At 72.0% G+C, this 112844-nt stretch carries 111 protein-coding genes and 3 pseudogenes (1 of these 114 running past the window's edge); 65 read left to right on the top strand and 49 right to left on the bottom strand.

Features of this window, described 5'->3' with window-relative positions; translation table 11 throughout:
* Positions 1–261 carry the 3' portion of an NUDIX domain-containing protein gene (locus ACIQMJ_RS23615; protein ID WP_499763174.1) on the top strand. Its footprint begins 168 nt before the window's first position, so only the last 261 of its 429 coding nucleotides appear in the window; the start codon falls outside the window, past its left edge; its stop codon occupies positions 259–261.
* Here the strand turns inward: ACIQMJ_RS23615 and ACIQMJ_RS23610 are convergent.
* Complete coding sequence (locus ACIQMJ_RS23610) at positions 258–1337, bottom strand: Rv2629 family ribosome hibernation factor (RefSeq protein WP_499763173.1); 1080 nt, start codon at positions 1335–1337, stop codon at positions 258–260. The two genes, ACIQMJ_RS23615 and ACIQMJ_RS23610, sit on opposite strands and share 4 nt — an antisense overlap.
* Before the next feature lie 48 nt (positions 1338–1385).
* On the opposite strand from ACIQMJ_RS23610, the gene ACIQMJ_RS23605 reads away from it, so the two are divergent.
* From ACIQMJ_RS23605 to ACIQMJ_RS23585, 5 genes are all read left to right on the top strand, one after another.
* Entirely contained in the window at positions 1386–2084 is a 699-nt protein-coding gene (locus ACIQMJ_RS23605; RefSeq protein WP_499763172.1) for an EcsC family protein, read from the top strand.
* 68 nt (positions 2085–2152) lie between these two features.
* Positions 2153–3340, top strand: coding sequence for an MFS transporter (locus ACIQMJ_RS23600; RefSeq protein ID WP_499763171.1), 1188 nt, complete (start codon positions 2153–2155; stop codon positions 3338–3340).
* A 183-nt stretch (positions 3341–3523) separates the two neighbouring features.
* Positions 3524–3676, top strand: coding sequence for a hypothetical protein (locus ACIQMJ_RS23595; protein ID WP_499763170.1), 153 nt, complete (start codon positions 3524–3526; stop codon positions 3674–3676).
* A gap of 31 nt (positions 3677–3707) precedes the next feature.
* Positions 3708–3899, top strand: coding sequence for a hypothetical protein (locus ACIQMJ_RS23590; RefSeq protein WP_499763169.1), 192 nt, complete (start codon positions 3708–3710; stop codon positions 3897–3899).
* 789 nt (positions 3900–4688) lie between these two features.
* Entirely contained in the window at positions 4689–5114 is a 426-nt protein-coding gene (locus ACIQMJ_RS23585) for a CBS domain-containing protein (protein WP_499763168.1), read from the top strand.
* 49 nt (positions 5115–5163) lie between these two features.
* On the opposite strand, the gene ACIQMJ_RS23580 is transcribed toward ACIQMJ_RS23585, so the two are convergent.
* Positions 5164–5688, bottom strand: a complete 525-nt coding sequence (locus ACIQMJ_RS23580) for a CGNR zinc finger domain-containing protein (protein WP_499763167.1) — start codon at positions 5686–5688, stop codon at positions 5164–5166.
* Positions 5689–5750: 62 nt separating this feature from the next.
* Between ACIQMJ_RS23580 and ACIQMJ_RS23575 the strand changes: the two genes are divergently transcribed.
* The 4 genes from ACIQMJ_RS23575 to ACIQMJ_RS23560 all read left to right on the top strand — a co-directional run bounded on the left by ACIQMJ_RS23575 (position 5751) and on the right by ACIQMJ_RS23560 (position 8862).
* Positions 5751–6401, top strand: coding sequence for a maleylpyruvate isomerase family mycothiol-dependent enzyme (locus ACIQMJ_RS23575; protein WP_499763166.1), 651 nt, complete (start codon positions 5751–5753; stop codon positions 6399–6401).
* A gap of 123 nt (positions 6402–6524) precedes the next feature.
* A complete protein-coding gene (locus ACIQMJ_RS23570) occupies positions 6525–7301 on the top strand; it encodes a Tat pathway signal sequence domain protein (RefSeq protein WP_499763165.1) in 777 nt (258 codons plus the stop codon).
* Positions 7301–8233 (top strand): DUF3500 domain-containing protein, encoded by a 933-nt coding sequence (locus ACIQMJ_RS23565; protein WP_499763164.1) that lies wholly within the window; start codon positions 7301–7303, stop codon positions 8231–8233. The genes ACIQMJ_RS23570 and ACIQMJ_RS23565 overlap by 1 nt, the downstream gene beginning before the upstream one ends.
* Complete coding sequence (locus ACIQMJ_RS23560; RefSeq protein WP_499763163.1) at positions 8230–8862, top strand: endonuclease V; 633 nt, start codon at positions 8230–8232, stop codon at positions 8860–8862. Before ACIQMJ_RS23565 ends, ACIQMJ_RS23560 begins: the two co-directional genes overlap by 4 nt.
* Here ACIQMJ_RS23560 and ACIQMJ_RS23555 read toward each other — a convergent pair.
* Entirely contained in the window at positions 8850–10070 is a 1221-nt protein-coding gene (locus ACIQMJ_RS23555) for a family 4 glycosyl hydrolase (RefSeq protein ID WP_499763162.1), read from the bottom strand. The two genes, ACIQMJ_RS23560 and ACIQMJ_RS23555, sit on opposite strands and share 13 nt — an antisense overlap.
* Positions 10067–10933 (bottom strand): LysR family transcriptional regulator, encoded by an 867-nt coding sequence (locus ACIQMJ_RS23550; RefSeq protein WP_499763161.1) that lies wholly within the window; start codon positions 10931–10933, stop codon positions 10067–10069. The genes ACIQMJ_RS23555 and ACIQMJ_RS23550 overlap by 4 nt, the downstream gene beginning before the upstream one ends.
* Before the next feature lie 71 nt (positions 10934–11004).
* Here ACIQMJ_RS23550 and ACIQMJ_RS23545 point away from each other — a divergent pair, with 71 nt between their 5' ends.
* Positions 11005–11907 (top strand): alpha/beta hydrolase, encoded by a 903-nt coding sequence (locus ACIQMJ_RS23545; RefSeq protein WP_499763160.1) that lies wholly within the window; start codon positions 11005–11007, stop codon positions 11905–11907.
* Entirely contained in the window at positions 11907–13070 is a 1164-nt protein-coding gene (locus ACIQMJ_RS23540; RefSeq protein ID WP_499763159.1) for an MFS transporter, read from the top strand. The genes ACIQMJ_RS23545 and ACIQMJ_RS23540 overlap by 1 nt, the downstream gene beginning before the upstream one ends.
* Here the strand turns inward: ACIQMJ_RS23540 and add are convergent.
* Positions 13027–14028, bottom strand: coding sequence for an adenosine deaminase (gene add / locus ACIQMJ_RS23535; protein ID WP_499763158.1), 1002 nt, complete (start codon positions 14026–14028; stop codon positions 13027–13029). The two genes, ACIQMJ_RS23540 and add, sit on opposite strands and share 44 nt — an antisense overlap.
* 159 nt (positions 14029–14187) lie before the next feature.
* Here add and ACIQMJ_RS23530 point away from each other — a divergent pair, with 159 nt between their 5' ends.
* The 4 genes from ACIQMJ_RS23530 to ACIQMJ_RS23515 all read left to right on the top strand — a co-directional run bounded on the left by ACIQMJ_RS23530 (position 14188) and on the right by ACIQMJ_RS23515 (position 18666).
* On the top strand, positions 14188–16029 hold the full coding sequence (locus tag ACIQMJ_RS23530) for a Xaa-Pro dipeptidyl-peptidase (RefSeq protein ID WP_499763157.1): 1842 nt from the start codon (positions 14188–14190) through the stop codon (positions 16027–16029).
* Between the two features lie 92 nt (positions 16030–16121).
* Positions 16122–16634, top strand: a complete 513-nt coding sequence (locus tag ACIQMJ_RS23525; RefSeq protein ID WP_499763156.1) for a M23 family metallopeptidase — start codon at positions 16122–16124, stop codon at positions 16632–16634.
* Between the two features lie 123 nt (positions 16635–16757).
* Positions 16758–17522, top strand: coding sequence for a M23 family metallopeptidase (locus tag ACIQMJ_RS23520; protein ID WP_499763155.1), 765 nt, complete (start codon positions 16758–16760; stop codon positions 17520–17522).
* 115 nt (positions 17523–17637) lie between these two features.
* Entirely contained in the window at positions 17638–18666 is a 1029-nt protein-coding gene (locus ACIQMJ_RS23515; protein ID WP_499763154.1) for a DUF4192 domain-containing protein, read from the top strand.
* 744 nt (positions 18667–19410) lie between these two features.
* Here ACIQMJ_RS23515 and ACIQMJ_RS23510 read toward each other — a convergent pair.
* From ACIQMJ_RS23510 to ACIQMJ_RS23495, 4 genes are read right to left on the bottom strand one after another with little or no spacing between them, the layout of a single operon-like run.
* Complete coding sequence (locus tag ACIQMJ_RS23510) at positions 19411–21462, bottom strand: prolyl oligopeptidase family serine peptidase (protein ID WP_499763153.1); 2052 nt, start codon at positions 21460–21462, stop codon at positions 19411–19413.
* On the bottom strand, positions 21462–22424 hold the full coding sequence (gene galE, locus ACIQMJ_RS23505) for a UDP-glucose 4-epimerase GalE (RefSeq protein ID WP_499763152.1): 963 nt from the start codon (positions 22422–22424) through the stop codon (positions 21462–21464). The genes ACIQMJ_RS23510 and galE overlap by 1 nt, the downstream gene beginning before the upstream one ends.
* A gap of 27 nt (positions 22425–22451) precedes the next feature.
* Complete coding sequence (gene galK, locus ACIQMJ_RS23500) at positions 22452–23612, bottom strand: galactokinase (RefSeq protein WP_499763151.1); 1161 nt, start codon at positions 23610–23612, stop codon at positions 22452–22454.
* Entirely contained in the window at positions 23609–24301 is a 693-nt protein-coding gene (locus ACIQMJ_RS23495) for an iron-dependent transcriptional repressor DtxR (protein ID WP_106614816.1), read from the bottom strand. The genes galK and ACIQMJ_RS23495 overlap by 4 nt, the downstream gene beginning before the upstream one ends.
* A 61-nt stretch (positions 24302–24362) precedes the next feature.
* Between ACIQMJ_RS23495 and ACIQMJ_RS23490 the strand changes: the two genes are divergently transcribed.
* Positions 24363–25211, top strand: coding sequence for a sulfurtransferase (locus ACIQMJ_RS23490; RefSeq protein WP_499763150.1), 849 nt, complete (start codon positions 24363–24365; stop codon positions 25209–25211).
* Between the two features lie 56 nt (positions 25212–25267).
* Here ACIQMJ_RS23490 and ACIQMJ_RS23485 read toward each other — a convergent pair whose 3' ends face one another.
* Complete coding sequence (locus tag ACIQMJ_RS23485; protein ID WP_499763149.1) at positions 25268–25885, bottom strand: DUF3558 family protein; 618 nt, start codon at positions 25883–25885, stop codon at positions 25268–25270.
* Positions 25886–26047: 162 nt separating this feature from the next.
* On the opposite strand from ACIQMJ_RS23485, the gene ACIQMJ_RS23480 reads away from it, so the two are divergent.
* The 5 genes from ACIQMJ_RS23480 to ACIQMJ_RS23460 all read left to right on the top strand — a co-directional run bounded on the left by ACIQMJ_RS23480 (position 26048) and on the right by ACIQMJ_RS23460 (position 32252).
* Positions 26048–27223 carry an acetoin utilization protein AcuC gene (locus ACIQMJ_RS23480; RefSeq protein WP_499763148.1) on the top strand — a complete coding sequence of 392 codons (1176 nt, stop codon included), beginning with the start codon at positions 26048–26050 and terminating at the stop codon, positions 27221–27223.
* Positions 27224–27225: 2 nt separating this feature from the next.
* Positions 27226–29889 (top strand): bifunctional acetate--CoA ligase family protein/GNAT family N-acetyltransferase, encoded by a 2664-nt coding sequence (locus ACIQMJ_RS23475; RefSeq protein WP_499763147.1) that lies wholly within the window; start codon positions 27226–27228, stop codon positions 29887–29889.
* A 134-nt stretch (positions 29890–30023) separates the two neighbouring features.
* Positions 30024–30857: a glutamate ABC transporter substrate-binding protein gene (locus ACIQMJ_RS23470; protein ID WP_499763146.1), complete on the top strand. Its 834-nt coding sequence runs from the start codon at positions 30024–30026 to the stop codon at positions 30855–30857.
* A gap of 58 nt (positions 30858–30915) precedes the next feature.
* Entirely contained in the window at positions 30916–31689 is a 774-nt protein-coding gene (locus tag ACIQMJ_RS23465) for a GntR family transcriptional regulator (RefSeq protein ID WP_499763145.1), read from the top strand.
* 236 nt (positions 31690–31925) lie between these two features.
* Entirely contained in the window at positions 31926–32252 is a 327-nt protein-coding gene (locus ACIQMJ_RS23460) for a hypothetical protein (protein WP_366202933.1), read from the top strand.
* Positions 32253–32324: 72 nt separating this feature from the next.
* On the opposite strand, the gene ACIQMJ_RS23455 is transcribed toward ACIQMJ_RS23460, so the two are convergent.
* The 4 genes from ACIQMJ_RS23455 to ACIQMJ_RS23440 all read right to left on the bottom strand — a co-directional run bounded on the left by ACIQMJ_RS23455 (position 32325) and on the right by ACIQMJ_RS23440 (position 35399).
* Positions 32325–32987 (bottom strand): hypothetical protein, encoded by a 663-nt coding sequence (locus ACIQMJ_RS23455; RefSeq protein ID WP_499763144.1) that lies wholly within the window; start codon positions 32985–32987, stop codon positions 32325–32327.
* Positions 32984–33535, bottom strand: a complete 552-nt coding sequence (locus ACIQMJ_RS23450; RefSeq protein WP_499763143.1) for a hypothetical protein — start codon at positions 33533–33535, stop codon at positions 32984–32986. Before ACIQMJ_RS23450 ends, ACIQMJ_RS23455 begins: the two co-directional genes overlap by 4 nt.
* 98 nt (positions 33536–33633) lie before the next feature.
* A complete protein-coding gene (locus ACIQMJ_RS23445; protein ID WP_499763142.1) occupies positions 33634–34437 on the bottom strand; it encodes an ABC transporter permease in 804 nt (267 codons plus the stop codon).
* On the bottom strand, positions 34434–35399 hold the full coding sequence (locus ACIQMJ_RS23440; protein ID WP_499763141.1) for an ATP-binding cassette domain-containing protein: 966 nt from the start codon (positions 35397–35399) through the stop codon (positions 34434–34436). The genes ACIQMJ_RS23445 and ACIQMJ_RS23440 overlap by 4 nt, the downstream gene beginning before the upstream one ends.
* A gap of 572 nt (positions 35400–35971) precedes the next feature.
* Here ACIQMJ_RS23440 and ACIQMJ_RS23435 point away from each other — a divergent pair.
* From ACIQMJ_RS23435 to ACIQMJ_RS23425, 3 genes are all read left to right on the top strand, one after another.
* Positions 35972–36826 carry a helix-turn-helix domain-containing protein gene (locus tag ACIQMJ_RS23435; RefSeq protein WP_499763140.1) on the top strand — a complete coding sequence of 285 codons (855 nt, stop codon included), beginning with the start codon at positions 35972–35974 and terminating at the stop codon, positions 36824–36826.
* The gene (locus ACIQMJ_RS23430; RefSeq protein WP_141978058.1) at positions 36823–36999 is read left to right on the top strand and encodes a DUF397 domain-containing protein; all 177 of its coding nucleotides are present in this window, start codon (positions 36823–36825) and stop codon (positions 36997–36999) included. Before ACIQMJ_RS23435 ends, ACIQMJ_RS23430 begins: the two co-directional genes overlap by 4 nt.
* 342 nt (positions 37000–37341) lie before the next feature.
* Positions 37342–40089 carry a tetratricopeptide repeat protein gene (locus ACIQMJ_RS23425; RefSeq protein ID WP_499763139.1) on the top strand — a complete coding sequence of 916 codons (2748 nt, stop codon included), beginning with the start codon at positions 37342–37344 and terminating at the stop codon, positions 40087–40089.
* A 24-nt stretch (positions 40090–40113) separates the two neighbouring features.
* Here ACIQMJ_RS23425 and ACIQMJ_RS23420 read toward each other — a convergent pair whose 3' ends face one another.
* From ACIQMJ_RS23420 to ACIQMJ_RS23395, 6 genes and pseudogenes are all read right to left on the bottom strand, one after another.
* Positions 40114–40329, bottom strand: coding sequence for a formate dehydrogenase subunit delta (locus tag ACIQMJ_RS23420; protein WP_499763138.1), 216 nt, complete (start codon positions 40327–40329; stop codon positions 40114–40116).
* Position 40330: 1 nt separating this feature from the next.
* Positions 40331–42622 (bottom strand): formate dehydrogenase subunit alpha, encoded by a 2292-nt coding sequence (gene fdhF, locus ACIQMJ_RS23415; RefSeq protein ID WP_499763137.1) that lies wholly within the window; start codon positions 42620–42622, stop codon positions 40331–40333.
* Positions 42623–42779: 157 nt separating this feature from the next.
* Positions 42780–43031, bottom strand: a pseudogene (locus ACIQMJ_RS23410) (2Fe-2S iron-sulfur cluster-binding protein); the annotation flags it as partial.
* A gap of 107 nt (positions 43032–43138) precedes the next feature.
* Entirely contained in the window at positions 43139–44674 is a 1536-nt protein-coding gene (locus ACIQMJ_RS23405; RefSeq protein WP_499763136.1) for a formate dehydrogenase beta subunit, read from the bottom strand.
* Positions 44671–45129 carry an NAD(P)H-dependent oxidoreductase subunit E gene (locus ACIQMJ_RS23400; protein ID WP_499763135.1) on the bottom strand — a complete coding sequence of 153 codons (459 nt, stop codon included), beginning with the start codon at positions 45127–45129 and terminating at the stop codon, positions 44671–44673. The genes ACIQMJ_RS23405 and ACIQMJ_RS23400 overlap by 4 nt, the downstream gene beginning before the upstream one ends.
* A gap of 37 nt (positions 45130–45166) precedes the next feature.
* On the bottom strand, positions 45167–45805 hold the full coding sequence (locus ACIQMJ_RS23395) for a MoeA family protein (protein ID WP_499763608.1): 639 nt from the start codon (positions 45803–45805) through the stop codon (positions 45167–45169).
* Positions 45806–45979: 174 nt separating this feature from the next.
* Between ACIQMJ_RS23395 and ACIQMJ_RS23390 the strand changes: the two genes are divergently transcribed.
* Entirely contained in the window at positions 45980–47320 is a 1341-nt protein-coding gene (locus tag ACIQMJ_RS23390; RefSeq protein WP_499763134.1) for an OFA family MFS transporter, read from the top strand.
* Here the strand turns inward: ACIQMJ_RS23390 and ACIQMJ_RS23385 are convergent.
* Positions 47265–47555 carry a hypothetical protein gene (locus tag ACIQMJ_RS23385; protein ID WP_499763133.1) on the bottom strand — a complete coding sequence of 97 codons (291 nt, stop codon included), beginning with the start codon at positions 47553–47555 and terminating at the stop codon, positions 47265–47267. The two genes, ACIQMJ_RS23390 and ACIQMJ_RS23385, sit on opposite strands and share 56 nt — an antisense overlap.
* Positions 47556–47746: 191 nt before the next feature.
* Between ACIQMJ_RS23385 and fdhD the strand changes: the two genes are divergently transcribed.
* Positions 47747–48568 carry a formate dehydrogenase accessory sulfurtransferase FdhD gene (gene fdhD / locus ACIQMJ_RS23380; RefSeq protein WP_499763132.1) on the top strand — a complete coding sequence of 274 codons (822 nt, stop codon included), beginning with the start codon at positions 47747–47749 and terminating at the stop codon, positions 48566–48568.
* Between the two features lie 3 nt (positions 48569–48571).
* Here fdhD and ACIQMJ_RS23375 read toward each other — a convergent pair whose 3' ends face one another.
* Complete coding sequence (locus ACIQMJ_RS23375) at positions 48572–49294, bottom strand: hypothetical protein (RefSeq protein WP_499763131.1); 723 nt, start codon at positions 49292–49294, stop codon at positions 48572–48574.
* A gap of 157 nt (positions 49295–49451) precedes the next feature.
* On the opposite strand from ACIQMJ_RS23375, the gene ACIQMJ_RS23370 reads away from it, so the two are divergent.
* Together ACIQMJ_RS23370 and ACIQMJ_RS23365 are read left to right on the top strand one after the other, a co-directional pair.
* Positions 49452–50633, top strand: coding sequence for an NAD(P)/FAD-dependent oxidoreductase (locus tag ACIQMJ_RS23370; RefSeq protein ID WP_499763130.1), 1182 nt, complete (start codon positions 49452–49454; stop codon positions 50631–50633).
* A gap of 9 nt (positions 50634–50642) precedes the next feature.
* Positions 50643–51578: a sigma-70 family RNA polymerase sigma factor gene (locus ACIQMJ_RS23365; RefSeq protein ID WP_499763129.1), complete on the top strand. Its 936-nt coding sequence runs from the start codon at positions 50643–50645 to the stop codon at positions 51576–51578.
* A 110-nt stretch (positions 51579–51688) separates the two neighbouring features.
* On the opposite strand, the pseudogene ACIQMJ_RS23360 reads toward ACIQMJ_RS23365, so the two are convergent.
* Positions 51689–51901, bottom strand: a pseudogene (locus ACIQMJ_RS23360) (succinate--CoA ligase subunit alpha); the annotation flags it as partial.
* Between the two features lie 3 nt (positions 51902–51904).
* On the opposite strand from ACIQMJ_RS23360, the pseudogene ACIQMJ_RS23355 reads away from it, so the two are divergent.
* Positions 51905–53729, top strand: a pseudogene (locus tag ACIQMJ_RS23355) (acetate--CoA ligase family protein); the annotation flags it as partial.
* Between the two features lie 47 nt (positions 53730–53776).
* The gene (locus ACIQMJ_RS23350) at positions 53777–54862 is read left to right on the top strand and encodes an Nramp family divalent metal transporter (protein ID WP_499763128.1); all 1086 of its coding nucleotides are present in this window, start codon (positions 53777–53779) and stop codon (positions 54860–54862) included.
* Here the strand turns inward: ACIQMJ_RS23350 and ACIQMJ_RS23345 are convergent.
* A complete protein-coding gene (locus tag ACIQMJ_RS23345) occupies positions 54826–55563 on the bottom strand; it encodes a GntR family transcriptional regulator (RefSeq protein WP_499763127.1) in 738 nt (245 codons plus the stop codon). The genes ACIQMJ_RS23350 and ACIQMJ_RS23345 overlap by 37 nt on opposite strands.
* Before the next feature lie 135 nt (positions 55564–55698).
* Between ACIQMJ_RS23345 and ACIQMJ_RS23340 the strand changes: the two genes are divergently transcribed.
* Together ACIQMJ_RS23340 and ACIQMJ_RS23335 are read left to right on the top strand one after the other, a co-directional pair.
* Positions 55699–56415, top strand: a complete 717-nt coding sequence (locus tag ACIQMJ_RS23340) for a 2-dehydropantoate 2-reductase (protein WP_499763126.1) — start codon at positions 55699–55701, stop codon at positions 56413–56415.
* The gene (locus ACIQMJ_RS23335; protein ID WP_499763125.1) at positions 56316–56681 is read left to right on the top strand and encodes a ketopantoate reductase C-terminal domain-containing protein; all 366 of its coding nucleotides are present in this window, start codon (positions 56316–56318) and stop codon (positions 56679–56681) included. The genes ACIQMJ_RS23340 and ACIQMJ_RS23335 overlap by 100 nt, the downstream gene beginning before the upstream one ends.
* Positions 56682–57223: 542 nt before the next feature.
* On the opposite strand, the gene ACIQMJ_RS23330 is transcribed toward ACIQMJ_RS23335, so the two are convergent.
* The 3 genes from ACIQMJ_RS23330 to ACIQMJ_RS23320 are packed head-to-tail and all read right to left on the bottom strand — an operon-like array spanning position 57224 to position 60346.
* Positions 57224–58720, bottom strand: coding sequence for an aldehyde dehydrogenase (NADP(+)) (locus tag ACIQMJ_RS23330; protein WP_499763124.1), 1497 nt, complete (start codon positions 58718–58720; stop codon positions 57224–57226).
* The gene (locus ACIQMJ_RS23325; RefSeq protein ID WP_499763123.1) at positions 58717–59538 is read right to left on the bottom strand and encodes an NAD-dependent epimerase/dehydratase family protein; all 822 of its coding nucleotides are present in this window, start codon (positions 59536–59538) and stop codon (positions 58717–58719) included. Before ACIQMJ_RS23325 ends, ACIQMJ_RS23330 begins: the two co-directional genes overlap by 4 nt.
* A 25-nt stretch (positions 59539–59563) precedes the next feature.
* The gene (locus ACIQMJ_RS23320; RefSeq protein WP_073895339.1) at positions 59564–60346 is read right to left on the bottom strand and encodes an IclR family transcriptional regulator; all 783 of its coding nucleotides are present in this window, start codon (positions 60344–60346) and stop codon (positions 59564–59566) included.
* Between the two features lie 444 nt (positions 60347–60790).
* Here ACIQMJ_RS23320 and ACIQMJ_RS23315 point away from each other — a divergent pair, with 444 nt between their 5' ends.
* The 9 genes from ACIQMJ_RS23315 (at position 60791) to ACIQMJ_RS23275 (ending at position 68187) form a co-directional block, all read left to right on the top strand.
* Positions 60791–61063 (top strand): hypothetical protein, encoded by a 273-nt coding sequence (locus ACIQMJ_RS23315; RefSeq protein ID WP_499763122.1) that lies wholly within the window; start codon positions 60791–60793, stop codon positions 61061–61063.
* 10 nt (positions 61064–61073) lie between these two features.
* Positions 61074–61976, top strand: coding sequence for a 5-dehydro-4-deoxyglucarate dehydratase (locus tag ACIQMJ_RS23310; RefSeq protein ID WP_499763121.1), 903 nt, complete (start codon positions 61074–61076; stop codon positions 61974–61976).
* The gene (locus ACIQMJ_RS23305) at positions 61973–63229 is read left to right on the top strand and encodes a glucarate dehydratase family protein (protein WP_499763120.1); all 1257 of its coding nucleotides are present in this window, start codon (positions 61973–61975) and stop codon (positions 63227–63229) included. Before ACIQMJ_RS23310 ends, ACIQMJ_RS23305 begins: the two co-directional genes overlap by 4 nt.
* On the top strand, positions 63223–64365 hold the full coding sequence (locus tag ACIQMJ_RS23300; RefSeq protein ID WP_499763119.1) for a hypothetical protein: 1143 nt from the start codon (positions 63223–63225) through the stop codon (positions 64363–64365). The genes ACIQMJ_RS23305 and ACIQMJ_RS23300 overlap by 7 nt, the downstream gene beginning before the upstream one ends.
* Positions 64366–64587: 222 nt before the next feature.
* Positions 64588–65067 carry a hypothetical protein gene (locus tag ACIQMJ_RS23295; RefSeq protein ID WP_499763118.1) on the top strand — a complete coding sequence of 160 codons (480 nt, stop codon included), beginning with the start codon at positions 64588–64590 and terminating at the stop codon, positions 65065–65067.
* Between the two features lie 85 nt (positions 65068–65152).
* On the top strand, positions 65153–65665 hold the full coding sequence (locus tag ACIQMJ_RS23290; RefSeq protein ID WP_499763117.1) for a hypothetical protein: 513 nt from the start codon (positions 65153–65155) through the stop codon (positions 65663–65665).
* 35 nt (positions 65666–65700) lie between these two features.
* On the top strand, positions 65701–66414 hold the full coding sequence (locus tag ACIQMJ_RS23285) for an SDR family NAD(P)-dependent oxidoreductase (RefSeq protein WP_499763116.1): 714 nt from the start codon (positions 65701–65703) through the stop codon (positions 66412–66414).
* Positions 66415–66435: 21 nt separating this feature from the next.
* On the top strand, positions 66436–66804 hold the full coding sequence (locus ACIQMJ_RS23280) for a MerR family transcriptional regulator (protein ID WP_499763115.1): 369 nt from the start codon (positions 66436–66438) through the stop codon (positions 66802–66804).
* A gap of 57 nt (positions 66805–66861) precedes the next feature.
* On the top strand, positions 66862–68187 hold the full coding sequence (locus ACIQMJ_RS23275) for a jacalin-like lectin (protein ID WP_499763114.1): 1326 nt from the start codon (positions 66862–66864) through the stop codon (positions 68185–68187).
* On the opposite strand, the gene ACIQMJ_RS23270 is transcribed toward ACIQMJ_RS23275, so the two are convergent.
* Together ACIQMJ_RS23270 and ACIQMJ_RS23265 are read right to left on the bottom strand one after the other, a co-directional pair.
* The gene (locus ACIQMJ_RS23270; protein WP_499763113.1) at positions 68172–68933 is read right to left on the bottom strand and encodes a class I SAM-dependent methyltransferase; all 762 of its coding nucleotides are present in this window, start codon (positions 68931–68933) and stop codon (positions 68172–68174) included. The two genes, ACIQMJ_RS23275 and ACIQMJ_RS23270, sit on opposite strands and share 16 nt — an antisense overlap.
* Positions 68934–68989: 56 nt before the next feature.
* Positions 68990–69247: a hypothetical protein gene (locus ACIQMJ_RS23265; RefSeq protein ID WP_499763112.1), complete on the bottom strand. Its 258-nt coding sequence runs from the start codon at positions 69245–69247 to the stop codon at positions 68990–68992.
* Positions 69248–69354: 107 nt separating this feature from the next.
* Between ACIQMJ_RS23265 and ACIQMJ_RS23260 the strand changes: the two genes are divergently transcribed.
* Both ACIQMJ_RS23260 and ACIQMJ_RS23255 read left to right on the top strand, forming a co-directional pair.
* Complete coding sequence (locus tag ACIQMJ_RS23260) at positions 69355–70200, top strand: helix-turn-helix domain-containing protein (protein ID WP_499763111.1); 846 nt, start codon at positions 69355–69357, stop codon at positions 70198–70200.
* On the top strand, positions 70200–70388 hold the full coding sequence (locus ACIQMJ_RS23255; protein WP_499763110.1) for a DUF397 domain-containing protein: 189 nt from the start codon (positions 70200–70202) through the stop codon (positions 70386–70388). The genes ACIQMJ_RS23260 and ACIQMJ_RS23255 overlap by 1 nt, the downstream gene beginning before the upstream one ends.
* A 3-nt stretch (positions 70389–70391) precedes the next feature.
* Here ACIQMJ_RS23255 and ACIQMJ_RS23250 read toward each other — a convergent pair whose 3' ends face one another.
* Positions 70392–72050: a fumarate hydratase gene (locus ACIQMJ_RS23250; RefSeq protein ID WP_499763607.1), complete on the bottom strand. Its 1659-nt coding sequence runs from the start codon at positions 72048–72050 to the stop codon at positions 70392–70394.
* A 103-nt stretch (positions 72051–72153) separates the two neighbouring features.
* Between ACIQMJ_RS23250 and ACIQMJ_RS23245 the strand changes: the two genes are divergently transcribed.
* Positions 72154–73089: a phosphotransferase family protein gene (locus ACIQMJ_RS23245; RefSeq protein ID WP_499763109.1), complete on the top strand. Its 936-nt coding sequence runs from the start codon at positions 72154–72156 to the stop codon at positions 73087–73089.
* A 184-nt stretch (positions 73090–73273) separates the two neighbouring features.
* Here the strand turns inward: ACIQMJ_RS23245 and ACIQMJ_RS23240 are convergent, their stop codons facing one another.
* The 4 genes from ACIQMJ_RS23240 to ACIQMJ_RS23225 form a co-directional block, all read right to left on the bottom strand.
* Complete coding sequence (locus ACIQMJ_RS23240; protein WP_499763108.1) at positions 73274–74266, bottom strand: sigma-70 family RNA polymerase sigma factor; 993 nt, start codon at positions 74264–74266, stop codon at positions 73274–73276.
* 201 nt (positions 74267–74467) lie between these two features.
* Positions 74468–74893, bottom strand: a complete 426-nt coding sequence (gene dtd, locus ACIQMJ_RS23235; RefSeq protein ID WP_499763107.1) for a D-aminoacyl-tRNA deacylase — start codon at positions 74891–74893, stop codon at positions 74468–74470.
* On the bottom strand, positions 74890–76377 hold the full coding sequence (locus tag ACIQMJ_RS23230; protein WP_499763106.1) for a DUF7782 domain-containing protein: 1488 nt from the start codon (positions 76375–76377) through the stop codon (positions 74890–74892). Before ACIQMJ_RS23230 ends, dtd begins: the two co-directional genes overlap by 4 nt.
* Before the next feature lie 257 nt (positions 76378–76634).
* A complete protein-coding gene (locus ACIQMJ_RS23225; protein WP_499763105.1) occupies positions 76635–76880 on the bottom strand; it encodes a hypothetical protein in 246 nt (81 codons plus the stop codon).
* Between the two features lie 49 nt (positions 76881–76929).
* Between ACIQMJ_RS23225 and ACIQMJ_RS23220 the strand changes: the two genes are divergently transcribed.
* The gene (locus ACIQMJ_RS23220; protein WP_499763104.1) at positions 76930–77619 is read left to right on the top strand and encodes a TetR/AcrR family transcriptional regulator C-terminal domain-containing protein; all 690 of its coding nucleotides are present in this window, start codon (positions 76930–76932) and stop codon (positions 77617–77619) included.
* Here the strand turns inward: ACIQMJ_RS23220 and ACIQMJ_RS23215 are convergent.
* Positions 77609–79102, bottom strand: a complete 1494-nt coding sequence (locus tag ACIQMJ_RS23215) for a PucR family transcriptional regulator (RefSeq protein ID WP_499763103.1) — start codon at positions 79100–79102, stop codon at positions 77609–77611. The genes ACIQMJ_RS23220 and ACIQMJ_RS23215 overlap by 11 nt on opposite strands.
* A 118-nt stretch (positions 79103–79220) precedes the next feature.
* Here ACIQMJ_RS23215 and ACIQMJ_RS23210 point away from each other — a divergent pair, with 118 nt between their 5' ends.
* Positions 79221–79535, top strand: a complete 315-nt coding sequence (locus ACIQMJ_RS23210; protein WP_073895278.1) for a DUF3099 domain-containing protein — start codon at positions 79221–79223, stop codon at positions 79533–79535.
* On the opposite strand, the gene ACIQMJ_RS23205 is transcribed toward ACIQMJ_RS23210, so the two are convergent.
* Both ACIQMJ_RS23205 and ACIQMJ_RS23200 read right to left on the bottom strand, forming a co-directional pair.
* Entirely contained in the window at positions 79517–80401 is an 885-nt protein-coding gene (locus ACIQMJ_RS23205) for a carbohydrate kinase family protein (RefSeq protein ID WP_499763102.1), read from the bottom strand. The two genes, ACIQMJ_RS23210 and ACIQMJ_RS23205, sit on opposite strands and share 19 nt — an antisense overlap.
* The gene (locus tag ACIQMJ_RS23200) at positions 80398–81306 is read right to left on the bottom strand and encodes a pseudouridine-5'-phosphate glycosidase (RefSeq protein ID WP_499763101.1); all 909 of its coding nucleotides are present in this window, start codon (positions 81304–81306) and stop codon (positions 80398–80400) included. The genes ACIQMJ_RS23205 and ACIQMJ_RS23200 overlap by 4 nt, the downstream gene beginning before the upstream one ends.
* A gap of 31 nt (positions 81307–81337) precedes the next feature.
* Here ACIQMJ_RS23200 and ACIQMJ_RS23195 point away from each other — a divergent pair, with 31 nt between their 5' ends.
* Positions 81338–81586 carry a DUF3039 domain-containing protein gene (locus ACIQMJ_RS23195; protein WP_141978007.1) on the top strand — a complete coding sequence of 83 codons (249 nt, stop codon included), beginning with the start codon at positions 81338–81340 and terminating at the stop codon, positions 81584–81586.
* A 6-nt stretch (positions 81587–81592) separates the two neighbouring features.
* Here the strand turns inward: ACIQMJ_RS23195 and ACIQMJ_RS23190 are convergent, their stop codons facing one another.
* The gene (locus ACIQMJ_RS23190) at positions 81593–82723 is read right to left on the bottom strand and encodes a YihY/virulence factor BrkB family protein (RefSeq protein WP_499763100.1); all 1131 of its coding nucleotides are present in this window, start codon (positions 82721–82723) and stop codon (positions 81593–81595) included.
* A gap of 174 nt (positions 82724–82897) precedes the next feature.
* Here ACIQMJ_RS23190 and ACIQMJ_RS23185 point away from each other — a divergent pair, with 174 nt between their 5' ends.
* The 5 genes from ACIQMJ_RS23185 (at position 82898) to ACIQMJ_RS23165 (ending at position 89466) form a co-directional block, all read left to right on the top strand.
* Positions 82898–84613, top strand: a complete 1716-nt coding sequence (locus ACIQMJ_RS23185; RefSeq protein ID WP_499763099.1) for a DEAD/DEAH box helicase — start codon at positions 82898–82900, stop codon at positions 84611–84613.
* Positions 84614–84792: 179 nt separating this feature from the next.
* Positions 84793–85929, top strand: coding sequence for a sugar ABC transporter substrate-binding protein (locus ACIQMJ_RS23180; protein WP_499763098.1), 1137 nt, complete (start codon positions 84793–84795; stop codon positions 85927–85929).
* A 124-nt stretch (positions 85930–86053) separates the two neighbouring features.
* Positions 86054–86827 (top strand): ATP-binding cassette domain-containing protein, encoded by a 774-nt coding sequence (locus tag ACIQMJ_RS23175; protein ID WP_499763097.1) that lies wholly within the window; start codon positions 86054–86056, stop codon positions 86825–86827.
* A 37-nt stretch (positions 86828–86864) separates the two neighbouring features.
* Complete coding sequence (locus tag ACIQMJ_RS23170) at positions 86865–88292, top strand: sugar ABC transporter permease (RefSeq protein WP_499763096.1); 1428 nt, start codon at positions 86865–86867, stop codon at positions 88290–88292.
* 1 nt (position 88293) lies between these two features.
* A complete protein-coding gene (locus ACIQMJ_RS23165) occupies positions 88294–89466 on the top strand; it encodes an ROK family protein (protein ID WP_499763095.1) in 1173 nt (390 codons plus the stop codon).
* Here the strand turns inward: ACIQMJ_RS23165 and ACIQMJ_RS23160 are convergent.
* The 6 genes from ACIQMJ_RS23160 to ppgK form a co-directional block, all read right to left on the bottom strand.
* Complete coding sequence (locus ACIQMJ_RS23160; protein WP_499763094.1) at positions 89350–91467, bottom strand: tetratricopeptide repeat protein; 2118 nt, start codon at positions 91465–91467, stop codon at positions 89350–89352. The two genes, ACIQMJ_RS23165 and ACIQMJ_RS23160, sit on opposite strands and share 117 nt — an antisense overlap.
* A gap of 7 nt (positions 91468–91474) precedes the next feature.
* The gene (locus ACIQMJ_RS23155; protein WP_499763093.1) at positions 91475–91816 is read right to left on the bottom strand and encodes an RIP homotypic interaction motif-containing protein; all 342 of its coding nucleotides are present in this window, start codon (positions 91814–91816) and stop codon (positions 91475–91477) included.
* A gap of 140 nt (positions 91817–91956) precedes the next feature.
* Positions 91957–92136 carry a DUF7455 domain-containing protein gene (locus ACIQMJ_RS23150; protein WP_015800348.1) on the bottom strand — a complete coding sequence of 60 codons (180 nt, stop codon included), beginning with the start codon at positions 92134–92136 and terminating at the stop codon, positions 91957–91959.
* Between the two features lie 415 nt (positions 92137–92551).
* The gene (locus ACIQMJ_RS23145) at positions 92552–94045 is read right to left on the bottom strand and encodes a vanadium-dependent haloperoxidase (protein ID WP_499763092.1); all 1494 of its coding nucleotides are present in this window, start codon (positions 94043–94045) and stop codon (positions 92552–92554) included.
* A 166-nt stretch (positions 94046–94211) separates the two neighbouring features.
* Entirely contained in the window at positions 94212–95540 is a 1329-nt protein-coding gene (locus ACIQMJ_RS23140; protein ID WP_198932892.1) for an RNA polymerase sigma factor, read from the bottom strand.
* Between the two features lie 170 nt (positions 95541–95710).
* Positions 95711–96472 (bottom strand): polyphosphate--glucose phosphotransferase, encoded by a 762-nt coding sequence (gene ppgK / locus ACIQMJ_RS23135; protein WP_499763091.1) that lies wholly within the window; start codon positions 96470–96472, stop codon positions 95711–95713.
* A gap of 95 nt (positions 96473–96567) precedes the next feature.
* Here ppgK and ACIQMJ_RS23130 point away from each other — a divergent pair, with 95 nt between their 5' ends.
* Complete coding sequence (locus tag ACIQMJ_RS23130) at positions 96568–97368, top strand: inositol monophosphatase family protein (RefSeq protein WP_499763090.1); 801 nt, start codon at positions 96568–96570, stop codon at positions 97366–97368.
* 213 nt (positions 97369–97581) lie between these two features.
* On the opposite strand, the gene cei is transcribed toward ACIQMJ_RS23130, so the two are convergent.
* Positions 97582–98301 carry an envelope integrity protein Cei gene (gene cei / locus ACIQMJ_RS23125; protein WP_499763089.1) on the bottom strand — a complete coding sequence of 240 codons (720 nt, stop codon included), beginning with the start codon at positions 98299–98301 and terminating at the stop codon, positions 97582–97584.
* A gap of 430 nt (positions 98302–98731) precedes the next feature.
* Here cei and ACIQMJ_RS23120 point away from each other — a divergent pair, with 430 nt between their 5' ends.
* Positions 98732–99031 carry a DUF4193 domain-containing protein gene (locus ACIQMJ_RS23120; RefSeq protein WP_053717171.1) on the top strand — a complete coding sequence of 100 codons (300 nt, stop codon included), beginning with the start codon at positions 98732–98734 and terminating at the stop codon, positions 99029–99031.
* 148 nt (positions 99032–99179) lie between these two features.
* Here ACIQMJ_RS23120 and ACIQMJ_RS23115 read toward each other — a convergent pair whose 3' ends face one another.
* The gene (locus ACIQMJ_RS23115; RefSeq protein WP_499763088.1) at positions 99180–99644 is read right to left on the bottom strand and encodes a DUF3093 domain-containing protein; all 465 of its coding nucleotides are present in this window, start codon (positions 99642–99644) and stop codon (positions 99180–99182) included.
* Between the two features lie 24 nt (positions 99645–99668).
* On the opposite strand from ACIQMJ_RS23115, the gene dut reads away from it, so the two are divergent.
* The gene (gene dut, locus ACIQMJ_RS23110; RefSeq protein ID WP_106614762.1) at positions 99669–100136 is read left to right on the top strand and encodes a dUTP diphosphatase; all 468 of its coding nucleotides are present in this window, start codon (positions 99669–99671) and stop codon (positions 100134–100136) included.
* A gap of 5 nt (positions 100137–100141) precedes the next feature.
* Positions 100142–100783, top strand: a complete 642-nt coding sequence (locus ACIQMJ_RS23105) for a DUF3710 domain-containing protein (protein WP_499763087.1) — start codon at positions 100142–100144, stop codon at positions 100781–100783.
* Here ACIQMJ_RS23105 and ACIQMJ_RS23100 read toward each other — a convergent pair.
* Positions 100780–101451, bottom strand: coding sequence for an alpha/beta fold hydrolase (locus tag ACIQMJ_RS23100; protein WP_499763086.1), 672 nt, complete (start codon positions 101449–101451; stop codon positions 100780–100782). The two genes, ACIQMJ_RS23105 and ACIQMJ_RS23100, sit on opposite strands and share 4 nt — an antisense overlap.
* 105 nt (positions 101452–101556) lie before the next feature.
* Here ACIQMJ_RS23100 and ACIQMJ_RS23095 point away from each other — a divergent pair, with 105 nt between their 5' ends.
* Both ACIQMJ_RS23095 and ACIQMJ_RS23090 read left to right on the top strand, forming a co-directional pair.
* Positions 101557–101934, top strand: a complete 378-nt coding sequence (locus ACIQMJ_RS23095; protein ID WP_499763085.1) for an OB-fold nucleic acid binding domain-containing protein — start codon at positions 101557–101559, stop codon at positions 101932–101934.
* Positions 101931–102713, top strand: coding sequence for a DUF3159 domain-containing protein (locus tag ACIQMJ_RS23090; RefSeq protein ID WP_499763084.1), 783 nt, complete (start codon positions 101931–101933; stop codon positions 102711–102713). Before ACIQMJ_RS23095 ends, ACIQMJ_RS23090 begins: the two co-directional genes overlap by 4 nt.
* A 394-nt stretch (positions 102714–103107) precedes the next feature.
* Here the strand turns inward: ACIQMJ_RS23090 and ACIQMJ_RS23085 are convergent, their stop codons facing one another.
* Positions 103108–103764 carry a potassium channel family protein gene (locus ACIQMJ_RS23085; RefSeq protein ID WP_106614758.1) on the bottom strand — a complete coding sequence of 219 codons (657 nt, stop codon included), beginning with the start codon at positions 103762–103764 and terminating at the stop codon, positions 103108–103110.
* Positions 103765–103766: 2 nt separating this feature from the next.
* Positions 103767–104603 (bottom strand): potassium channel family protein, encoded by an 837-nt coding sequence (locus ACIQMJ_RS23080; RefSeq protein WP_499763083.1) that lies wholly within the window; start codon positions 104601–104603, stop codon positions 103767–103769.
* Between ACIQMJ_RS23080 and ACIQMJ_RS23075 the strand changes: the two genes are divergently transcribed.
* From ACIQMJ_RS23075 to ACIQMJ_RS23050, 6 genes are all read left to right on the top strand, one after another.
* A complete protein-coding gene (locus ACIQMJ_RS23075) occupies positions 104512–106524 on the top strand; it encodes an APC family permease (RefSeq protein ID WP_499763082.1) in 2013 nt (670 codons plus the stop codon). The genes ACIQMJ_RS23080 and ACIQMJ_RS23075 overlap by 92 nt on opposite strands.
* A complete protein-coding gene (locus tag ACIQMJ_RS23070; RefSeq protein ID WP_499763081.1) occupies positions 106521–107750 on the top strand; it encodes a class I SAM-dependent RNA methyltransferase in 1230 nt (409 codons plus the stop codon). Before ACIQMJ_RS23075 ends, ACIQMJ_RS23070 begins: the two co-directional genes overlap by 4 nt.
* Positions 107751–107824: 74 nt before the next feature.
* Positions 107825–109723 carry a 1-deoxy-D-xylulose-5-phosphate synthase gene (gene dxs / locus ACIQMJ_RS23065; protein ID WP_499763080.1) on the top strand — a complete coding sequence of 633 codons (1899 nt, stop codon included), beginning with the start codon at positions 107825–107827 and terminating at the stop codon, positions 109721–109723.
* Between the two features lie 232 nt (positions 109724–109955).
* Entirely contained in the window at positions 109956–110585 is a 630-nt protein-coding gene (locus ACIQMJ_RS23060; protein ID WP_499763079.1) for a slipin family protein, read from the top strand.
* Positions 110586–110699: 114 nt separating this feature from the next.
* Positions 110700–111386: a response regulator transcription factor gene (locus ACIQMJ_RS23055; protein ID WP_073895327.1), complete on the top strand. Its 687-nt coding sequence runs from the start codon at positions 110700–110702 to the stop codon at positions 111384–111386.
* Positions 111383–112537 carry a sensor histidine kinase gene (locus ACIQMJ_RS23050; protein WP_499763606.1) on the top strand — a complete coding sequence of 385 codons (1155 nt, stop codon included), beginning with the start codon at positions 111383–111385 and terminating at the stop codon, positions 112535–112537. Before ACIQMJ_RS23055 ends, ACIQMJ_RS23050 begins: the two co-directional genes overlap by 4 nt.
* Positions 112538–112844 lie beyond the last annotated feature (307 nt).

Genomic DNA, 112844 nt, shown 5'->3' with positions numbered 1-112844 from the left:
GTGGAGCCGGGCCCGCTGCTCGTGGTGGACTGGGCGCCGTCCGGCCGTCAGGAACGGATCCTGTTCATCTTCGACGGCGGCTCGTTGGGTGACGCGGAGATCCGGCTACCGGCCGACGAGCTGCGCTCCCACCGGTACGTCGAACCCGCCGAGCTGCCGGACGTGCTGATCCCGCGGCTGGCCAGGCGGGTCGCCGCCGCGCTCGACGCGCGCGAGCGCGGCGTGACCCTCTACCTGGAACACGGGCTCCGCGCCGGCTAGTGGCGCAGCAGCGCGCCGACGCCCTCGAACAACGAGGCGTGGTGGGCGACGAGCACCTGCGCGCCGGTGGCGGTGGCCGCGATGGCCAGCGCCTCGTCCGCGCGGCGCTCACCGGGCCGTTCGATGCCCAGCCCGCGCAGCTCCGACTCGCGCAGCGCCACCTGGGCCGGGTCCTCGCCGGACCACACCGTGCGGTCGCCCAGCGCCGGGTCGGCCACCAGCAACGCGGCCACGTTGGCCTCGCGCAGCGCCTCGACCACCGGTTCCAGGCCCTGCACCGCGCGGCCGCCCGACCGGTTGGACTCGGCGGTGAACTCCTCCAGCACGTCGTTGTCCAGGTCGGCCTGGTACTGCGCGACGAGCGCCTGCACGGCGTCGTCGAACGCCTCGTCGTCCGCGCCGTCGCCCAGGCTCGCGCCCTCGACCTCGATCAGCACGTCCCGGCAGCGCGTGCTCAGCTCCTCCTTGATGCCCGCGCGTGCCTGCACCTCGCCGCCCAGGATCAGCAGGCGCGCGTTGATGCGGGTCACCAGCTTGTCGACCTCCTCGGCGATGCGGGCGGCGTTGCGCCTGGTGTTCTCCTCGACCGAGTGCTGCATCCGCAGGTGCGACCACCCGCCGCCGCGCACCTTGTGCACCGGGTGGTCCTCGCCCCGGACCTCGGCGGAGACCTCGCCCCGGCCGTCGTGGCCGTGCAGGTCCGCGCCGACCTTGTCCGCGAGGACGACGACGTGCGGCACGTCCGCTTGCAGTGACGACGCCAGCGGCAGCAGGTGCGGCAGGTCGGACCAGCGCACGGTGTCCGCGGCGGGCGGGCGGGGCAGGACCCGGTCCAGCAGCAGCCTGCCGCGCGCCGCGATCAGCGCCCGGCCGGCCTTGCCGGTGACCGGCGTCAGCGCCGCTCCCTCCAGGGCCCGCAGCGTCTCGTCGTCCGCGCCCTGCCGGGCCAGTTCCTCGCGCACCCCGCGCCAGCGCAGCTCCATCGCCTTGGCCGCGTCCTCGGTGTCGTGCGAGGCGTCCAGGTAGACCGACGCGAACGGGCCGCGTTGCCTGACCAGCTCTCCCAACGAAGACATGTCCATTGGCCTCGGCTACCCGATCGCGCGCCGCGTAACCTCGGGGGCATGGTGGACGAACCGGGTGCGATCACCAAGGTGCAGCAGAACGCCGTGGACCACCTCCTCAAGGTGGGCATCAACGGCTTCGGACCTTTCAAGAGCGCGCAGCAGATGGCCGCCGAGGCCCTGGACAAGGACCTCACGCCGCAGGAGGCGATCAAGCACCTGATCCGGACGCACGTGGCGGCGGCGGGCGTGCAGGGCTTCGCGACGAACATCGGCGGTCTGATCACGCTGCCGGTGGCGCTGCCCGCCAACCTGACCGCGTCCTACCTGGTGCAGACGCACCTGATCGCGTCGATCGCGGCCGTGCACGGGTACGACCTGGACAGCGAAGAGGTGCAGACGGCGATCCTGGTGTGCCTGCTGGGCAACGCGGGCACCGAGCTGCTGAAGAAGGCGGGCATCAAGGTGGGCTCCAAGCTCACCATGAACCTGATCAAGCGCATCCCGGTCCAGCTCATCCGGGATGTCAACAAGCGCGTCGGCTTCACGCTGCTGGCCAAGTACGGCACCACCAAGGCGGCCGTGACGCTGGCCAAGGGCGTGCCGCTGGTCGGTGGCGTCATCGGCGGCACGTTCGACGCCGTCACGACGCGGGCCGTGGGCGCCTTCGCCTCCCGCTTCTTCACCGAGCGCGAGGAGTTGCCGGCGGTCGTGGAGGGCACCGTCATCGAGGGCGAGGTCGTCGAGATCAGCGAGTGATTGGCCCAATAAATCCGCCGGGTCTTGGCCCTTAGCGTGGGCCAATCCGGCACCTAGCGTGACGTCCCATGGGGACGACGAAGGTGCTCGCGGTCGCTCAGGTGGCCAACTCGGTGGGCGACGGCGCGTTCTACGTGTGCTCCGCGCTCTACTTCACCCGGGTCGTGGGCCTGTCGGCGACGCAGGTCGGCGTGGCGCTGACGGTGGCCTGGGCGGTCGGGGCGGTGGTCGGCGTGGGGCTGGGCCACCTCGCCGACCGGGTCGGGTCGAGGCGGGTGGCGGTCGGGTTGGCCGTCGTCACGGCGGGCGCGTTGGCGTCGTTCCTCGTGGCCCGCTCGTTCTGGGCGTTCGTGGTGGCGGCGTGCGTCTACACGTGCGGCCAGTGCGGGTTGGCCGCCGCGCGGCAGGCGTTGCTGGCGGGGTCGGTCGGGCCCGGGGAGCGGACGCGGGTGCGGGCCGTGCTCCAGTCGGCGGTCAACGGGGGGCTGGCCGTGGGCGCGGGGTTGGGCGGGCTCGCGCTGCACGCGGACACGGCGGCGGCGTACCTGGTGGTGTTCGCGGTGGACGCGGCCGGGTTCCTGGTCGCGGCGGCGGTGCTGCGCCGGGTGCCGGAGGTGGCGGCGGTCGCCACCACGGGACGGCTCGGTGTGCTGCGGGACCGGCCGTACGCGCTGGTGGCGCTGCTGAACTCGGTGTCGCTGCTCTACATGCCGATGCTGAGCCTGGTCGTGCCGCTGTGGGTCGCCGAACGCACCTCCGCCCCGAAGTGGGTCGTCAGCCTGCTGTTCGTGCTCAACACGGGCGCGGTGGTGGTGGGGCAGGTGCGGTTGGCGCGCGGCGTCACGGACCTGCGCACGGCGACGCGGTCGGTGCGGCGTGGTGGCGTGCTGTTGCTGGCGTCCTGCGTGTTGTTCGCCCTGTCCGCAGGTGTACCCGATTGGGTGGCCGTGACGCTGCTCGTGGGCGCGGCGGGTGTCCAGGTCGTCGGCGAGATGCGGCACGGCGCGGGCTCGTGGGAGATCGGGTTCGGCCTCGCGCCCGCCGACAAGCAGGGCCAGTACCAGGGCTTCTACGGCACGGGCACGGCCGTCGCGCGCACCGTCGGACCGTTGCTGCTCACCACCCTCGTGCTGGGCGGGGGAGCGGTGGGCTGGCTCGTGCTCGGCGCGCTGTTCCTGGCCGCCGCGCTGGCCATGACGCCCGCCGTGGCGTGGTCGGAGCGGTCGCGGCGGAAAATGATTGGCGTCGCGGCGTGAAGCAGGATACGGTCATGACCATGTTCTTCCAGATCTACTTCTGAGGACTTCTTCCTCCAGCGCCGCACCGGCCTCGGGCCGTGCCGCGCCCTTCTCCTGGTGGCCTCAGCGGCTCTTCTCACGACCGTGTCGAACCACGGGTCGTAGCCCTTTTCACGCCTCGAACACCGAGGAGGCGATCGCATGCCCACCATGCGCAACGAACCGCCACACGACGACCAGCCGACCAACCGCGCCGCACGTCGCGGCGCCCGCTCGACCGGCGCGGTGCACCCGCGCTTCGGCGGCGGTCGAGCTGTCGCCACCCCGCGCCAGTACGCCATGCGGCGTCGCTGACCAGCGACTCCGCCACACCCAGGAGGTAGACATGACCACTCAGGACGTTCCGCAGGCCGACGACGGCGAGCAGGACCAGCCGGAGCAGCCCGCCGTGCCGCTCAACCGCGCGGCCCGCCGCGGTCACGCCCAGAAGAACGACGGCGTGAACAAGATCCCGGGCCGACCGCAGCAGAACACGTTCGTGGGCCGGCGCGTGTTCCGGCGCACCAGCGGCGGCTGATCGGCGGGCGGTCGGACCAACTCGAGCACCGTCGCGGGCGCGGACGAACACGCGCCCGCGACGGTGCTCTCGGCCGTGACGGACGCCGAACGCGCGGACCTCGCGCCGCTGCTGCCGTCGTGCCGCCCCGGCTGTCCGCCCGCGACGTGCACGCGCCACTGCGGGGCATCCTCGGCGTTGAGCCCGATCGGATGGTCGCACGGGCTGTTTTCGGGCTCGGCAAAGGAATCCGCTGTCTGTCGCGCCGATTTGATCCTATGTGGACAGTGCCTGCCGGTCGTGGGCGGTGACGGCTGCGCGTTCCGGCACGCGTTGATCCGGGACGCGGTCCACCGGCGGCTGCTCGCGGCGAACGGGCCGGGGCGTCCGCGGGCACCGCGGTGATCTTGATCGGTACCGTGCTGCTCCGAGCGGGTGACGATCCGGGGGCCTCGCGTGGCGGCCGGCGGTGGGCGGGATCGGGCACGAGTTGTTCGCCGGACCCCCGCGCGGCGGTGTTGCCGGAGCGGGCCCGTCAGAGCGCATGGGCGCGTCCGAGGGTGTGTTGGCGCTGGTCCGCACGGTCGGCTGCTCCGCCGGGCCGGTGTCGGGCGCGGCGATCGGAGGCTTCGGAGGGACCGTCGCGGCGCTGGTGGTGATCACCGCGCCGGGTGTGCTCGTGACCGTTGCGCGGCTCCGGTCGCGGTGGCGGCCCGGTGCTCCCATCGGGCGCGGGCCTGCCGATCACGTGGCCGGGGAACTAGCCTGAAGTGGGTAGCAACCGGGTCCGGCGGAGATCGGGAGGCGCCCATGAGGATCGCTGACGTGTTGCGCAACAAGGGATCGGCCGTGGCCACGGTCGAGTCGAGAGCGTCGGTGGCCGAGCTGGTCGCCGCGCTGGCCGAGCACAACGTGGGCGCGATGGTCGTGCTCGGGTCCGGGGGCATCGCCGGGATCGTGTCCGAACGGGACGTCGTGCGCCGGCTGCACGACCGGGGCGGCGAGCTGCTGGCCGCGCCGGTGTCGGAGATCATGACGAGCGAGGTGTTCACCTGCACCCCGCGTGACTCGGTGGACAGCCTCACGGTGCTGATGACCGAACAGCGCATCCGGCACGTGCCGGTGGTCGACGACGGCGAGCTGGTCGGCATCGTCAGCATCGGCGACGTGGTGAAGAGCCGGATCAACCAGTTGCAGGAAGACCACGACCAGTTGACCGCCTACATCCAGGGCTGACCGCCCCGGCCCGTGCGGGCGTCCCCGGTCGTCCGCGCGGGTCGGAGCCTCAGCGGTCGCGGTGGTAGTGCCGGCTGACCCTGGCCCGGTTGCCGCACGACGGCTTGCACCACTCCTGCCGGGGGTGGGCCTTCACGAAGTAGCGGACGCACCGGGGCGCGGGGCAGGCGCGCAGGTCCGCCCGCGCGCCGCCGGCCAGGAACTCGATCGCCGCCGTCGCCAGCGCGGCCGGCAGGCGGTCGCCGTCGTCGGCCGCGTCCACGTACCGCAGCCGCGGCTGCTCGTCCCAGTCCAGCTGCGCCGCCCGCGGCACCCGCGCGGCGGCCTCGTTGACGATGGCCAGCGCGCGCTCGAAGTCCATCAGGTGCGGTGTGTCCATGCGCTCCCCGGCCCGCGCCACGCGCGCGAACAGCGACCGGACGGCCCAGCGCAGCTCGACCACCCGCAGCCGCAGCTCCTCGTCCGCCGGGACCCCGGCCCACGCGGCGAAGCCCTCCGGCGTGCCCAGGTCGTCGGTGAGCCCGCCGTGCCCGTCGTGCCGGATCGTGCCCGCGAACTCCAACGCCAGTGCCACCCGAGCCAGTCTAGTGATAGGTTCCCTAACGGGTTTTCACCGATAGACCATTAGGGGGAGTTGTGACGATCCAGGAGCGCGCGCTGGACGCCCACCGCAGGCTGGCCGCCGTGATCGAGGACCTCACCGACGAGCAGGTCGCGCAGCCGTCGGTGCTGCCCGGCTGGACCCGCGGGCACGTGCTGGCCCACCTGGCCAACGTGACGATCGCGCTGGCGGGGCAGGCCGAGCACGAGGGCGCGAAGGTCGAGCCCTACCCCGGCGGCCGGCCCGCGCGGGACGCCGGGATCGAGGCGGGCGCCGGTCGTTCGGCGGCGGAGCACCGGGCCGCGATCGCCGACGCGGCCGCCCGCCTGGCCAAGGCGTGGGCCGGCGTGCGGGACTGGGACACGCCCGTCTTCTACCGCGACGGCACGCTGATCGGCACCGCCTGCGGCGTCTGGCGCGAGGTCGAGATCCACACCCGCGACCTCGACCTGCGGCCCGTCACGTGGTCGGTCGAGTTCTGCGACCACGCCGTGGACTTCCTGTCCGCGCGCGTGCCCGACGGCGTCCGGCTCACGCTCGTGTCGCCGCATCGCCGGTGGACGATCGGCGAGGGCGAGGACGTCACGCTGACCGGGTCGCACACCGACCTGACCGCGTGGCTCGCGGGCCGGGAGCCGGACGGGCCGATCACCGGCGCGCGGCCCGAGCTCAAGCCCTGGCCGTAGCCCGGTCGGCTCGCGGCGGGCGACGTGGTGGCGCTCGCACCGGCGGGTTGACAAGAGCAGGGGTTGGTAAACAAACTTGCCGAACCGCCGCCGCGATCGTCCCTGCGGTGGAAGGAGCCCGACGTGGAGCTGTCACGTCGTTCGGTGTTGGCGGGTGCGGTGGCGGCGCCGTTGCTGCTCGCGGGAGCGGGAGGCGGCGTGGCGCGCGCGGCCTCGTGGAAGCTCAGGTGGAGCCCGCAGGTGTCCGTCGACGGCTTGCGGGCGTTCGAGAGCGTCGAGGACGACCGGGCCGGCTCGCACCCCGGCGTCACCCACATCCGGCCGAGCGGGTCGGCCTACCGGTTCGACATGCACACCCGCGACCGCGACACGTCCACCGACCGGCAGCGCAACGAGGTGGCGGGCATGCGGTCGGACGGGCAGAACGTGAACCTGCACGCGGGGGAGAGGTGGCGGTTCACGTACTCGCTGTTCATCCCGACGTCGTTGAAGGCCACCACGACCTTCACCCACATCATGCAGACCAAGAAGCCCGGCACCGGCACGTCACCGGTCACCGTGATGTCCCTGCGGCGGACCGGCGGCGTGGAGAAGATCGAGTTCGTGGTGTTCGAGGGCGGTGTCCGGGTCGGCGCGGTCGACCTCGCGCCGCTGCGGAACCGGTGGATCGACACCGAGGTCGAGATCGGGATCGGCGACGGCGGGGCGGGCCGGGTGCGGTGGGTCGTGCGCGACGGCGGGTCCACCGTGATCGACACCACCCGGACCGGCGTGGACACCTGGCTGGGCGACCGGCTGCGGCCCAAGTGGGGCATCTACCGGTCGTTGGGCGACACGTCCGGCTCGTTGCAGGACTGCCACCTGCTGCTGCGCGACCTGAAGGCATATAAGTTCGAGTGATGCTGCGCGAGATCGCCGAGGCCACCAGGGGCTTCCTCGACCTGTTGGACGAAGGACAGCGGGCGGCGGCGGTGGGGAGCATGGCCGAGGACCTGCGCACGCGATGGGCGTACACGCCGGGCGTGCGGCCGGGGGTCGAGTACGGCGAGCTGACCCGCGACCAGCGCAAAGCCGTGCACCGGTTGCTGTCGTGCGTGCTCAGCCCGCACGCCTACGCCCAGACGACCGCGATCATGGCGCTGGAGGACGTGCTGGACGACCGCGAGGGCGGTACCCGCGACCGGCACCAGGGCGACTACTGGACCGTGCTGCTGGGCGAGCCCGGTGACGAGCCGTGGGGCTGGCGGGTCGAGGGTCACCACCTGTCGGTGAGCGTGGTGGTGGCCGACGGGCGCGTGTCGGCCACCCCGTTCTTCCTCGGCGCGCACCCGGCCCGCACCACCTACCGGGGCCGCACGGTGCTGCAACCGCTGCGGCTGGAGGAGGAGCTGGCCCGCGAGCTGCTGGACCGGATGGGGCGCACGGCCCGCGGCTTGGCCGTGGTCGCCGACGTGCCGCCGCCGGACCTGAAGACCGGCAACGCGCGCCGGGTCGGCGACCTGGAGCCCGTCGGCGTGACGCCCGCCCAGCTCGACCGGGCGTCGCGCGGGCTGCTGGTCGGGCTGGTGCGGTACTACCTCGACCGGCTGACCGGCGACCTGGCCGACGAGGAGTTCGACGCGCTGGACCCGGACCGGCTGCACTTCTCGTGGGAGGGCTCGGACAAGCGCGGCCAGGGGCACTACTACCGCATCCAGGGGCCGGACCTGCTGATCGAGTACGACAACACCGACAACGACGCCAACCACGCGCACTCGGTGTGGCGGCGGCGGTCCGGCGACTTCGGCGAGGACCTGCTGGCGGCGCACCGCGCGGCGGTGAGGCACCCGTGACGCCGGAGGAGGCGGTCGCCGAGCAGGAACGGCTGCGCCCGCTCGTGGCGACGGTGACCGACCCGGGGCTGGTGGTGCGGCACGTCGCGGGGCTGGACGTGTCCTACGCCGACGACGACCGGGTGGCCGCGGCGGTCGTCGTGCTGGACGCGGAGTCGTTGGAGACGGTCGAGTCGGTCGTGGTGACGGGCCGGGCGGACTTCCCGTACGTGCCGGGGCTGTTCGCGTTCCGGGAGCTGCCGTCGTTGCTGGAGGCGATGGAGCGGGTGACCGTGACGCCGGACCTGCTGGTGTGCGACGGGCAGGGGTTGGCGCACCCGCGGCGGTTCGGGCTGGCCTGCCACCTCGGGGTGGTGACCGGCCTGCCGAGCGTCGGCGTGGCCAAGACGCCGATGGGCCGGTTCGACATGCCCGACGACGTGCGCGGGGCGCACTCGGACCTGGTGGACGACGGCGAGGTGGTGGGCCGGGCGCTGCGGACGCGTGAGGGCGTGAAGCCGGTGTTCGTGTCCGTGGGGCACCGCGTCGACCTCGACCGGGCGTGCGCCGAGGTGCTGCGGCTGTGCGTGACGCGACTGCCGGAGACGACCCGGCGTTCCGACGCGTTGGGACGGGCTCAGCTCAGGTAGGCCAGTTCCGGGTGCCGCCGCACGTAGGTGTCCAGCAGGCTTCGGGCGGTGGCGACCGAGTCGACCAGCGGGTGCAGGGCGAACGCCTTGAGCGCCGCCGCCCGCGTGCCCTCCATGACCAGCCGGTCCACCGCCTTGACCGACGTGACGAGACCGGCCGCGTGGTCGGGGAGCGGGCTCACCGGGAGGGGACGCGCGCCCGTCGCGTCGACCTCGCACGGCACCTCCACGATCGCGTCGTCGTCCAAAGTGGACAAGGTGCCGTTGTTGGGCACGTTGAGGATCAGCGTCGCCGTCTCGTTGTCGGCGATGGCGCGCATCAACGCCATCGCCACGTGCTCGTAACCGCCGCCCTCGACGCTGTCGCGTTCGCGTTCCTGGGCCATGTACGTCGCTTCACGCTCCAACCGCGTGGTCTCCCAGTCCACGTCACCGTCGTAGAAGCGTTGCTGTTGCCCGAGCAGGAAAGCGCCGCGGTTGTCGCCCAACGCCTCACGCGTCGAGTAGTAGTAGTGCAGGTACTCGTTGGGGATGACGCCCAACGCCCGCAACCACTCCGCGCCGAACAACCGGCCTTCCTCGAAGCTCGTCAACGCCTCGTCGTCGGCCAGCAGCGCCGGCAGCAGGTTCTCCGCGCCCACGTGGACGCCTTGCAGCCAGCCGAGGTGGTTCAGGCCCGCGTAGTCGAACGTCGTGTCCTCCACGTCGAGCGCCTTGGCGACGCGGCGGCACAGGCCCAGCGGCGAGTCGCAGATCCCGATCACTCGGCCGCCGAGGTGGCGGGCCATGACCTCGGTGATCAGCCCGGCCGGGTTGGTGAAGTTGACGACCCAGGCCCGGGGCGCCAGTTCGGCGACCCGCCGGGCGATGGCGTCCGCCACCGGGGCGGTGCGCAGGCCGTACGCGACGCCGCCCGCGCCGACGGTCTCCTGCCCCAGCACCCCGTGCGCGTGGGCGACCTCCTCGTCGATCGCCCGCCCGGCCAGGCCGCCGACCCGGATCGCGGAGAACACGAAGTCCGCGCCGCGCAGCGCCTCGTCCAGGTCGGTGGTGGCGGTGACCGGCGGGCCGTCGCGCAGGACCCGGCGGATCGCGTGCAGCCGGTGCGCGTCCACGTCGTGCAGCACCACTTCGGTGATGCGCTCGTCCAGCGCCTTGTGCACCAGCGGCACGCGGAAGCCGCCGCCGCCCAGGATGACCAGCCTCATGCGTCCCATCCTGCCTCGGCGAGCAAGGCCACGAAGGCCGACGCGAGCGGGTCCGGCGTTTTGTGCGCGTACGCGACCAGGGTGCGCCGCACCGGGGGATCGGTGCGGAGGACCGCGCCGTCGAACGTCTCCGGCACGATGTTGCGCGGAACGAGCGCCGGCCCCAGCCCGGAGGCGGCCAGCACGGGCGCCGCCGCGGTCTGCTCGGTGCGCACGGCCGCGCCCGGCTGGAAGCCGCGCTCCGCGCACGCCGCGTCGACCAGGTCGGCCAGGCCGTTGCCCGGCGCGTAGTGCACCCACCCGACGTCGGCCAGCTCCCGCAGGTCGATCGGCTCGCGGTGGTGCGTGTCGGGCGGCAGGACCACCACGAACTCCTCCACGCCGAGCCGCTGCCGGAAGCCGGGCCAGTTCGCGGGCTCCGGGCCGAGGGCGATGTCGGCCTGCCCGTCGGCCATCGCCTCGCGCAGCTCGTCGGCGTGGCGGTGCTCGAACAGGCGGATGCGCACGTCCGGGTGTTCCGCGCGCCAGCACCGGAGCACGGGCGGCAGCACGCCGAGGGTGAGCGAGTAGAGCGTGGCCACGCGCAGCTCGCCGCACTCCACGCCCGCCGTGCGCCGTGCGGCGGTGAGCGCGCGCTCGGCTTCGGCCAAGGCGGCGCGGGCGTGGGGCAGCCAGGCGCGACCGGCGGGCGTGAGGCGGACGGCGCGGGGGAGCCGGTCGAGCAGCCTCGTGCCCACGGTCCGTTCCAGGGCTTGGATCTGGTGGGACAGCGCCGGCTGCGTGACGTGCAGCGCTTCGGCGGCGCGGGTGAAGGAACCCTCGTCCACGACCGCGACCAGGTACTCGAACTGCCTCAGGCTCATGACGTCAGTTTATGGATACCAGAACGAACATGCCTTGGACTTATCCCCGCAGGTCATCGGATGATCGGTTCATGGCATTGAACGAACAGGCGCGGGCGGTGCTGGAGAAGCTGGCCGGCGCGCCCGCGTTGGAGGAGTTGGGCGTCTTCGGGGCGCGTCAGGCGCAATGGGGGTTCCTGGCGTTCCAGGGCACGCCGGAGCCGGTGGCCAGGGTCGCGCACCTCTTCGTGCCCGGCCCGACGGCCGACCTGCCCGCGCGCATCTACTACCCCGAGGGCGACGGGCCGTTCCCCGCGATCGTGTTCCTGCACGGCAGCGGCTGGGTGACGTGCAACCTCGACATCTACGACGTGGCGCTGCGCGCGCTGGCCAACGCCACCGGGCACGCGGTGTTCGCGGTGAACTACCAGAAGGCGCCGGAGCACCCGTTCCCCGTGCCGCTGGACGACTCGTACGCGGCCACGGCGTGGCTGTTCGAGCACGCCGCGTCGGTGGACGTCGACCCGGCGCGGATCGGCGTGATGGGGGACAGCGCCGGCGGCAACCTCGCCGCCGCGGTGGCGCTGGAGGCCCGCGGCAAGCTCGACCTCGCGTTCCAGGTGCTGGTCGTCCCGGCGCTGGACGTGGACTTCACCACGCAGTCCTATGTGGAGCACGAGACCGGCTACGCGCTGTCGGCCGGCACGATGCGGTGGTTCTGGTCGCACTACCTCGGCGCCGCGGAGGTCACCGACCTGGCCGCGCCGCTGCGGGCCGCGGTGGAGGGGCTGCCGCGCACGTTCGTGGCCGTCGCCGAGCACGACCCGGTGCGGGACGACGGCGAGCGGTACGCGGCGAAGCTGGAGGCGGCCGGCGTGCCGGTGCGGCTGCGCCGGATCGACGGCACGATTCACCCGTTCGTGTTGATGGACGGGGTGCTGGACGCCTACCGCGTGCTGCTGGGTGAGCTGCGGACCTGGCTGGGTGCCCGGTGATGCCGCCCGCGCTGCTCGCGCTGGCCGTCGGCGCGTTCGGCATCGGCACCACCGAGTTCGTGATCGTGGGCCTGTTGCCACAGGTGGCGGGCGATCTCGGCGTGTCGATCCCGTCCGCCGGGCTGCTGGTGTCCGGCTACGCGCTCAGCGTCGTGGTCGGCGCGCCGCTGATCACCGCGGGTGGGTCGCGGCTGCCCCGCAAGCAGCTCCTGGTCGGCCTGATGGCGTTGTTCGTGCTGGGCAACCTGGTGTGCGCGGTGGCCGACGACTACGCCGTGCTGATGGTGGGACGGGTGGTCGCCGCGCTGTGCCACGGCGCGTTCTTCGGCGTCGGCTCGGTGGTGGCGGCGGGGCTGGTCGCGCCGGACCGCCGGGCGCGGGCGATCGCGATGATGTTCACCGGGCTGACCGCGGCGAACGTGCTGGGCGTGCCGGCCGGGACCGCGCTGGGGCAGGAGTTCGGCTGGCGCTCGACGTTCTGGGCGGTGACCGCGCTGGGCGTGGCCGGGCTGGTGGGGATCGTGGCGCTGGTGCCGCCGCAGCCCGCGTCCACCGGGTTGCGCGGCGAGCTGGCGGTGTTCCGCCGGCCGGGGGTGTGGCTCGCGCTGGCGACCACGGCGCTCGGGTTCGGCGCGGTGTTCGCGTCGTTCACCTACGTCGCGCCGATGATGACCGAGGTGGCCGGGTTCTCGCCGGGCGCGGTGACGTGGCTGCTGGTGCTGTTCGGGGTCGGGCTGTTCGTGGGCAACGTGGTCGGCGGGCGTGCGGCGGACCGCCGCCTGATGCCCAGCCTGTACGCGTTCCTGGGTGCGCTGGCGGTGGTGCTGGCGGTGTTCGCGGTCACCGCGCACTGGGCGGTGCCCGCGGCGGTCACGATCGCGGTGTTCGGCGTGTTCGGCTTCGCGACCGTGGCGCCGTTGCAGACCAGGGTGCTGGAGCAGGCGGCGGGCGCGCCCGCGCTGGCCTCGGCGGCGAACATCGCCGCGTTCAACCTCGGCAACGCGGCGGGCGCGTGGCTCGGTGGCGTGGCGATCGACGCCGGGCTCGGCTACACCGCGCCCAACTGGGTGGGCGCGGCGATGGCCCTGGCCGCGCTCGGCGTGGCGGTGGCGAGCGGCGTCAGCGGCCGAGCGCGTCGATCTCGGCCAGCAGTGACCGCTTGAGCTCGTCGGGCGCGTAGCTGGCCCGCACCCCGGTGCGGGCCAGCTCGGCCAGCTCCGACTCGCCCAGGCCGAACACCTCGTGGCACAGCAGGTACTCGCGGTCCAGGTCGGTGTGGAACATGCCGGGGTCGTCCGTGGCCAGGGTCACCGGCACGCCCGCGTCCAGGAACCTCGGCAGCGGGTGGTCCTCGACGGCACGCACGGCACCCGTGCGGATGTTCGAGGTGGGGCAGACCTCCAGGGTGATGCCCTCGGCGGCCAGCCGGCGCAGCAGCTCCGGGTCGGCCGCCGCGTTGACGCCGTGGCCGATCCGCTCGGCGTGCAGCTCGTCGAGCGCCTCCCGGACCTGGTCGGGGCCCGTGGTCTCGCCCGCGTGCGGCACGCAGTGCAGGCCCGCGTCCCGGGCCACCGCGAACGCCTCGCGGAACGCCCGCCTCGGCGCGTCCGCCTCGAACCCGCCCAGGCCGAAGCCGACGGTGCCCGCCGGCCGGTGCGTGACCGCGTACTTCGCGCTGGTCAGGCCGAAGTCCCGGTCCCACAGGCCGGGGATGTCGAACACCCACGCCAGCTCGACGCCGTGCTCGGCCCTGGCCCGCGCGCGGCTCGTCGCGAGGGCTTCGTCCAGCTCCTCCGGCGCGATGCCGGCCCGCAGGTGGCTGGTCGCGCTCACGGTCACCTCGGCGTAGCGGACGTTGCGCCGCGCCTGCTCCTCGGCCAGCCCCAGCACCAGCTCGGCGACGTCCTCACCGGTGGTGACCAGGTCGTTCACCGCCGCGTAGACGTCGATGAAGTGGCCGAAGTCGGTGAACTCGTAGAACCGGAGCAGGTCGGCCTCGTCGGTCGGGACCCCGTGCTGCGGGTGCCGGCGGGCGAGGGTGAGGACGGTGGCGGGGGAGGCTGACCCGACGAGGTGGACGTGCAACTCCACTTTGGGCAGCGCGGCGATGAAGTCACGCATGGCCCGGGCGAGTCTGCACAGGTCTCCGCCGCTGGTCAAGGGGCCGTTCGTCGGGTCTTCGGATGATGTCCACTGTGGACTTTGGACGCCCTTGACAGGGGTTGTGGCGCGGGGGAGGGTCAGCCGCAAACCTGTCCTACGCATGATGGGGGTTCGGTCGTGAAGGGTGCACGGAGAGCCGCGGTGCTCGCCGCCCTGGTCACGTTGGGGCTCGCGCCCGCCGTGGCCGAGGGCGCGGCGGAGGGCCCGGTGTTCGTCGGCGGCGAGGCGCAACCCGTCTTCGACCCGAAGGACGTGGTGCGCGAGAGCGTGTGGGTGCGGGCCCCGGTCGACAGCGACCGCGACGGGCACGACGACGAGGTCTACACCGAGGTCGTGCGCCAGAAGGCCACCGACCGCGGGCTGAAGGTCCCGGTCGTGTTCTTCAACAGCCCGTACTTCTCCGGCGGCAACGACGTGGCCAACCACAACGTCGACGTGGAGCTGTACGTGCCGAACCGGCGCGGCGGGTACGACAAGCGCGACGGGTCGCTGCTCAAGGCGCAGGCGGACGAGCGGATCGCCGCCGCCGTCGGGCCCAACCCCGCGCCGATCCGGTCCGGGCGCTACGAGGACTACTTCCTCTCCCGCGGCTTCGCCATGGTCTACGCCGAGTCGCTGGGCACCGGCAAGTCGTCGGGCTGCCCCACCTCCGGCGGTGAGAACGAGACCACCGGCTCCCGGTCCGTGGTGGACTGGCTGAACGGCCGCACCACCGCGCGCGACGCGGCGGGCGCGCCGGTCGTGGCGGGCTGGACCACCGGCAAGGTCGGCATGATGGGCGTGTCGTACAACGGCACCCTCCCCAACGCGGTGGCCGCCACCGGGGTCGAGGGCCTGGAGGCCATCGTGCCCATCGCGGCCATCTCCAGCTGGTACGACTACTACCGGGCCGACGGCGCGGTGGTCGCGCCCGGCACGTTCCAGGGCGAGGACCTCGACGTGCTGGCGGAGTACGTCTACACGCGCGAGGACCGGGAGGTCTGCAAGCCGGTGATCGCCGAGGTGGCCGCCCGGCAGGACCGCGTGACCGGCGACTACAGCGAGTTCTGGGACGAGCGGAACTACGTCAAGGACGCCTCGAAGGTGCGGGCCGCGGTGCTGGCCGTGCACGGGTTGAGCGACTGGAACGTCAAGGTCAAGCACGTCGCGCAGTGGTACGACGCGCTGCGGCGGCACGGCGTGGAGCACAAGATCTGGCTGCACCAGTCCGGGCACACCGACCCCGACACGCTGCGCCCGGTCGAGTGGCGGCGCACGATCAACCGCTGGTTCAGCCACTACCTGTACGGCGTGGACAACGGCATCGAGCGCGAGCCCAAGGCGACGATCCAGCGCGAGGACCGGACCACGTGGGTGGACGAGGCCGACTGGCCCGCTCCCGGCACGTCGAAGGCCCGCGTGTACCCGTGGGCGGGCGGCACGGCCAAGGGCGCGCTGCGGTTCGAGTCCGTGCCCGGCAACGCCGTGGTGGAGTCGTTGCGCGACGACTCGTCCAAGCTCGCCGAGGACCTGGTGGATCTGCCCAGCTCCGGCAACCGGCTGTCGTACGCCACGCGGCCGACCACCGAGCCGGTCCGGTTCTCCGGCACGGCCCGGGTCGACCTGGCGATCTCGTTCGACCGGCCCGCGGCCAACGTGACCGCGCTGCTGGTGGACCGCGCGCCGGACGGCACGTCGCACGTGATCACGCGGGGGTGGACCGACCCGCAGAACCGGGTGTCGCCGTCGCTGACCAAGCCGGTCGAGCCGGGCAAGCGGTACCGGGTCGAGGTGGAGCTGCAGCCGAACGACTACGTGGTCCCGTCTGGTCACCGCGTCGAGTTCGTGCTGATCTCTTCTGACTACGACTACACGCTGCGGCCGGAGCCGGGCGCCGGGCTGTCGGTCGACCTCACGCAGACCGTGGTCGAACTGCCCGTGGTCGGCGGGCTCGCCGCGTTGCGCCGATCGGTTGGTTAGAAACTAATTTACGAAGCGTCTACTTGGAAAGTCTTCCACTGACGGGTGCGGTTGTGGTCCCATCGGCGCCACAGTCGTCAAGGAGGTGGCAGATGAGCCGAACCCGGCGCGCTTTCGTCACGGCACTGGTCGCGCCGCTGGTCGGCCTCGCCCTCACGCAGGGCGAGGCCGCCGCGGCGCCCGCGTTCCAGATGCCCTTCCCGTGCAACCAGGTGTGGGAGGGGCAGACCCGGACGGGTCACAGCCCGGCCAACGCCGTGGACTTCAACCGGGCCAACGACCTGGGTGACCCGGTCGTGGCGTCGGCCGCGGGCACGGTGACGCGGGTGGAGAACGAGGGGAGCACCAGCTACGGCCGGTGGATCGAGATCGGGCACGGGGGCGGGTGGCGCACCCGTTACGCGCACCTGTCCGTGCAGCGGGTGAGCGTGGGGCAGTCCGTGTCGAAGGGGCAGCGCATCGGCGACGTCGGCTCGACCGGCGGCTCGACCGGGCCGCACCTGCACTTCGAGCAGCGGCTCGACGGCGTGGCGCAGAAGATCGTGTTCAACGGCTCGCAGATCCTCTACTGGGGCACGCGCAACTACACCAGCCGTAACTGCTGAAACGGGCTGTTGCTCCGTTCGGATGGTTAGCAACTAATTCACTAACTCGACGTCTGGTAAGTCTTCCACTAAGGCGGGCGGGCGTGGTCGGATGACCACTCCCAGTCGTCAAGGAGGTGGCAGATGAGCCGACGCGTGTTCGTCACGGCCCTGGTGGCGCCGCTGATCGGCCTCGTCCTCACGCAGGGCGAGGCCGCGGCGGCCCCCAACTTCCAGATGCCGTTCCCGTGCAACCAGGTGTGGGAGGGCCAGACCCGCACCAACCACAGCCCCGCGAACTCGGTGGACTTCAACCGGGCGAACGACGACGGCGACCCGGTGGTCGCGTCGGCGGCGGGCACGGTGTCGCGGGTCGCGAACGAGGGCAGCACCAGCTACGGCCGGTGGGTCGAGATCGACCACGGCTCCGGCTGGCGCACCCGGTACGCGCACCTGTCCGCGCAGAGCGTCAGCGTCGGGCAGTCGGTGCGGATCGGCCAGAAGATCGGCAACGTCGGCACGACCGGCGGGTCGACCGGGCCGCACCTGCACTACGAGCAGAGGCTCAACGGGGTCGACCAGAAGATCACGTTCAACGGGACGCAGATCTACTACTGGGGCACGCGCAGCTACACCAGCCGCAACTCGTGCAGCACCACCGGGGTGACCGGCACCGTCGGCACGGACAGCGGGGCGTCGGTGACGGTCCGGTCGGGTCCCGGGACGCAGTACGCGGCCGTCGGCTCGGTGGCCAACGGCGCGACGGTGACGATCAGCTGCCAGGCGAAGGGCGAGACGATCACCGGCAAGTACGGCACCACCAACCTGTGGGACAAGATCGGGGCCGGTTACATCTCCGATGCCTACGTGTACACAGGTTCGGACGGCCAGGTGGCACCCAGCTGCTGAGTTTCCCCAGGTCGCGGGCCGCCCTCGGAATCACCGGGGGCGGCCTTTTCCGAGTTGTCCACAGATCGGCGATCGCCGCCGGCGCCCCTCGCCGCGTTCGGCCATCGTCGTTCCCATGACGAAGCTCCTGCCCCCGACCCGCCTCCGCGACCCGGGCGACCTGATCGCCGCCGTGCCGCACCTGCTGGGCTTCCACCCGTCCGATTCGGTCGTGCTCGTGGTGGTGCACGACCACGACGTGGCGATGACGTTGCGCATCGACCTGCCACCGCCCGGCGTCCGGCACCGCGTGGCGGCGCAGCTGGTCGAGCCGCTGGCCGGGTGCCGGGGTGACGACGCGGTGGTGGTCGTGGTCGGCGGCGGCTCCGGCGACCCGCCCGAGCACCTGCCGCACGACGCGGTGGTGGACGAGCTGGACGAGGCCCTCCGCGCCGGCGGCGTGCGGCTGCTGCTGGCGGTCTGGACGCGTGCCACGGCGAAGGGCGAGCGCTGGTTCGACTACCACGACGTCGGCATGTCGGGCACCGTGCCGGACCCGTCGAGCACGGCGTTCGCCGCGGCCTCGGCGGCGGACGGCCACGTCACCTACCCGAGCCGTGAGGCGCTGGGCGACCTGCTGACCCCGGACTCACCGGAAGCCCTGTCCCGCCGAACCGCCCTGCTCAACCGCCTGGCCGCCACCCACCCGCTCCCGGACGACACCACCGCGCCGGCGCGCGACCTCGACCTGGTCCACGCCGAGGTGGTCCGGGCCGGCACGCGCAAGCGCCCCTTGACCGACGAGGAGGTCGCCGACCTGGCCCACGCCCTGTCGAACCCGCTGACCAGGGACGCGGGCCTCGTCCACTGCGTCGGCGACCACGCCCGGAGCGCCGAGGCCCTGTGGCTGGAACTGACCCGGGCGTGCCCCTCCCCGGAGAGGGCGGAACCGGCCACCCTCCTCGCCTTCTCCGCCTACATCCGGGGCAACGGCGCCCTGACCTACATGGCCCTGGACCGAGCCGAGGAATCCCACCCGGGCCACCGCCTGGCCGGCCTGCTGCGCATCGCCCTGAACACCGGCCTGTCCCCCACCCAAATCCGCCACCTGGCCGAACAAGCCGCCGCCACCAACTGGACCACCCCACCCACCGACCACACCTGACCCCACATCCCCGCGCTCGCCCCCACCTCCCCATCCCCACCGGCCACCCACCACTCCAAACCCCACGCACCCATGACCTGCGGCGACTCTTGCGCTGTTCGCCGTGCCTCGCCGCCGCCAGCCAACCCGCCGCCACGAACCTGTCGCCAACCCGCTGCCTGCCGCCAACCCGCTGCCTGCCGCCAACCGCCGCCGCCGAACATCGGACCTTCCTGCACCGGACCGGGGCCGACCTCGACCTGCGGGGGTGGCGTGATCCGGCTGGCGAAGTCGGCTGCCAACCCGCGTCCTCGATCCGGCTCTCCCACCGGCACGGAAATCGCCGGCACGCCACCAGGCCCGCGCCTGACGTGCGGGTGATGGGAAGCGGACCAAGATCGTCGGTGACCACGTGTACCGGCCCGCCGGGTGTGGACGCCGGCCGTGCACGGGTTGCTCGAACGCCTGCACCGGGTGCCTCGGGGCGGTGGGGGGCGGGGTTTCGGTCGTTCGCCCGGCTCCGGCGGGACTTCCACGACGCCGCCCGGACGGTCGTGCCGTCGTCCGACGCGGCGTGGGCGTCGGAGTACCCGGGCGGGGTCGTCTGCGGTGTTCCTCGACGCCTACGGCTGCGGCACCGCTCCCGACGGCGTGACGGCCTGGGTGGACGAGGGGATCGGTCGGCGAGGGCTCGACGCGGTGCACGTGTGAGCCCTCGCCGACCGGGCGCTTGAGCTGGCCGAACGCGATCCGGGACCTGTCCGTCTAGACGAGTTCCGGCCGCTGCCAGGGCTCGCCGAGCACGTGCTCCGCCAGGAACGCGAAGATCGTCTCGTACCAGACCTTGGCGTTGCCCGGCGTCAGGATCCAGTGGTTCTCGCTCGGGAAGTACAGGAACTTCGCCGGCACGCCGTGCCTCACGAGGTCGAAGTACAGGCGCTGCCCCTCGCCGATCGGGACCCGGTAGTCCTTGTCGCCGTGGATCACCAGCATCGGCGTCGTGATGTCCGCCACGCGCAGGTGCGGCGAGTTCGCCCGCACGGTGTCCTCCTGCCGCAGCGGGTCGCCCATCTCCCGGATCCAGTAGTACGAGTCGTCCGTGGTTCCGGTGAACGCGTCCAGGTGCCACAACGACGCGTGCGTCACGATCGCCTTGAACCGGTCGGTCCGCGTGGCGATCCAGTTAGCCATGTACCCGCCGAACGACCCGCCCATGGCGGCCGTCCGCGAGTCGTCGATGTCGTCCCGCCGCACCGCCACGTCGGTGATCGCCATCAGGTCCGTGTACGGCTTCGCGCCCCACGACGCCCACCCGGCGCGCACGAAGTCGTGCCCGTACCCGGTCGACAGCGCCGGGTCCGGCAGCAGCACGGCGTACCCGCGCGCGGCCATCAGCCACGGGTTCCAGCGCCAGCTCCACCCGCTCCAGCTCATCACCGGACCGCCGTGCACCCACAGCAGCAGGGGCGCGGGGTCGGCGGCCGACGCGCCGTGCGGCAGCACCAGCCAGGCCCGCACGGTCCGGCCGTCCTCGACGACCGTCTCGACCTCGGTCAACGTCCCCGGCACGGACTCCACCGCGCCGGGCGCGGGCAGCGGCACGGCCTGCTGGTCCACACCGGACGCCGACAGCCGCACCGGCTGCGGCGGGTGGTCCCAGGCGCTGCGCAGCGCGTACACCGACGCGCCGTCCGGGCTGACCCGCACGTCGGTGTAGGCGCCGGAGGCCGTCAGCTTCTCCACGGAGCCGGACGCCAGGTCGAGCTTCCAGATCGGCTGGTGCCCGCGGTGGCTGCTCGTGAAGTACACCGCGTCACCGGCGGGGCTCACCACCGGGTGGTCGGGTTCCTCGGCGAAGTCCGCCGCCAGCTCCTCGACGGACCCCGACTCCAGGTCGATGCGCACCAGCGTGTTCGTCCACGGGCGGTCCGGTGTGGAGTCCAGCGCCCGCACCGCGATGACGCCCGACGAGTCCGGCAGGAACACCGGTTGCAGGAACGAGTGCCCGTCGAGGTCGGCCAGCACGCGGTCGGTGGCGCCGTCGGTGGACGTCAGCCGCAGCCGCACCCGCTTGCCGTACGACGCGCTCACCGCGACGCCCTCGGTGTGCACGACCCACCGGCCGTCCGGGCTGATGGCGGGCGAGTCGTCCAGCCGGGCCGCGGCGTTGGGCGTCAGGTCGACCAGGTCCGACGACGGGTCGACGCGCGTGCGGTCCGCGTCGACCGGCGACGTGGTGGCCAGGAGGCGGGGGAAGCTCGGCCCGAGGTCGGAGTCCCAGTACCGCACCGGGTACGACTCGTGCAGGATCGCGGTCACCCCGGCCTCCTCGCGGGCCTTGCGGTGCTCCTCGTCCTGCTCGCCGAACTCCGCGGTCGGGTGCGCGTTCGCGGTGAGCAGCAGCGTGCCCGCGTCCCGGGCCACCGCGAAGTCCGACACCCCGCCGGCGGGGCGGCACAGCTCGCGCGCCTCGCCCACGGGCGGCAGCAGCCACAGGGCGGTCTTGTCCTTCTTGTCCCGCTCGGCCGGCTTGGCCTCCTGGTCGGGCCGCGCCGACAGGAACAGCAGCGCACCGTCCGGCGTGAACGCGGGGGCCGACTCGCCCTTCGCGCCGCGCGTCAACCGCCGCGCGGGACGCTCACCGGCGGGGTCGACCTCCCACAGCGAACCCTGCCACGCCTTGCGGTCCGGCGAGAGCGTCGCCACCACGGTGACGAGCCGGGTGCCGTCGGGGGACAGCGCCAGCCCGGAGATCCGCGGCATCTCGGTGAACGAGGTCAGGTCCCCGAACCCGGCCTCGGTGATCTTGCCTTCCATCACGCCCCCTGTTGTGACCGGGTGAAGTCCCACGCGTCGCGCACGATGCCGGCCAGGTCCACCCGCTCGGGCTTCCAACCCAGCTCGGTGCGGGCCTTCTCGCTTCCGGCCACGAGCACCGCCGGGTCGCCCGCCCGGCGCGGCGCCACGTCGGCGGGGATCGGGTGGCCGGTCACCTCGCGGCAGGCGTCGATGACCTGCTTGACCGAGAAGCCGAGGCCGTTGCCCAGGTTGTAGATGCGGTGCTCGCCGGCCGTCGCGTGCTCCAGCGCCCGCAGGTGCGCGTCGGCCAGGTCCACGACGTGGATGTAGTCGCGCACGCACGTGCCGTCGTCGGTGGGCCAGTCGTCGCCGTACACCTGCACCTGCTCCCGCCGGCCGGACGCGACCTGGAGCACGATCGGGATCAGGTGCGTCTCCACGCCGTGCCGCTCGCCGAACCGACCGTAGGCGCCGGCCACGTTGAAGTAGCGCAGGGACACGGCGGCCAGGCCGTGCGCGGCGGCGTAGGAGGTGATCGCGTGGTCGATCGCGAGCTTCGTCGCGCCGTAGGTGTTGGTGGGCCGCGTCGGCGCGGTCTCCGCGATCGGCACCTGCTCCGGCTCGCCGTAGGTGGCGGCGGTGGAGGAGAACACCAGCCGCGGCGTGCCGTGCTCGCGCATCGCGTCCAGCAGCCGCAGCGACGTCACCACGTTGCCGTGCCAGTACTTCGCCGGGTCCTGCATGGACTCGCCGACCAGCGACTTGGCCGCGAAGTGCAGCACGCCGTCGTAGCCCTCCGCGAGCACGCCGCCGATCGCGTCGTCGATGCCCGCCTCGACCAGCCGCACGCCGTCGGGCACCGCGTCCGCGTGCCCGGTGGACAGGTCGTCCAGCACGACCACCTCGTGCCCGGACTCCACCAGCCTGGCCGCGCAGACGCTGCCCACGTACCCGGCACCGCCCGTGACGAGCAACTTCACCCTGCATCCCTGCTTTCGACTAGACCGTCATTGATCCTGGCCGGCGCCTGCGGAGGGCACCGCCGTGAACGTCCTGGGCGTGGCCCAACCCCGCCGGGCGAACGCCGCCACCACCGCCCGCACCACCTCGTCATGCCGGTCCACGGGCACCAGCGCGATCGCCGACCCGCCGAACCCGCCACCCACCATCCGCGCACCCAACGCCCCGGCCGCCTTCGCCGCGTCCACCGCGACATCCAACTCCGGCGCGGAGACCCTGTAGTCGTCGCGCAACGAGGCGTGCGAGGCGTCCAGCAACGGCCCCAACTCCGCCAACCGACCCGCCCGCAACAACCCCACCGCCGACAACACCCGCTCGTTCTCGGTCACCACATGCCGCACCAACGGCCGCAGCTCCTGCGGCACCCGCCCCAGAACACCGTCCAACCCCGCCACGTCCACGTCCCGCAACGCCGCGACCCCCAGCACCGACGCCGCACGCTCACACCCCGCCCGCCGCGCACCATAACCACCGTCGGTGTGCGAATGACTCGCCCGCGTGTCGACCACCAGCACCTCCAACCCGTGCGCCGCGGCGTCGAACGGCACCTGCTCCGCCTCGAACGACCGCACGTCCAAGAACAACACGTGCGCCTCGGTGCAGCACAACGACGCCGTCTGGTCCAACAACCCCGTCGGCGCACCCACGAACTCGTTCTCCGCCCGCTGCACCCACCGCGCCACCACCGGCAGATCATCCACCGGCCGCTTCGCCAACCCCAGCAGCGCCAACGCCACCGCACACTCCAACGCGTGCGACGACGACAACCCCGCCCCCGCCGGCACATCACCCGCGATCACCAGGTTCGCCCCACCGGACACACCCTGCTCGCGCAACACCCACGCCACACCCGACGGGTACGCCGCCCACCCGCCCACCACGCCGGGTGCCAGATCGGCGACGACCACCGGGGACGCGTGCTGCACCGTGCCGTCGTCACCGACCGTGGCCACCAGCAACCGGCCGTCGTCCCGCGGTGACGCGGCCACCGCGGTCCGGTACGGCAACGCGAACGGCAGCACGAAACCGTCGTTGTAATCCGTGTGCTCCCCGATCAGGTTCACCCGACCAGGCGCGGACCACACACCCGCGGGCGCCGCCCCGTGCACCCGGCTGAACGCGGCGATCGCGCGCCGCGCAGGGCTCACCGGGCCTGCACCAGGACGGCGTGCGCCACGGCCGGGTCCAGCTCGGCGACCGTGCCGTTGCCGCGCACCTGGATGACCTTCGCGCCGCCCAGCGAGTCGATCTCGACCGTGCCGCCCGGCACCACGCCGGCGGCCTTCAACTCGGCCATCAAATCCGGGTCGAGCTGCACGTGCTCGGCGATCCGGCGCACCTCGACGCGACCGCCGCCGCGCCGGGCCACCTCGTCCACGCGCACCAGGTCCGACTCGGCCGCCGGGGCGGGCTCGCCGTCGCCCAGCTTGTCCAGGCCCGGGATGGGGTTGCCGTAGGGCGAGGTGGTGGGGTTGCCGAGGAGCTTGACCAGCTTGCGCTCGACGGCCTCGCTCATGACGTGCTCCCAGCGGCACGCCTCGCTGTGCACGTGCTCCCACTCCAGGCCGATGATGTCGACCAGGAGGCGCTCGGCGAGCCGGTGCTTGCGCATGACCGCGATGGCCAGGTTGCGACCCTGCTCGGTCAGCTCCAGGTGGCGGTCGTCCGCCACGATGACCAGACCGTCGCGCTCCATCCGCCCGACCGTCTGGCTGACCGTCGGACCGCTCTGCGCCAGCCGCTCGGCGATCCGCGCGCGCAGAGGCACTACGCCCTCTTCTTCGAGCTCGTAGATCGTGCGGAGGTACATCTCGGTAGTGTCGATGAGCTCGTTCACACCCGCTCCCCTTCGTATGGCGTCAATGCTAGTCGGCCGGTCACGGGTGCAGGATGGTGCCGTGCACCCACTGATCAGCACCGAAGCCCTGGCCGCCGCGCTGGACGGGGCCGAACCACCCGTCGTGCTCGACGTCCGCTGGCGACTGGGCGGACCGCCGGGACGTCAAGACTACGAGGTCGGGCACGTTCCCGGTGCCGTCTACGTCGACCTCGACACCGAGCTGTCCGCCCCACCGGGAGCCGGTGGCCGCCACCCGCTGCCGGACCCGTCGGCGCTCCAGGCGGTGCTGCGCGCCGCCGGCGTCCGCCGGGATCACCCGGTCGTGGCGTACGACGGCGGTGACGGCTCGGTCGCCGCCCGTGCGTGGTGGCTGCTGCGGTGGGCCGGTCACCCTGAGGTGGCGGTCCTGGACGGCGGTTACGCGGCGTGGACCGCCGAGGGCCGTCCGGTCGACGCGGACACGCCGACGCCCGTGCCCGGCGACGTCGAGGTGCGGCCCGGCTCCATGCCCGTGCTGGACGCGGACGGGGCCGCCGCGTTCACCGGGACCGGCACGCTGCTCGACGCCCGCGCGCCCGAGCGCTACCGGGGCGAGACCGAGCCGGTCGACCCGCGGGCCGGTCACATCCCGGGCGCGCTGAACGCGCCGACCTCGGGCCACACGTCCGACGGCCGCTGGCTGCCCGCCGCGGCGCTGGCCGAGCGCTTCGAGGCGATCGGCGTCTCCCCGGACCGCCCGGTGGCGGCCTACTGCGGGTCCGGCGTCACGGCGTCCTCCGTGGTCCTGGCCCTGGAGGTGGCCGGCATCACGAAGCCGGACGCGCCCGCCCCGCTCTACGCGGGCTCGTGGTCCCAGTGGTCCTCGGACCCGTCCCGACCCGCCGCGACGGGTCCGGAAGCGGGCTGAACAAGCCGGAACGGCCGGTCGGGCGACGCTCCGACCGGCCGTTCCCGCACGTCAACTCAAGCGTTGGGGATCTTCTCGAAGGCTTTTGTCGCGAGCTTCAGCGCGATCTCGCACGGGTTGATCTCGTCGATCGGCGTCACGGTGGCCTGGAACGCGGGCGTGATCTCGTCCGGGTCGTCGGTCAGCATGACCAGCACCGTGCAGTCGCCGCCCTTCTCCTTCACCTCGTACGCGGTGTTGCCGCCGACCTCGATGGTCCGGGCCTCGCCCTCGTACTCGGCGAACGTGACCATGAACAGCACGACCGAGAACGGGTCCTCGGTGCTCTGCACGCAGCCCTTCTCGCCGCCCTTGGCCGCGCCGACGGCCGCCGCGACCTCCTCGGGCGTGAGGATGTCGCAGTCCTCGTAGCCCTCGGTCTTCTTCTTCGTGGTGATCTTGACGTCGCCGGACGGCTTGTCGCCCTCGGTCGTCTTCGGCGCGCTCTCCTTCGTCGACGCCTTCGGCGAGGAGGTCTTGGTCGAGGACGGCTTGCCGGACGCGGTCTTCTCACCGGTCGACCCGCCCGCCGCGGCGACCGGGCTGCCGACGACCTTGGTGGCGCAGGCCGACAGGCCGAGCGTGAGCGCCAAGGCCAGCACAGTGGTCAGGGCGGGGACTCGTCGCAGGTGCATGTCTTCTCTGACCCCGTTCCGACGCGCGGGGTTCCATCCTCGATGGCCGCAATCTGGCCCGCCTCGTCTCGGCAGACTCTAAGTCCACCCGGCCGGTCCGCACGCCCGGGTCGACCAAGCTGTGATCACACCACCGGCCGCCGGGTGGGTTAGGTTGCCGACATGGGTAAGGCTGCCGCCGTCGTCTGGGACGAGTCCTTCCTCGGCTACGACCTGGGCGGGGACCACCCGCTCAACCCCGTGCGACTGGACCTGACCGTCCGGCTGGCGACCGCGCTGGGCGTGCTGGACGGCGTGGAGCTCATCGCGCCCGACCCGGCGACCGACGCGGAGATCGAACTCGTCCACGAGCCGTCCTACCTCAACGCCGTGCAGGCCGCGCCGATGGCGGGCTGGGACGTCGGCCACGGCCTGGGCACCGCCGACAACCCGGTGTTCGCCCGCATGCACGAGGCGTCCGCGCTGGTCGTGGGCGGTTCGCTGGCCGCGGCGCGGCGCATCGCGGCGGGGGAGGCGGACCGGGCGGTGAACATCGCGGGCGGGCTGCACCACGCCATGCGCGACCACGCGGCCGGGTTCTGCGTCTACAACGACTGCGCGGTGGCCATCTCGTGGCTGCTGGACCACGGCTTCGACCGGATCGCCTACGTCGACACCGACGTGCACCACGGCGACGGCGTGCAGGCCGCGTTCTACGACGACCCGCGCGTGCTCACGGTGTCGGTCCACCAGAACCCGATGAGCCTGTGGCCCGGCACGGGACGGCCCGCCGAGGTGGGTGGCCCGGGCGCGGAGGGCACCAGCGTGAACCTGGCCCTGCCGCCCGGCACCGGCGACGGGGCGTGGCTGCGCGCGTTCGACGCGACCGTCCCGTCCCTGCTGCGGGCGTTCCGGCCGCAGCTGCTGGTCACGCAGTGCGGCGTGGACACGCACCGCGAGGACCCGCTGGCCGACCTCGCGCTCACCGTGGACGGGCACCGCGCGATCTACCGCCGGCTGCGCGAGCTGGCCGAGGAGACCGCGCACGGCCGCTGGTTGGCGCTGGGCGGCGGTGGGTACGAGCTGCTGCGCGTCGTGCCGCGCAGCTGGACGCACCTGCTGGCCACCGTGCTGGACCGGGACGTGGACCCGAAGGCGGCGCTGCCAGCCGACTGGGTCGCCCACGCCTCCACCCTCGCGCCGAACTGGCCGCTGCCGTCGTCGATGACCGACGACTCCGACACCGCGTTCGAGCCGTGGGGCGGCGAGCTGGACACCCCGGTCGACCTGGCCGTGAGCCAGACCCGCCGGGCGCTGTTCCCGCTGCACGGCCTGGACCCCGACGACCCGAGGGACTGAGCGTGGACCCGTTCGACTACCCGAGGCACTGGGAGGCTGACGTCGTGCTCAGCGACGGCGGCACGGTCCACCTGCGCCCGATCACGCCCGACGACGCGGAGAAGCTGCTCGCGTTCCACGGCCGGTTGTCCGAGCGGACCCGCTACTACCGCTACTTCGGCCCCTACCCGCGCATGCCCAAGCGGGACCTCGAACGCTTCAGCACGGTCGACCACGCCGACCGGGTCGCGTTCACCGCGCTGCTCGGCGACGACATCGTGGCCGTCGGCCGCTACGACCGCCTCGGCGAGGGCAGCTCGGCGGAGGTCGCGTTCGTGGTCGAGGACGCCCACCAGGGCCGGGGCCTCGGCTCCATCCTGCTGGAGCACCTCGCCGCCGCCGCCCGGGAACGCGGGCTGAGCCGGTTCACCGCCGAGGTGCTCGCCGAGAACGGCCAGATGGTGCGGATCTTCCGGGACGCGGGCTACGGCGTGAGCCGCGCGTTCGAGGAGGGCGTGGTGCACCTGGAGTTCGACATCGACCCGACCGAGGAGTCGGTGGAGGTGGCCCGAGCCCGCGAGCAGGCCGCCGAGGCGCGCAGCGTGCACAACCTGCTGCACCCGAGGTCGGTCGCGGTGATCGGCGCGTCCACCGACCGCACCAAGATCGGGCACGCGGTGCTGACGCACCTGCTCGCCGCCGACTTCGCCGGGCCGGTGTACCCGGTCAACGCCGAGCACCGGTCGGTGCGCGGGGTGCGGGCCTACCCGTCGGTGCTGGAGATCCCCGACGACGTGGACCTCGCCGTGGTCGCGGTGCCCGCCGCGGGCGTGGACGAGGTGATGGACGCCTGCCTGGCCAAGGGCGTGAAAGCCCTGGTCGTGGTCACGTCCGGGTTCGGCGAGACCGGTCCGGGCGGGCTGAGCGCGGAACGCAGGCTGGCCGCCGAGGCCCGCGCGCACGGCATGCGGGTGGTCGGCCCGAACGCGCTGGGCGTGCTCAACACCGACGCGGGCGTGCGCCTGAACGCCACCCTCGCGCCGCAGCTCCCGGCCCGCGGTCGCACAGGCTTCTTCTGCCAGTCCGGCGCGCTGGGCACCGCGATCCTGGCCACCGCCGCCGAACGCGGCCTCGGCCTGTCCACGTTCGTCTCCGCGGGCAACCGCTCGGACGTCTCCGGCAACGACCTGCTCCAGTACTGGGAGACCGACCCGGCCACCGACGTGGTGCTGCTGTACCTGGAGTCGTTCGGCAACCCGCGCAAGTTCGCCCGGCTGGCCCGCCGGCTCGGCCGCACCAAGCCGATCGTGGCGGTGAAGTCGGGCCGCCACGCGGTGACGCCCGCGCTGGCGGCGACGTCCGTGCCGGTGGACGAGTCGAGCGTGCAGGCGTTGTTCGAGCAGGCCGGCGTGATCCGGGTGGAGTCGCTGGCGCAGCTGTTCGACACCGCGCTGCTGCTGGCGCACCAGCCGCTGCCCGCCGGGCCGCGCGTCGCCGTGGTCGGCAACTCGACCGCGATCGGGCTGCTGGCCGCGGACACCGCGCTGGCCCACGGCCTGGAGCTGGCCTGCGACCCGGTGGACGTGGGCGCGCAGGCCGGGCCCGAGGCGTTCGCCGCGGCGGTGAAGGAGGCGTTGGAGAACCCGGACGCGGACGCGCTGGTGGTCGTGTTCGTGCCGCCGCTGGCGGTGCCGGGCACGTCGTTCGCGCGCGCGTTGGCCGAGGTGGTGGAGCAGGGCGGGCGTACCAAGCCGATCGCGTCGACGTTCCTGGCGGTGGAGGGCGTGCCGGCCGAGCTGGCGGTGCCAGGTCCCGGCGGCGCGCCCGGACGGGGTTCCGTTCCTTCTTATCCGTCGCCGGAGCGCGCTGTGCTCTCGTTGGCGCGTGTGACGCGTTACGCGCGGTGGCGGTCCGCGCCCCAGGGAACGTTCGTCCGGCCCGAAGGCATCGACACCGAGGCCGCGCACGCCCTCGTGGCGGCGCAGCGGCTCGACGGCGAACGGCTGCTGGACGACGACACCGCCGTGCGTCTGCTCGCGTGCTACGGGGTGCGGGTCGTGCCGTTCCGGGTGGTGACGTCGGCGGACGACGCGGTGCGCGCGGCGGGGGAGTTGGGCTACCCGGTGGCGATGAAGTCCACCGACGACCGGTTGCGGCACCGCACCGACCTGGTGGGCGTGCGGCTCGACCTGTCCGGCGAGGAGGCCGTGCGCACGGCGTACGCGATGCTGGCCGGGATGTCGGACCGGCCGGACGTCTACGTGCAGCGCATGGCGCCCAAGGGCATCTCGTGCGTCCTCGGGCTCCAGGACGACCCGTCGTTCGGCACGCTGGTGTCGTTCGGGCTGTCGGGTCTGGTCAGCGACCTGCTGGGGGACCGGGCCTACCGGGCCGTGCCGCTGACCGACGCGGACGCGGCGGCGCTGGTGCGCGCGCCCAAGGCCGCGCCGCTGCTGGCCGGGTACCGGGGTGACGAGCCCGCGGACCTGTCCGCGTTGCAGGACCTGGTGCTGCGGCTCGCCGCGCTCGCCGAGGACCTGCCCGAGGTGCGGGAGCTGTCGCTGGAACCCGTGCTGGCCAGCGCCGCGGGCGCGTACGTCAGCAGCGCCCGGGTCACGCTGGGACCGCCGCCGTCGAGGCATGACACCGGTCCCAGGCGGCTGCGTTCCCCCGGCGGGGCCCGTTAGCGCGGTCGCGGTCTTGATGCGCAACCGTTGCGCTTGACCGATCAGGTGTCCCGATCTTCCCCGCGGCTCTGGATTAACTCCGTTGAGCCGCTTAGGTTTCCGGCAACCCGAGGAAGCTCCCGAAAAGGGGAAGAATGGCTCTGGCACCGTTGCGCGCCCTCGTTGCGGCGTGTTGCGCCGCGCTTGTCCTCGCGTCGTGCTCCACCGGTGACGACACGACCGTCGTCGGCAGGGCGGACAGCTCCGACGAGCTGACCATCGCCGTGGCGTACGACCAGCCGGGGTTGGGTGTGCGCCGCCTGGACGGCACGTACCGCGGCTTCGACATCGACGTGGCCCGCTACGTCGCGAAGGAACTGGGGGTCGAGGAAGCGCGGATCAAGTTCACCGAGGCCACGCCGTCGGAACGCGAGACGCTGCTCACCAGCGGCGCCGTGGACCTCGTCGTGTCCAGCTACTCGATCACCGACAAGCGCAAGGAGGTCATCGACTTCGTCGGCCCGTACTTCGTGGCCGGGCAGGACCTGCTGGTCCGGCTGTCCGACGAGCGGATCACCGGACCCGAATCGCTCAACTCCGGCAACCTGAAGCTGTGCTCGGTGGCCAACACCACCTCCGCGCAGCACGTGAAGGACCAGTTCGCCCAGTCGGTGACCCTGGTGGAGTACCCCAACTTCAGCGACTGCGTCACCGCGCTGCTGGCCGAGCAGGTGGACGCCATGACGACCGACGACGTGATCCTCGCGGGCTACGCCGCGCAGAACCCGGAGCTGCTGCGCGTGGTCAACCGGCCGTTCAGCAAGGAGGAGTACGGCATCGGCCTGCGCAAGGGCGACCCGACCAGCAAGGCGAAGGTGACCGCGGCCGTCCGGAAGATGATCGACACCGGCGAATGGCGCAGGTCGCTGGAGGCCAACGTGGGCGCGTCCGGTTACGCCATCCCGGACCCGCCCGAGCTCGCGCCGTGATCTGCGACCCACCCCGTTAGCGGTCTGACCGGCCCGAACCGCCCCGTACGCTCCCTGTGTGCATGCCTCGCATTACGTACCCCAGTACCGCGCGGACGGGCCGGTCCGCGCCGGTATCCCCGAACACGGCCGCATCCCCCGCTACTACGCGGTGAAGACCGAACTGCTGTGGCTCGTCGACGCGCTCGGCGAGGGCACGGCGCTGCCGTCGGAGCGGGACCTGGCCGAGCGGTTCTCGGTGTCGCGGGTGACGCTGCGGCAGGCCGTCGGGGAACTGGTGCTCGAAGGCAAGCTGCAACGCCGCCAGGGCAGCGGGACCTACGTCGCGCCCCCGAAGCTGGTGCAGCCGCTGTCGCTGCTCAGCTACACCGAGGGCATGCGCCGGCAGGGCGTGGACCCGGCGCGGGGCGTGATCACCGTCGAGCACCTGCCCGCGGACGACGTGCTCGCCCGGGACCTGCGGGTCGAGCGCGGCGACCCGGTGGTCCACCTGGAACGCGTGCTGCTGGCCGACGGCGAGCGGGTGGGGCTGGAGTCGACCTACCTGTCCGCGGCGCGCTTTCCGACGTTGCTGGAGGTCTTCGACCCGACCACGTCGCTGTACGCGTGCCTGACCGACCGGCTGGGCGTGGTGTTCGCCGAGGCCGAGGAGCGGGTGGAGACGGTGCTGGCGACGCCGCGCGAGGCGTTGCTGATCGGCACGAACCCGGCGCAGCCGATGCTGCTGCTGCACCGCGTGTCCCATGACAACGTTGGCGAGCCGATCGAGCGGGTCCGCTCGCTCTACCGGGGCGACCGGTTCAGCTTCATGGCGCGGCTGCGGGCCGAGTGAAGGTCACGTAACGGTCACCGTCGGGGCACGAGCCTTCGCGATTTCCACAGTCCACTGTGGACGTCCGGCCGGTTTACGGCGGTCGCGGGGCCGGCGGGCGGCCGAACGTTAGCGAATCTTGCCCTGGAACCGCCCATTGGCACGAAGTTGAGCGCGCCCCGGCGGATGTACCGTGGTTGCCCTGGGACGTGAGTCCTCCTCACCCGCACGGTCGCGGGGGAAGCGGGGGTGGCGCCGTGACGTTCAAAGAGGAGTTCCTGACGGAGCTCGAGGACTGCCTGCGCGGGTACGGCGCGGTGCCGGTGGTCGACCCGGACGCGCTGGCCCGGTTCATCGACTACGTCCGCCGACTGCCGGACGACGACTCGCGGCTGCGCTGCCTCGAAGGCGTCGACCAGGGTTCCGGCTCGTTCTGGAACAACCCGGCGGTGTGGTGGGAGCAGGTGCCCCGGTTCGGCGTCGGCTCGTCGGACTGCTCCGAGCTGCTCGACCGGATGCTGGACGAGGCGATCAGCGACGAGATCGACGTGCTGGAGATGGAGATCCGGGAGCTGCCCGGGTGACCCCCGACGTGGTTCACCCGTTGTGCACCTGGGTCGCCAGACGCACAACGGGGAGTCCCCACTCGGCGGCGGTCAGACGGACAGCAGTCGGTCGAAGAACGTGCGGTAGCGCTTGAGCGCCTGGCGCAGCTCCTCGGTCTGCACCTCGTCGCCCCGCTGCCACTGCTCCTCGAGCGCGTGCTTGTGCTCGTTGAACGTGGTGGCCAGCGTCTGCATCACCTGGGCGACCAGCTCGTCGGCCCGCTGCACGGCCTCGCGCGGGTCGTCCACGAAGTCGGCCTGCAACGCGCGCCACTCGGCCTGGTAGTCGGCCGCGTCGTCCGGGGTGAACAGCGGGGCGTCGCCGGCCGTCGTGTCGACCGCGGACGGCTCCACCGGCCCGTCCTGCCCGGTTTCCACGTCGTGCCCGGCCTGGACGTCGTGCCCGGTCTGCACGTCGTGCTTGGTGCCCAGTTCGTGCTCGGGCTCGCGGTACCCGGAGTCGTGGAAGCCGGAGTCGTGGAAGCCGGAGTCGTGGAAGCCGGGCTCGGAGTGGCCGTCGGGCTGGTGCGAGGTCGGCTCGTGGTGCGCGGCGCGCTCGTCGTCCGGCGTCGCCTCCCGGTCGAAGCGCTCCTGGTCGGTCAGGTTCGGCTCCGCCACGTCGTGGTCGGCCGGGGTCTGCTCGACCGGCTCGCGGTCGACCGGCGTGCGCTCGGCGAAGTCCTCGGTGGTGAGGTGCTGACGGTGCTCGGTCATGACCGCGCCCCTTCCCGGTGGTCGCCCAGCAGGTCCTCGAACACGGTGCGGTAGTGGACCATCGCGGTGCGCAGGTCCTCGGTGCTCGCCTCGCCGCGCTCCTGGCGCTCGACGATCGCGTGGGCCTGCCGGTAGTGGTCGAGCGTGCGGGCGTGCTCGACGGACAGCAGCTTCTCGCGCCGCTCGTACCCCTCGGTGGGGTAGCCGCGCTCCGCCATCAGGTCGGTGACCAGGTGGTCCGCCTGGCCGACGGCCTGGGTCGGCTCGTCGACGAACTGCTCCTGGACGCGGGTCCAGGTGCGGGCGTAGTTGTCGCGCGTCGTGGGGTCGAGCGTGCGGAGTTCGAGCTTCGCGTGCTCCCGCTCCCGTTCCGCGAGTTCGCGTTCCGCCGCCATGCGGCTGCCGTTGCGCTCCAAGGCGCGCTCGTACTCGGGACCGAACTTCGAGCGCAACCTCTTGCGCTGCATCAGGAACTTCAGCAGCACCGCGATCGCGGCCAGTACGACCAGCACGACGACGATCACGCCGATGGTGGTACCGGTGGACATCTGCGCCTCCTCGGGCTCTGTTGTCCACCGGCTACCCGTCGTCCCGCCGATCCGAAACCTGTTCGGCTCTTGACAAAGCGAACGTTACGGCACCCGGCCTAGCGCGCCACCGCCTTGCGGTACTGCCGGATCGCCAGCGGCACGAAGATCAGCAGGAACACGACCACCCAGATCAACGTCATCAGCACGGGGTGCTGCAACGGCCACACGTCCGCCGCCGGGGCCAGCGGGTTGGTGTTGCCGAACAACTGGCGCGCCGCGGCCGTCACCGCCGACACCGGGTTCCACTCCGCGAACGTCTTGAGCGGGCCGGGCAGGTTGCTCTCCTGCACGAACGTGTTCGCGATGAACGTCAGCGGGAAGATCGCGATGAACGAGGCGTTGTTGAACACTTCGGGGCTGCGCACCATCAGGCCGACGATCGCCATGCCCCACGACACCGCGTAGGCGAACAGCAGCAGCAGGGCGAACCCGGCCAGCGCCTCCAGCGGCGAGGAGTGGATCCGCCAGCCGACGATCAGGCCGGTCACCGACATCACCAGGATGACGATCACGTTGTTCGCCAGGTCGCTGGTGGTGCGCCCGATCAGCACGGCCGACCGCGCCATCGGCAGCGACCGGAACCGGTCGATCACGCCCTTCTGGATGTCCTCGGCCAGCCCGCTGCCGGTGATCGTCGCGCCGAACACCACGGTCTGGGCGAAGATGCCCGCCATCAGGAACTCGCGGTAGTCCATGCCCGGGATGGCGATCGAGCCGCCGAACACGTACGCGAAGAGCAGCACGAACATGATCGGCGACAACGTCGAGAACACGATCAGGTCCGGGACCCGCTTGATCTTGATCAGGTTGCGCTTGGCGACCACCGCGCCGTCGCCCAACGCCTGCGTGAACGCGCTCATGCTCCCCGCTCCCCCTGCTTCTCCTCGGCGGCGTGTCCCGTCAGCGCGAGGAACACGTCGTCCAGCGTCGGCCTGCGCAGGCCGATGTCGAGCACCTTGACCGACTCGGCGTCGAGCCTGCGGACGCCGTCCACCAGCACCTCCGCGCCGCCCGACACCGGCACGGTCAGCCGGTGCCCGCGGTCGTCCAGCGCGATCTCCGCGATCGCCAGCGGCGTCAGCGCCGCCTTGGCGGTCGCCGCGTCCTGCGCCGACGCGACGGTCAGCTCCAGCCGTTCGCCGCCGACCTGGTCCTTCAGCTCGTCGGCCGTGCCCAGCGCGATGACGCGGCCGTGGTCGATGACCGCGATCCGGTCGGCGAGCCGGTCGGCCTCCTCCAGGTACTGGGTGGTGAGCAGCAGGGTCGTGCCGCCCGCCACGAGTTCGGCGATCACGTCCCACATGCCCAGCCTGCTGCGCGGGTCCAGGCCCGTGGTCGGCTCGTCGAGGAACAGCACCTGCGGCTTGGCCACCAGCGCGCCCGCCAGGTCGAGCCGGCGGCGCATGCCGCCCGAGTAGCCCTTCACCGGCCGGTCGGCCGCCTCCACGAGGTCGAACCGCTCCAGCAGCTCGCGCGCCCGTTCCCGGCTGCGCTGCTTGCCGAGGTGGTACAGCCGGCCGACCATGTCCAGGTTCTCGAACCCGGTCAGGTTCTCGTCCACCGCCGCGTACTGGCCGGACAGCCCGATCCGGCGGCGCAGCTCCTTGGCGTCGGCGACGACGTCCAGGCCGGTGACGGTCGCCTTGCCCTCGTCGTGCTCCAACAGCGTGGTGAGCACGCGCACCGTCGTGGTCTTGCCCGCGCCGTTCGGCCCGAGCAGCCCCATGACGGTCCCTTCCGGCACCACGAGGTCGAGGCCGTCGAGGGCGACCACCGACCCGTAGCGCTTGACCAGCCCTTCGGCCACGATTGCGTCTGCCATGCGGGCCATGATGGACCCCGGGTCCGACAATTTCAGGTGGTTTACGCGACCTCGCGTGCCGCCGGTCCGGGAATCGGCGCGGAAGTGAGCCTTGTGGACTGTGCGGCCGGCGGCCGTGCCGCGCGTGCGCCGGTGCGTGCGTCCGCGCAATTCTGTTGAGCTCGCAAACATCTCCGGTTGTTGCGCGCTTGTGATGAACTCGATCCGGTGGTCGTGGGGTGGCGGACCGTCCTGCCGCGAGCGGAAATCACCCGTTCGTGTGGGTCTCCGCACAACCGCCCGCGGGGCGCGGTGAGGTCGGCATCCGTGCCACCGGCGACCTGGAACCCCTTGACGTTGTGCCGTCGGACCTGCGAGATGTAGGGGTGACCAGGCTTGGGGTCCGCGCTGACCACTCGTCCGGTTCGTCGGCACGTCCCGCGGTGCCCGCCGCCGCCGGCGGGACGACCGACGGCAGGTGATGGGTGAAAGGGCGAATATGCACCTTTTAGACGCTCGATCGAGTGAAAGCGAGCGGGCTGCGGAACCGCACTAGGGTGTTCGCAGTTCTTTTCCAGCGAGGAGAGATCCGCATGGCAGCCGTCCAAACCCGACGCAAGCGCAAGCTGGGGCAGTTCCTCAACGCTTTGCGCAAGCGGGCGGGCAAGACCGAGATCGACTACCACGCGCTGACGCGGAAGACGCAGTCGACGCTGTCGCGGATGGAGAACGGATACATCAGTCCCAGTTGGACCGAACTGAGCGCGCTGCTCGCGCTCTACGGAGCGACCGATGTCGAACGGCGTGAGGCGGAAGCGCTGTGGGAGGACGCGAAGCAGGACGGGACCCGCCTGGTGTACGCGGCCGCGTTCACCCCCGAAGCCCGGACCTACGCCCGGCAGGAGGCCGACGCGACGGAGGTGCGCACGATCGAGATGATCGTCATACCGGGCCTGCTCCAGACGCCCGCCTACGCGGCCGCGATCCGGCTCGCGGGGCAGCGTTTCATGGACTCGTCGGTCTCGGTGGAGCAGGTGACGGCGGCGCTGGCGAACCGGCAGCGCCGACTGCCCGGCTTAGTGCTGCACGCGGTGATCGACGAGGCCGCGCTGCACCGAATCGTCGGAGGCCCGACCGTCATGCGCGAGCAGTTGTCGCATTTGCTCGAGAAGGGGAAGCAGGACAACATCACCATCCAAGTGGTTCCGTTCGGCGCCGGTGCTCACGGAACCATGTCGGGTGGTGGCGCCACCGCACTCCGCTTCGAGGACAGCGATCCTTCGGCCGTGTACCTGGAGTACGCGGGCGGTGGCAAGTGGGTGGACAATCGCGCCGACGTGCAGAAGTACCTGCTGCACTTCGAGGAAATGGTGAGCGAGGTCGCCCTGTCGCCCAAGGAGTCGGCCTCGTTGATCAGAAAACTGGCAACCGCAATGAAGGACACATGAACAACGACAAGGCGTGGCGCAAGAGCACCTACTCCGGCGCGGGGAACAACTGCGTCGAGCTGGCCGTGGGACGGAGCACGACCAGCGTCAGGGACAGCAAACGACCTGGACCAAGACTGACCTTTGGGGAGCGTCCATTCCGGGCGTTCCTCACCGCCCTCCGGCAAGCCTGACCGGCCGCCGACCCGCCGTCCGCCCCGGTCACCGAAGCACCGCGGGCGGCGGCGACGGCACGGACGACCGGCGGCCGTCGACCGGCGGCGACCCGGCGTCCGACAGGGCGCCCGGTCGAGTGATCGTGGTCGAGCGCCCCGCCATGCCACGTCGACGCAGGGCAATGTGAAGCACCCTCGGGTCTTGGGTGCATCATCGGCGGACGCCGGCGCGCGAACGTGGCCGGAGCATCCACAGTGGACACGGAGGTGTGAGGTCGCGTTCCTCCTCGTGGCCGGCCGGTCGAGCGAATCCGCTGAAATGCGGGACCAGCGGGCCGCAGGCGGTGATATAGCAGGACGGTGCCAGGCATCCAGCGGGCGGAGGCGGCGTTCGGTGGTACCACCGAACAGGCCCTGCGCGACATCAACCACACGACCAACCACTACTACGGTGCCGTCCCCGCCCCGATCACCTCGGGCACGTCGGTGGTCCCGCCGCTGGGCCGCCTCAACCACAAGGTGCGCGGCAGGACCGGGCTCGTCGCTCAGCTGGCCGGCGACCTGGGCTGCTCGATCGCGGTCCTGGCCGCGGCCGGCGGCTTCGGCAAGACCACCGTCGCCCTCGACGTGGCCCGCGGCCTGCCGAGGGTGTGGTGGGTGGACGCCTCGTCGCGGGACAGCCTGCTGGCCGGCCTGGCGGAGGTGGCGTTGCAGGCCGGCGCCGACTCGCACGAGGTGCAGGAGGCGTGGGCGGGCCGGGGAGGCTCGGCGATCGAGCTGCTGTGGCGCAACCTCGACCACCAGGCGGACCCGTGGGTGCTGGTGCTCGACAACGCCGACGACCCGGACGTCCTGGCCGCGACCAACCACCGGGTGGCCGACGGCAACGGCTGGCTGAGGTCGCCGAAGTCGACCGGCTCGATCCTCGTGACCAGCCGCGCCGCCACGGGCTGGCCGCCCGCCGCCAGGGTGCACCACGTGCGCCAACTCGACCCCGAAGACGGTGCGCAGGTACTGCTCGACCTGGTCGCCGCGGGCACCTCGCAGGACGCCGCGGCGTTGGCTCGACGCCTGGGCGGCCTCCCGCTGGCCCTGCGCCTGGCCGGCCGCTACCTGGCCGTGGCCAAGGACGCGCTGGTCCTGCCGGGCCTGGAACCGCCGACCACCTTCAAGGCATACCTGGAGCGCTGGGACGAGAGGTTCACCGAACTGACCGAGGGCGAGTCCGCCTCCCCGAGGGAGTCCCTGAGCCGGACGTGGGAGATGTCGATGGACCTGCTGGCCGAGCGCGGCCAACCGCAGACCCGGCAGCTCCTGCGCCTGATCTCGACCTTCGCCGAAGCCCCCGTGCCGGCGTTCACCCTGGACGCCGCCGTCATGGCCGAATCCGACCTGCTCCCGGCCGTCACCCCGCCCCAGCTGTCCGTGCTGCTGAAGGCCCTCCAGGACGTTGGCCTGCTCGACGTGGTCGAGTCGAACGTCGTCGTCCACCCGGTGATCCGCAGCGCCAACCGCCACCAGCCGGACTTCGAGGACAATTACGGGCTGTACACCGACCTGGTCGCACGCTTGCTGTGCAGCGCGACCAAGGACTCGCCGGGACGAGACCTGGAGACCTGGCCCCTGTGGCGGTCGGTGCTGCCGCACTTGGACGTCCTCAGTGAGAGTGACGACGCCGAGCTCGAAGAAGCGACGGCGGTCGTGCTCTACCACGGGGCGGAGTACGCCCGAGCGGTCGGCCTCTACACCGTGTCCGAGGCGCTCTACGACCGAGCCATCGCCCGATGCCTGCGGAGGATGGGGCCGGACAGCGAGAGCACGCTCGCGGTTCGTCACTCTTCGGCGGATCTCCGGTGGAACAGGGGCGAGTTGGCCCTCGCGGAGACTGAGCACCGTGCCCTGCTCCAGGATCTCGTGAAGTCGGCCGTGGACGCCTCGCACATCCTCGATGTCCGCGCGTGCCTGGCCGAGATCCTGCTCGCCCTCGACCGGGCGGAAGAAGCGGAAGCCGAACTCCGGGACGTGGTGGCCGAACGCAGAAGGGTGCTCGGATCCACGGACATGCACACGCTTGAAGCGAAGCACAGGCTCGGACACCTGCTGTGGGACAGGGGCCGCTTGGCCGAAGCGGCGGATGAGCATCGGGAAGTGCTGGAGACCAGTGTCGAGCATCGAGGTGACGAGGACACGTACACACAGGTAGTCCGGGTGTGCCACGCACGAGTCCTCCAGCAGCTCGGCCGGCTGGAGGCGGCCGAAGCGGAGCTGCGGAAGGCGTGTTCCGCCCCCGAGGGCCCGCTGAACGCCCGGTGGTTCCTCGCCGGCCTCCTGCGATCGCAACTGCGGTTCGACGAGGCCGAGGACGAGCACCGCAGGGCACTGGACCGGTACGTCCGACTGCTCGGTCACGAACACCCGCAGACCCTGGCCGTCCGCCACGACTTCGGACACCTGCTCGATGAGATGGGCGATGTCCTGGCTGCGGAGACCGAGCACCGGCAGGTGGCTGAAGCGCAGGCCCGACTGTTCGGCGCCACGCACCCCAACACGCTGAAGACGCGTCACTGCCGGGCCCGGATCCTGCGTGCGCTGGAGCGGTTCGACGACGCCGAGGCCGAGTTCCGAGCCGTCCTCGCAGCACGTGAAGGCGCACTCGGACCCGAGCACCACTTGGTGCTGCGTGTCCGGCACCAGTTGGGCCACCTGAGCGAACAACGTGGTGACCTGGTCGCCGCGGAAGGGCATCACCGCGTTGTGATCGTCGGGCTGGAGCGCGCACTCGGAGTGCTGCACCCGGACACCCTGGAGAGCCGCCTGTGCCTGGGCATGCTGCTGCACCGCCAGGCAAGAGCAACGGAGGCGGAGGCCGAGTTCCGCGCAGTCTCGGAGCTTTCGGCGCGGGTGCACGGGGTCTCGCACGTGAATACCCTGTCCAGCCGCTACCACCTGGCTGCAGCCATGGCCGAACAGGGGCGTTGGGGTGAGGCCGAACTCGAACTGCGGGGGGTGTTGGCGATCGCGGTGCGCACACTGGGAGACGCGCACCCGTTCGTGGCGATGGTGCGTGATGGGATAGCCGAGCTGTCGGGGGTAACCGGCGTCTGGTAGCGAGTACCGATCACCCGCGGGGCGTTACGGGCCGACCAGCCGGGCCGCCGCCAGGGCCACCGGGTCCAGGGACTCCGGCGCGGTGCGGACGTGGTGTTGCAGGTCGGTGCGCATGCGGGGGTCCCAGAAGCGCTCGATGTGGTCGGCGACGGCGGTCGCGGCGTGGGTCGGTGGTCGGTGGTGGAACTGGCGGGCGATCTCGTTCGCCAGGCGGACCGTCGGTGGGGTGGCGCCGCTCATGTCAGTCCACCACCGCCCGCTCGCGGACGCCCGCGCCCTCGGCCGACCCGGTGCCTCCGGCGCGCAGGGCCACCTGGACGGCGGTGACCTTGTACTCCGGGCAGTTGGTCGCCCAGTCGGAGTTCTCCGTGGTGACGACGTTCGCCCCGGTCACCGGGTGGTGGAACGTGGTGTAGACGACGCCGACCGGCATGCGGTCGGAGAGGGCGGCGCGCAGCGACGTCGCCCCGACCCGGCTGGCCAGCGTGACCGTGTCGCCGTCGCCGATCCCGCGCACCTCGGCGTCGTGCGGGTGGATCTCCAGCACGTCCTCCGGGTGCCAGGCGATGTTCGCCGTGCGCCGGGTCTGCGCGCCGACGTTGTACTGGCTCAGGATCCGCCCGGTCGTCAGGATCAGCGGGAACCTGCGGGTCGTGCGCTCGCTCGTCGGCACGAACGACGTCGGCACGAACCGGCCCTTGCCGCGCACGAACGAGTCGACGTGCATGGTCGGCGTGCCGGTCGGCGCGTCGGCGTCGCACGGCCACTGGATGCTGCCCAGCCGGTCCAGCGCGGCGAACGACACCCCGGCGAACGTCGGGGTCAGCGCCGCGATCTCGTCCATGATCTCGCGCGGGTGGGTGTAGGGCATGTCGTAGCCCAGCGCCGCGGCCAGCTCGCACGCGATCCGCCACTCGTGCTTGCCGGTCTTCGGCGCCATCACGGGCCGCACGCGGTTGATGCGGCGCTCGGCGTTGGTGAAGGTGCCGTCCTTCTCCAGGAACGACGTGCCGGGCAGGAACACGTGCGCGAACTTCGACGTCTCGTTGAGGAACAGGTCCTGCACGACCACCAGGTCCATCGCGGTCAGCGCCGCCGTCACGTGCGCGGTGTTGGGGTCGGACTGGGCGATGTCCTCGCCCTGCACGAACAGGCCCCGGAACGTGCCCGCGATCGCCGAGTCGAACATGTTCGGGATGCGCAGGCCGGGCGTCGGCAGGATGCTGCGGCCCCACACCCGCTCGAACACGGTGCGCACGGCGTCGTCGGACACGTGCCGGTAGCCCGGCAGCTCGTGCGGGAACGACCCCATGTCGCACGAGCCCTGCACGTTGTTCTGCCCGCGCAACGGGTTCACGCCGACGCCGTCGCGGCCGACGTTGCCGGTGGCCATGGCCAGGTTCGCCATGCCCATCACCATGGTCGACCCCTGGCTGTGCTCGGTCACGCCGAGCCCGTAGTAGATCGCCGCGTTGCCGCCGGTGGCGTGGAGCCGGGCCGCCGCCCGGATCTCCGCCGCGGGCACGCCGGTGATCGACTCGACCACCTCGGGGCTGTTCTCGGGCCGCGCGATGAACTCGGCCCACTCCTCGTAGCCCTCGCAGCGCGCGGCCACGAAGTCGGCGTCCACCAGCCCTTCTGTCACGACGACGTGCGCGAACGCGTTCACCACGGCGACGTTGGTGCCGGGCCGCAGTTGCAGGTGGTGGGTGGCACGGACGTGCGGCGAGCGCACCAGGTCGATCCGCCGGGGGTCGATCACGACGAGCTTCGCGCCCTCCCGCAACCGCCGCTTCATCCGTGACGCGAACACCGGGTGCCCGTCGGTGGGGTTGGCCCCGATCACCACGATCACGTCCGCCGCCGCCACGGACCGGAAGTCCTGGGTGCCCGCGGACTCGCCGAACGTCTGCTTCAGCCCGTAGCCGGTGGGGGAGTGGCACACCCGCGCGCACGTGTCGACGTTGTTGTTCCCGAACGCGGCCCGCACGAGCTTCTGCACCACGTACACCTCTTCGTTGGTGCACCGCGAGGACGTGATGCCGCCGATCGCGCCGACGCCGTGCGCGGCCTGGATCTCGCGCATCCGTGACGCGGTGTACGTGATGGCTTCTTCCCACGACACCTCGCGCCACGGATCGGTGATCTTTTCCCGCACCATGGGCGTCAGCACGCGGTCCGGGTGCGTGGCGTAGCCGAGCGCGAACCGCCCCTTCACGCACGAGTGACCCTCGTTCGCGCCACCGTCCTTGTACGGCACCATCCGCACCAGCTCGTCGCCGCGCAGCTCGGCCTTGAACGAGCAGCCGACACCGCAGTAGCCGCACGTGGTCAGCACCGTCCGGCTGGGCATCCCCAGCTGCACCACGGACTTCTCCTGCAACGTCGCCGTCGGGCACGCCTGCACGCACGCGCCGCACGACACGCACTCGGACTCCATGAACGGCACGCCGCCCGCGGACACCTGCGAGTCGAACCCGCAGCCCTGGATGGTCAGCGCGAACGTGCCCTGAACCTCGCCGCACGCCCGCACGCACCGCGAGCACGAGATGCACTTGGACGGCTCGAAGTCGAAGTACGGGTTGCTGGTGTCCTTCTCCAGCGACAGGTGGTTCTCGCCCCCGTACCCCGTACCGCACCTGCCGCAACCCGACCGCGCCGGACATGTCCTGCAACTCGCAGTCGCCGTTGGCCGAGCAGGTCAGGCAGTCCAGCGGGTGGTCGGAGAGGTAGAGCTCCACCACGCCCTGCCGCAGCTTGGCGAGCTTCGGCGTCTGCGTGCGCACCTTCATCCCGTCCGCCACCGGCGTGGTGCACGACGCGGGCGTGCCGCGCCGGCCGTCGATCTCCACCAGGCACAGCCGGCACGAGCCGAACGCCTCCAGGCTGTCCGTCGCGCACAGCCTGGGGATGTCGACGCCGCTGGTCGCGGCGGCGCGCATGACCGACGTGCCGGCGGGCACGGTCACCGGGACGCCGTCGACCTCCACCGTCACCGAGGTCGGGGACGTCGAGGCCGGTGTGCCGAAGTCCGGTTCCTTCAAGATCGTCACGGGGTGACCCTCCTTGGGGTGAAGTCGTCGGCGAAGTGCTGGAGCGCGCTCCGCACCGGGTTGGGCGTGAGGCTGCCCATCGCGCACAACGACCCATCGGTCATCAGCTCGCAGAGGTCGCCCAGCAGGGCCAGGTTCTCGTCGACGTCCTCGCCGCCCACGATCCGGTCGATCACCTCGACGCCGCGCACCGCGCCGACCCGGCACGGCGTGCACTTGCCGCAGGACTCCTCCGCGCAGAACGAGAACGCGAACCGAGCCATGGACGCCATGTCCACGGTGTCGTCGAACACCACGACGCCGCCGTGGCCGAGCATCGCGCCCGCCTCGTAGTCCATCGCCAGGTCCAACCCGGACGCGGGCAGGTACGCGCCGAGCGGCCCGCCGACCTGCACGGCCCGCACCGGCCGGCCGGAGCGCGTGCCGCCGCCGTGCTCCTCGACCAGCTCCCGCAGCGAGATGCCGAACGCGGTCTCGAACACGCCGCCGCCCGCGATGTTCCCGGCGAGCTGGAACACCTGCGTGCCACGCGACCGCCGCACGCCCAGCGCCTGGTAGGACGCGCCGCCGTCGGCGAGGACCGCGGGCACGGACGCCAGCGTGAGCACGTTGTTGGCCACGGTCGGCTTGCCGAACAGGCCGGTGATCGCGGGGATCGGCGGTTTCGCCCGCACCACCCCCCGCTTGCCCTCCAGGCTCTCCAGCATGGAGGTCTCCTCGCCGCAGATGTACGCGCCCGCGCCGACCCGCACCATCAGGTCGAACTTCAGCCCCGACCCGAGGACGTCGTCACCGAGCCAGCCGTGCGCGTAGGCGATGTCGATCGCCCGGCGGATCGTCCCCACCGCTTCGGGGTACTCCGACCGCAGGTAGATGTAGCCCTCGGTGGCGCCGACCGCGTGCGCCGCGATCGTCATTCCCTCGATCAGGCAGAACGGGTCGCCCTCGATGAGCATCCGGTCGGCGAACGTGCCGCTGTCGCCCTCGTCGGCGTTGCAGCACACGAACTTCAGCTCGCCCGGCGTGTCCGCGACGGTCTTCCACTTGACGCCCGCCGGGAACCCCGCGCCGCCGCGCCCGCGCAGCCCGGACCCGGTCACCTCGGCGACCACCGCCGCCGAGCCGATCTCCAACGCCCGCCGCAGGCCCGTCATGCCGCCGTGGGCGAGGTAGTCGTCCGGCGACAACGGGTCCGTGACGCCGACGCGGGCGAAGCAGAGGCGGTGCTGGGCGCGGAACCACGGCAGTTCCTCGACCACGCCGACGCGCAGCTCGTGGTCGGCGCCGTCCAGCATCCCGGCGGAGACCAGCGCGGGCACGTCGTCGGCGGTCACCGGCCCGTAGCCGATCCGGCCGGTGTCGGTGACGACCTCGACCAGCGTTTCCAGCCACAGCATGCCGCGCGAGCCGTTGCGCACGACGCGGACGGGCCGGCCCGCGAGCGCGGCTTCCCGGGTGATGGCGAAGGCGACGGCGTCGGCGCCGACGGAGAGGGCGGCGGCGTCACGGGGGACGTAGACGGTGGTGGTCATCGCAGCTCCCCGGTGATCAGGCCGTCGAGCCGGGCGGGGTCGAGGCGGCCGTGGAGCCGCCCGTTGACCTGGGCGGCCGGGCCGAGGGCGCAGTTGCCGAGGCAGAACACCTGCTCCAGCGTCACCGCGTTGTTCGCTGTGGTCTGGCCGATCTTCACGCCGTACGCGGTCTCGGCGTGCTGGACCAGGCGCTCGGACCCGACGGACCGGCACGCCTCGGCGCGGCACAGCCGGACGGTGACGCGGCCCGGTGGCTCGCCGCGGAAGTCGCTGTAGAAGGTGACGACGCCGTGCACGTCGGCCCGCGACAGGTTCAGCTCCTCGGCGACGAGCGGGATCACCGACTGGTCGACGTAGCCGAACTCGGCCTGGATGCCGTGCAGGATCGGGAGCAGCGCGCCCCGGTCGCCGCGGTGCGCCTCGATCACGGCGAGCACCCGTTCCACCACGGTCATCGGGCCTCCATTGTCGCTCGCAGACTGTATACCGTATTCAAAACTGTACGCCTCTGCCGTCGCCGGCGACAGGCAGCACTTCGACCTCGCCGCCGCGGAACCCCGGCGGCACCACCGCCAACCCGTCCGCGAGCGCGGCGAACGGGTTGCCGGGCAATCCGACCACGCACCGCACGTCCGCGTGCAACGCCTCGACCAGTGCACCCGGGTAGTCGGCGAGGTAGGTGACACCGGTGAACTCCCCGCCCGCCGCGCACGTCAGGCCGGGCAGCAGGGGCCCGATCGCGTCACGCACCCGTCCCGGCCCGGGGAGGCCGCCGGTCACCACCTCGTCACCGGTTGGCACCGCCGCCACGCGGGGACGACGGTGCACGGGGAGCGTGTCGTGGCCGACGCTCGCGGCCGGCCCGAGCACGGCGGGCGTGACCACCGTGCCCGCCGGCAGCAGCAACTCGCCCGCGGGGCAGCTCTCGCCGGTCCGCCGGATGTGCCGGCCGGGCCGGGCGCCGCCCGTGACGGGCGCGCCGACGCGTCCGACGTCCTCCACCGGGATCACGGCCGTCGCGCCGTCCGGCACGGGCGCACCGGTCACGATCTCGACCGCTCGGCCGTCGGTCAGTGCCGGCGTGCTGGTTGCCGTCTCGGCCGCTCGGCCGTTCGGCTGCCGGGCAACGATCCTGCGGTGTCAGCGCTTCCACCACGTCCAGCGGCTTGCCCGCCTGTCGGGCCGCCCGCCTCGCCTCGGTCCAGGTGATGCGCATGAGGTCCGCCCACCTCGGGGGTGTTCAGGAATGTATACAGCCGCTAGGCTACTCAATACTGTATACAATCTGCAAGGAGGGTGGTCCTCATGCAGGTGCGTGAAGTCCTCGACGTCTACGGCCGCCGCTACAGCATCGGCGAGTCCGACCACGAGCTGCTGGGCCGCCCGAGGAGCCGGATCGCCTGGCTGAGCGGCATCGCCATGCTCGTCACCGGCACCGCCCAGTACGGGTTCGGCGCACTGGTGCCCACCCTGGGGCAGCGGTGGAGCCTGGTCGAGCTGTGCTGGGCGTTCGCGCTCTGGACGGCGTGCCAAGCGGGCATCGCGTTCCCCGCCGCGTGGCTGCGCGAACGCAACCTGCTCCCACCGCGCCACGCCCTCGTGCTCGGCGCCGCCCTCAGCGCGATCGGCCTGCTCACCCTCGGCCTCGCCGACCACCTCCCCGCCCTCCACCTCGGCTACTCCGTGCTCGGCGGCATCGGCACCGGCCTGGTCTACGCCACGTGCGTCGGCACCGTCATCCGCTGGTTCCCCGACCGCGTCACCGGCCGGATCGCCCTCATCACGGGCGCGTTCGCCCTCGGCGGCGTGCCGTTCGCCCTGGCCGCCGGCCTCTGGCTGGACGTGACCGACCGCGCCGCCTTCCTGTCCGTCGCCGCCCTGGTGGTCCTGGTGGTCGTGACCGCGTGCGGCCTGCCGCTGCGCGACCCGCCGCGCAACTGGTGGCCCGCCGACGTCGACCCGCGACGCCGCGAACTGCGCACGCACCGCAGCAACCGCCCGGCCATCCGCCACTTCAAGCCGGGTGAGGCGGTGCGCAGCGGCGTCCTCGTGCCGATGTACGTCACGGTCGTCTTCGCGGCGGCGGTGTCGTTGTTCGACCTGGTGTTCCTGGCGGGCCTGGCGGTCGACGTGGTGCCCGGTGACGCGGTGCCCGGCGGCACGGCGTTCGCGGCGGTGGCGCTCGCGGTGCTGGCCGCGTCGGCGGGCGCCGGGCGCATCCTGGCGGGCCGGATCTCGGAGGCCATCGGCCGTCGCCTCACGCTGCGGCTGGCGATGGCGACCGGCGGCGTGGCCCAGCTCGTGCTGCTGTTCGGCGCCCAGCGGCAGGACGCCGCGGCCCTGCTGGTCGGCGCGGGCGTAGCGGGCCTGGGCACGAGCTGCTGCTACTCGCTGCTGGTCGGGCTGGTCCGCGAGTACTTCGGCGAGGACACCGCGCCGCTGAACTTCGCCGTCATCTACAGCGCCAAGGCCCTCGGCGGCGTGGTCGGCGTCGGCCTGGCGTCCCTGGTCGTGGTGTCGCACGGCTACCCGGGCACGTTCCTCACCGCCGCCTTGCTGGGCGTGGCGGGTGCGGTGCTGGGCGGGCGGTTCAGCCGGCCGGGCCGTCCGCACCACCTGCTGCCGCGCCCGCGTGAGGCGTCGTGACCACGCGGCTGCCCCGGTTGTCGCCGGGGCGGCACGTCACCCCGGCGCACGGCTGCTGCCTGCTGGAGCTGGTGTCCACGCTGGCCGACGAGGAGTGGACCGACCGGCCCGCGACGGTGCACCCGGTGCCGGCCGCCGTGGCCCGCTGCGTGAACGACCTCAGCACGCCGGCCGGTCGTCGCGCGTTGGTGGTGTTCGCGGTGCCGCTGATCGGGACCGCCCGAGCGCGCTGCACGAACGCCCTGGTCGAGCACTGCCTGCGCGCGGCGGGCCGACCCCAGGCCCGGTGGACGAGGTGGTGGCCGGCGCTCGCCGCGCACCGGGCGACGAGAGCCGTGGCGGTCGCGGCGGGGGAGCGCCGGGACGAGGCGTTGCGCCGACTGCTGGCCGAGTGCGCCGGGCTGTGCCGAGACGAGGAGTGTCCACATGGGACGGGTGACGAGCAGGCGGCGCGTGGTGCGGGTGGTGGACGGCGTGGCCGACGCCCGCGCGGACACGCTCACCGTGGAGGAGCCGCTGGAGATCCGCGTCGCGGGCAAGGCGTTGTCCGTGACCATGCGCACGCCGGGTGACGACTTCGACCTGGCGGCCGGGTTCCTGGTGAGCGAGGGCGTGGTGCGCGCCGCGGACCACGTGACCACGATCCGGTACTGCGCGGGCGCGACCGCGGACGGCGCGAACACGTTCAACGTGCTGGACGTCGGCCTGGCCGCCGGCGTGCCGCTGCCCGACCCGTCGATCGAGCGCAACTTCTACATGACGTCGTCGTGCGGGTTGTGCGGCAAGGCGAGCCTGGACGCCGTGCGCACCAGCGCGACGTGGCCGGTGGTCGACGACCCGCTCACCGTCGACACCGACACGCTCACCGCACTGCCCGACGGACTCCGTGCCGCGCAACGGGTGTTCGACCGCACGGGCGGCCTGCACGCGGCGGGGTTGTTCGACGCGCACGGCGGGTTGCTGTGCCTGCGGGAGGACGTCGGCCGGCACAACGCGGTCGACAAGGTCGTGGGCTGGGCCTTGAAGAACCGGGGCCTGCCGCTCACCGGCACGGTCCTGGTGGTGAGCGGCCGGGCGTCGTTCGAGCTGGTGCAGAAGGCCGCGATGGCCGGCATCCCGCTGCTGGCCGCCGTGTCCGCGCCGTCGTCGTTGGCGGTGGACCTGGCCGCGGAGGTCGGCATGACCCTGGTCGGGTTCCTGCGGGGCGCCTCGATGAACGTCTACACCGGTCGCCACCGCCTGCGCTGACGCCTACCAGCCGTACTCGCCGCGGATGGCGGTGGCGAAGTGGATGCCGCCGCCCATGTGCGCGAGGTGGCGGGGGTCGTCCACGGTGAGCGTGAACTCGACGTACGGGTAGTCCTCCAGCGTCATCGCGGCGAGCTTGTCGGAGTACGCGTCCTCGTCGTAGTCCTCGTCCTCCTCGTCGCCGAAGTCCCACGGCGGCGGCCAGTTGCGGACCTCGCCGAGGCGGTAGTCGGTGACGACCTCGCACGCCTTGTCGTAGAACGCGCGGCCGTCGCGCTCGGTCCGCACGAACGGGGTGCCGTCGTTGCCGATGGAGAGCGACGCGACGCCGTACCGGTCCAGCAACGCCTGCCGGGCGGCTCGTTCCCGCTCGTGGTCGCGGATCTCGCGCACGGCGAGGATCTCGGCCACCTGCTCGTCGGTCAGGTAGACGACCCGACCGTGGTCCAGGCCCATGAGCTGCTCGAACGACGCTTTCAGCGCCGGGTCGTCGACGACGTTCTCCAGCTCGTCCAGGTGCAGGTGCAGCCGGTCGTCGGGCAGGTTGCCGTCGCCGGAGGTGAAGAAGTAGCCGTGCCGGATGCGGTGCCAGACCTCGATGATCATCCGCAGGGCGAAGTCCCGGCCGGGCGGGACCTGTTCGGCGTCGGGGTTGACGATGTGCACCCGGCCGCGCAGCGTCGCGCCCGACCGGTCGTCGATCGAGATGCGGTAGGTATCGGTCACTGTCGGCTGTCCCCCGTCGTCGCGGCGTGCGAACCCACCCCAACCGACGTGACGGGCGACAGTCCGGTTCCCCGTGACCCACGCCATGGCCGGGGCCTGTCAGGGATCGGGGCGCTGTCCCGTTCAGAGGGGGAGCCAACCGGACAGGAGTGAGAACATGACGCACCGCATCGTCGTCCTCGGGGCCGGGTACGCCGGCGCCTACGCCGCCGGGTACCTCGCCCGCCACCTGCACCCCGACGACTTCGGCGTCACGGTGGTCAACGCCGAGCCGGACTTCGTGGAGCGGTTGCGCCTGCACCAGCTCGCCGCCGGGCAGGACCTGCCCCGCCGCGGGTTGGCGGAGGTGTTCCGGGGCACCGGTGTCGACCTGCGCCTGGCACGGGTCACCGCGATCGACCCCGGTCGACGGGCCGTGACCGTCGCCGACGGCGACCCCATCGAGTACGACTCGCTGCTCTACGCGCTCGGCAGCACCGTCGCCGACCACGGCGTGCCGGGTGTGGCCGAGCACGCGTTCCACGTCACCGCCCGGCCGGCGGCCCTGCGCCTGCGCCGCCGGCTGGACGAGCTGGACGGAACCGGCGCGGTGCTGGTCGTCGGCGGCAACCTGACTGCCATCGAGGCGGCCGCGGAGATCGCCGAGTCCCGGCCCGGTCTCCGCGTCACCCTGGTCACCCGCGGCGAACTGGGCGGGTGGCTGGGCCCGAAGGCGCGTCGCCACCTGCTGCGCGCGTTCGAGCGGTTCGGCATCGCGGTCCACGAGCACACCCCCGTCGAGCGGGTCGGGGCGGCCGGGGCGGTGGCGTCCGACGGCACGGTGTTCGAGGCGGACGCGACGGTGTGGGCGGCGGGCTTCGCGGTCCACCCGATCGCCGCCGCGAGCGGCCTCGCCGTCACCGACAGCGGGCAGGTGCTGGTCGACCGCGAGATGCGGTCGGTGTCGCACCAGGGCGTGTACGCGGCGGGTGACAGCGTCCACGTCATCGGCGAGAACGGCCTGCCGCTGCCGATGTCGTGCGCCTCCGCCGGGTTCACCGCGGGGCAGGCGGTGGCCGCGGTCATCGGGGACCTGACCGGTCGCGCGGTCGCGAGGAAGTCGCTGCCCTACGTGGGCAACCACATCAGCCTGGGCCGGCAGGACGCGCTCTTCCAGCTGGTCGACGGTCGGGCGCGGTCGAGGACCTGGGCGCTGCGCGGCCGTGCCGCGGCACGCCTGAAGGCGGGCATCCTCGCCACCGCCGCCTTCGGCGTGGGCCACCCGACGTGGGGACTGCCGGCGCGCAGGCGTCGACTGGCCGTCCCGTCCGACCGGGTCGCCGTGGCGGTCAGCGCCTAGCCTGACGCCGTGGACAGCGCGACCGTGGAGCGGTTCGAGGCCGGCCGGGATCGGCTGGCCTCGTTGGCGTACCGCCTGCTCGGCTCGTCCGCGGACGCCGAGGACGTGGTGCAGGACGCGTTCCTGCGCTGGCAGGCCGCCGACCGCGAGCACGTCGAGGTGCCCGAGGCGTGGCTGACCAAGGTGGTCACGAACCTGGCGCTGGACCGGCTGCGCTCGGCCAGGGCCCGTCGGGAACGCGCGGTCGGCGCGTGGCTGCCCGAACCGCTGCTCGACGGTGACCCGCTGCTCGGCCCGGCCGAGACCGCCGAGCAGCGCGAGTCGGTGACGCTGGCGGTGCTGACGCTGATGGAACGCCTGCCGCCGGTCGAGCGGGCCGTCTACGTGCTGCGGGAGGCGTTCTCGTACAGCCACGCCGAGATCGCCGGAATCCTGGACATCTCCGTGTCGGCGAGCCAGCAGCACGCGCACCGGGCCAAGCGCCACGTCGCGTCGGCGCGCACGGGCGGCGGGATCGACCGCGCTGCCGCGCGCCGCGTCGTCGAGGAGTTCCTCGCCGCCGCGTCCTCGGGCCGCACGGAGCGGCTGGTCGCCTTGCTGACCGACGACGCGACCGCGGTCTCCGACGGCGCGGGCCTGACCGCGAAGCTGGTCCGGTTCACGGGCCCCGTCCGGCTCGCCACCGCCCTGCGCGCCGCGTTCCGGCCGTCCCCGGCGAAGCGGAAGTTGGTCGGCGGCTCGCCCGCCTTCCACGCGGGCCTGGTCAACGGGTCCCCGGCCGTGCTCGCGGTGCTGGCCGACCGGGTGGTGGGCGTGGTGGTCCTGGAGGTCCGCGACGACCGGATCGCCTCCGTGCACGGTGTCGCCACGGCCGCCCGCCTCGCCCGCCTGACCGGGCAGTGGCGGCGGCACGAGCCCGACGCGCCGCTGCTCGAATCGTGGTGATCGGTCTTCCCCCGGGATCGCCCTTCCACGCTCCGCGGCGCTGTGATTGCGCGTGGTCCGGCGCCGCGAGGACCCGAAGCGCCTGGAACGGCGGCTGCGCTGAACGCCGGTCAGGCCCGCCGCAGCACCTCCCGCAGCAGCCGGGCGGTCTCGCCGGGTGTCCGGCCGACGTGCACGCCGGCGGCTTCCAGCGCTTCCTTCTTCGCCTGCGCGGTGCCCTTGGAGCCGGAGACGATCGCGCCCGCGTGGCCAATCGTCCGGCCCTCGGGCGCGGCGAACCCGGCGACGTAGCCCACGACCGGTTTGGTCACGTGGGCGCGGACGTCGCGCACAACGCCGAAGCCGACATCGTCGGCGTGCAGGTGCAGCGGTTGATGCCCTCCGGGCACGAGGTGATCGTCGGCGCGACCACGGACGGCACGTTCGGCAAGATCGTCGCGTTCGGCCTGGGCGGCGTGCTGGTCGAGGTGCTCAAGGACGTCACGTTCCGCCTCGCCCCGACCACCGCCGCCGAGGCGAGGTCCATGGTGGACGGCATCGCCGCCGCCGAGGTCCTGCGCGGCGTGCGCGGCGCGGCGCCCGCCGACACCGACGCGCTGGCCGACCTGATCCGCCGCGTCGGGGACCTGGTCACGGACTTCCCGCACCTGGCCGAGGTGGACCTGAACCCGGTGCTGGCCACACCGGACGACGCGACGGCCGTCGACGTGCGCATCCTGGTGGACGCCGACGCGGCGCGCGAGCCGGTCCGGTTCAGCCGGGCCGAGATCCTCGCGTCGATGAACCGGATCATGAAACCGGCCGCGGTGGCGGTGATCGGGGCGTCCAACGAGACCGGCAAGATCGGCAACTCGGTGATGCGCAACCTGGTCGACGGCGGCTACCGGGGCGAGATCCACCCGATCAACCCCACAGCGGACGAGATCCTGGACCGCAAGGCGTACCGCAGCATCGCCGACGTGCCCGGCGACGTGGACGTGGCGGTGTTCGCGATCCCGGCGAAGTTCGTGCCGGCCGCGCTGGAGGAGGCCGGCGCGAAGGGCGTGGCGGGCGCGATCCTCATCCCGTCCGGCTTCGGCGAGACCGGCAACCAGGAGTTGCAGGACGAGGTCGTGGCCATCGCGCGGCGGCACGGCGTGCGCGTCCTCGGCCCGAACATCTACGGCTACTACTACACACCTGAAACCTGTCGGCTACGTTCTGCACGCCGTACGACGTGAAGGGCGGGGTCGCCCTGTCCTCGCAGAGCGGGGGCATCGGCATGGCGATCCTCGGGTTCAGCCGCTCCGCCCGCATGGGCGTGTCCGCGATCGTCGGCGTGGGCAACAAGGCCGACATCGACGAGGACGACCTGCTCACGTTCTTCGAGCAGGACGACAACACCCAGCTCATCGCCATGCATCTGGAAGACCTCAAGGACGGCCGCGCGTTCGCCGAAACGGCCAAACGGGTCTCGGCGCGCAAACCGGTCGTCGTCCTCAAAGCGGGCCGCACCGCGCAAGGCGCCAGAGCCGCCGGCTCCCACACCGGGGCGCTGGCCGGCAACGACAAGGTCTACGACGACATCCTGCGCCAGAGCGGCGTCATCCGGGCCCCCGGCCTGAACGACATGCTGGAGTACGCGCGCGGCGTGCCCCCCTGCTGCCCACCCCCAAGGGCGAGAACGTCGTCATCATCACCGGCGCGGGCGGCTCCGGCGTGCTGCTGTCCGACGCGTGCGTCGACCACGGGCTCACGCTCATGGAGATCCCGTCCGACCTGGACGCCGCGTTCCGGGAGTTCATCCCGCCGTTCGGCGCGGCGGGCAACCCCGTCGACATCACCGGCGGCGAACCACCCTCCACCTACCGCGACACCATCGCCCTCGGCCTGGAGGACGAACGCGTGCACGCCCTGATCCTCGGCTACTGGCACACCATCGTCACCCCGCCGATGGTGTTCGCCGAACTCGTGGTCGACGTCGTCCGGCACTACCGGGAGCGGGGCGTCCACAAGCCCGTCGTCGCCTCCCTCTCCGGTGACGTGGAAGTCGAAGAAGCCAGTGAACACCTGTACCGGCACGGGATCGTGGCCTACCCGTACACCACGGAGAAGCCCGTCGCCGTGCTGGGCGCCGAGTACCGCTGGGCCCGCTCCGCCGGGCTGCTGTGAAGGGGGAGCGCCGCCTTCAGAAGCTGCAACTCACCGGGAGGTCCATTGTGGATACACCCAACTCGCCCGCCGAACCGCGATCGGGCGCGGACGTCACCGCACCTCCGCCGGAAGAACGCGTGTGGCGGGCGGGGCGGCTGGAAGCGATGCCCATCAGGAAACTGCCCGACGCCCCGCCGTCCATCCACATCCTGGGCCCGACGGTGTTCCTCGTCGCGCTCGGCGTGGGCATGGGCGAGTCCTACATGTGGCCGCGGCTCGTGCTGCTGTTCGGCCCGGAGATCCGCTGGCTGTTCCTCATCGGCGTGACGTTGCAGGCCGTGGTGATGCTGGAGATGGCCCGCTACGCCATGGCCACCGGTGAGAGCATCTTCTTCGGCGCGGCCCGCGTGTTCAAACCGATCATGTGGTTCTTCTTCACCGTCGCGATCCTGGTCTACATCTGGCCCGGGCACCTCTCCGCCGGCGCGGCGGCCCTGGAGCAGCTCACCGGCATACCGTGGACCGTGTCGGCCTGCGTCGGCCTGATCCTGGTCGGCGTGCTGTTCAGCCTGGCCAAGGTCATCTACTCCCTGCTGGAAAACGTGCTGTCCCTGCTGATCGGGCTGCTCGTCGTCGGCACGGCGGTGGTGGCCGCGATGGTCGGCACCTGGTCGGACGTCGTGTCCACCATCACCGGCATGTCCCACTTCGGCTACCTGCCGCCCGAAGCGCTCAGCGCGGCCTGGTTCCCGATCATCGTCGGCTCCATCGCCTTCGCCGGCCCGTCCGGCATGCAGCAGATGTGGTACACGCTTGCACCTGCGCGACAGCGGCGCCGGCATGGGCGCCCACATCCCCCGCATCCGCGGCCTGCGGCACGCGGGGGAGGAGGAGGCCATGCCGGCGCGCGGCTTCATGTTCGACACCGACGACCCCGGCGAGATGGCCAAGTGGCGCGGCTGGCGGCGCGCACCAGTCGTGCCGGCCGGAGGTGTTACATCCAGAATACAGACTATCGTATACAAAACGCCCACAAGGTGAGGCCCGTCACCCGGACACGGATGAAGGGGCCACCGTGGTGGCCCCTGTCACTCCGGTCGGAGGTCGCCGCCGATCACTTCGACTGGCCGGCGTCCAGGTGCTCGCGGTAGGCGGCGCGCGTGCGTTCCGTGTGCTGGTTCATCAGCCGGGCCGCTTCGGCGGGCTCGCCCAGGGTGATGGCGTCGATGATGTCGGCGTGCTCGGTCCAGGCGTCCTTGCCCCGGGTCAGCGCGAGCGGCGCGTAGTACCAGCGGACGCGGCGGTCGACCGTGGCGATCATCTCGGCCAGCACGGTGTTGCCGGACAGCTGCGTGATGAACGCGTGCAGGGCGGCGTTCGCGGCGACGACCCGTTCGACGTCCTTGGCCTTCAGCGCGGCGACGCCCTCGTTCTGCAGCTTGCGGAGCTGCTTGACGTCCTCTTCCGTGGCGTGCTCAGCCGCGAGCCGGGCGGAGTACGTCTCCAGGACGTTGCGCACCGCGAGGAGCTGGTCGGCTTCCTCGTCGGTGGGGGTGTGCACGAACGCGCCCTGCGCCGGGCGGAGGTCGACCCAGCCCTCGGTTTGCAGGCGTTGCAACGCCTCGCGCACCGGCTGGCGGCTCACGCCCAGGTGCTCGGCGAGCTCGATCTCGACGAGGTGCTGGCCGGGCTTGAGGGTACGGTTGACGATCAGGTCGAGCAGGGCCTCGTAAACGGCCTGTCGCAACGGCGCGGGCCGCTCGACCTTGCGGGCAGCGGCGCTGCTCAGCGATTCGCGGGCCGCACGACGGGTGGATCCCGCGCCGATCAGCGGCGCGTTGGGCTGGCTCACGGTCGCCTCCTCGGGCAGGTGTCGGAAATGCCCGGACTTCAGCATACAGATTTTCGTATGCAAAAAGCAATCGGGCCCTCGCTCGGTACCTCATACAACATACTGTATGCAATTACTGCGAAGGTGAGGGACGACATGAAAGTCGCAGTTCTCGGAGCCGGAGCCATCGGCGCGTACGTCGGAGCGGCACTGCACCGCGCCGGCGTGGAGGTGCACCTCGTCGCACGGGGAGCGCACCTGGAAGCCATGCGCCGCCACGGCGTCCGGGTCCACAGCCCCCGAGGCGGCTTCACCGCCGCACCGCACGCCACCGACGACCCAGCCGACATCGGCCCCGTCGACTACGTGTTCCTGGGTCTCAAAGCCCACCAGTACGCCACCTGCGGCCCGCTCATCACCCCCCTGCTCGGCCCGGACACCGCCGTCGTGGCCGCCCAGAACGGCATCCCCTGGTGGTACTTCCACGGCCTCACCGGCCACCCCCTCGAAGGCACCCGCATCGAAGCCGTCGACCCCGCCGGCCGCGTCAGCGCCGTCCTCGACACCCGCCGCGCCATCGGCTGCGTCGTCTACTGCTCCACCGAGGTCGAAGCCCCCGGCGTCATCCGCCACGTCGAAGGCACCCGCTTCTCCCTCGGCGAACCCGACCGCACCACCTCCACCCGCTGCCGACGGCTCAGCGCGGCCATGGTCGCGGGCGGCCTCAAAGCACCCATCGAACCCGCCTGCGCGACGACATCTGGGTCAAGCTCATGGGCAACGTCGCCTTCAACCCGCTCAGCGCCCTTACCCGCGACACCATGGCCGAGATGTGCGAGCACCGCGACACCCGCGAGCTCGTCGCCCTCATGATGGCCGAGACCATCGCGGTCGCCCACGCCGTCGGCTGCCGGCCCCGCGTCTCCATCGAGAAGCGCATCGACGGCGCCCAGCGCGTCGGCCACCACAAGACGTCGATGCTCCAGGACCTCGAAGCGGGCAAGGCGCTGGAGACCGACGCGATCATCGGCGCGGTCGTCGAGATCGCCCGGCTCACCGGCGTCGCCGCACCCACCCTGCGCAGCGTCTACGCCGCCATCGACCTGCTGGGGCGCAAGGCCCTCACCGCCGCCAGCTGAGAGGACCGCAATGACCAACCGCGTTCTCCGATTCGCTGGCCAAAATCTCCCACCACCACTACCTTGACCAGGCTCAACGTCGATCATCGCCTCCACGATCGAGTGAACCTGCCAGAACCACTCAACCAAAACCCCGTTATCGATCCCCTGAAACGTCGGTTGAAACGAAGAGGAAACCCGAGCAACCACCTCTGCCCCAACCCGCCCCACCAACCAACGACCGATCCCCAGCCCAGCCCACCTCAACGCCTCGCCTCAACCCAGTCCACCCCGACGCCTCGCCCAACCCGGGACTTGACCCGGCCCGGCTCGAACACCGGACCGAGCCCGACTCACACACAGGCCGGCTCAGCGCCCGCTCCACCGAACGACCGCCTCGGCCGGCTACGACCGATCAAGCCTTCCGACCGGTCAGCCATCCCAATCGGCTGGAGCCCTCGCCGGCACCGGAACCCGACCGGCTCGATCACCCGCTAACGCTGGAGCCCGGCCGGCCGGAGCTTCCGATAGGACTGGAGCCTCCGGCCGGCCGGGGATTCCGGTCAGTGGACCCCGAGCACGCCGTCCACCCGCCGCGGGATCCCCAGCGGGTTGCCGTCCCGCAGCTCTGCGGGCAGCAGGGCATCCGGCCACGACTGGTAGGTGACCGGGGCGACCCAGCGGCGGATCGAGGTGGAGCCGACGGACGTGTGGAGGGGATTGGTGGTGGCGGGCCACGGGCCGCCGTGGTGCATGCCCCACGCCACCGCGACGCCGGTCGGCCAGCCGTTGAAGATCAGCCGGCCGACGACCGGCCGCAGCGCGTCCGCGACGCGGCCGGCGGCCTCGTGCTCGGACTCGGCGGCGTGGACGGTGCCGGTGAGCGTGCCGGGCAGGCGCGGGAGGACCAGTTCCAGTTCGGCGGGATCGGTGTAGGTGACCACGATCGCGGCCGGGCCGAAGTGTTCCTCGGTCAGCTTGTCGAGGTTGTCCGCGAACGTCGTCAGCGGCACCTGGAAGAGGCGCGGTTCGACGCTCCAGCCCTCGCTCGGCGCGGTGCCCGATGCGACCAGGTCGGCCAGGCCGGACGCGGCCAGGTCGTCCGTGCCCGAGCGGTAGGAGTCGCTCATGCGCTCGTTCAGCATCGGGCCGCCCGTGGCGGAGGAGACCGCGTCCGCCAGGGCCGGGAGGAGGGCGGCCGGGGCGAAGAGCAGGCCCGGGTTGGTGCAGAACTGGCCCACGCCGAGGGTCAGGGAGCCCACGAACTCGGCCGCGAAACCCTCCGGGCGCGCGGCGGCGGCGTCGGGCAGGACCACGGTCGGGTTGACGCTGCCCAGCTCGCCGTAGAACGGGATCGGGTCGGGGCGCGAGTTGGCCAGGTCGAACAGCGCACGGCCGCCGACGGTCGACCCGGTGAAGCCCACCGCCTTGATCGCGGGGTGCTTGACCAGCGTCACGCCGGCCTGCTGCCCGTGCACGATGCCGAACACGCCCGCCGGCACGACGGACGCCACGATCCGCGCCGTCTCCTCCGACGTCCGCGGGTGCGACGGGTGAGCCTTCACGACCACCGGGCACCCCGCGGCCAGCGCGGAGGCCGTGTCACCACCCGCCACCGAGAACGCGAACGGGAAGTTCGACGCCGCGAACACCCCGACCGGCCCGAGTGGACGGAGCATCCGCCGCAGCACGGGGCGCGGCGGGATGATGTCGGGGTTCGCCGAGTCCAGCGTCGCCTCGACGTAACTGCCCTCGCGCAGCACGTCCCCGAACAGTCGCAGCTGGTTCGTGGTCCGCTTCAGCTCCGTCGTCAACCGCGGCCGGCCCAGCGCCGTCTCGGCGTCGGCCAGGTCCACCAGGTCCGAAGCCGCCGCATCGAGCGCGTCCGCCACCGCGTCCAGCACCGCGGCCCGCTCCACCGCCGACGACGACGACCAGGCCGGGAACGCCGCCTCCGCCGCACGGGCCACCGCGTCCACCGAGACGTCCGACGTCTCCGGCACCGCGTCGCCCACCGGCTCGCCGGTCCGCGGGTCGTACCCCTGCACGCCGCCGCTCATCGACCGGCCTCCTTCACCGCGGTGTCGAACTCCGGCGTGCACCACACGCCACCCAGGTACGTCATGGCCGGCGAGCCGGGGTCCGGCTCCCCACCGGCCAGGACCTCCGCGGCGAACACCTCGGAGTCGTCCGCTGACTTGTACCCCAACGCCTCGGCCTCGCTCAGCGAGAACCACCGCCGCGTGTTGTCCGAAACACCCCACACCACCCGGAACCCGGGCGACGGCGCCGACAGGCACGCCTCGAACAGCCGCGCCCCGTCGTCCGGCGACAGCCACGTCGACAGCATCCGCGCGTCCCGCGGCTTCTCGAAGCACGACCCGATCCGGATCGCGATCACGTCCATCCCGTACCGCGACGCGTACAGGCTGCCCAACGCCTCCAGCGCCACCTTGCTCACGCCGTAGTACGTGTCGGGCTTGGGGAACAGGTAGTCGCCCGCCTCGCCGTCGGCCCGCTCGTAGTACCCGACCGCGTGGTTGGAGCTGGCCAGCACCACCCGGGACACCCCGGCCCGCCGCGCCGCCTCCAGCACCACGTGCGTGCCGTTGATGTTGACGTCCAGGATCTCCGCCCACGGCCGCTCCAGGCTGTGCCCGCCGAGGTGGATCACCGCGTCGACCCCCGCGCACGCCTCCTCCATCGCGGCCTGGTCGGTCACCGACGCCGTCACCAGCTCGACCCGCTCACCGTCGGCCGCCGCCGGCAGCGGCGCGATGTCGAGCAGGCGCAGGGTCCGGTCCGGCGCGGCCAGCCGGGTGCGCATGAGCGTGCCGACTATGCCGGCGGCGCCGGTGATCAGGATTCGTGCGGTCACATCGAGCCCTTTCGCGAAAACGGAATCAGCGGCCGAACTGGCGCAGCAGTTCGGTGATCGTGCGGGCGGCGTGCAGCAGCGCTTCGACGACCTGGCGCTCGTGGTCGGGGTCCAGCCGGCCCAGCGGCACGGAGCAGCTCATCGCGTCGAGCACGGGGTTGCGGTAGGGCAGGGCGACGGCGAAGCAGCCCAGGCCGGGCGTGTTCTCCTCGCGCTCGTGCGCGTACCCGACGGCGCGGAACCCCGCGAGCTGCGCGTGCAGCGCCGGGCGTTCGATGATGGTGTTCGGCGTCAACGGCGTCAGCCGGGCGGGCAGGATCGCGTCGACCTCGGCGGGCGTGCGGGCGGCGAGCAGCGCCTTGCCCAGCGACGTGGAGTGCGCGGGCAGCCGCCGGCCGACGCGGGACACCACGCGCAGGTGGTGCTCGGACTCGCGGCTGGCGAGGTAGACGACGTCCGCGCCGTCGAGGCGGGCCAGGTGGACGGTCTCGTTGATCTCGCGGCGCACCTGCTCCATCACCCGGATGGCGACCTGCACCACCGGGTCGTGGTCGAGGTAGGACGTGCCGACGAGCAGGGCGCGCACGCCGATGCCGTACGTGCCGCGGGTGGGGTCGAGCTCCACCCAGCCCCGGGCGACGAGCGTCTGCAAGAGCATGTAGAGGCTCGACTTCGGGTAGCTCAGCTCGCGGTGCAGTTCGGTCAGGGTCAGCGGGCGGTCCGACGCCGACAGCACTTCGAGCAGTTCCACAGTCCGATCGGCCGACTTGACCGCGTTCGGCCGAGCGGGTGACGCGGGTCCAGTCACCAAGTCCTCCACGGGAAACGTTCCGGCAACACGCTCTTGACACGTCGCTGCGCCGATTCTTACAGTCCGCCCAACACGTTCACAAGTACGACCGCGATTCATATACATGAACTTCGCCGTCGCGAACAGGAGTCGCCGTCCATGACACCCACCCGCCGGTGCGCCACGGCCCTCGCGGTGGTCACCGCCGCGGGTCCTGGCACGCACCCGACCTGCGGGGACGTGTCAGCGGGAACGGCGGCGCACCGCCACGCGCCGCCCGTGGGCCGGACGTGCCGCACGACGAGGTCACCCGACACCCCGGACCCAGTTTCCCGGCGCGCGGCTCCGCGCCGCGGCAGACCCCGTCACCGCGGTGGCCTCCGCCGAACCGGTGAACGCCCGCCCGCGACCGGGGTTGCGCAAAACCTGGACGCGGGCCGCGCAGTCGCCCAGGGTGACCCGGTGACACCGATCGACACCACCCGAGACGTGGGGGCGACGGCCAGTGGCGGCGGTGCCGTCGCGACCCACCCCGTGGGGCGGCCCCGACGTCGGGGCCGCCCCACGGAACCGCACCCGAACCACTGCCACGTCGGCGGGGACTCGCTCATCAGCGCCGATGTGCCCCTGCTGCTCCACCTCGCCGTCAGTGCGCTCGCCGCCTGTGCGCTGCCGCGCGAGGAAACGCAAAAGTCCTTCCTGCGTGGGATCACCACCGGAGCGATCAAGGGATGAAGGTCTGGGTATGCAACTGGATGGGGTGCTGTTCTTCCCGGTGACGCCGTTCGACGCGGACGGCGCGCTCGCGGAGGACGTGCTGGCCGAGCACGTCGAACGCGGGGTGGCGGCGGGCGCGGGCGGCGTGTTCGTCGCCTGCGGCACCGGCGAGTTCCACGCGTTGGAGCCGTCGGAGGTCGAGCGGGCGGTGGCCGTCGCGGTCGAGGCCACGGCCGGGCGGGTGCCGGTGTTCGCGGGCGTCGGCGGCCCGCTGCCGACGGCCAAGCGGATCGCCGAGGCCGTCGAGGGGGCGGGCGCGGACGGCTTGCTGCTGCTGCCGCCGTACCTGGTGACCAATCCCGCCAAGGGGCTGGTGCGGTACGTGACGGAGGTGGCAGCCGCGTCGGACCTCGCGCTGATCGTCTACCAGCGCAACAACGCGGTGTTCACGCCGGAGACGGCGGTGGAGGTCGCGTCGCTGCCGACCGTGGTCGGGTTCAAGGACGGGCTCGGCGACCTCGACCAGCTGCACCGCATCGTGCTCGCGGTGCGGTCGTCGGTGGAGAAGCCGTTCCAGTTCTTCAACGGCCTGCCGACCGCGGAGCTGACCGTGCCCGCGTACCGGGGCATCGGCGTGGACCTGTACTCGTCGGCCGTGTTCTGCTTCGCGCCGGAGATCTCGCTCGGCTTCTACCACGCCGTGCGCAACGGTGACGACGCGCTGGTCAACCGGTACCTGCTGGAGTTCTACAAGCCGCTGGTCGAGTTGCGCGACAAGGTGCCCGGCTACGCGGTGTCACTGGTGAAGGCGGCCGTGCGGGCCACCGGGCTCGACGTCGGCGGCGTCCGCGCGCCGCTGCTCGACCCGACGCCCGAGCACACGGCGGAGCTGGAGAAGATCGTCGCGGCGGGTCGGAGCCTGTCCGCATGAGGATCACCGACATCGTCATCACCCCGGTCGCGTTCCGCGACCCGCCGCTGCTGAACTCGGTGGGCGTGCACGAGCCCTGGGCGCTGCGCACCATCGTGGAGGTGCACACCGACGAGGGGATCTCCGGGCTCGGCGAGAGCTACGGCGACATCGGCCACCTCAACCGCATGCGCACGGCCGCGCCCGCGCTGGTGGGCCTGGACGTGCACGCGCTGAACGAGATGCACTCGCGGATCGCGGCGGCGCTGGGCGGCGAGGCCGGCTCCGACCGGCACGGGCTGACCGGGCCGCTCACCGTCGAGTCCACTGTGGACCGGGTGTTCTCGCCGTTCGAGGTGGCGTGCTGGGACATCCGCGGCAAGGCGCTCGGCCGCCCGGTCAGCGACCTGCTCGGCGGCGCGGTGCGCGACGCCGTGCCGTACAGCGCGTACCTGTTCTACAAGTGGGCCGGGCACCCCGGCGCGGAGCCGGACGAGTTCGGCGAGGCGCTGGACCCGGCGGGCATCGTGGAGCAGGCCCGGATGCTGGTCGAGCGGCACGGGTTCGGCTCGATCAAGCTCAAGGGCGGCGTGTACCCGCCCGAGCAGGAGATCGAGGCGATCCACGCGCTGCGCCAGGCGTTCCCCGACCACCCGCTGCGGCTGGACCCCAACGCGGCGTGGACGCCCGAGACGTCGCTGAAGGTCGCCGAGGAGCTCGACGGCGTGGTCGAGTACCTGGAGGACCCGGCACCGGGCATCGACGGGATGGCGGAGGTCGCGGCACGCGCGCCGATGCCGCTGGCGACGAACATGTGCGTGATCGCGTTCGAGCACATCGCCCGGTCGGTCGAGGTCGACGCGGTGCAGGTCATCCTGTCCGACCACCACTACTGGGGCGGGCTGTCGCGGTCCAAGGAGCTGGCCGGGATCTGCCGGACGTTCGGCATCGGCCTGTCCATGCACTCCAACTCGCACCTGGGCATCAGCCTGGCCGCGATGACGCACCTGGCCGCGTCCACGCCGAACCTGAACTACGCGTGCGACACGCACTACCCGTGGAACTCCGCGGACGACGTGATCACCACGCCGTTCACGTTCGTGGACGGGGCGGTGCCGGTGCCGACCGCGCCCGGTCTGGGCGTCGAGCTGGACCGGGACGCGCTGGCGCGGCTCGCGGAGAACTACCGGACGTGCGGCCTCGTGCAGCGCGACGACACCGGTTACATGCAGAAGCACGACCCGTCCTACGAGAGGAAGCGCCCCCGGTGGTGACCACCGTTGCGCACGTTTACCCCTGGGATGTCGTCGGCGACCCGGCCGCCGTCGACCGGATCGCGTCGTTGGGGGTGGACGCGGTCGCGCTGGCCGCGTCGTACCACACGGTGCGGGCCGCGACGCCGTTCCACCCGTCGCACCGGATGGTGGACGCGCGGCACGCGGCGTTCTACCTGCCGGTGCGGGAAGAGGCTTGGCGGGGCAAGCGGTTGGTGCCCGCCGAGCCGTCGTGGATGGGCAGCGCGGACTCGTACACGGAGGCTTCGGACGCTCTGAGGGCGGCCGGGCTGCCGGTGTACGCGTGGACCGTGCTGACGCACAGCAGCCGGCTGGGCGATGCTCACCCGGACGTGGCGGTACGCAACGCTTTCGGGGACTTGTACCCGTACGCGTTGTGCCCGTCGAACGAGGACGTGGTGGAGTACGCGCGGACGCTGGTGTCCGAGGTGCTCGCGCTCGGGCGGCCGGACGGGATCGTGCTGGAGGCGTGCGGGCCGCTCGGGTTCTTCCACGGCGGTCACCACGAGAAGACCGACGGCGCGGACTGGTCGGCGGTGCAGCAGAAGCTGCTGTCGTTGTGCTTCTGCGGGGGGTGCGTGCGGCGTTACGACGACCCGGAGGGGTTGCGGGCGCTGGTGCGCGCGGGGGTCGACAACGGTGTCGGCAGCGTGGAGGAGGCTCTGGGCGCGCAGGCTGACAGCGTGCGCTCGGTGCGCACGGACCTGTCCCGGTCGCTCCGGCGTGACCTCGTCGGCCTGATCCGGTCGACTTCGCCGTCCACGCGCATCGCCGCGCACGCGACGGCCGACCCGTGGGGCACCGGGCCGTTCGCCACGGTGGCCGGGGGCGTCGACGCCGACGTCGACGTGCTGACCGTGACGTGCTGGCCGGGCGTGGACGCGTCGTTGCCGGCGATCCGGGCCCTGCGCGCGGAGGCCGACGTGCGCACGGCGGCCTACGTGCTGGCCCTGCCGCCGAAGCCGGCCGACGGCGACGAGCTGCTGAAGGAGTGGCTGGCCTACGCGGAGGCCGGCGTCCAGGAGTTCCACCTGTACCACGCGGGCCTCGCCTCACCGGCGCGCCTCGACGCCCTCCGCCACGCCATCACCGGCCTCACCAACGCCCTCCGCTAACCCCCCAACCGCGAGAGTCCTACGTTCACGTCGCGAGAGTCCTACGTTCAGAACCCCTGAGTTCAACACTCGGCATACCGCGCGGTCGGTCCGAGCGTTGAACTCGGGGTGCCTGAACGTAGGACTCTCGCGCGTTGAACGTAGGACTCTCGGGTTCACTGGATTGGGTAACTGTGAAGAAGGGGCGGCAACCCGGGGGTGGGGTCGGTCCGTCCTTGGGACATGAGAAGCCTTGGAACCGCGATCGGCGCGGGTGTGCTGCTGGTCGTGCTCGCCGCCTGCGCAACGTCCACGCCCGTCGGTCCGGGCAACAGCGGACCGACGCTGACCACGTCGGCCGAACCGACCTCGCCCAGCGTCGAGGAGCCGGAGTTCGAGAGCCCCGTGCCGCCGGGCGGCAAGGAAGTGCCCAAGGAACGGATCGACGCGAGCAGCGTCCCCGAGGGCAACCCCACCACCACCTGGACCGAGGGCGACGGCAGCGTGCTCGGCGTCATCGCCCAGGAAGCCGGCTGCGGCAAGGCGAGCGTCGAGATCGCCGAGCAGAACGCCCAGGTGGTGAAGGTGGTGCTGGTCGAGACCACGCCGCTGGACCAGCCGGTCTGCACGATGGACATCCGCTACCCGCCGCTGACCGCGAAGCTCGACGCGCCGCTCGGCGACCGCCAGGTCGTCCTGAGCACCCGGCAGGACCAGAAGTAACCCCTCGGGTGCCCGGTCGGCCTGCCCCCGGTCGGCCGGGCACCGCCCTTGCAACCTCCACGGCGGCGACTACCGTCCTCAAGCTATGAGACACGTCCACGTCGCCGCCGCCGTCCTGGCCCTCGTCGCGCTGGCGGGCTGCACGAGCACCACCGCCAACGCCCCGTTCGGCAGCAGCCAGTCGTCCTCGACCACCGCGACGACCGGGTCCTCGGCTGCCCCGACAACGTTGTCATCCTCAAGCGAGCCCCAGCTCGTGCCCCCGCCACCCCAGACGAGCGCCGCACCGCTGGCGGGTGGCGAGACCGAGGTGCCGTCGGCGCAGGTCGACAGCGGCGCGCTCGGCCACCAGGAACCGGTGTGGACGTCGGCCGACGCCCGCACGGTCCGCATCACGGGCGAAGAGGGCGGCTGCGACCGCGTGCGCGCCGAGGTCACGGCCCAGTCCGGCGACCAGGTGATGATCACGCTGGTCACCACCACGTACCCGGCCGCCGCGTGCACCGCCGACATCCGCCACGTGCCGCTCGACGTCACGCTCGACGCGCCCCTCGGCTCCCGCCGGATCGTCCTGGAGACCCGCCAAGAGACGGCTTGACCTTCACGCGGACGTCAAGCCCTACGGTCGGCCCCATGACGATCTTCACCGGAAAAGCGGTGGTCGTGACGGGTGCCGGCACGGGGATCGGCCGCGCCACGGCACGCGCGTTCGCCGCGCGGGGCGCGTCCGTGCTCGCCGTCGGCCGCACCGCCGCCACGCTCGACGAGACCGCCGCCGACCACCCCGGCGTCCACACCTTCACCGCCGACGTCACCGAGGCGGAACGGGTGGTCGACGCCGCCGTGGCCGCGTTCGGCCGGATCGACGTGCTGGTCAACAACGCCGCCGTCCGGTCCGGCGACGCGATGCTCGAAACGAACCTGTACGCCCCGATCCGCCTGGTCGAAGCCGCGTTGCCGCACCTCAAAACCACCCGCGGCGTCGTGGTGAACGTCAGCACGGCCATCGGTCTGCGCGGCTGGCCACTGCCCGGCGGCGAGCTGTACGCGGCGCTGAAGTCGGCGCTGGAGAGCCTGACCCGAAGCTGGGCCGTGCAGTACGCGCCGCACGGCGTGCGGGTGGTGGCCGTCGCGCCGGGCCCGATCGCGACGCCCATGCACGAGCAACCGGACCGCAGCCCCGAGGAAGCCGCGGCCCTGCGCGAAACCCTGGTCGCGCACGTGCCGCTGCGCCGGGTCGGGCAGCCGGACGAGATCGCGTTCTGGGTGGTCCAGCTCGCCCGCCCGGAAGCCGCGTACACGACCGGCGTGGTGCTGCCCGTGGACGGCGGCGCGCTGGTCGGCTGAGCCGCGCACCAGGTTCGACGGGTGCGGATCGGCGAGTTGGCGCAGGCCACCCACACTTCGACGCGGGCGCTGCGGTTCTACGAGGAGCAGGGCCTGCTCGACTCCGACCGCGCGCCCAACGGCTACCGGCGGTACGGCCCCGGCGCGGTGGCCCGCGTGCGCTCGATCCGCTACCTGCTCGACCACGGCCTCACGCTGGAGGACGTCGCCCACTTCCGGCACTGCCTCGACGGTGACGTGGCGAACGCCGAGCCCGCGCCGGAGCTGGTCGCCGTCGCCGAACGCCGCCTCGCCGTGCTGGACGACCGGATCCGGGCGCTGACCGAGGTGCGCGACCACCTCGCGGCGGGCGTGCGGCGGGCACGGGCGTCCGACCGGGTGAACACCTGAGAAAGTTTCGCGTCAGCGGTTCCGGCCGGCCCGACCGGACCACCAGACTCCGGTGACGTGAGACGACCTCTCGGCCTGCTGCTCGCCGTCGTGCTCGCCGCGTCGGCCGCCACCGCGCTGACCACGTCCGCGTCCGCCGACGTCACCGGCCAGTCCACCGGCCAGTTCTCGGTGCTGACCTACAACGTCGCCGGCCTCCCCGAACCGCTGTCCGGCTCCAACCCGGCGGAGAACACCCCGCTCATCGGCGCGCGGATCCGCGACTACGCCGTGGTGAACGTCCAGGAGGACTTCAACTACCACGCCGCCCTCTACGCCGCCGACAACCACCCGCACCGCACGCCGACCAGCGGGGGAGTGCCGTTCGGCGACGGCCTCAACACCCTCTCCGCCTACCCGTACACCGACTTCACGCGCGTGAAGTGGGACAGGTGCAACGGCACGGACTGCCTGACCCCCAAGGGCTTCTCGTTCGCCCGCCTCCGCCTGACCGAGGGCGTGTACGTCGACCTCTACAACGTGCACGCCAACGCCGGCAGCACGGACGCCGACCTCGCCGCGCGCCGCGCCAACATCACCCAGCTGTCCCAGTACGTCACGCGGAACTCGGCCGGCAACGCGGTGATCATCATGGGCGACACCAACACCCGCTACACCCGGACGGGCGACAACATCCGCGACCTGGTCCACCCGAACGGCCTCACCGACGCCTGGGTCGAGCTGGTCCGGGGCGGTGTCGAACCGGCCGCCGGCGCACCGGCGCTCGTCTGCGACCCGCAGAACGTCACCAGTTCGTGCGAAGTCGTGGACAAGGTCCTCTACCGCGACAACGGGTTCATCGACCTCACCGCCACCACCTACCGCAACGACCACGCGGCGTTCCTCGACGCCGACGGCGAACCGCTGTCCGACCACTACCCGCACGCCGTCGGCTTCACCTGGCGGCTCGCCGACCACCTGCGTCTGAGCGACCCGTTCGGCGGCCCGCACGGCACCCCGTTCACCGACGTCGACACCGTCCACCCCGGCACGACGGTCCGCTCGCTGACCCTCGGCGGAGGCGCACGGCTCGACCGCGTCGGGATCACGCTCGCCGACGGCACCGCCCGCACCCACGGAGGCACCGGCGGCACCCCGACGACGCTCACCCTCCAACCCGGCGAGCACCTGACCGCAGCCACGCTCACCCAGGGGCAACGCGACGGCCGCACCCGTATCTTCTCCGTCCGCATCACGACCGACCTCGGCCGGACCGTCGCCGCGGGCACGCCGACCAGCGACGCGGTCACGTTCACCGCACCCGCCGGCTGGCACATCGCGGGCTTCACAGGCCGGGCCGGCAGCGAGGTCGACAAGCTCGGGGTGATCTACACCCGCGGCTGACCGTCCTTGCGCGCCTCGACCAGGAACCGCTCCGAACTCGTGACGAACGACCCCTCCCTCCCGATGTGCTCGTGCATCGCGACCAACCGCTCCCGGTAGGTCTCGACGGTGAAGTCGGGCACCGCCCACACCACCTTGCGCAGGAAGTGCACGACCGCGCCGACGTCGAAGAACTCCACCCGCAACGACTCCGACCGCAGGTCCACGACCGTCAGCCCGGCCGCTTCCAGCCCGGCCACCGCCCGCTCGGTGCTGCGCTCGTCGCTGACGGGCTGCGGACCCATCATGAAGTCGGTGATCTCCCGCAACGTCCCCATGCCGACCTGCTGCGACAGGTACGTGCCGCCCGGCCGCAGCACCCGGCCGACCTCGTCCCACCGCGTCACGACCGGGTGCCTGCTCACCACCAGGTCGAACGACGCGTCCGGGAACGGCAGCGGCCCGTCGTCCTCGGCGTGCACCACCCGCGCGCCCAGGGGAGCGAGGGTGCGGCGGGCGATCTCCAGGTTCGGCCGCCACGACTCGGTCGCCGCCAGCACGGGCGGCGCCTGCGGGATCTCCGCCAGCACCTCACCGCCGCCGGTCTGGATGTCGAGCGCCGCCTCGGCCCGGGCCATGCGGGCGGCCATGAGCTTCGAGTAGCCCCACGACGGCCGCCCCTCCGTCGCCCGGCCCTCGAACCAGGAGAAGTCCCACCCCTCCACCGGCACGGCCGCGCCCTCGGCCACCAACTCGTCGAACGTCATGCGGCCAAGGTGCTACAGCGGCCCGGAACGTGCGACCGCTTTACCCCGCGAGCCCGTCACTCGGCGGTCGCGAAGGCCGCCACCCCGTCCCACGCCAGCCACAGGTCGGCGTCCACCTGGTCCTCGTCCGCCACGATCACCCCCGTCTCACCGACGTAGAGCCCCAGGTCGCACCGGTGGGCAAGCAACGTCCGCACCATCCACGCGTGCAGGTCCTCCGTCCCGTCCGCGGGCTCGCGGGTGATCTGCCGGAAGAGCGACACGCCGCTCCCGGACGACTCGATCAAGCTCACCTGGTAGAAACGCGACCCCATCGCCACTCACTCCCCGCACCTGGTTGTATACTCTCCGAATTCGGGACGACTATCTCGTACGTACACGATGTGCACAAGTCCCGATCGGGTGATGATCGAGGAGAGCGATGACCAGCCCACACCGCAGTGCCGCCCGCATCCAGATCGGCACCACGCTGCGCCGCATGCGCGAAGAGGCAGGCGTGCCCCGGGAACGCGTGGGCGAAGTGCTGCACTGCACGCTGACCAAGGTCAGCAACATCGAGAACGCCATCAGCGGCATCAAGCAGGCCGAGCTGGAGAAGCTGCTCGACCTCTACGGCGCCGACGACGAGACCCGGGAGGACCTGTTCGCGCTCAACTCCGAAGCGCACCGCCGCCGGCCCAAGAGCAAGATCGGCGGCCCGATCCCGCCCTGGCTGCGCCGCATCCTGGACGTCGAGGCCATCGCGACCGACGCCCTGTACTCCTCGTTCGAACTCGTCCCGGCGGTGCTCCAGACCGAGTACTACGCGCGGGCGCTCATGGTCGGCAGCGGGGTGGGCGGCGAGGTGCTGGAGAAGCACCTGCAACTGCGCCTGGAACGACGGGCGCTGCTGACCGACCGCGAGCCGCCGCTCAAGCTGTGGGCCGTCATCGCCGAACCCGCGCTGCGGGCCAACGTCGGTGGTCGGGAGGTCATGCGCGAGCAGGTCGAGCACATTTTGACCATGACCGAGCGGGAGAACGTCGTGGTGCAGGTGATGCCGCAGGGAGCCGGGGCGCACGCGTTGAGCGGCACTACGCTGACCTTGTTCCGGCTGCCCGTCGGGATGCCGTCGCTGGCCAGCGTCGACGTCCCGTTCGGGGACAACTTCATCGACGGGGTCAAGCAGGTGGAGAAGATCGCCGAGCTGTTCGACCACACCCGTGCGAAGGCGTTGGGGACAGAGGAAAGCCGCGAACTGCTGACCCGGATCGTGAAGGAGACCTGATGGCCCTGAAGCCGCACGAGTGGACGAAGTTCAGCGGTACCGGCTCGAACTGCGTCGAGGTCATGCGCACGGACGACGAGGTGCTCGTCCGCAACAGCAACCGGCCTGAAGAAGTCCCACAGCGCTTCACCTTCAGCGAGTGGGACTTCTTCACGCGCGGCGCCAAGCTCGGCGTGTTCGACCTGTAGGGCTTACTTCCGGAACGAGATCTGGAGGGTCGGGGCGGAGGTCTCGGCGAAGAAGTCGTTGCCCTTGTCGTCCACCACGACGAACGCCGGGAAGTCCTCCACCTCGATCTTCCAGACCGCTTCCATGCCCAGCTCGGGGTACTCCAGCACCTCGACCTTGCGGATGCAGTCCTGGGCCAGCCGGGCCGCGGGGCCGCCGATCGAGCCCAGGTAGAACCCGCCGTGCGTGGCGCACGCGGACGTCACCTGCTTGGACCGGTTGCCCTTGGCCAGCATCACCAGCGACCCGCCGGCCGCCTGGAACTGCTCCACGTAGGAGTCCATCCGGCCGGCCGTCGTCGGCCCGAACGACCCGGAGGCGTAGCCCTCGGGCGTCTTGGCCGGACCGGCGTAGTACACCGGGTGGTCCTTGAGGTACTGCGGCATGGGCTCGCCCGCGTCCAGCCGCTCCTTGATCTTGGCGTGCGCGATGTCGCGCGCCACCACCAGCGGCCCGGTCAGCGACACGCGCGTCTTCACCGGCAGCGCCGACAGCGTCGCGCGGATCTCGGCCATCGGTCGGGTCAGGTCGATCTTCACGACCTCGTCGGGCAGGTCCTCGCCGGTCACGTCGGGCAGGAAGTGCGCCGGGTCGCGTTCCAGCTGCTCCAGGAAGATGCCCTCGGGGGTGATCTTCGCCTTGGCCTGCCGGTCCGCCGAGCAGGACACCGCGATGCCGACCGGGCAGGACGCGCCGTGCCGGGGCAGCCGGATCACGCGCACGTCGTGGCAGAAGTACTTGCCGCCGAACTGCGCGCCGATGCCGAAGTTGCGGGTCAGCTCCAGCACCTGCTGCTCCAGGTCGACGTCCCGGAACGCGTGTCCCGCGGCCGAGCCCTCGGTGGGCAGGCCGTCGAGGTAGCGGGCGGAGGCGAGCTTGGCGACCTTCAGGTTCTGCTCGGCCGACAGGCCGCCGACGACCACGGCCAGGTGGTAGGGCGGGCACGCGGCCGTGCCGAGCGAGCGCAGCTTCTCGTCCAGGAACTTGGCCAGCCGCGAGGGGTTCAGCAGCGCCTTGGTCTCCTGGTACAGGAACGTCTTGTTGGCGGAGCCGCCGCCCTTGGCCATGAACAGGAACTCGTACTTCGGCTCCACGCCCGGCGCGGTGAACAGCTCGATCTGCGCGGGCAGGTTGGTGCCGGTGTTCTTCTCGTCCCAGAACGTGACCGGGGCCATCTGCGAGTACCGGAGGTTCAGCTCCTGGTAAGCCTCGAAGATGCCGCGCGACAACGCCTCCTCGTCGGTGCCGCCGGTCAGCACGGACTCGGTGCGCTTGCCCATCACGATGGCCGTGCCGGTGTCCTGGCACATGGGCAGCACGCCGCCGGCGGAGATGCACGCGTTGCGCAGCAGGTCCATCGCGACGAACCGGTCGTTGCCGCTGGCCTCGGGGTCGTCCACGATCGCGCGCAGCTGGGCCAGGTGCGAGGGGCGCAGCAGGTGCTGGATGTCCCGGATCGCCTCCTTGGCCAGCAGCGTCAGCGCCGCCGGCTCCACCTGGAGGAACGTCCGTCCGGCGGCCTCGACGACCGACACGCCGTCCGGCGTCACGAGCCGGTACTCGGTGTGGTTGTCCTTGGCCAGCGGCAGGACGTCGGTGTACTGGAACGTCGGTCCCAACAGGTTCGACGAGGTCACGTCGCGGGCTCCCTTGCGCGCTTCGGGTTCCGCCGAACTTATACCGACACCGGCGTCAGGTCCCGCCGGGCGTGGTGTGATTCGCGTCGTGGTCGACAGCCTCACCAAGCGCCGGCTCCCCGAAGCCGAACTCGACGCCCTGGTCCGCCGCGTCCTCGGAGTGCCGCTCGCCGCGCACGTCGAGCTGACCGAGGGCATGTTCAACACCGCCTACCGGCTGACGGCGGCGGACGGTCGCGAGACCGTGCTGAAGGTCGCGCCGCCGCCGGACGTGCCGCTGCTCACCCACGAGCGTGACTTGATGCGCACGGAGGCATTGGCGTTCGAGCTGATGGTGGCGCACGGCCTGCCCGTGCCGCGGTTGCTGCTGCACGAGGACGGCTTGCTGATGATGACGGCGCTGCACGGTGAGCCGTGGTCGTCGGCGCGCCCCCGGCTGACCGACGCCGAGCACGGTGCGTTGCGCCGCGAGCTGGGCGTGATCGTCCGCGACCTGCACCGGATCACCGGTGACGTGTTCGGTTACGTGCAGGGACCGAACGGGGCGACGTGGCGCGGGGCGTTCACGGCGATGGTGGACGCGGTGCTGGCCGACGCGGACCGGTTCGGCGTGGAGCTGCCCGACGTGCGGCCGGCGTTCGAGGCCCGCGCGCACCTGCTGGACGAGGTGACCGACCCGGTGCTGGTGCACTTCGACCTGTGGGAGGCGAACATCTTCCTCGCCGGCGGCCCGGACGGACAGTACCGGATCGAGGGGATCATCGACCCGGAACGGGCGATGTTCGGCGACCCGCTGGCCGAGATCGCGACCGTGGCGCTGTTCGCCGACCTGGACGACGACTTCAAGGCCGGGTACGGCGTGCCGGCGTTCAGCGCGGCCGAACAGACCCGGATCGCGCTGTACCGCGCGTACCTGTGCCTCGTGATGATCGTGGAGGGCGTGCCGCGCGGGTACGCGGGCGAGGAGCGCGAAGCGCACGTGCGGTTCTTCCGCGAGAAGCTCGCGGAGTACCTGGGGCTCTGACCGAATGCGGAAGGCCGGGCCGGCCCCCGACCGCCCCGACCTTCCTCGGCGTGCGACGACCTCCGCGTGATGGGGCGGAGGTGTCGCTTGGCTCGTGTAACGCACGACCGTGCCGTGACTGGCGTCACAAGTCAATCCCGCGCAGCGGTGACTTCCCGCTGGGTGGACGCTGTATCGCGTCAGCTCAGCTGGCGTAGGCCCGCAGCTTGGCCGCCCGCTCGCCCTGGCGCAGCTTCGACATGACCTCGCGCTCGATCTGCCGCACCCGCTCCCGCGACAGGCCGAACTGCTTGCCGATCTGGTCCAGGGTGCGCGGCTGGCCGTCCTCCAGGCCGTAGCGCAGCCGGATCACCGCCTGCTCGCGCGGGTCCAGCGTGGCCAGCACCCGGCGCAGGTCGTCCTGGAGCAGGCCGGAGATGACCGCGCTCTCCGCGTCGGTGGCGTCGGAGTCCTCGATGAAGTCGCCCAGCGGGGCGTCCTCCTCGGTGCCGACCGGCATGTCCAGGCTCACCGGGTCGCGCGCGTGGTCGAGCAGGTCGACGACCTTCTCCGGGGTCAGGCCCGACTCCTTGGCCAACTCCTCGTTGGTCGCCTCGCGGCCGAGCTGCTGGTGCAGGTCGCGCTTGATCCGGGCGAGCTTGTTGACCTGCTCCACGAGGTGGACGGGCAGCCGGATCGTGCGACCCTGGTCGGCCATTCCCCGCGTGATCGCCTGGCGGATCCACCAGGTCGCGTAGGTCGAGAACTTGAAGCCCTTGGTGTAGTCGAACTTCTCCACCGCGCGGATCAGACCCAGGTTCCCCTCCTGGATCAGATCGAGCAGCGGCATTCCGCGACCGGTGTATCGCTTCGCCAGCGAAACGACCAACCGCAGATTCGCTTCGAGAAGGTGGTTCTTTGCCACGTGCCCATCCCGGATCAACGCGCGGAGTTCGCGTTGGCGCTCCTCCGGCAGCTCCGGGTGGGTCTCGAGCTTGTGCTGCGCGAAGACGCCCGCCTCGATCCGCTTGGCGAGCTCCACCTCGTCCGCCGCGGTCAGCAGCGCTGTCTTGCCGATCCCGTTCAGGTAGACCCGAACCAGGTCCGCGGCCGGTCCCTGGGCGTCGAGGTCCAACTCGGCGCTCGTGCTGGTCGTCTCGTTCCCGACCTGACGGTCGAGGAGCTTCGGGACGGTCATGGCGCTCCCTCCCCCTTGTGTCGCGGGCTGGCAGTGCGGTCGTGTCGCACACTCCGCGCTGCGCTGCGCGGCCACCTTTCGGTGTCTGTCACTGGGGGAAACGCGAACCGGGTCGAAATGGTTCCCGCTTCCCATGACCAGAAGACGTCACTGCCGTCACAGCGGTTGCGCCGCGAATCCTGAGGATTCCCTGAGAACGATCTAGAGTTCGACCAACACGGTGAACGGACCGTCGTTCGCACTGCGCACGGACATCATCGCGCCGAACCGTCCGGTTTGTACTCGGGCGCCCTTCCGGCGCAGTTCCGAGACCACTTCCCCGACCAACGGCTCGGCGTGCCCGGGTCGTGCGGCGGCCGTCCAGGACGGCCGCCGACCCTTCCGCGTGTCGCCGTAGAGCGTGAACTGACTCACCACGAGCAGGGGCGCGCCGGTCGTGGCGCACGACTCCTCGTCCCGCAGGACGCGCAACTCGTGCAGCTTCCGCGCCATCACGTGCGCCTTGGCCACGTCGTCGTCGACGTGGATGCCGAGCAGGACCAGCAGGCCCGGCTCGGCGATCTCGCCCACCACCTCGTCGTCCACCGTGACCGACGCCTCTGTGACGCGTGCCACAACGGCTCTCACGCGGGCACCACCATGCCGTGCCGGACGAGGTCGCGGACGATCGGGAGGGCCGCCGCGGCCAGCGCGTCGGCGTCCAGGTCGTGCGCGTAGGCCAGCAGCGTGACGAGGTCGGCCAGCGGCAGCGCGCCCCGGAAGCCCGCGAGCAGCTTCGCCGCGGTCTCGTCCAGCTCGTGCTGCCAGCCGGGGCCGTCGACGCGGTGCAGGCGGCGCACGACCGCCTCCCAGCCCTCGTCGGTCGGCGCGGAGACCTCTTCCAGCAGCACGGTCTCCGGCACGGTGAAGCGGGTGGCGAGCAACCGGTCGTTGTCGGTGGCGCGCAGCCAGGCGACCCGGTCCAGCCAGGCGGCGGACTCGGGACCCAGCGGGTCGTCGAAGGCGTGGCGCAGGTCTTCGCACACCACCTCGGCGTGCTCGGCGTCCGTGCGGCGGAGCGTGACGAAGCCGAAGCCGATGCCCTCGACGTCGTTCTCGGCGAACCAGTCCAGCCAGGCGGCGGCCTTGGCCCGGCCCTCGGCGCTGCGCGGGTCCACGCCCGCGTCGCGCAGCCACGTGCCGACGTAGAGGGCGGGGTCGGCGACGTCGCGCTGGACGAACCAGGCGTCCACGCCGCCGCGCGGCAGCCAGGACGACACGCGGTCGGCCCAGTCCTCGCCCCTGCGGTGCAGCCAGGAGGCCAGGAGCTGGCCGACGCCGCCCTCGTTGAGGAACGCCGGCATCTGGCGCACGACCAGGGCGCTGGCGTCGTCGCCGCCCAGGCCGGAGTCGCGGTAGACGTAGTCGACCCGGGGCGGGCCCACCACGAACGGCGGGTTGCACACGACCTGGTCGAACCGACGGCCGCGCAGGGGGCCGAACCACTCGCCCTGGCGCAGCTCGACGTCCACCTCGTTGATCCGGAACGTGCCCGCCGCCAGGGCGAGCGCCCGGTCGGACAGGTCGGTGGCGGTGATGCGCTCCGCGTGCCTGCTCGCGTGCAGGGCTTGGACGCCGCAGCCGGTGCCCAGGTCGAGCAGGGTGCCGACCGGGCGGCGCGACGTGGCGCGGGCGAGGCTGATGGAGGCGTGGCCGACGCCGAGCACGTGGTCGGCGGGCACGGGGCCGCCGCGCTGGTCGGCGTCCTGGTCGGCGATGACCCACCAGGAGCCCTCGTCGTCGCCGTAGGGGCGGATGTCCAGCCCGGCGCGCAGCCCGTCGCCGTCACCGCGCAGCACCTCGGCCTTGACGGCGGTGTCCAGGTCGACGTCCGGGAGGGCCGCGCGGACGGCGGCCTCGGGCTCGGTGTCGCCGAGCAGGAACAGGCGGACCAGGGTGCCGAGCGCGCCCGCGTCGCGGGTGGCCCGGCGGGCGGCCTCGGGCTCGCCGCGGCCGAGGGCGGCGTGCGCCTGCGGCCCGAGCACGTCGACCACCCCGTCCGCGTCGTAGTCGGCGGCGCGGAACGCCTCGCGCAGCCGTGCGGTCAGGTCGGCGGAAAGATCAGGGAGCACGCCGTCATCGTCTCGCGCCCCACCCACCCGCGCCCGACCAGCCCACCCGAACGTCGAACTCGGGGTACCGGAGCGTTCGACACGCGCGTTCCGAACGTAGGACTCACGCGAGAGTCGAACGCTCAGGTCCCGAGAGTCGAACGTTCAGGACCCCCGAATTCAACGTTCAGGCCCGCCACGAACGCGCCGAAAGTGCGAGAAACCTGCGCGCGGTAACCGAGGAACAGGCGGTTCGCCAGCGGCACGGCCCAGCGGCCTCAGCGGGCGACGTTGCGGACGCGGTGGGTCAGGCGGGTGCCGTCGGCGGTCGCCTCCACCTCGTACTCGCCGCGGTACCACCACCCGCCCTGCACGGCGACCGCCCGCTGCGCGCGGTCCACCTCGACCCGGCCGCCCCCGGCGTCGCGGATCGCCGCTTCCACCCGGGCCAGCACGACGTCCGGCGGCGCGGCGACGGTCGCGGTGAGCTCGATCATCGGCTTCGGTCGAACAGTGTTCGTCACTCGAACGATGTTCCGAACGAACGGTGTTCGTGTCAAGTACGGTGTTCGCATGACGCAGGACCCGCCCTGGCTGACGCCGCCCGCCAAGCCGGCCGTCAAGCCGCGCCTGTCCCAGGAGCTGATCGTCCGCACCGGCCTGGACGTGCTGCTCGCCGAGGGCCTCGACGCCGTCAGCATGCGGCGCGTCGCGCAAGCCCTCGGCACGGGCCCGGCGTCGCTCTACGCCCACGTCGCCACCAAGGACGAGCTGGTCGAGCTGATGCTGGACCGCGTCCTGGAGGACGTCCCGCTGCCCGTGCCCGACCCCGACCGCTGGCAGCACCAGGTCAAGGAGCTGCTGGGCGGGCAGGTCGCGGCCATGCAGGCGCACCCCGGCATCGCCCGCGTCGCCTGGCAGGTCATGGTCCCCATCGGCCCGAACGCGCTGCGGCACGGAGAAGCCCTGCTCAGCCTCCTGCGCGCGGGCGGCCTCCCGCTCACCCGAGCCGCCTACGCCGCCGACGCCCTCACCCTCTACACCAAGGCGTTCGCGTTCGAGGGCAGCGCGTGGAGCGCGGTCGACCAAACCGAGATCGCCGACCGCGGCCGGCGGATGGGGGACTACCTGACCTCACTTCCGCCGGGCACGTTCGCCAACATGCTCGCCGTCGGCCCCCTGTTCACCGCCGAGACCGCCGCCGAGCGGTTCGAGTTCGGCCTGGACATGCTGCTCGGCGGACTGGCCGCGCTCACGGCGTGATCGCCAGCGCGATGGCCATCGCCAGCCGCTGCTCCGGGTCGTCCAACGGCAACGACGTCACCGCCGCCATCCGCTGCATCCGGTACCGCAGCGTGTTCGGGTGCACCGACAGCACCCGCGCCGCCTCCCGCGAATCGCCCTGGGCCGCCAACCAGGCCCGCAACGTCACCGCGTACTGCGTGCCGTGCTCGGCGTCGTGCCGCACCAGGTCCGCCACCGGCCCGCGCGACGGCAACCGCCCGGCCTCCGCCACCGCCGCCAACCGCCGCAACAACACCCGCGCCCACGCCCGGTCGTACACGACCGGCTCGCCGCCCGACAGCGCCAGGCACTCGTCGGCCTCCCCGCGTGACGCGGGCAGTGACGCGGCATCCGCCCGACCACCCACCCCGGCCAGCACCACGGCCTCCGCGGGCAGCTCGCGCCCCAGCGCCCGCACCCAGTCCACCGCCGCCGACGGGTCGTCGCCGCACGGCAGCACGGTGTAGAGCACGTTGCCGAACAACGCCGACCGGCCGGGCCGCGACCAGCCGAAACCCGCCGTCGCCCGGGAGAACGCCAGCAGCGCCGCGCCGTGCTCACCCTCGCCGGCGTGCGCCTGCACGGCGATGACCCGCAGGTCGGTCGACGGCAGCCCCAGCCGGGCCAGGTTCGCGGGCAGCCCCGAGTCCAACGCCTCGATCACCAGGTCCGCCTCGGCCTGCCGCTCCAGATCCGCCGACGCCCGCGCCCGCAGCAGGTGCAGCGCCGCCGTCCGCGCCCCGTCCACCAGGGCCGACGCCCGCGCCGCGTCCACCGGCTCGTCCACCTCGACCCAGACCGACCCCAGCAGCTCGCGCCCGGCCCGCACCGCCGCCACCAGTCGCCCGCCGAGCTGGTCGGTCAGCTTCGGCACGAACAGCGGCTCGTCGGACCGCGCCAGGTGGGTGAACACGCCGTAGGCGTCCAGCGCCTGCCACGCCTCCTCCGGCACCCGCCGCCCCAGGATCGTCTGCACCCGCACCGGGTCGACGCCCTGCTGCCGGTAGGAGTAGGCCAGCACCCGCGACTGCTGGTCCTCGATCGTCACCGGCCCGCCGACCACCGCCGCGATCGCGTCCGCCACCGCGAACAGGTCGCCCGAGCCCTGGCCGCCGAGCACGAGGGTCTGCGCGACGTTCGCCAACTGCCCCCACGGCACCGACGGGTCGACCAGCAGCACCGCCGCGCCGGACTTCTTCGCCGCCGCGAGCACCCGCTCGTCCAGCGGCGGGGCGCCGTGCAGCACGACCGCCGCGGCGGCCGTCGTGCCGACCAACCGGGCCGCGGCGGCGGGGGAGGGCACGCCCAACCCGAGCAGCACGTCGTCCGGGGCGGCGGCCGTGTGCTCCGCCGGGTCGTGCAGCGCCACCCCGCGCAGGTCCACGCCCCGGCCCCGGGGCGCGCAGCTCAGGTGCGTGCCGAGGCTCCCCAGCACGTCGACCAGGCGATCAAGGGCGACCACAACGGGATCTTAAGGTCACCGGCACGCCCGCGCGGCGGTCGCGGGGCCCGGCGGAAGCAGCAAGCAAAAACACACCGGGCAGGTATCCGTCCGGCCCACGCGGTGGGACGATGGAGGCATGGTCAGTCCCGAGCGCGACGGCACACCGGTGCTCATCACCGAAGCGGCGCCCTCCTACGAGGAGCAGCACGCCGCGCGCAAGCGCAAGTACGCGATCATGATGGGCGCGCGCATCCCGTGCCTCATCCTGGCGATGGTCTTCTACCAGACGTGGTGGCTGGCCCTGGCGTTGATCGTGCTGTCGGTCCCGCTGCCGTGGATGGCGGTGCTCATCGCGAACGACCGGCCTCCCCGCAAGGCGGAGAAGGCCAGCCGGTTCGTCAAGGAGCACCGCGCGATCGAGTCGCGCCCGCATCACGTCATCGAGGGCTGACCGCTCGGCTGCGCGCCGACCGCGGACACCGCCCGCGCCGCCGCGCGCACCCCGCCGAGCAGCGCGTCCCGGCGTGACGCCCCGGACAGCCACGCCGCCAGCAACCCGGCGTCGAACGCGTCCCCCGCGCCGGTCGAGTCCACGCACTCGACGTCCTCCGCCGGCACGGACACCACGCCGTCCCGGTCGACCCAGCTCGCGCCGTCCGCGCCGGACGTCAGCGCCACCGCGCCCACCACGTCCAGCAGCGCCGCGGCCGACGCGGGCTCGGCGGACCCGGTGAGCGCCACCAGCTCCTCGGTGTTGGGCAGCAGCAGGTCGACGCCCCGGACGTCGTCCAGGAACCCGTCGTAGATCAACGCCGACGACTGCGGGTCGACCGACGTGGTCAGCCCCGCCTCGCGGGCCGCGCGCAGCACCGCCAGCCCGGCCGGCCGCGACGACGCGTCCAGCAGCACGTACCCGGACAGGTGCAGGTGGGAGGCGTCCCGCAGCAGCCCCTGGTCCAGGTCGCCGGGGGAGAAGCGGGCGTTCGCGCCCCGGTCGGGCAGCATGCTGCGCTGACCGGTCTCGTCCACCAGCACGACCACGCAGCACGTCGCCGCCTCGGTGTCCACGGCGAACGCGCATCGCACCCCGGCCGACGTCAGCTCGGCGTGCACCTGCCGCCCCGCCGAGTCCGCGCCGACCCGCGCGACCAGCACCGGCGACGTGCCGCACGCGGCCAGCCACACCGCCGTGTTCGCGCCCGCCCCGCCGGGCTCGATGGTCACCGACGCCCGCGAGTCGCCGCCGTGCACGATCGGCCCGGCGTGCCGGGCCACCACGTCCAGCCCGGCGTCGCCGACGACCACGATCGAAGTCACGACGCGAGCTCCACGGCCACCGCCGCGGCCAGGGAGGCGTTCGACACGACCAGCGCCTCGTTGGCGTCCAGGCTCACCCCGCCGCTGGCGGTGTGGAAGTGCTCCAGCAGCACCGGCGTGACCTCCTTGCCGTGCACGTTCCGCTCCCGCAGCAGCTCCAGGCCCTCCGACAGCAGCCGTTCGTGCAGGTCGGCGTCCATCTCGAACTCGACCGGGATCGGGTTGGCCAGCAGCACGCCCGCCGAACCGGGCACGGTCCGGTGCGCCGCCACCACGGCCGCCGCGTCCCGGGCCGAGTCGACCCGCCACGGCACGCCGAACTCCGACTCGCGCCGGTAGAACGCGGGGAAGCGGTCCGTGCCGAAGCCGATCACCGGCACCGAGCGGGTCTCCAGCAGCTCCAGCGTCGCGCCCATGTCCAGGATCGACTTCACGCCCGAGCACACCACCAGCACCGGCGTCGTGGCCAGCACGTCCAGGTCCGCGGACACGTCCCACGTCTCGCGCGCACCCCGGTGCACGCCGCCCAGGCCGCCGGTGGCGAACACCCCGATGCCCGCGGCCTGCGCGAGCGCGGCCGTGCTCGCGACCGTCGTCGCCCCGTCGCGCTTGAGCGCGTACGCCGCGCCCAGGTCGCGCCGGGACAGCTTCACCAGGTCGTTGGCCGGGTCGCAGACGCGGTCGAGCTCGGCGGGGGTCAACCCGATCTTGGGGACGCCGCCGAGGACGGCGATCGTGGCGGGCACCGCGCCCGCGGCGCGCACCACGCCTTCGAGCCGTTCGGCGACCTCGCGGTTGCGGCCGGGCGGTAGCCCGTGGGACAGGATGGTGCTCTCCAACGCGACCACCGGCCGGTTCTCGGCCAGGGCGGATCGGACCTCGTCGGTGACGCTCGGCGTGCTCACGAGGGGCCATCATCCCAGGTACGCTGTTCGCGTGAGCACGCAGACTCTGCCCGAGGTGGAGACCCGGCCGGAAGGCACGGACCACACCGGGGACGACACCCCGAAGATGTTCCACTACGTGCGCAAGGCCAAGATCGCGGAGAGCGCGGTGATGGGCACGCACGTGGTGGCGTTGTGCGGCGAGGTGTTCCCGGTGACGAAGTCGCCGAAGCCCGGCTCGCCCGTCTGCCCCGAGTGCAAGAAGATCTACGACGGCCTGCCCAAGGGCGGCGGCGAGTAGGACCCGCTAGGAAGGCCCCGGCGTCGACCCGCCGGGGCCCGACCCGTGCCCGCTGACCGGCGTCTCGCGCGTCCGGCGCTCCACCGGCAGCGGCACGGTGTGGTTCGCGTCCGCCGGTGACGGCGCGGTGTGGGGGCGGTCGGCCTTCGGTGTCTGCCTGACCTCGTCGGACCGGATGCGCTCGGCGGCGCGCTCGATCTCCAGCCGCTGCCACCGCCGGCGCTGCCGCCGCGTCATCCGCGCCGGCCACATCTCCTGCAACGCGCTGTTGAAGTAGGCGCCCAATGTGATCGCCAGCCCGATCAGGTAGGCGAACAGCAGGAACGCGATCGGCGTCGCCAGCGCCCCGTACGTGTACCCGGTGGTCGTGATCCACCGGATGTAGAGCCGCAGCCCGATGGACGACAGCAGGAACACCGCCATCGCCAGCACGGCGCCCGGCACGAGCCGGTGCCACGGCAGCTTGTTCGGCAGCGACAGCTTGTAGAGCGTCGCCAGGGCCAGCACCAGCAGCACCGCCATGCCCGGGTAGTAGAACGCGCTCAGCCACGACTCGATCGTCGGCTGCCACGAGTCCGGGAACACCTGCGGCAGCAGGTCCGGGCCCAGCGCCACCACCGGCAGGCCGATGATCAGCAGCACCAGGCTGGCCATGTAGAGCAGCAGCGCGAAGATCCGCTGCCACACCTCGTTGCGCACGCCGTACTGGTCGTGCGCGGCGGTGATCGCGTCCACGAACGACGACATCGCCGACGACCCGGCCCACAGCGAGATCAGGAAGCCGACCGAGACGATCTCGCCCTTGCCGGTGGTGAGGATCTGGTCGACGGTGGGCACGATCACCCCGTTGACCACGTCCTGGCTGAAGATCGTCCGGCACGTCGCGATGATCCGGTCCTTGACCGCGCTGACGACCTCGGGCCCGAACCAGTCGCCGAGGTACCCGAGGCTGCCCAGCAGCCCGAGCAGCAGCGGGGGGAACGACAGGACCTGCCAGAACGCCGCCTCGGCCGCCTCGGAGAAGATGCTGCCGTCCCACGCCTTCGACAGCGTGCGCGCCAACAGGCGCAGGGGTCCCTTGCGACCCGCGCTGCGTGCTGTGTCGTCCCTCGGCGAACCCATCGCAACATCAAGCATGGTGCATGCCGGGTGATTTCGCGGCATCGGAGACCGTGCGGCGCGCCCGCAGCGGGTAGGCTGTCGATGCCCTCGACGGTCACCCGCACCGAGGGCATTTGCGTGTCCACCACCGCAACACCGCCGCACCGGCACCGCGGCACGGCCGCTGATCAGCGCAGAAAGGGTTCGAGGTTGTCGCAACCGCAAGTCGCCACGACCCGTCCCCTCCGCGCCTGGCAGCGCCGCGCGCTGACCAAGTACCTGGCCGCCAAGCCCAAGGACTTCCTGGCCGTCGCGACGCCCGGCGCGGGCAAGACGACGTTCGGCCTGCGCGTCGCGGCCGAGCTGCTGGCCGATCGCACGATCGAGGCCGTCACGATCGTCACGCCCACCGAGCACCTCAAGCACCAGTGGGCCAAGGCCGCGGCCGAGGCGGGCATCGCGATCGACTCGAACTTCCGCAACACCAACGCGATGACCTCCCGCGACTACCACGGCGTCGCGCTGACGTACGCCCAGGTCGCCGCGCACCCGATGCTGCACCGGGTGCGCACGGAGAACCGCAAGACGCTCGTGCTGCTCGACGAGATCCACCACGGCGGCGACGCCAAGTCGTGGGGTGACGCGATCCGCGAGGCGTTCACGCCCGCCGTGCGGCGGCTGTGCCTGACCGGAACCCCGTTCCGGTCGGACGACTCGCCGATCCCGTTCGTGAGCTACGAGCCGGGACCGGACGGCGTGCAGCGCAGCCGCGCGGACCACTCCTACGGCTACTCCGACGCGCTGCGCGACGGCGTCGTCCGGCCGGTGATCTTCCTCGCCTACTCGGGTGAGGCGCAGTGGCGCACCAGCGCGGGCGAGGAGTTCTCCGCCCGGCTCGGCGAGCCGCTGACCCAGGAGCAGACGGCGCGGGCGTGGCGGGTGGCGCTGGACCCGACCGGCGAGTGGATGCCGTCGGTGCTCAAGGCCGCCGACATGCGCCTGACGCAGCTGCGCGAGGGCGGCATGCCGGACGCGGGCGGCCTGGTGATCGCCACCGACCAGACCGTGGCCAGGGCCTACGCCGAGATCCTGAAGCGCAATACGGGCCACGACGCGACCCTGGTGCTCTCCGACGACCCGAAGGCGTCCGGCCGGATCGCCGAGTTCTCCGCCTCGACCGACCGCTGGCTGATCGCGGTCCGGATGGTGTCGGAGGGCGTCGACGTGCCGCGGCTGGCCGTCGGCGTCTACGCGACCAGCGCCTCGACGCCCCTGTTCTTCGCCCAGGCCGTGGGCCGGTTCGTGCGCGCCCGCGCCAAGGGCGAGACGGCCAGCGTGTTCCTGCCCAGCGTGCCGGTCCTGCTGGGGCTGGCCAGCGAGCTGGAGCAGCAGCGCGACCACGTGCTGGGCAAGCCGCACCGGGAGAAGGACGGCTGGGACGACGAGCTGCTGTCCCAGGCCAACCAGGTCAAGGACGAGCCGGGCGAGGAGGAGAGGGCGTTCACCGCGCTGGGCGCCTCCGCCGAGCTCGACCAGGTGATCTACGACGGCTCGTCGTTCGGCACGGCCGCGTTCGCGGGCAGCGACGAGGAGCAGGAGTACCTGGGCCTGCCCGGCCTGCTGGAGCCCGACCAGGTGCGCGCGCTGCTGCGGCAGCGCCAGGAGAAGCAGCTGGTCGAGGCCAGCAAGCGCCAGGTCGCCGCGCCCGCCCCGCCGCCCGCGCCGACGCGCACCGCGAGCGTGCAGGAGCGGCTGGCGCAGCTGCGCAAGGAGCTCAACACGCTCGTGGCCATGCACCACCACCGCACGAAGAAGCCGCACGGCAAGATCCACAACCAGCTGCGCGAGTACTGCGGGGGCCCGCCGACCGCCATGGCGAGCATCGAACAGCTCGAGGAGCGGATCGCCACGCTGCGCTCGTGGTGACCTTTGTTGTGACCTGAGGTAACCGACTACTGCATTAGGAGTAGTCAGATGTCCGTTCGGTTACCTGCCCGTTAGCGCATCGTGCCTACTTTACCGGTCAAGTGTGCTTCCGGTCACCGCCTGTCCCGGCATACGTTGTGCGCCACAACATTTACGCTCCTGCGTGAAAGGGATGGCGGATGCGCAGCAAGAGCCTCGCTCTCATCGCCGTTGGCACCGGCCTCGCCGTTGCCATGACGGCATGTGGCGCCAACACGTCCGGCGGCAACTCACCCGCCTCGGACACCAACACGAACAGCGGCTCGGGCGGCGCGAAGGTCGGCGTCATCCTCCCCGAGACCGCCAGCTCCGCGCGCTGGGAGGGCTTCGACAAGCCGCTCCTGAAGAAGGCGCTGGAGGCCGAGGGCCTCCAGGCGGACATCCAGAACGCCCAGGGCGACGTCCAGAAGTTCTCGACGCTCGCCGACGGCATGATCAACGCCGGCGTCAAGGTGCTGATCATCGCCACGCCGAACAGCGAGATCGGCGCGACGGTCGCGAAGAAGGCCGAGGCGCAGGGCATCCCGGTCATCGACTACGACCGGCTGAACCTGGGCGGCAGCTCGAAGTACTACGTCTCGTTCGACAACGAGAAGGTCGGCGAGCTCCAGGGCCAGGGCCTCGTCGAGGGCCTCGCCGCGCTCGCGCCGGGCAAGAAGCCGGCCGAGATCATCGAGATCGAGGGCGCGCCGACGGACAACAACGCGACGCTGTTCTACAACGGCCAGCAGAAGGTCCTCAAGCCGAAGTACGAGGCCGGCGACCTGAAGCTCGTCCAGTCGAAGCCGATCGACAAGTGGGACAACCAGGTCGGTGGCACCACCTTCGAGCAGATCCTGACCGGCAACGGCCAGAAGGTGGACGGCGTCGTCGCCGCCAACGACGGCCTCGCGGGCGCGATCATCACCGTGCTCAAGAAGTACGGCCTGAACGGCAAGGTCCCGGTCACGGGCCAGGACGCCACCCCGGAGGGCCTGCAGGCCATCCTGCGCGGCGACCAGTTCATGACCGTGTTCAAGCCGATCAACGAGCAGGCCGAGGCCACCGCCAAGCTGGCCTCCGCGCTGGCCAAGGGCGACACGGCCGCCGCCGACAAGATGGCGACCGGCGTCACCAAGGACACCACCGGCAACCGCGACGTCAAGTCGGTCCTGCTGCCCGCGCAGCTGATCACCAAGGACAAGGTCAAGACGGTCGTGGACGCGGGCTTCGTCAAGGCGACGGAGATCTGCGGCGGCGACCTGGCCGCCGTCTGCACCGAGCTCGGCATCAAGTAAGTCAAGGCTCGCGCCGGGGCGGGGTGTGGGAGACGCACCCCGCCTCGGCGCGCCCACCCACGTGTGGGGCTGCACCCGAGAACGGGTTGGACCCCTTCAGACGGGTTAGACGGAGGAATTTCCAGTGAGCGAGCCGATCCTCGAGCTGCGCGGCATCAACAAGAGCTTCGGTCCCGTGCACGTCCTGCACGACATCGACTTCGACGTGCACCCCGGCCAGGTCACCGCCCTCGTCGGCGACAACGGCGCGGGCAAGTCGACGTTGGTCAAGTGCATCGCGGGCATCCACCCCACCGACTCCGGCCAGGTCCTGTTCAACGGCGAGGAAGTCCACATCAACGGCCCGCGTGACGCCGCGCACCTGGGCATCGAGGTCGTCTACCAGGACCTCGCGCTGTGCGACAACCTCGACATCGTGCAGAACATGTTCCTCGGCCGTGAGCGCGGCAAGCTGGGCATGCTCGACGAGGCGGACATGGAGCAGGCCGCCCGCAAGACGCTGACCTCGCTGTCGGTCCGCACGGTCAAGTCGGTGCGCACGCAGGTCGCGTCGCTGTCCGGCGGTCAGCGGCAGACCGTGGCCATCGCCAAGGCCGTGCTGTGGAACAGCAAGGTCGTGCTGCTGGACGAGCCGACCGCGGCGCTGGGCGTCGCCCAGACCCGCCAGGTCCTCGACCTGGTGCGCCGGCTGGCCGAGCAGGGCCTGGGCGTCGTGCTGATCAGCCACAACATGAACGACGTGTTCGAGGTCGCGGACCGCATCGCCTGTCTGTACCTGGGCCGGATGGCGGCCGAGGTCAACACCAAGGACGTCACCCACGGCCAGGTGGTCGAGCTGATCACCGCCGGCCGCTCCGGCGACCTGGGCATCGCCCGACCCGAATCCGCGACCATCTGATGCCGCCGCGCAAGGCACCCACGACGAGGAACGCAGCATGACCAACACCACCAGCGAGACGTCCCCGGACGCCCCTCAGGGCGCGATCTCCGACTTCGGCATCGACACCACGTCCCAGTCCACCGGCGAGGCGGTGCGCGACTACACGGCCCGGCTGCGTGGCGGCGAACTCGGCTCCCTGCCCGCGCTGCTCGGCGTGGTCGTGCTGCTGATCGTGTTCAGCTCGCTCGCCGACACCTTCCTCACCCTGGGCAACATCGCCAACCTCCTCGCGCAGGGCGCGAGCGTCGTGATCATCGCCATGGGGCTGGTGTTCGTCCTGCTCCTGGGCGAGATCGACCTGTCCGCGGGCACCGCCTCCGGCGTCACCGCCTCGGTGATGGCGCTGCACCTGATCAACGGCGGCAACCTGCTCGGCGGCATGGGCGACACCGTCTTCTACCTCTTCTGCGGACTGCTGGCGCTGGCCGCCGTGCTGGCCGGGCTCATGCGCATCTGGGCGGGCGTCGCCCTGTCGGTGATCGCGCTGGTCATCGCGCTGGTCGGGGTGCCCGCCAACCCGTGGGTCGAGATGCTGCTGGCAGTCTGCGTCGGCACCGCGATCGGCTGCATCACCGGCTTCCTGGTCGCCCGCGTCGGCATCCCCTCGTTCGTCGTGACCCTCGCGCTGTTCCTGGCCTGGGGCGGCGTGATCCTCCAGTTCATCGGCGAGGGCGGCACGCTCGGCCTGCGCGACGACGTGATCTTCAACGTCGCCAACGGCAACCTGAGCACCGCGGGCTCGTGGGCGCTGTTCGTCATCGCCGCCGGCGGCTACGGGGCGGTCGTGCTCGGCCGCCACTTCAGCAGGCTGCGCCGCGGCCTGGTCGCGTCGCCCACCCCGATCGTGCTGGTCAAGGTCGGCGTGGTGCTCGTGCTGGGCGCGGTGGCCACCTACGCCTTGACGCTCAACCGCTCCAAGAGCGACCTCGTGGTGATCACCGGCGTGCCGTTCGTGGTGCCGATCGTGCTCGTCCTGCTGGTCATCGGCACGTTCGTGCTCGAACGCACCCGCTACGGCCGGCACGTCTACGCCGTCGGCGGCAACCAGGAAGCCGCTCGCCGCGCCGGCATCAACGTGGCGCAGATCCGGATGAGCGTGTTCGTGATCGCCTCCTCGATGGCGGCCATCGGCGCGATCGTCTACTCGTCGAAGGTCGGCTCGGTCGACCCGAACGCCGGTGGCGGCAACACGCTGCTGATGGCGGTCGGCGCGGCCGTGATCGGCGGCACGTCGCTGTTCGGCGGCAAGGGCAAGCTGCGCGACGCGGTCATCGGTGGCGCGGTGCTCGCGATCATCCAGAACGGCATGGGCCTGCTCGACCAGCCCGCCGCCGTGGTGTTCATCGTCACCGGCCTCGTGCTGCTCCTGGCCGCGAGTGTCGACGCGCTGTCCCGCCGCCGGGCGGCGTCCACCGTCCGCTGACGTGAGCACACCGACCGCGGGAGCCCGACCCGACGAGGTACGCAGGCACAACAGAACGGCGCTGCTGCGCCGGCTGCACGTGGACGGGCCCTCCACCAGGGCGTCGCTGGCGGCTGAGCTGGGCCTCAACCGCAGCACGATCAAAGCCCTGGTGGACGGCCTGGCCGAGTCGGGCGCGGTGGCCGAACGGGTGCCGGCGCAGCGCTCCGGCGCCGGCCGCCCGTCGCTGCTGGTGCTGCCGCAACCGCACGCGGCCGTGGTGATGGCCATCGACATCCGCGTCGAGCAGGTGGCGATGGCCATGGTCGGCCTGGGCGGCGACATCCTCGGCCGGGACTCGTGGAACCTGCACCACCGGTCCCGCGACCCGGGCGAGGTGATCACGCACGTCGCCGACTCGGCCAAGCTGCTGGCCGACGAGCTCGACGTGCAGGCGGTCGGCGTCGGCGTGTCCGTGCCCGGCGTGGTCCGCCGCGCCGACGGCCTGGTGCACGAGGCGCCGAACCTGCACTGGACCGACGTGGCGCTGGGCGAACGGCTCTCGGCGGTGCTCAAGGTCCCCGTCCAGGTCGGCAACGACGCCGAGCTGGGCGCCCTGGCCGAGCACGTGCGCGGCGCGGCGCGCGGGTCGTCGGACATGGTCTACATCTCCGCCGACGTCGGCATCGGCGGCGGCGTGATCTCCAGCGGCCAGCCGCTGCGCGGCACGGGCGGCTACGTCGGCGAGCTGGGGCACATGGTGGTGCGGCCCGGCGGGCGGCGCTGCTACTGCGGCTGCCAGGGCTGCTGGGAGACCGAGGTGGGGGAGGCGGCGCTGTGCCGCGCCCTCGCCCTGCCCGAGGACTCTCCGCGCGGGACGGTGGTGGCCGAGCTGCGGTCGCTGGCCGGGTCGCCGGACAGCGTGGCGCACCGGTTGGGGGAGTTCACCGAGTGGCTGGCCATGGGCCTGATCACCGTGGTCAACATGCTCGGGCCGGAGCTGGTGGTGCTGGGCGACCTGTTCACGGCGCTGCCGGAGACCCTGGTGGACCAGCTGCGCCGCACCGTGCAGCAGCGGTCACTGGTCTCCCGCGCCGTCGGCGGCACCAAGATCGTCTCGTCGCCGCTGGGGCGTGACGCCAAGCTCATCGGCGCCGCCGAGCTGGCCTTCGAACCCGTCCTCGGCGACATCTGACCACCGCCGCACGGCTCGCCGGGTGACCGCCACGTCGGGGTGATCGGGGCCGAGGACCCGGAGCTGGTCCTCCAGCAGGTCCCGGAACCCGGCGAGCGCGGCCGCGACGTCGCCGCCCAGCGCCCGCCACTGCGCCGACCGGTAGCGGGTGCGCAGGGTGTCGGGGTGGTCCGGGCCGAGGACGCGACGGCGGTCCTCCGCCACCCGGGCCAGCTCGGCGACGGCGTGCGGCACGTCGCCCGCGCCACCCCGCCACAGGGCGAGGTCCTGGCGGACGGTCAGGGTTCTCGCGTGGTCGGGGCCGACCGTCCGCAGGAGACCGGCCAGGACCTCGTCCAGCTCGACGATCGCCTCGGTCCGGTCACCCGCCTCGGCGCGCGCCATCGCGAGGTTGCCGCGGGTCGTGAGGGTGTCGCGGTCGTCCGGGCCCAGGACCCGGAGCTGGTCGGCGAGCAGGGCCGCCAGCTCCGCGATCGCGTCGGATCTCGTCGTCCGCGCCATCGCGAGGTTGTTGCGGACGGCCAGCGTGTCGCGGTGGTCCGGGCCGAAGACGCGCGCCGAGTCCACCACCAGGCGCTCGTACTCCGCGACCGCCTCGGCGTCCCCACCCGCCCGTCTGGTGAAGAACGCGACTTCGTGGCCCGCGTGGAGGGTGTCGTGGTGATCGGCGCCCAGGTGGTGCTCCGCCTGCCGCCGCAGTTCCCGGAAGTGCGCGACGGCCTCGGCTGCCAGGCCCGCCTCGCCCAGCGACTTGCCCTTGTGGAACAGGACCGCGTGCGCCCGCGGTTCCCAGAGCGCCGGCGTGGTGTTGGCGTGCAGGGCGTTCGTGACGGATCGGAGTGACGCGGTCAGCGCGCTGTCGGTCTCGTGCGCGGGCCAGGCCAGCAGGAGCGCGTCCGCCGCGAGGTGGGCCAGGAGGGTGAGCCGCTCCGGGTCGATGGTGTCGCGGACGGCGCGTTGCAGCAGGGCGTGCGCTCGGACGGCCCTGGCGTCCACGGTGACGAGGCTGAGGCGGTGCAGGCACGCCAGCGCGTCCGCGACGGCCTCGGCGTCCACCCCCAGGTGCGCCAGGACGTTGGCCTGCGTGAGCACGGTGACCGGCGTGCCCGCCGGGTCGAGCAGGCTGATGAACTCCAACAACGGTCGGGAGAGCCCTTCCGGGCGGAGGCTGTCGGCGCGTTCGACGGACAGCGACCAGGTCGCCGCCACGGTGTCGCGGTGCTCGTCCGGCAGCTCGCGCTCCGTTGGCATGACCTGCGCCAGCGTGCGGCGGCGGTCCGCCAGGCGGGCGCGGTAGCCGGCGACCGCCAGCAGCGGCTTGTCCGCGATGAACGCCGCCGCCTGCGCCAGGGCCAGCGGCAGGTGGCCCAGGTCACCGGCCAGTTCGCGGAGCTGGTCGTGCCCCGGGAGCTTCGCGGTCAGGTAGGCCACCGACTCCGCCTCGGTGAACACGCCGACCTCGACCACCCGGCGGTCGTCGCGGACCAGCGCGGCGTCGCGGCGGCGGGTCGTCACCACGACGTGGCCGGTCGGGGTGGTCGGCGGCCACAAGCCCCTGAGGTCCGCCGGGTCCTGCACGTCGTCCAGGACGATCAGCCACCGCCGGTGAGTGGAGGCGAGCCACGCCTGGAAAGCCGCCGCCGCGTCCTCCGGACCGCGCGGGGGATCGCGCAGCACCCGGTCGGCCGCGTCGGCGTAACCGCTGATCACGGCGGACCGCGTGCCGGCGGTGAGCCACAGCGCCAGGTCGACCGACCCGTCCCGCCACACCGAGTGCGCGTGCCGCGCCGCCACCTGCGACTTGCCCACACCGCCCGAACCGGACAGCACCGCGGACGTCTCCGCCACCGCCGACTCGGCGTCGCGGCGCTGGTAGCGGTCGGCGAGCGGCGGCGGGACGCCGACCCGCACGGGCCACCGGACCGGTGGCCGCGGCGGCAGGTGGAGGTGCTGCGCGTTCCCGTCGCCGATCTGCACGCCGACGTTGCCGCGGATGTCCACGGGACGGCTACTCGCGGCCGAAGTGCAGCGTCATGGTGTTGTTGTCGCCGATCTGCACGCCCTGGTTGTCGTGCACGTGGAACGCGTCCGCCCGGCCGGTCAGCTTCAGCACCGCGCGTGCGGCGGCGACCAGCTCGGCGTCCGCGTCGACGTCCGCCGCGACCAGCGCCGCCCGCAACTCCTCCGGATCGGCGGGCTCCTCGTCGGTCCCGCCGCGGCGCAAAGCCCGGCGCGTCAGCGACTTCAAACCCTGGTAGGCGTCCTTCACCGCGGTCGACGCCGTGTCCGTCACACCCGCCGTCGCACCCGCGGCCAACGCCGCCACCACGAGATCAACCGACTCGATCACCGGCACCCCCTCCGTCACGACGAGTATCGCCGACCCGACGGTGGGTGGGTACGCCGGAAAAATGAGGGGGGCGGGGATCCTCTCGGATCCCCGCCCCGGACGGCTAGGGTGCTACGAGTCCCTGCCGGGACTCGTGGTGTTCAGCCCTGCTGCAACTCGGCAGCGAGCTCACGCAGCTTGGTGCTGTGCTCACGGGCGTGGTGCCCGCAGAACAGCAACTCGCCCCCGGAGGGGAGCACGGCGCGAACCTGGGCAGCAGCCCCGCAGCGGTCGCAGCGGTCGGCAGCGGTCAACGCGGGGCGGGTGAGCGTCGTAGTCATGGAAATCTCCCTCCGTCCCGGCACCGGGGATCGGTGCCCTCACACCTAGCTGCGACCACTTCGCATCTGGCGGGTGCGCCGTGTTCGCTGCTTCCACTCTTGCAGACGCGCGGGCGTAAGTCAGTGTTCCCTGGATCGTGGCGACCCGCGTCACTCGTCATTTACCCGGCGCCGAGGTACCCGGAACCTGCCACTTCCACCGGTTCGATCGGCCCCTGCTCACGTTCCGCTGTCGTGGCAACGGATTTCCGACCTGCGAATACGGCGTTCGACGCACCCCTGATGCTCCAGAAGGTGGGTTCGGCGGAGTCGCCGGTGTGACGGGTAACACTTTGGTCAGCCCAGAGCGAACACGGCTCCCCGTTCCACGATCCGGACATGATCCGTCCGGTTCACGATCCGTTCCACCGACGGCTCAGATCGTGATCCGGCGCCCGTCGAACCGCGTCAAGCCGAACGACGCGTCCTCGTGGTTGACCCGGACGTGGTCACGCAGCACACCGATGCCGACCGCCTCGCCCAGGAGCACCGCCTCGGTGAAGTCGGTCCGCCAGTGCACGCCCGCCATGTTGCGGGCGGTCGCGACGTTCGCCGCCACCTTGTCCAGCTCGCCGCCCACGGTGAGCGCGTCACCGCCGGTGTAGGGCACGAGGGCCGTGCCGGCCGCGTCGGACACGACCGGGTCGGGCAGCACCCACGACTCGTCGAACCACGCCTTCAGCACCGTCACGCAGGCACCCGCGACGGTGGCGTGACCCGAGCCGTACGACGGGTGCGTCGGCGAGCCCTCCGGGAACGCCTGCGGCAGCAGGTACGAGCCGTGCCGGTCGTAGGTCAGCTTGACCGCCTCCGAGTCCAGCACCTCGCGGTCGATCATCGAGTAGTCCCGCAACCCGGTCAGGTGCGCGTGCACCCGGCCGCCGAACTCCTCCGGCCGCTGCCTGCGGTGCACGAACCACTTCTGGAACCACATCGCCTTCAACGCCCGCGTCGCCACCTCCGTGACCAGCGACAGCAGGTGCGGCGGCCCGTAGGTGCCGAACCCGAGCTGGTTGCGCGAGTGCCGGTACGGGTTGCCCGGGTCCACCGGCGCGCCCAGGTCCAGCAGGATCAGCGCCGCGTTCAGGTACGCCTCGTACAACGCGTCGAAGTGCACGTAGTTCGTCAGGCCGCGGGCGTCGTGCAGGTACCGGCGGACCACGTGGTCGCGTTCGATCGGCGGGGTGCTCCCGCCCTCCTGCACCGCCCGCCACGCGTCGAAGCCGGTCAGGTAGTCGCGGTTGGGCCGCACCCGGTCGTGCAGCTGCGGGACGCGCAGCGTGCCGTACTGGATGTCGCGCAGCAGGAACTGCGACAGGAACGGCCCCCGCACGTCACCGCGCGTGCCGCCGCGGAAGATCGTGGCGGGCGTGACCAGCCCGTCGACCTTCGGCGCCCGGTAGTCGCTCAACCGCGACAGCTCCGCCGCGGCCTGGGCGATCACCGGGTTCCGGTCGTACTCGGCGAACGGGACGTCCCTGGTCAGGGCCATCCAGTACAGCTCGACGGCCTCGGCCGAGTGGCGCGCGCTGTCGATGCGCGGCGCGGGCGGCAGGACGAGCGACTGCGGGTCCGGGCCCTCCAGGTCGAACGCCAGGCCGGCCTGCGGGTTGGTCAGCTTCGCGGACCCGCCGACCGGGATGCGCTCGAAGTCCTCGGACCGGCCGGTGGCCAGCGCCCTCAGCAGCGTGTTGTACGCCTCCGGGCGCACCTGGCCCACCTCGTCGTGCGGCAGGCCCTTGCCGAAGTTGGCGACGTACGGGTAGTCACCCTCCTCGCCGTTGTTGGCGTGCTCCGGCCACGGCTGCCGGTCCAGCGCGTGGGCCGAGGCCAGGCGCGAAAGGCGTGCTTCAGTGCGACGTTCACTCATCGGATTTCCCCCTGTGGCGGGCGCGCCCCGACGCCGCCCCCCGGCGGCTGCGCCCACTACCAGGACACCACCGAGAGTGACCGGTGGCATCGTCCGTTCGAGTGAATAAGCGTGGGCCCCGTGACCGATCGGTCACGGGGCCCACCTTCGCCTTCAGGCTGGACGATCAGTCCAGGTAGTCGCGCAGCACCTGCGACCGCGAGGGGTGCCGAAGCTTCGACATCGTCTTCGACTCGATCTGCCGGATCCGCTCCCGCGTCACGCCGTAGACCTGGCCGATCTCGTCCAGCGTGCGCGGCTGGCCGTCGGTGAGGCCGAACCGCAGCCGCACCACGCCCGCCTCGCGCTCGGACAACGTCGCCAGCACCGACTGGAGCTGGTCCTGGAGCAGCGTGAACGACACCGCGTCCACGGCCACCACGGCCTCGGAGTCCTCGATGAAGTCACCGAGCTGGCTGTCGCCCTCGTCACCGATCGTCTGGTCCAGCGAAATGGGCTCCCGGGCGTACTGCTGGATCTCCAGCACCTTCTCCGGGGTGATGTCCATTTCCTTGGCCAACTCCTCCGGGGTGGGCTCGCGGCCCAGGTCCTGGAGCAGTTCGCGCTGGATGCGACCCAGCTTGTTGATGACCTCGACCATGTGCACCGGGATGCGGATGGTGCGGGCCTGGTCGGCCATCGCGCGGGTGATCGCCTGGCGGATCCACCACGTCGCGTACGTGGAGAACTTGTAGCCCTTGGTGTAGTCGAACTTCTCCACCGCGCGGATCAGACCGAGGTTGCCCTCCTGGATCAGGTCCAGGAACGCCATGCCGCGACCGGTGTAGCGCTTGGCCAGCGACACCACCAGGCGGAGGTTCGCCTCCAGCAGGTGGTTCTTGGCCCGCTCGCCGTCCCGCACGATCCACCGCAGGTCGCGGCGCATCTGCGGGGTCAGCTTCTCCTGCTCGTCCTCGGCGCGGCGCACCCGCTCGGCGGCGTAGAGGCCGGCCTCGATGCGCTTGGCGAGCTCGACCTCCTCCTCCGCGTTGAGCAGGGCGACCTTGCCGATCTGCTTGAGGTAGGCGCGGACCGAGTCGGCCGAGGCGGTGAGCTCGGCGTCCTTGCGGGCCTGCCGCAGGGCCTCCGACTCCTCCTCGTCCCAGACGAAGTCGCCCTCGCCGGGCTTGGCCTCCTCCTCGGCGGGCTCCTCCTCGACCGGCTCGTCGATCAGCTCGACGTCGTCGACCAGATCTTCGGCGTCTGGAGCGCCTTCGAGGTCTTCCGGTTCCTCGCCGTCCTTCTTCACCTTGCCAGGCGCGGCAGCGGCGGCCTTGGCGGCCGTCTTGCGCGGCGCCCGCGTGGCCGTCTTCCCCGCCGCGGCGGTCTTCGCCGCCGGCTTCTTCGCCGGGGCCTTCCTCGCCGAGGTGGCCTTGGGCGTCTCCTCGGCGTCAGCCTGAGCTGCCTGAGTCGTCTTCGCGGCTGCCACGTACGCCCTTTCGCGACTGTCGATCAAGGTCGACCGAAGGGCGCGAACCTCGGTCGCCTGAGTACGGGGGATCCCCCGCCGGATCGTTCGTCAGCGGGGCACCGTTCCATTGTAACGACGAGAATCGCGTGCCGTTGCGCCCCGGCGTCATCCGAGGTGGTCCGGCACGCGTTCTCGCAGGTGGAACGCCCCGGAAATCAGTGCCGGAGACCTTGCGCGGCGGCCACGGCGGCGCCGACGATGCCCGCGTCGTTCTTCAGGGCGGCGGCCACCACCTCGGTGCGCACCTCGAGCAGGGGGAGCCACTTCTCCGCCTTCTTGCTGACCCCGCCGCCCGCGATGACCAGGTCCGGCCAGATCAGGTTCTCCAGGACGTTGATGTAGCGCGACACGCGCGGCGTCCACTCCGCCCAGGTCAGGCCCTTGTCCTCCTTCACCGAGGCCGCCGCGCGCTTCTCCGCGTCGTGGCCGTCGACCTCCAGGTGGCCGAACTCGGTGTTGGGGACGAGCTTGCCGTCCAGGAACAGGGCGCTGCCGATGCCGGTGCCGAACGTCAGCAGGACCACCAGGCCGTCCCGGTCGACACCGGAACCGAACCGCATCTCGGCGATCCCGGCCGCGTCGGCGTCGTTGAGGACGACGACCTGGTCGGTGGGCCGGCCGAGGCGCTCGGCGAACAGCGCGGCGGCGTCCGTGCCGATCCACGCCTTGTCGACGTTGGCGGCGGAGTGCGCGACACCGTGCTTGACGACGCACGGCAGCGTGACGCCGACCGGACCGTCCCAGTTGAACTTCTCGACGATCTCGGCGACCACGTCGGCGACCGAGTCCGGGGTCGACGGCTGGGGCGTGGTGATGCGCAGGCGCTCACCGTCCAGCGCCCCCGCTTCGAGGTCCACGAGCCCGCCCTTGATGCCGGAACCGCCGATGTCCACGCCGAACCCGCGGGTCATGCCCATCCCCGTGGCCCTTCCTACTCGATTCAGTAACCGTGGCCGCAGACATTAGCCTGCAGGTCTCCGATAGTCCCGTGAGAGTGACGCAGGAGGAACAGTTGCGTTTCGATCCGCGCTCATTGGTCGACGTCGCCGTGCTCGTGGCCAAGGAGGCCGGCGAGCTGGCCGTGACCACGCGCGAAGCCGCCGTGACCGATGTCGACACCAAGAGCAGCGCCACCGACGTGGTGACCGCCGCCGACCGGGCGGCCGAACAGCTCGTCCGGCGCCGACTCGCCGAGCTGCGGCCCGGTGAGCCGGTCATCGGGGAGGAGGAGGGCGGCAGCGCCGCCGTCGAGGGCCTGACCTGGGTCGTCGACCCGATCGACGGCACGGTGAACTACCTGTACGGCATCCCGCACTACGCCGTCTCCGTCGCCGCGCAGGTCGACGGGGAGTCGGTGGCTGGCGCCGTCGTGGAGCCGGCCAGTGGTCGGGTGTGGACGGCGGCGCGGGGCGGCGGGGCGTGGCTGGACGGGCGGCGGCTGCGGGTCTCGGACGCCACCCGATTGGACTTGTCCCTTTTGGGTTACGGCTTCGCGTACCGGCCGGAGCGGCGGCAGCGGCAGGCGGACGCGTGGGCGGGTCTGGCGACCCGGGTGCGGGACATGCGGCGGGCCGGTGCGGCGTCGCTGGACCTGTGCGCGGTGGCGGCGGGCCGGCTGGACGCCTACGCCGAGCACACCCTGGGCCGGTGGGACTGGGCGGCGGGCGCGCTGCTGGCCGCGGAGGCGGGCGCGGTCGTCCACCTGCCGGGTGAAACCCCGGAACTGGGCGCGGACGCCACCTTCGCCGCCGCCCCCGGCATCGCCGACGCCCTGTTCACCGCTTTGGTGGAGTGCGGCTTCGGCCAAGTCTGACCCGCGAGTCGAACCCTCAGGTCCCGCGTGTCGAACCCTCAGGTCCCGTGAGTCGAACCTTCAGGACCCCCGAGTTCAACGCTCAGGCCGCGAGGCGGGGAACGCGAACGTAGAACTCATGGGCGCTGAGCGTTCGACTCACGGGCGCTGAGCGTTCGACTCACGGGACCTGGAGGTTCGACACGCGGGCGCTGAGCGTTCGACTCGCGCGGGTCAGCACTGGATGTCGCGAGCGCCCTTGAGGTTGTCGGCGTTCAGGGACAGCGGCGTGGAGCCCTCGGCCACCTGGCCGCCCTGCTGCTCGGGCTGCTGCGCCGCCCACTCGGCGAGCTGGTCGAGCACCTTGCGGGCGGAGTTGTTCGGCTTCACGTCGCTGAACTTCTGCCCGATCGCCACGTCCACCGTCGCGTCCTGGCGCTCGTCGCGCACCAGCTCCAGGCACGGCTCGATCAGGCTCAACGTCCGCGCCGCCCCGGCGCCGGGCGCGCCGAACCGGATCTGCCCGCGGCACGTCATGTCCTGCGCCGGGTACACCGGGTCGTTGCCCGGCTCGGCCGCCTGCTTCATGCCCAGCTCGGTCAACGTCGTCGCGACGAACCGCGCCTGGTTGCGCTGCGTGCTGGCGTTGAACACCCGGAACTGCACCTGGCCGACCGGCACCGGGTCGGTGCGGTCCAGCGCGTCGTGCCCCAGCACCGTGCCCAGCGCGGCAGGCGGCTCGGCCGCCGGCGCCACGGGCGCGCCCGCGGACGGCGAGGGCATGCCGCCGGGCGGGTTGCACTTGATCGCCGCGTCGACGTCACCCGCCTCCGACAGCACGCGGTTCCACACGACTACCGCCGTCACGGCGAGCACCAGGAACAGGACGAGCGCCGGCAACGGCCGCCGCTTCCGGTACCGCGACGACCCGCTGCTCCCCGAACCGGGTCCCACGTCCGTCGACCTCCCCTGGCCTGGTGCTGACAGTGATCAGGCTATGCCGCGCCCCGCGGGCCCGCGTCCCGGGCCGTGGTGTAGCGCGGCGCAATCACCCGGTAGCGGACGGTCAACGGCCTGGTCGGGCGGCGGAGCACGGGAGCACCGGGTGCGTGGTGCGCGTCCAAGCCTATCTGTCCTGCGTGTGAAGGGCCTGTCACCCGTCTGCTCAATTAGGGGGAACCCGCTGCGCGACCCCCCGATCGATGAGCTACCCTCTCGGCGCTCCGCGCACCGCCGGACACCGGAAAGCGTCGATGAACAGGGGGTTGGCGCCCGGCCGCAGGAGCGAGACCTCCGTCACTGGGGACGGGGGGCACAAAAAGGGGCGCTGGTGCGTTAACCAGCGACACGAACAGTCTCCGTTGACCGCAGGGGTGAAAGAAGTATGGCGACCGACTACGACGCACCGCGTCGCAGCGAGGCGGACGAACTCGCTGAGGACTCCCTTGAGGAGCTGAAGGCGCGGCGCAACGAAACGCAGTCCGGGGTCGTCGACATCGACGAGGACGCGACCGCCGAGAACTTCGAGCTGCCGGGCGCCGACCTGTCCGGTGAGGAGCTGACGTTCAAGGTCCTGCCGAAGCAGGCGGACGAGTTCACGTGCTCGAAGTGCTTCCTGGTGCACCACCGCAGCAGGCTGGCCGAGGAAGTCAACGGCCAGTACATCTGCCGCGACTGCGCCTGAGGCACGTCCACCGGGCACGAACCCGCACGACCCGCTCCACCGACCGACCGACCAGCACCTACGACCAGACCTGGGCGCTCACCCCCACCGCCGGGGTGGCGCCCAGTCCCCGTTGACGCCGTCCCGGCGACGCCGCACCGCCGCCGGCTCACCGGGCCCGCAGCACCGCCGCCAGCTTCTCCGCCGAACGCACGCTGAACAGCCAGTACGGCGTCGGGTCCGCGGGGTCGCGCAGCTCGACCCGCACCATCGGACCGACCCACCCGCGGTGGGTCACGAACGCCATCGGGTCCAGGTGGGGCCCCATCGCCTCGCGCTTGTTCTTCGCGTCGAACACCTCGACGTCGCCGAGCAGCTCCAGCGGCACGTGCGCCGACCCGACCCGCAGCTCGCCGCCGGACACCTCGACCTTCGCCGAACCCATGCGCACGATCAGCAGCACCACCAGCGGCACCGTGATCAGGTAGGGCAGCCACGACCGCACGCCGGGGAAGCCCATGTGGATCTCGGCGGCCAGCAGCGCGGCCGCGCCCAGCGGCAGCGGCCAGCCCCACCAGGGCACGTACAGCCGCTCGCGGAACGCGATGGGGGCGGTCACAGCAGTCTCGCTCACGCCACCAGGGTAGTCTCGCGCGCCGTGCCCAGCGTCGAGGTCCTGCTGTCCCGGCTCGATCCTGCCGTCCCGCCGCCGGCCTACGCCCGACCGGGTGATGCCGGCGCCGACCTGGTGACGACCACCGACGTGGTGATCGAACCGGGGGAGCGCGCGGTGGTAGGCACTGGTATCGCGATCGCGTTGCCGGAGGGGTATGCCGGGTTCGTGCACCCGCGGTCCGGTCTGGCCGCGCGCGTCGGCCTGAGCGTGGTCAACACCCCGGGCACGATCGACGCGGGCTACCGGGGCGAGATCAAGGTGTGCCTGGTGAACCACGACCTGCGCGAGCCCGTAGTGCTCACGCGCGGTGACCGGATCGCCCAGCTGGTGGTGCAAAAGGTGGAGCACGCGGTGTTCCGCGAAGTCGACGAGCTGCCCGAGTCCGTGCGGGGCGCGGGCGGCTACGGCTCTACAGGCGGGCACGACGTGCTCGCCCGGACGGAGGGGTGAAGGCGATGTTCGGAAAGCGCCGCAAGCGCGGTAGGCACTCCGCGAACCGGGGGACGGCGCAACCCGAGGTCGAGTTCGACGGCGCCGACGGCGCCGATGAGGTCGAGGACGGGCCGTTCGACTCCACGTGGGCCCCGAACGACGGCCTGAACCGGCTGGACCTGGGTTCGATCCGGCTGCCCGTGCCCGAGGGCGCGCAGTTGCAGGTGGAGATGGACCCGGCGGGCGCGGTCCGGGCGGTGCACCTGCTCACCACGGTCGGTCAGCTCACCGTCAGCGCGTTCGCCGCGCCGAAGTCGGACCGGCTGTGGCCGGAGGTCAGCGGCGAGATGATCGCCCAGTTCAAGTCCGACGGCTTCCGCATCCTGCGGGAGAACGGCGAGTGGGGTGAAGAGATCACCGCCCGCAACAACGAAGTACACCTTCGTGTGGTCGGCGTGGACGGGCCCCGGTGGATGCTGCGCGGCATCGCGGCGGCGCCCACCGAGGAGCAGAGCGTCAAGGCGACCGATGCCCTCTACGTGCTGATGAGGGACACGATCGTGGTGCGGGGCGAGCAGGCCATGCCGGTCCGCACGCCGCTGCCGATCGAGCTGCCCGAGGCGATCGCCCGGCACATCCAGGCCCAGGCCCAGCAGCAGGGCTAGGTCCGCAGCGACAGGTAGCCGGCCAGCGCGGCGCGGCCCAGGGACTCCCGGTCCGCGCCCAGCGCCGCCAACGTCGTCGTGCGCAGAGCGGCACGGGGCAGCGCGTCGACCCACGTCCGGGCGACGTCCAGCGGGTGAACGGGGTCGTCGGTGCAGGCCGCGACCCCCACCGGCACCGCGAGCCCGCCCAGTTCGGCCACCGTCGGCGCCGGCGACCCGGCCGCCTCCCGCAGCACGTCCGCGAGCCGTGCGCCGTACCGGGGCCACGCCCGCCGCAGCTCGTCGCCCAGCCACCCGTCCACGCCGGTCAGGGCGGCCTCGACGCCCGCCGACTCCACCACCGACGCGCTGGCCAGCGCCGCCAGCGCCGCGGGCGCGCCGTCCGCCGGGCCGTGCCACGCCGGCAGCGCCACCAGCAGCCCCGCGCACCGCTCGGGGTGCCGCACCGCCCACGTCGCCGCCACGTGCGCCCCCAGCGACACCCCGCCCACGAGCAGCGGCGTGCCGGCCCAGGCCGCGTCCAGCGCCTCGAAGTGCTCCCGGACGCCCCGTGACGCGGGCGCGACCAGCGACATCCCGGCGTCGGCCAGCGGACGGGCGAACACCGAGGAGATGAACACCTCGTCCGACGCGGTGCCCGGCAGCAGAACGGCACGTGACGAACTCATGGCGTCAGATCCTCCCCCAGTCGGATACCCGGTCGGGTGTACCCGGTTACGCTGGCTGTTGGACGGGCTTCGTCGACGAGGCCCCGCGCATTCCAGGAGTCGGGGATGACTGGTACTGGGGGTGGCTACTGGCGCCGCCTCGTGCGTCGGCTGACCACCGACGTGAGCGAGTTGGACGCCGACGACCTGTCCCGGAAAGCCCAGGCCGTCGGGGCCATCCGCGCGTGCGACTGCAAGTCCGGGCAGGAGGTCACGGTGTTGGGCCGGTTGCGCAGCGTCGAGCTGTGCCCCCGCGACGCCGCGGCCACGCTGGAGGCGGAGTTGTACGACGGCACCGAGGGCGTGACGCTGGTCTGGCTGGGCCGCCGCCGCATCGCGGGCATCGAGCCGGGCCGCACCATCAAGGCCAAGGGACGGATCGCCGTCCGGGACGGGCGCAAGGTGCTCTACAACCCCTACTACGAGTTGCAGAACGCTTCATGACATCAGCGAACGAGTCCGAGAAGCAGCCCACCCTCCTCGAGCAGATGGGCGGCGTGAGCGGCCTGCTGTTCTCCTCGTTGCCGGTCGTGGTGTTCGTGCTGGTCAACGCGTTCGCCGGCCTCATGCCCGCCATCTGGAGCGCGCTGGGCTTCTCGGTGGTGATCGGCATCGTCCTGGCCATGCGCAAGGGCTCCGTGCAGCCGGCCGTCTCCGCCGTCTTCGGCGTCGGCATCGCCGCCTTCATCGCCTACCGGACCGGTGACGCCAAGGGCTTCTTCCTGTTCGGCATCTGGCAGAGCCTGGTCTACGGCGGCGTGTTCATCGCGTCGATCCTGGTCAGGTGGCCTTTGGCGGGCGTGATCTGGTCGTTCCTCAACGGTCAGGGCACGGCGTGGCGCAAGGACAAGGCGAACGTCCGCGACTACGACATCGCCACCCTCGTGTGGGCGCTGGTGTTCATCTCGCGGTTCGTCGTGCAGCGGTGGCTGTACGACGAGGCTTCGGTGGGCTGGCTGGCCGCCGCTCGCTTGGCCATGGGCTACCCGTTGATGGCGGTGGCGCTGGTCGTCACGGTGTGGGCGGTGCGCCGTTCGGACAAGCGCCTCAAGGCCGCCCTCGCGCTGGAGGAGCAGGAGAACCTCGACGCCGAGGAGCGTCTCCGAGCTCAGGCCGAGGCCAAGGGTGAGCCGAACATCTACGACAAGATGCTCGACGCGTCCACGGACAGCGAGCAGCGTCCTGAGCACGCGCGGGCCGATGCTCGGGTTGAGGACAGATAGCGTTCAGGCATGGCATGGCAGGGGTCTCCGCCGACGTGGCGGAGGCCCCTGTTTTTATCTGTTTGCAGGGGCGACATCAGCAAGCGCCGCGGGTATTGCTGGACTTCGCCCCTTGGCACGTGCGGTCGGGCAAAACCAGGTCGGCTGGATGACACGAACCCCTCCCATGGGAAGGGCAACCCCAACGCGGCCGACCGCGCCCGACCCGTCCGTAGCCCGGACCCGACCGGCGACCCCCGACCCACCTCGCTGGGCGTCTTTGCTGCACAAGTAGGGCTTCGTGTCATCCCGCCGGACCCACAACCCCACCGGAACATTCAAGGGCAGTTGGGGCCATCCTGCTGATCTGCCCGTCCGGCGAGGACGCTTTTAAGTCTTTAAGCCTTCGATACCCCTAATACCCCAACGCCGAGCGGATCTCCCGCTCCACATCGGCAGCCGCCACGAACAGCAGCTCGTCCCCACCCTCCAGCGTGTCGTCGGGAGTCGGCACGATCACCCGCCCGCCACGCAGGATGGTCACCAGAGCCGCGTCCCTCGGCAGCGCTAGCCCGTTCACCGGCGACCCCGCCAACGGAGTGTCCCCCGGCAGGGTGATCTCCACGAGGTTGGCCTGGCCCTGGCGCAACGTCATCAGCCGCACCACGTCGCCGACCGTCACGGCCTCCTCGACCAGCGCGGACAGGATGCGAGGCGTGGACACGGCCACGTCGACGCCCCACGACTCGGTGAACAGCCACTCGTTGGCCGGGTCGTTCACCCGCGCCACCACGCGCCGCACCGCGAACTCGGTCTTGGCCAGCAGGGACACGACCAGGTTGACCTTGTCGTCACCGGTCGCGGCGATGACCACGTCGCACAGCTGCATCCCGGCGTCTTCCAGCGAGGACAGCTCGCACGCGTCGGCCTGCACCCACTCCGCCTGCTCGACGGTGTGCGGCTCGAAGTGCGTCCGGTCGCGTTCGATCAACATCACCTGGTGCCCGTCGGACACCAGCTCGGCCGCGATGGATCGACCCACCGCGCCGGCACCCGCAATCGCGATACGCACGGTCAGCTCTCCTCGGGCGCGTGAGCCGCCGCGGCGGCCACGTCGGTCACGGTGCCGGACAGGGCGGCCACGTACACCTGGTCGTCGGCTTGCAGCACCGTCTTCGAGTCGGGCAGCACGCCCGTGCCGAACCGCATCACGAACGCCACCCGGCAGCCGGTCGCCTCCTGCAGGTCGCGCACGGTGCGCCCGACCCAGTCCTCGTGCAGCTCCAGCGGCAGCACCGCCACCGTGCCGGACGGGTCGCGCCACGCCGTGGCCGTGCCCTCGGGCAGCAGCATCCGCAGGAACCGGTCGGTGGACCACGGCACGGTCGCCACGGTCGGGATGCCCAGCCGCTCGTACACCGCGGCGCGCTTCTCGTCGTAGATCCGCGCGACCACCGCCTCCACCCCGAACGTCTCCCGCGCCACCCGCGCCGAGATGATGTTGGAGTTGTCGCCGCTGCTCACGGCCGCGAACGCGCCCGCCCGCTCGATGCCCGCCTCGATCAGCACCTTCTGGTCGAAGCCGTTGCCGACGACCTGCTGGCCGTGGAAGTCGTGGCCGAGCCGGCGGAACGCCTGCCCGTCCTTGTCGATCACCGAGACCTGGTGGTCCAGGCGCTCCAGCGCCTTGGCCAGGGACGAGCCCACCCGGCCGCAGCCCATGATCACCACGTGCACGAAAGCCTCCTGAACGACGCCTACGGAGAACCTACCCACGATTACTCCGACCAGGGGAGGAGACCCCTTACGCTTTCGACCCGTGTCCAAGCTCGCAACCGCGGCCAAGCGCCTCCTCGTCGGCAGGCCCTTCCGCAGCGATCGCCTAGCCCACACCCTCCTGCCCAAGCGCATCGCCCTGCCGGTGTTCGCCTCCGACGCGATGTCGAGCGTGGCCTACGCGCCCGAGGAGATCTTCCTCGTGCTGTCGGTGGCGGGTCTGTCCGCCTACGCGTTGGCTCCGTGGGTCGGTGTGGCCGTCGTCGTCGTGATGCTCACGGTCGTGGCGAGCTACCGGCAGAACGTGCACGCCTACCCCTCCGGGGGCGGTGACTACGAGGTCGCCACGGTCAACCTGGGCCGCAGAGCGGGCCTGACCGTGGCGAGCGCCCTGCTCGTCGACTACATCCTCACGGTCGCCGTCTCCATCTCGTCGGCGGCGGCGAACATCGGCTCGGCCATCCCGTTCGTCGCCACGCACAAGGCCGAGTTCGCGGTCGCCGCGATCGTCATCCTCACCGCCATCAACCTGCGCGGCATCCGCGAGTCCGGCAGCGCGTTCGCCGTGCCGACCTACGCGTTCATGGTCGGTGTCCTGTTCATGATCGGCTACGGCCTGTTCCGCGGGTTCTTCCTCGGTGACGAGATGCGCGCCGAGAGCGCCGGGCTGGAGCTGCGCGCCGAGGACGACCACCTGATGGGCCTGGCGTTCGTGTTCCTCGTGCTGCGCGCCTTCTCGTCGGGCAGCGCGGCGCTCACGGGCGTGGAGGCGATCAGCAACGGCGTGCCCGCGTTCCGCAAGCCGAAGTCGCGCAACGCGGCGACCACGCTGCTCATGATGGGCCTGATCGCCGTCACGATGCTGATGGGCCTGATCGTGCTGGCCCAGCTCACCGGCGTGAAGATGGCCGAGGACCCGGCGCACCAGCTGGTGAACGCGCCGCCGGGCTACGAGCAGAAGACGATGGTCGCCCAGATCGCGCACGCCGTCTTCGAGGGCTTCCCGGCCGGGTTCTTCTTCATCACCACGGTCACCGCCCTGATCCTGGTCCTGGCCGCGAACACCGCGTTCAACGGCTTCCCGGTGCTCGGCTCGATCCTCGCCCAGGACCGCTACCTGCCCCGCCAGCTGCACACCCGCGGCGACCGGCTGGCGTTCAGCAACGGCATCGTCTTCCTCGCGGGCGCGGCGATCGTGCTGGTCATCGCGTTCGACGCGGAGGTCACCAAGCTCATCCAGCTCTACATCGTGGGCGTGTTCGTGTCGTTCACGATGAGCCAGACCGGCATGGTCCGGCACTGGAACAAGCTGCTCGCCACCGAGACCGACCCGCTCGCGCGCCGCCGCATGCGCCGGTCGCAGTCGATCAACGCGTTCGGCCTGGCGCTCACCGCGTCGGTGCTGGTCGTGGTGCTGATCACGAAGTTCACCAAGGGCGCGTGGATCGCCATCGCCGCGATGGCCGCCCTCTACGCCCTGATGACGGCGATCCGCCGGCACTACGACCGGGTCGCCGAGGAGCTGCGGCAGCAGGAGCGGCAGAAGCTGCTGCCCGCCCGCAACCACGCCATGGTGCTGGTCTCCAAGCTGCACATGCCGACCCTGCGCGCCCTGTCGTACGCCAAGGCGACCCGGCCGGACATCCTGGAGGCGGTCACCGTCAACGTGGACGACGGCGACACCCGCCGCCTCGTGCGGGAGTGGGAGAAGGAGAACTTCAAGGTGCCGCTGAAGGTGATCGAATCGCCCTACCGCGAGATCACCAAACCCGTCCTGGACTACGTCAAGCGCGTCCGCACGGACAACCCCCGCGACGTGGTGACCGTGTTCATCCCGGAGTACGTGGTCGGGCACTGGTGGGAGCAGTTCCTGCACAACCAGAGCGCGCTGCGGCTCAAGGGCAGGCTCCTGTTCCAGCCGGGCGTGATGGTGACCAGCGTGCCGTGGCAGCTGGCCTCATCCTCGAAGGTGACCCAGAGGGACGACGTCGTGGCGCCGGGCGCCATCCGGCGCGGCCTGGACACGCGCGGCCAAGACCAGAAGGACGGCAAGTGACGGCGACCTGGAAGCAGCGGCTGATCGAGGTCGAGGTCGGCGCGGTCGCCCACGGCGGGCACTGCGTCGCCCGGCACGAGGGCCGCGTCGTGTTCGTCCGGCACGCGCTGCCCGGCGAACGGGTGGTCGTGCGGATCACCGAGGACACCGGCGGCTCGTTCTGCCGCGGCGACGCCGTCGAGGTGCTGGAGGCGTCACCGGACCGGGTGCAGGCGCCGTGCCGGTTCGCCGGTCCCGGCCTGTGCGGCGGCTGCGACTGGCAGCACGCCTCCTGGCAGGCCCAGCGCGAGCTGAAGGCCGCCGTGGTCAGCGAGCAGCTGCACCGCCTGGCCAAGCTCGACTGGGAGGTCATCGTCGAGGACCTGCCCGGCGGCCCCGAGGACTGGCGCACCCGGATGCGCATGGCCGTCGGCCCGGACGGCCGCCCCGGCTTCCGCGCCCACCGCAGCCACCAGGTCATCCCGGTGGACGACTGCGTGATCGCCGTCCCCAACGCCCTCGACGACGTGGTCGACCGCACCTGGCCCCCCAAGGCCGAGCTGGTCGTCACCCGGGACGCGGGCGGCCGGACCCACCTGACCGAGATCGGGCCGCCGGTCGTGCGCCGCGGTCGCCCCGTCCCCGGCCCGTCCCACCTGCGCCAGGGCAGCGGCACGGCCACCGAACTGGCCGCGGGCCGCACCTGGAACCTCCGCTCGGACGGCTTCTGGCAGGTCCACCCTGCCGCCGCGGACACGTTCGCCAAGGTCGTCGGCGACTGGGCCGACTGCCGCCCCGGCGACCGCGCCTGGGACCTCTACGGCGGCGTCGGCCTGTTCGCGTCCGTGCTCGCCGAGCAGGTGGGGCCGGACGGCTCCGTCGCCGTGGTCGAGTCGTCCCACGGCGCCGTCGCCGACGGCCGGTTGAACCTCTCCGACCACCCCCAGATCAGCTGGCACGCGGGCCGCACGGAAGCCGTGCTCGACTCGCCCGACTTCACCGACCTGCCCCCCGACGTCGTCGTCCTCGACCCGCCCCGCAAGGGCGCGGGCCGCCAGGTGGTCACCGCGATCGCCCGCAGCCGACCCGCCCGTGTGGTGTACGTCGCGTGCGACCCGGCCGCCCTGGCCCGCGACATCGCCTCGTTCGCCCAGCACGGCTACGAGTTGGCCCAGCTCAGGGCGTTCGACGCGTTCCCGATGACGCACCACGTCGAGTGCATCGCCCTCCTGGAGCCCGCTCGCTGACAGGCGTCTCAGCCCGTGGTACGTAGACTGACCGGACGAATCGGGGAGCCGAACCACAGGGCGAGGTGGAGCGAGTGACGCTGCTGGAATCCGTGCACGGACCGGCGGATCTGAAACGGTTGGGGCCCGACGAGATGGTCGGGCTCGCCGAGGAGATCAGGCGTTTCCTGGTCGACAAGGTCTCCCGGACCGGCGGGCACCTCGGGCCCAACCTCGGTGTCGTCGAGCTGACCATGGCCGTGCACCGGGTCTTCGACTCGCCGCACGACTCGGTCGTGTTCGACACCGGGCACCAGAGCTACGTGCACAAGATCCTCACGGGCCGCCGCGACGGCTTCGACTCGCTGCGCCAGAAGGGCGGCCTGTCCGGCTACCCGTCGCGGTCGGAGAGCGAGCACGACGTCGAGGAGAACAGCCACGCCTCGACCGCCCTGTCCTACGCCGACGGCCTGGCCAAGGCGTACCAGCTCACCGGCCAGCGCCGGCACGTCGTCGCGGTCGTCGGCGACGGCGCCCTGACCGGCGGCATGTGCTGGGAGGCGTTGAACAACATCGCCTCCGGCACCGACCGCCCCGTCGTCATCGTGGTCAACGACAACGGCCGCTCCTACTCGCCGACCATCGGCGGCCTGGCGGACCACCTGTCCTCGCTGCGCCTGCAACCCGGCTACGAGCGCGCCCTCGAACGCGGCAAGAACGCCCTCCAGGGCACCCCGTTCCTGGGCAAGCCCCTCTACGCGGCCCTGCACGCGGCCAAGCGCGGCATCAAGGACGCCCTCAGCCCGCAGGCCATGTTCGAGGACCTCGGCCTCAAGTACATCGGCCCCGTCGACGGCCACGACCACGCCGCCCTCGAATCCGCCCTGCGCCGCGCCAAGTCGTTCGGCGGCCCGGTGATCGTGCACACCGTCACCCGCAAGGGCAACGGCTTCGCGCCCGCCGAGAACCACGAGGCCGACCAGATGCACGCCACCGGCGTCATCGACCCGATCACCGGCGAGAACATCGGCCCGTCCAAGCGCACCTGGACCCACGTCTTCGCCGACGAGCTGGCGACGCTCGGCGGCGAGCGCCCCGACCTGGTGGCCATCACCGCCGCCATGCGCGGCCCGACGGGCCTGGACAAGTTCGCGGGCCTCTACCCGGACCGCTGCTTCGACGTCGGCATCGCCGAGCAGCACGCCATGACCTCCGCCGCCGGCCTGGCCATGGGCGGCATGCACCCGGTGGTCGCGATCTACGCCACGTTCCTCAACCGCGCGTTCGACCAGCTCCTGCTGGACGTCGCCATGCACAAGCAGGGCGTCACCGTCGTCCTGGACCGCGCGGGCATCACCGGCCCGGACGGCGCCTCCCACCACGGCATGTGGGACCTGTCCATCTGCGGCGTCATCCCCGGCATCCACGTGGCGGCCCCCCGCGACGCCGGCTCGCTGCGCGAGGAGCTCCGCGAGGCCGTCCGCATCTCCGACGCGCCCTCCGTCATCCGCTACCCGAAAGCCTCGGTCGGCCCCGACCTGCCCGCCCTCGAACGCAGGGGCACCGTCGACGTCCTGCACCGCTCCGGCTCCGACGTCCTGCTCGTCACCGTCGGCGCGTTCGCGGAACTGGGCCTCGCGGCCGCCCAACGCCTCGCCGACCAGGGCATCGGCGTCACCGTCGTGGACCCCCGCTGGGTCTTCCCGGTCTCCGCGGACCTGGTCGCACTGGCCGCCGACCACCGCCTCGTCGTCACCGTCGAGGACAACGGCCGGCACGGCGGCTTCGGCTGGGCCCTGGCCGCCGCGCTGCGCGACGCCTCCGTCGACACCCCGCTGCGCGACATCGGCATCCCCCAGGTCTTCCAGGAGCACGGCGAGCGCCCCGAGGTCCTGGCCGACATCGGCCTGACCGCCCAGGACGTCTCCCGCCGCATCACCGAGTGGGTCGTGGCCGCCGAGCCCGCGGAAATGGGCGCGACGGTCGAGAAGTAGCCCGTATACCCTCTCCCCGCCCGGTCAGCGGCTCGGACGGCACTGCCGGCCCCGAGTCCCGCGATCACAGCCGGGCAACCTTTCAACAGGCGCGTTCGCCACACGCGGTGGGTTGCGACACCCGAGCCGCGCCCCCGGTCGACCACCGGGCGCAGGGCCCTGCGAGCCCCGTGCTCCCGCCCTCCGCCCCACGACCGGGGTCGCGGTCCGCACGGCAGGGAGAGGGGGACCGGTGAAGCACACGCTCATGCCGTGGGAACGCGGTGTCGTCTTCCGGCACGGCGAGTTCGTCGAGGTCCTGGGCCCCGGCCGGCACCGCCGCGGTTTCCGCCACCGCGTCCACCACGTCGACGTCCGCCCCCGCTCCCACACCCCGGGCTGGCAGGACGTCCCGACCGCCGACGGCGTGCTGATCCGCGTCACCCTCGTGCTGAAGTGGGCGATCGACGACCCGGCCCAGTTCGTCCAGGCCACCGCCGCACCCGAGGTCGAACTGCACCTGCTGGTCCAGGTCGCCCTCCGCGCCGCCGTCCTCACCCGCGCCCACGACGAGGTCGACCGCTCCCGCGACGCCATCGCGGCCGAGGTCCACGCCGCCGTCCGCGACCGTGCCACCGCCCTGGGCATCGACCTGCGCGAGGTCGCCGTCCGCGACGTCGTCATGCCCACCGAGCTCCGCAAGGTCGCCCTGTCCGAACTGCTCGCCCGGTCCGAGGCCCGAGCCGCCCTGGAACGCGCCCGCGGCGAGACCGCGGCCCTGCGCTCCCTGCTCAACGCCGCACGCCTGGCCGAGGACCACCCGGCGCTGCTCCAGCTGCGAGCGCTGCAAACCGCGAACACCGTCGTCGTCGAGAAGCGCTGACACCCGTGACGCCGTCCTCTCGCGGGAGGAGGGCGTCACCGCGTCACTGCTGCTCACCGCCTCGCCGGCCGCGCGCTAAGCGCCTTCTCAGGGAGTTGTGGCACCTTTGTCGGTGTGCGGATCCTGGTAGTCGAGGACGAGGTGCCGCTGGCCGACGCGATCGCGCGTGGCCTGCGGCGCGAGGGAATGGCGGTCGACGTCGCCTACGACGGCGAAACCGGCCACGAGAAGTCGACGGTGACGAGGTACGACGTGGTCGTGCTCGACCGCGACCTGCCCGGCATGTCCGGCGACGAGCTGTGCAAGGAGATCCTCAGCTCGGGTGCCCTGACCAGGGTCATGATGCTCACCGCGAGCGCCGGCGTGGACGACCGCGTCGCGGGCCTGTCCCTCGGCGCGGACGACTACCTGGCCAAGCCGTTCGCGTTCCCCGAACTGGTCGCCCGCGTCCGCGCCCTCGCCCGCCGCGCCACCCCGGCCACCCCGCCGCTGCTCACCGCCCGTGACGTCGAACTCGACCCGGCCCGCCGCACGGTCCGCCGCGCCGGCCAGCCCGTCGAGCTGACCCGCAAGGAGTTCGGCGTCCTGGAGGTGCTGCTGGCCGCCAAGGGCTCCGTGGTCTCCAGCGAGGAACTGCTCGAACGCGTGTGGGACGAGAACGCCGACCCGTTCACCACCACCGTCCGCGTCACCGTCATGACGCTGCGCAAGAAGCTCGGCGAACCGGGCATCATCGACACGGTGGTCGGCTCCGGCTACCGCGTGCCGACGGCAGGTTTCCCCGAAGAAGGCCCACGCTGAACTCTGAGCTGGCCCGCAGGCGCGGACCCGGGCTGCGGACGCGGCTCACCCTCCTCGCGACCGGCCTGGTCGCGTTCGTCAGCGGTCTGCTCCTCCTGCTCGGCTGGCTGCTCGTCGGCCGGGTCATCGCCTCCTCGCCCCGCTTCGCCGAGGGCAGCACCGTCATCGTGGACGGGCGCGAGGTGGACGCCGGCGCGTTGATGGACCTGCTCGGCGAACAGGCGCGGGACGACGTGCTGCGGTCAGGCTCCATCGCCTTCCTCTGCGTGGTGGCCGCGGCGGCCCTGCTCGCGTGGACGATCACCGGCCGCGTCCTGCAACCCGTGCACGACGTGACCGACGCGGCCCGCCGGTTGTCCGCCGAATCGCTGGGGGAGCGGCTGCGCCTGGACGGTCCTCGGGACGAGGTCGCCGAGCTGGCCGACACGTTCGACGAGATGCTCGACCGCCTCCAAGCCGCGTTCGAGTCGCAACGGCGGTTCGTCGCGAACGCCTCCCACGAACTGCGGACCCCCCTCGCCGTGATCCGGACCGAGCTGGACGTGACGCTGGCCGACCCGGACGCCGACGTCGCCGAGCTGCGTCGCATGGCCGGGGTCGTGCGGGCCGCGACGGAACGGGCCGAGCAGCTGGTCAGCGCTCTGCTCCTGCTCGCCCGCACCGACGGGCTCGGGTTGGCCGTGCGGGAGCCGGTCGACCTGAACGCCGTGGTGGAGTCGGCGTGGCGGGCGGCGCGGCCGGAAGCGGAGGAGCGCCAGCTCCGGGTCTCGTTCCTGCCCGCGCCCGCGCCGGCCGTGGGCGACCCCGCGCTGTTGGAGCGGATCGCCGGGAACTTGCTGGAGAACGCCGTCCGGCACAACGTGCCCGGTGGGTGGATCGAGGTGCGCACCGAGGGCGGCCCGGAGTGGACGTCGCTGCGGGTGTCGTCGTCCGGGCAGGTCGTCGCTCCGGACCGGGTCGAGGAGCTGTTCGAGCCGTTCCGCCGGGGCGGCACCGACCGGACCGCGCGCACGGGGACCGGGCTCGGGTTGTCCATCGTCCGGGCCGCCGTCGCAGCTCACGAGGGTCAGGTGCACGCCACGGCGGTGCCCGGCGGAGGGCTCTCGGTGGCCGTGCACCTGCCGTCCGCGCCGCACGGAAAACTCGTGTGAGTGGTCCCAGTCACACATGATCCGGTTTGACGGTCCCCGCAGGGGGTACTACCTGCGAAGACGTGCCTCCTGACCCCCGATTTGTCTCCGCGTTGGGCGGGGTGTAACTTTCTCTCTGCCAGCGCGGAACGGGCCGGAGAGAGACCGGAACGGAGCGCGGCGGACATCAGCCCCAGATCGAATCACGAACAGTGATGAGTGACGGTGAGCGTGTGTTCTTTGAGAACTCAACAGCGTGCCGAATAGCCAGTAAATTTATGAACCTCGTCAAGAGGTTTCCTTTGAGATTGTTACTGGACAACTGACA

It is taken from the genome of Actinosynnema sp. NPDC091369, assembly GCF_044757065.1.
In the GTDB taxonomy this organism is placed as follows: domain Bacteria; phylum Actinomycetota; class Actinomycetes; order Mycobacteriales; family Pseudonocardiaceae; genus Actinosynnema.
This window is presented reverse-complemented; position numbering and strand designations above follow the sequence as displayed.

Coding starts and splice junctions, on each gene's coding strand:
- ACIQMJ_RS23610 (WP_499763173.1), bottom strand. CDS start 1,337: ATGTCTTCGTTGGGAGAGCTGGTCAGGCAACGCGGCCCGTTCGCGTCG.
- ACIQMJ_RS23605 (WP_499763172.1), top strand. CDS start 1,386: ATGGTGGACGAACCGGGTGCGATCACCAAGGTGCAGCAGAACGCCGTG.
- ACIQMJ_RS23600 (WP_499763171.1), top strand. CDS start 2,153: ATGGGGACGACGAAGGTGCTCGCGGTCGCTCAGGTGGCCAACTCGGTG.
- ACIQMJ_RS23595 (WP_499763170.1), top strand. CDS start 3,524: ATGCCCACCATGCGCAACGAACCGCCACACGACGACCAGCCGACCAAC.
- ACIQMJ_RS23590 (WP_499763169.1), top strand. CDS start 3,708: ATGACCACTCAGGACGTTCCGCAGGCCGACGACGGCGAGCAGGACCAG.
- ACIQMJ_RS23585 (WP_499763168.1), top strand. CDS start 4,689: ATGAGGATCGCTGACGTGTTGCGCAACAAGGGATCGGCCGTGGCCACG.
- ACIQMJ_RS23565 (WP_499763164.1), top strand. CDS start 7,301: ATGCTGCGCGAGATCGCCGAGGCCACCAGGGGCTTCCTCGACCTGTTG.
- ACIQMJ_RS23555 (WP_499763162.1), bottom strand. CDS start 10,070: ATGAGGCTGGTCATCCTGGGCGGCGGCGGCTTCCGCGTGCCGCTGGTG.
- ACIQMJ_RS23550 (WP_499763161.1), bottom strand. CDS start 10,933: ATGAGCCTGAGGCAGTTCGAGTACCTGGTCGCGGTCGTGGACGAGGGT.
- ACIQMJ_RS23545 (WP_499763160.1), top strand. CDS start 11,005: ATGGCATTGAACGAACAGGCGCGGGCGGTGCTGGAGAAGCTGGCCGGC.
- ACIQMJ_RS23540 (WP_499763159.1), top strand. CDS start 11,907: ATGCCGCCCGCGCTGCTCGCGCTGGCCGTCGGCGCGTTCGGCATCGGC.
- add (WP_499763158.1), bottom strand. CDS start 14,028: ATGCGTGACTTCATCGCCGCGCTGCCCAAAGTGGAGTTGCACGTCCAC.
- ACIQMJ_RS23525 (WP_499763156.1), top strand. CDS start 16,122: ATGAGCCGAACCCGGCGCGCTTTCGTCACGGCACTGGTCGCGCCGCTG.
- ACIQMJ_RS23520 (WP_499763155.1), top strand. CDS start 16,758: ATGAGCCGACGCGTGTTCGTCACGGCCCTGGTGGCGCCGCTGATCGGC.
- ACIQMJ_RS23515 (WP_499763154.1), top strand. CDS start 17,638: ATGACGAAGCTCCTGCCCCCGACCCGCCTCCGCGACCCGGGCGACCTG.
- ACIQMJ_RS23510 (WP_499763153.1), bottom strand. CDS start 21,462: ATGGAAGGCAAGATCACCGAGGCCGGGTTCGGGGACCTGACCTCGTTC.
- ACIQMJ_RS23485 (WP_499763149.1), bottom strand. CDS start 25,885: ATGCACCTGCGACGAGTCCCCGCCCTGACCACTGTGCTGGCCTTGGCG.
- ACIQMJ_RS23480 (WP_499763148.1), top strand. CDS start 26,048: ATGGGTAAGGCTGCCGCCGTCGTCTGGGACGAGTCCTTCCTCGGCTAC.
- ACIQMJ_RS23470 (WP_499763146.1), top strand. CDS start 30,024: ATGGCTCTGGCACCGTTGCGCGCCCTCGTTGCGGCGTGTTGCGCCGCG.
- ACIQMJ_RS23455 (WP_499763144.1), bottom strand. CDS start 32,987: ATGACCGAGCACCGTCAGCACCTCACCACCGAGGACTTCGCCGAGCGC.
- ACIQMJ_RS23450 (WP_499763143.1), bottom strand. CDS start 33,535: ATGTCCACCGGTACCACCATCGGCGTGATCGTCGTCGTGCTGGTCGTA.
- ACIQMJ_RS23445 (WP_499763142.1), bottom strand. CDS start 34,437: ATGAGCGCGTTCACGCAGGCGTTGGGCGACGGCGCGGTGGTCGCCAAG.
- ACIQMJ_RS23440 (WP_499763141.1), bottom strand. CDS start 35,399: ATGGCAGACGCAATCGTGGCCGAAGGGCTGGTCAAGCGCTACGGGTCG.
- ACIQMJ_RS23435 (WP_499763140.1), top strand. CDS start 35,972: ATGGCAGCCGTCCAAACCCGACGCAAGCGCAAGCTGGGGCAGTTCCTC.
- ACIQMJ_RS23430 (WP_141978058.1), top strand. CDS start 36,823: ATGAACAACGACAAGGCGTGGCGCAAGAGCACCTACTCCGGCGCGGGG.
- ACIQMJ_RS23420 (WP_499763138.1), bottom strand. CDS start 40,329: ATGAGCGGCGCCACCCCACCGACGGTCCGCCTGGCGAACGAGATCGCC.
- ACIQMJ_RS23405 (WP_499763136.1), bottom strand. CDS start 44,674: ATGACCACCACCGTCTACGTCCCCCGTGACGCCGCCGCCCTCTCCGTC.
- ACIQMJ_RS23400 (WP_499763135.1), bottom strand. CDS start 45,129: ATGACCGTGGTGGAACGGGTGCTCGCCGTGATCGAGGCGCACCGCGGC.
- ACIQMJ_RS23390 (WP_499763134.1), top strand. CDS start 45,980: ATGCAGGTGCGTGAAGTCCTCGACGTCTACGGCCGCCGCTACAGCATC.
- fdhD (WP_499763132.1), top strand. CDS start 47,747: ATGGGACGGGTGACGAGCAGGCGGCGCGTGGTGCGGGTGGTGGACGGC.
- ACIQMJ_RS23370 (WP_499763130.1), top strand. CDS start 49,452: ATGACGCACCGCATCGTCGTCCTCGGGGCCGGGTACGCCGGCGCCTAC.
- ACIQMJ_RS23340 (WP_499763126.1), top strand. CDS start 55,699: ATGAAAGTCGCAGTTCTCGGAGCCGGAGCCATCGGCGCGTACGTCGGA.
- ACIQMJ_RS23335 (WP_499763125.1), top strand. CDS start 56,316: ATGGGCAACGTCGCCTTCAACCCGCTCAGCGCCCTTACCCGCGACACC.
- ACIQMJ_RS23330 (WP_499763124.1), bottom strand. CDS start 58,720: ATGAGCGGCGGCGTGCAGGGGTACGACCCGCGGACCGGCGAGCCGGTG.
- ACIQMJ_RS23310 (WP_499763121.1), top strand. CDS start 61,074: ATGCAACTGGATGGGGTGCTGTTCTTCCCGGTGACGCCGTTCGACGCG.
- ACIQMJ_RS23305 (WP_499763120.1), top strand. CDS start 61,973: ATGAGGATCACCGACATCGTCATCACCCCGGTCGCGTTCCGCGACCCG.
- ACIQMJ_RS23295 (WP_499763118.1), top strand. CDS start 64,588: ATGAGAAGCCTTGGAACCGCGATCGGCGCGGGTGTGCTGCTGGTCGTG.
- ACIQMJ_RS23290 (WP_499763117.1), top strand. CDS start 65,153: ATGAGACACGTCCACGTCGCCGCCGCCGTCCTGGCCCTCGTCGCGCTG.
- ACIQMJ_RS23285 (WP_499763116.1), top strand. CDS start 65,701: ATGACGATCTTCACCGGAAAAGCGGTGGTCGTGACGGGTGCCGGCACG.
- ACIQMJ_RS23270 (WP_499763113.1), bottom strand. CDS start 68,933: ATGACGTTCGACGAGTTGGTGGCCGAGGGCGCGGCCGTGCCGGTGGAG.
- ACIQMJ_RS23265 (WP_499763112.1), bottom strand. CDS start 69,247: ATGGGGTCGCGTTTCTACCAGGTGAGCTTGATCGAGTCGTCCGGGAGC.
- ACIQMJ_RS23260 (WP_499763111.1), top strand. CDS start 69,355: ATGACCAGCCCACACCGCAGTGCCGCCCGCATCCAGATCGGCACCACG.
- ACIQMJ_RS23255 (WP_499763110.1), top strand. CDS start 70,200: ATGGCCCTGAAGCCGCACGAGTGGACGAAGTTCAGCGGTACCGGCTCG.
- ACIQMJ_RS23240 (WP_499763108.1), bottom strand. CDS start 74,266: ATGACCGTCCCGAAGCTCCTCGACCGTCAGGTCGGGAACGAGACGACC.
- ACIQMJ_RS23220 (WP_499763104.1), top strand. CDS start 76,930: ATGACGCAGGACCCGCCCTGGCTGACGCCGCCCGCCAAGCCGGCCGTC.
- ACIQMJ_RS23210 (WP_073895278.1), top strand. CDS start 79,221: ATGGTCAGTCCCGAGCGCGACGGCACACCGGTGCTCATCACCGAAGCG.
- ACIQMJ_RS23190 (WP_499763100.1), bottom strand. CDS start 82,723: ATGCTTGATGTTGCGATGGGTTCGCCGAGGGACGACACAGCACGCAGC.
- ACIQMJ_RS23180 (WP_499763098.1), top strand. CDS start 84,793: ATGCGCAGCAAGAGCCTCGCTCTCATCGCCGTTGGCACCGGCCTCGCC.
- ACIQMJ_RS23170 (WP_499763096.1), top strand. CDS start 86,865: ATGACCAACACCACCAGCGAGACGTCCCCGGACGCCCCTCAGGGCGCG.
- ACIQMJ_RS23150 (WP_015800348.1), bottom strand. CDS start 92,136: ATGACTACGACGCTCACCCGCCCCGCGTTGACCGCTGCCGACCGCTGC.
- ACIQMJ_RS23145 (WP_499763092.1), bottom strand. CDS start 94,045: ATGAGTGAACGTCGCACTGAAGCACGCCTTTCGCGCCTGGCCTCGGCC.
- ppgK (WP_499763091.1), bottom strand. CDS start 96,472: ATGGGCATGACCCGCGGGTTCGGCGTGGACATCGGCGGTTCCGGCATC.
- ACIQMJ_RS23120 (WP_053717171.1), top strand. CDS start 98,732: ATGGCGACCGACTACGACGCACCGCGTCGCAGCGAGGCGGACGAACTC.
- ACIQMJ_RS23105 (WP_499763087.1), top strand. CDS start 100,142: ATGTTCGGAAAGCGCCGCAAGCGCGGTAGGCACTCCGCGAACCGGGGG.
- ACIQMJ_RS23100 (WP_499763086.1), bottom strand. CDS start 101,451: ATGAGTTCGTCACGTGCCGTTCTGCTGCCGGGCACCGCGTCGGACGAG.
- ACIQMJ_RS23095 (WP_499763085.1), top strand. CDS start 101,557: ATGACTGGTACTGGGGGTGGCTACTGGCGCCGCCTCGTGCGTCGGCTG.
- ACIQMJ_RS23090 (WP_499763084.1), top strand. CDS start 101,931: ATGACATCAGCGAACGAGTCCGAGAAGCAGCCCACCCTCCTCGAGCAG.
- ACIQMJ_RS23080 (WP_499763083.1), bottom strand. CDS start 104,603: ATGCGCTTGGGCAGGAGGGTGTGGGCTAGGCGATCGCTGCGGAAGGGC.